The sequence below is a fragment of the Sinomonas soli genome, assembly GCF_054782415.1.
In genome coordinates this window covers 111,206-224,004 of the sequence record NZ_BAAGSN010000016.1, presented here as the reverse complement: position 1 = coordinate 224,004, position 112,799 = coordinate 111,206, and the positions used below count along the sequence as shown (strand labels likewise).

The window sequence follows — 112,799 nt, the reverse complement described above, 5'->3', positions numbered from 1 at the left end:
CAGGGCCTCGCCCTCGGCGGCGAATGGTCCGGGGCGGCGCTGCTGGCCACCGAGAACGCCCCCGCCAACAAGCGCGCGGTGTGGGGCACGTTCCCGCAGCTCGGGGCGCCGATCGGCTTCATCATCGCCAACGTCATGTACGTGGTCATGAACAGCTTCCTCACCACGAAGCAGTTCGAGGACTTCGGCTGGCGCATCCCCTTCCTGTTCAGCATCATCATGGTCGCGATCGGCCTGTACGTGCGCCTCAAGCTGGTCGAGAGCACCTCGTTCAAGAAGGTCATCGAGGAGGAGAAGGTCGCCAAGGTCCCGCTCGCCGCGACGTTCCGGCACCACTGGCGCGCTGTCATCGCCGGCACGTTCATCATGCTCGCGACCTACGTGCTCTTCTACCTCACCACGAGCTTCACGCTCACCTACGGCACGGCGACGAACAAGGTCGAGGTGGCCCGCGCCGCCGCCCAGAAGGCCGGCAAGCCGTTCGACGCCTCCACGTTCGTCCCCGGCCTGGGGATCGACCGCGGCCTGTTCCTGTGGATGCTCATCATCGGCGTCGTGTTCTTCGGCATCTTCACCGCGGTCTCCGGGCCGCTCGCGGAGAAGTACGGCCGCCGCCGGTTCCTGCTCTGGGTCACCGGCCTCATCTTCGCCTTCGGCCTCGCCTGGGGCCTCATGTTCGGGCCCGGCACCGGCGCCGCGATGGTCGGCCTGATCGTGGGCTTCACGCTCATGGGCGCGACGTTCGGACCGATGGCCGCGATCCTGCCCGAGCTGTTCCCGGCGAACGTGCGCTACACGGGCTCGGCGATCGCCTACAACCTCTCGTCCGTGCTCGGCGCCGCGCCGGCCTCGTTCGTCGCGATCGCCCTGTGGCAGTTCGGCAAGGGCAGCACGGTGTGGGTCGGCGTGTACCTGGCGGCCGCGGCGGTGCTCACGTTCGTCGCGCTGCTGCTGACCAAGGAGACCCGCGACGCCACGTTCGAGGAGAATATCTCGGCCTAGTCGAAGACCCCGCAAAGGTCCGCCAGAGACCCCTCAACCGGAAGGATCGGTTGAGGGGTCTCTGGCGTCTTCTTGCGGGGTCTCTGGCGCCCGGACGCGGGGTCAGCTTCCCGGGGCGGGAGTCAGTCCTCGATGGTTGCGATGACCGCGCCCGCGCCGACGGTCTGCCCGGGCTCCGCGCCGAGGCCACGGACTGTGCCGGCCTTGTGGGCGGTGAGCGGCTGCTCCATCTTCATGGCCTCGAGCACGACGACGAGATCGCCCTCCGCGACCACGTCGCCGTCCGCGACGGCCACCTTGACGATCGTGCCCTGCATCGGGGCGGTGAGCGCGTCGCCGCCGGCCGCCGTGGCCGCCGAGCCGCGCGCGGTGCGGGCCTTCTTCTTGGGCTTGGGCGCCCGCCCGGTACCGAGGGACAGCGAGGCCGGGATCGTCACCTCGAGCCGCTTGCCGCCCACCTCGACCACAACGCTCTGCCGGGCGGCGTCGTCGTCCGCGCCCTCGGCGGCGGCCGGCCCGCCGGCGTACGGCGGGATGGTGTTCTCGAATTCCGTCTCGATCCAGCGGGTGTGGATCGAGAACGGGCCCTCCTCGGGTGCGAACGCGGGGTCGCGCACCACGGCGGCATGGAACGGCACGACCGTGGGCATGCCCGTGATGACCAGCTCGTCGAGGGCGCGGCGCGCCCGCTGGAGCGCCTGGGCACGGCTCGAGCCGGAGACGATCAGCTTGGCGAGCATCGAGTCGAAGTTGCCGGAGACGACCTCGCCGGCCTCGATGCCCGAGTCGACGCGCACCCCGGGGCCCGTCGGGTAGCGCAGCGTCTCGACGGTGCCGGGGGCGGGCATGAAGCCGCGTCCCGGGTCCTCGCCGTTGATGCGGAACTCGAAGGAGTGGCCGCGGATCTCGGGGTCGTCGTAGCCGAGCTCCTCGCCGCGGGCGAGGCGGAACTGCTCGCGCACCAGATCCAGGCCCGTGACCTCCTCGGACACGCAGTGTTCGACCTGGAGGCGCGTGTTCACCTCGAGGAAGCTGATGGTCCCGTCCTGGCCCACGAGGAACTCGCAGGTCCCCGCGCCGAGGTAGCCGGCCTCCTTGAGGATGGCCTTGGAGGACTCGTAGAGGCGCTTGGTCTGCTCCTCGGTGAGGAAGGGCGCTGGCGCCTCCTCGACGAGCTTCTGGTTGCGGCGCTGGAGCGAGCAGTCGCGGGTCGAGACGACGACGACGTGGCCCGTGGAGTCCGCGAGGCACTGGGTCTCCACATGGCGCGGGGCGTCCAGGAACCGCTCGATGAAGCACTCGCCCCGGCCGAACGCCGCGGTCGCCTCGCGCACGGCGGAGTCGAACAGCTCGGGGATCTCCTCGAGGGTCCGGGCGACCTTGATGCCGCGGCCGCCGCCGCCGTACGCCGCCTTGATGGCCACGGGCAGCCCGAACTCCTGGGCGAACGCGATGACCTCGTCCGCGGACTCGACCGGGTCGGCCGTGCCGGGGACCAGCGGGGCGCCGACCTTCTCGGCGATGTGGCGCGCGCGCACCTTGTCGCCGAGGGCAGCGATGGCCTCCGGGGAGGGGCCGATCCAGGTCAGGCCGGCGTCGATCACGCGCTGGGCGAAGTGGGCGTTCTCGGACAGGAAGCCGTAGCCCGGATGGACGGCGTCGGCGCCGGAGGCGGCGGCCGCGTCGAGGATCTTGTCCATCACGAGGTACGAATCGGCCGCGGTGGTGCCGCCCAGCGCGAAGGCCTCGTCCGCGAGGCGCACGTGCAGGGCGTCCCGGTCCGGGTCGGCGTAGACGGCGACCGAGGCGATGCCCTCGTCGCGGGCCGCGCGGATGACGCGGACGGCGATCTCGCCGCGGTTGGCGACGAGCACCTTCGTGATGGGCTTGGTGGCAGCGCTGAGGGACAAGGCAACTCCGTTCTGTACTGCGGGAAGCCTAGCGCCGACTTGGTGGAATCGCCCATATTGGTGGCGGATTCCGTGCGTAGCGGGCCGATCCTTTGTAGGGGATCTACAAAACGTCAGCGGTCGACGGCGGCCGCCCACCAATCCGTGAGGCGCACCCCCGCGGTGGCCAGGAGGGCGCGCAGGGTGGAGACGGACAGGCCCACCACGGCGTGGGGGTCGCCGTCGACGCGCGTCAGGAACGCGCCGCCGAGCCCGTCGATCGTGAACGAGCCCGCGCAGTGCAGCGGCTCGCCCGTGGCGACGTAGGCCTCGATCTCCGCGGCCTGCATCTCGCTGAACTCGACCCCCGCCGAGGCGAGCTGACCGTGCCCCGGCGCGGCGCCGGCGTCGTGCGTCCCCTCTGCCCGCTGGCCGGGCTCCAGCCGGCCCCGGACGTCGATGAGCCAGTGGCCGGTGTGCAGGATGCCCGCGCGGCCGCTCATGGCCGCGAGCCGCTGGCGGGCGACCTCGGCCGTGTAGGGCTTGCCGAGGGCCTGGCCGTCGAGCTCGAAGACCGAGTCGCAGCCCAGGACCAGGGCGCCCACAGCGGCGGGGAGCCCCGCGACGGCCTCGGCCTTGGCCCGGGCCAGGAGCAGCGCGGTCTCGGCGGGCGTCGCGCCCGGGCGACCGGCCGCGACCGCCTCCTCGTCCACGTCGGAGACGAGGATCCGGTGCGGGATCCCGGCCTCCTCGAGGAGCTTGGTCCGTGCGGGGGACTTCGACGCCAGGATGAGCGTGGGCGGGTGCGGCTCGAGATGGTGGGCGCGCGGCGCGGGGACTCTCACGCGGCCCAGCCTATCGCCGCCCGCTCAGCGGGCCACCGGGGCCGGCGAGTCCTCGTCGGCGCGGTCCGGCGCCGCGGTCGCACGCTCGAGCTTGGCGCCCTCGATGTCCAGGTCGGGCAGGATCCGCGCGAGCCAGCGCGGCAGCCACCACGCCGCGTTGCCGAGCAGGCGCATCACGGCGGGGACGAGGGTCATGCGCACCACGAACGCATCCAGCAGCACGCCGAGGGCGAGCCCGAAGCCGAGGGGCCGGACCATCGTCAGGTGGCTGAAGATGAAGCCCGCGAAGACGCTGACCATGATGATCGCGGCGGCGGTGATCACCCGTGCGGCGTGGTGGAAGCCCGTCCGGACGGCGAGGTGCGCCTCGACGCCGTGGGCGTACGACTCGCGGATGCCCGAGGTGATGAAGACCTGGTAGTCCATCGCGAGGCCGAAGAGGATGCCGATGAGCAGGATCGGCATGAAGCTCAGGACCGCCCCCGGGTGGGTGACATCGAAGACCGGGCCGAGCCAGCCCCACTGGTACACGGCGACGACCGCGCCGAACGCGGCGCCGAGCGAGAGCAGGAACCCGCCGGTGGCCAGCAGCGGCACGAGGAGCGAGCGGAACACGAGCAGCAGCAGGAGGAAGGACAGGCCCACGACGATCGTCAGGTACGGCGGGAGCGCGTCGGCGAGCTTGGAGGAGACGTCCACGTTCGCGGCCGTCTGCCCGGTCAGGCCGATCGTCACGCCGGTGCTCTGCTGGATGTCGGTGCCCTTGGCCCGCAGGTCGTGGACCACCTGGACCGTGCTCGCGCTGGCCGGGCCCTCCTTCGGGATCACCTGGAACACCGCGATCCTGCGGTCGGGGCTGACCGTGCCGGGAACGGCCGCGACCACGCCGGGCACCGAACGGAGCTGGTCCGCGACGTCGTACTCCTTGGCCTGGGCGGCGGCCGCGTCGAGGCCCGCGGGGAGGTCGCCGACCACGATGATGGGGCCGGTCATACCCTCGCCGAAGTACTTCCCGGTCGCGTCGTAGGCCTTGAACGCGGTCGAGTCGGCCGGCTCCGAGCCGCCGTCCGGGAGGGCGAGCCGCAGCTGCGCCGCCGGGACTGTGAGCACGGCGAGCAGCACGACCGCGCCCAGCACCGAGACCCAGGGGTGCCGGGTCACCCAGGCGCCCCAGCCGCGGTTGGCCTTGGCGAGGTCCGAGCGGGCCGCCTCCTCGGCGTGGCCGGCCTGCGCGTTCTCCGCCTGGGCCCTGGCCCAGCGGCGCCGGGAGACGATCCGCCGGCCCGCGAACCCGAGGACCGCGGGCAGGAGGGTGACGGCGACCAGCACGGCCACGGCCACGGTGGCGGCCGCCGCGAGGCCCATGACGGCGAGGAAGGGCAGCCCGGGCACCACGAGCGCCGCGAGGGCGATCACCACGGTGAGGCCCGCGAACACGACGGCGTTGCCGGAGGTGCCGATCGAGAGCGCCACGGACTCGCGCGGGCCCATGCCGGCGAGCAGCTGGGTGCGGTGCCGGTTGACGATGAACAGCGAGTAGTCGATGCCCACGGCCAGGCCGAGCATGAGGCCCAGCATCGGCGTCACCGAGCTCATCGAGACCACGCTGGTGAGGGCGAACGTGCCGCCCACGCCGACCGCGACGCCGATCAGGGCCATGAGGAGCGGCAGCCCCGCTGCCACAAAGGTTCCGAGCATGGCGAACAGCACGACCGCCGCGACGGCCACGCCGATCCCCTCGGAGGTGCCGAAGATCTGCGAGATGTCCTGCGTGAGCTCCTTGCTCGGGTAGGCGTTGACGCCGGGCACGCTCGCGGCGATGGACTGGACCTCCTGCCGCAGGGCGGGGGAGAGGCCGTCGGTGGACTTGGTGAACTGGATCGACGCGATGGCCGCCTTGCCGTCGCTGGAGACGAAGCGCAGCCCCCCGGCGGCGGTGGCCTGCCGCTGGGCGAGCGCGAGCTGGGCCTTGGCGTCCGCGAGCTTGGCGGCGCCCTCGTCGGCCTGCTTCTTCCCGGCGTCGTACCGCGCCTGGCCCGCGGCGAGCTGCTGGCGCCCGGCGTCGAGCTGGGCCTGCGCCGAGGCGGTGGCCTGCGCGACTGCCGCCTCCGGGAGGCCCTGGGCCGCGAGGGCCTTCTTCTGCGCGTCGAGCTGGGCCTGCCCGGCATCGAGCTGGGCCCTGGTGGCATCCAGCGTGGCCTTGGCGGACTCGAGCTGGGGTGCCCCTGCCGCGAGCTTCGCCTCGTTCGCCGAGATCTGGGCCTTCCCGTCCGCGATCTTCGCGGCGGCGCCGTCGAGCTGGGCCTGCGTGGTGAACGGGTCCGTCACGTTCTGGACGCCGTCGAGGCCTTTGATCTTGGCCAGGGCCGCGCTGAGGTCCTTCTTCTGGGCCTCGGTGAACGCCGCGTCCGGGGACGTGAAGGCCACGGTTGCGTTCCCGCCGGCCGCGGAGGGCAGTTCCGCCTTGAGCTTGTCCAGCATGCGCTGGGTCTCGGTGCCCGGGATCTGGAAGTTGTTGGTCATGCTGCCGTGGAACGCGGCGGCCGAGCCGCCCACGGCCGCGACGATGACGAGCCACGCGGCGAGGACGAGCCAGCGGCGGTCGTAGGCGAACCTGCCGAGACGGTAGAGGAGCGAAGCCATGGGCCTTACCTATTCAGGACGGAGCGGACGGGGCGGTGGAGCGGACGCGGCGGTGGAGGGGCCTCAGGGCGCGGCGAAGCCGGTCTTGAGGTAGGTGATGGCGGAGGAGAGGAGGCTGCGGAGCCGGGTGAGGGACGACGGCGAGAGGTCGCCTCCCGATTCGGCCATCCAGGTCTCGAGGGCCGCCTTGCCGCAGGAGATGACGCTGCCTGCCAGGGCGGCCACGTAGAGGTCGTTGCCGAGGTGGGGGTGGCGTTCCCTGATGGCCGTGCCGATCTTGTCGGCGCAGTCGTCGAAGGCCTGCAGCTGGAAGCGCGTGAGGGGGTCGTGGCCGGCGGCCACGAGGAACGACTGGGCCATCGGCTCGATGAGGTCGTTGTCCGCGAGGCCGGTGAGGACGTGGAGCGCGGATTCGAGGATGGGCTCGTCCGCCGGCCGCTCGCGGAGCTGGTCGAGGGCGCGGTCGAGGAAGCCGAACGTCGGGGCGGCGATGGCCTCCTCGACGCTGCCGAAGTAGTTGAAGAACGTCCGCCGGGAGACCCCGGCGGCATCGGCCAGCTCCTCGGCCGTGAAGCCGCCGAGTCCGCGCGACATGGCGAGGGAGAGCGCGGCGGCGATGATCGATTCGCGGGTCGCGGCCTTGTTCAGCTCGCGGCGCGACGTGGTTTCGGGGGTCACCCCATGACACTACGTGCAAGTTTGCACGCCGTGCAAGTTGTTGGGTCGAGATCGGCCCGGGACAGGTGGCTCTGGGGCGGGGACGGCAACGCCGCATCAGGACATGCTCGAATCCGGCGGGGATTGCGGCATGTCCTGATGCGGCGTTCGGGGTGGCGGGGCGTCCTGCCCGCCCGGCGGTCAGCGCGCGGCGGCCAGCTCGCCGTCGTGCGTCTGCTCGGTGGGCGAGGCGGACTCGTCCTTGAACGGGTCACCGTGGCGCGGGGCGTTGTAGAGCTCCACGTCGAGGATGCCCTGGCGCTTGGCGACGATGGTCGGCACGAGCGCCTGGCCCGCGACGTTGACTGCCGTGCGGCCCATGTCCAGGATCGGGTCGATGGCCAGGAGCAGGCCCACCCCGGCCAGCGGCAGGCCCAGCGTCGAGAGGGTCAGGGTCAGCATCACGACGGCGCCGGTGGTGCCCGCGGTCGCGGCCGAGCCGAGGACCGAAACGAGGACGATCAGCAGGTACTGGCTGAAGTCGAGGTTGATGCCGAAGAACTGGGCCACGAAGATCGCGGCGACGGCCGGGTAGATCGCGGCGCAGCCGTCCATCTTCGTCGTCGCGCCCAGCGGCACGGCGAAGGACGCGTAGCCCTGCGGGACCCCGAGGTTGCGCTCGGCGACGCGCTGGGTGAGCGGGAGCGTGCCGATCGAGGAGCGGGAGACGAACCCGAGCTGGACGGCCGGCCACACGCCGGAGAAGTACTGCTTGACGGAGAGCCCGTGCGACTTCACGAGGATGGGGTAGACCGCGAACAGCACGAGCACGAGGCCCGCGTAGATCGCGACGGCGAACTTGCCCAGGGCGCCGATGGTGTCCCAGCCGTAGACGGCGACGGCGTTGCCGATGAGGCCGATCGTCCCGAGCGGGGCGAGGCGGATGATCCACCAGAGCACCTTCTGGATGATCTCGAGGGCCGAGCGGGTGAAGTTCAGGAATGGCTCGGCCTTCGCGCCGACTTTGAGCGCCGCGATGCCCACGGCGATCGCGATGACGAGGATCTGCAGGACGTTGAAGGACACGGTCGTGGTGACGGCGCCCCCGTCGCCCGCGGTCGAGGTGGCGCCCAGGCCGAGGAAGTTGTGTGGGAACAGGCCGGTCAGGAAGGCCCACCAGTCACCGCTCTTGCCGGTGTACTTCGCCTGCTGGGTGATGCCGGTGCCGGCGCCCGGCTGGAAGACGACGCCCAGGGTGATGCCGATCATCACCGCGATGAAGGCGGTGATCGCGAACCACAGCAGGGTGTTCCAGGCGAGCTTGGCCGCGTTGGAGACCTGGCGGAGGTTTGCGATCGAGCTCACCACGGCGGTGAAGATGAGGGGGACCACGGCGGTCTGGAGCAGGCTCACATAGCTGCTGCCGATGGTTGCGAGGGTCGCGCCGAGCGCGTTCGGGCTGGCCTTGGTGCTGCCCGTGTACTTCGCGAGGAGGCCCAGGGCGAGGCCGACGACGAGTGCTGCGATGATCTGCGGGCCGAACGCCGTGGCCCACGTCGGGAGGCGGCGCGGGGTGCGCGCAGTGCTGGTTGAGGTGCTCACCCGTCTACGCTAGGGCGGAGTTTTCTACCATACGAAGCTTGTGTTTCCTCGTGTGACGCGCAGTGTGACGGCGCGGCCGGGAAGAGAACCCCGAGATGCCGCGCCGTCACGCCGTTTTGTTACGCTATTCCCTCGGCCCGTGTGGGATATGTCACGCGCCTCGCCCGGCGCCTCAGGAGGTCAGGGCGCGCCGGAGGGTGTCCAGGCCGACGGATCCGAGGTTCAGGGCGCGCGTGTGGAACTCCTTGAGGTCGAACTCGCGGCCCGCGGCAGCGGCCTCCGCCTCGAGCTCGGCGCGGACCTGCTCCCACAGCCGCTGTCCCACCTTGTAGGACGGCGCCTGCCCGGGCCAGCCGAGGTAGCGGTTGAACTCGAAGTCGAGCTGGCCCTCGGAGACGTCCAGGTTCTGCTGGAGGAACTCGTAGCCCTTCTCCGCCGTCCACGTCCCCGTGCCCCAGCGCTCCGGGACCTCGAGCCCGAGATGGACGCCGATGTCGAAGACCACCCGCGCGGCGCGCATGCGCTGTCCGTCGAGCATGCCCATGCGGTCGCCCGGGTCGGCGAGGTAGCCGAGCTCGTCCATGAGCCGCTCCGCGTAGAGCGCCCAGCCCTCGCCGTGCCCGGAGACCCAGCAGATGTTCCGGCGCCAGTCGTTGAGCAGCTCGCGGCGGTACACCGCCGTGGCGCACTGGAGGTGGTGTCCCGGGACGCCCTCGTGGTAGACGGTGCTCGTCTCCGCCCACGTGGTGAACGTGTCCTCGCCCTCCGGCACGGACCACCACATGCGGCCGGGTCGGGAGAAGTCGTCCGACGGCGCCGTGTAGTAGATCCCGCCATCCTGCGTCGGGGCGATCATGCACTCGAGCTGGTGCATCGGGCCCACGATCTCGAAGTGGGTCCCGGCAAGGTTCGCCACGGCCCGGTCGGAGAGCTCCTGCATCCAGGCCCGCAGCGCGTCGGTGCCCTTGAGCTGCCGGGCGGGGTCCGCATTGAGGGCGGCCTTGGCCTCGGCGATGCTGGCGCCGGGCCTGATCTGCTCCGCAACGGCCTCCTGCTCCGCGATGATGCGGTCCAGCTCGGCCACGCCCCACGCGTACGTCTCCTCGAGGTCGACCGCCGCGCCGAGGAACCTGCGGGACTCGAGCGCGTACCGCTCGCGGCCCACGGCGTCCTCCTCGGGCGCCTGGGGGAGGAGCTCGCCCTCGAGGAGGTCCGCGAGCCCGCGGTACGCCGCGGCGGCGGCCGCGCAGCCGTCGGCGAGGGCGGAGGCGACGTCCTCCGGCAGCGGGGCGCCGCCGTCGAGGGCCGCCTCCGCGGCGAGCTTGGCGAAGAAGCCGGCGCCCTCGGCGCCGTACTTGCGGCACTGGCCGACGACGACGCGCACCTGCCGCGCCGCCGAGACCTTGCCGTCCGCCGCGGCCGCCCGGAGCGAGGCGATGTAGCCCTCGACCGCGGCGGGGACGTTGGCGGCGCGGCCCGCGATGTGGCCCCACTGCTCGGCGGTGTCCGTGGGCATGAGGTCGAAGACGGCGCGGATCGACTGCGCCGGCGACTCGATGTTGTTCAGCGTCGCCGCGACCCAGCCGCTGGCGTACCGCTCGGCGTCGAGGCCGAGCCGCTCCCGCATCGCGTCGAGCGTGACCTCGTCGATCTCGTCCGCGGGAGCCGCGGCGTCGAGGGCGCTGAGCGTGCGCTCCACGAGGGCGCTGTGCTCGGCGAGGCCGGCAGGGGAGTAGTCGGGGTACTCCGTCTCGTGGCCCGGGTAGCCCAGCTCGGTCGCGAGGGCCGGGTCGAGGTCGAGCAGCTTGCGGGTGAACTCGTCGGCGATGGCATCGAGGGCGCTGGGCGCGCGCGTGCCTGCGGAGCTGTGCTGGTTCTGGTCAGTGTTCTGCGTCACGCCCACGAGCCTAGCGCGGCGCACCGACACGTGAAAGAACCCGTGCACATATCTCGCGGGCCCGGGGCGGGCACCCGGGCCGAGGGGGGGCGTCAGGCGCGGCCGCGGCGCTGGGCGATCATGTGCCGCGGGCGCAGCGTCGCCCGGCGGATCCGCTCGCGGCGCGTCGGCGCCGCCGGTGCGGCCTCGGGGGCGGGGCCGCCGAGCGCGGCGAGCACGGCCGTGAGCGCCGCGATCTCCTCGGGCGTCGGGTTCCCGCGGGTGACCGAGAAGAGCACCGGCGCGGCGACGACGGCGGGCGAGTCCCCGCCGTCGTGCGTCTGGGGCGTCTGCGGGAGCGCGCTCACAGGGGGATGTTCCCGTGCTTCTTGGCGGGCATGGACGCATGCTTGTCGCGGAGTGCGCGCAGGCCGCGCAGGAGCTGCACGCGGGTCTCCGACGGGGCGATGACCGCGTCGATGTACCCGAGTTCGGCCGCCTGGTACGGGTTGAGGAGCTCCTCCTCATAGTGCTGGATGAGCTCGGCGCGCTTGGCCTCCACATCGCCGCCCTCCGCCGAGACGGCGGCGAGCTCGCGGCGGTACAGGATGTTCACCGCGCCCTGGGCGCCCATGACGCCGATCTGCGCGGTGGGCCACGCGAGGTTCAGGTCCGCCCCGAGCTTCTTGGAGCCCATGACGATGTACGCGCCGCCGTAGGCCTTGCGGCAGATCACGGTCAGCTTCGGCACGGTCGCCTCGGCGTACGCGTAGAGCAGCTTCGCGCCGCGGCGGATGATCCCCTGGAACTCCTGGTCCTTGCCGGGCAGGAAGCCGGGAACGTCCACGAGCGTGATGATCGGGATGTTGAAGGCGTCGCAGTGGCGCACGAACCGGGCGGCCTTCTCCGAGGCCGCGATGTCCAGCGTGCCCGCGAACTGGATGGGCTGGTTCGCGACGATCCCGACCGTGTGGCCCTCCATCCGGCCGTAGCCGATGATGACGTTCGGAGCGTAGAGCGCCTGCATCTCGAGGAAGTTGCCGTCGTCGAGGATGCCCTCGATCACGGCGCGCATGTCGTAGCCCTGCGTCGGCGAGTCCGGGACGAGCGCGTCGAGGGCGAGGTCCTCGTCCGTCTGCTCGAGCTCCTGCTCGGAATCGAGGACGGGGGCCTCGACGAGGTTGTTCGAGGGCAGCACGTCGAGGAGTTCGCGGACGAAGTCGATCGCGTCGGCCTCGTCGGAGGCGAGGTAGGTCGCGGTGCCGGTCGTGGCGTTGTGCTGGCGGGCGCCGCCGAGCGTCTCCATGTCCACTTCCTCGCCCGTGACGGTCTTGATGACGTCGGGGCCGGTGATGAACATGTGGCTCGTCTTGTCCACCATCACCACGTAGTCCGTGAGCGCCGGGGAGTACGCCGCGCCGCCCGCGCACGGGCCCATGATGAGCGAGATCTGCGGGACCACGCCCGAGGCGGCCACGTTGTTCCGGAAGATGTCCGCGAACATGGCCAAGGAGGCCACACCCTCCTGGATGCGCGCGCCGCCGCCGTCGTTGATGCCCACCACGGGGCAGCCGTTGCGGAGGGCGAACTCCTGGACCTTGACGATCTTCTCGCCGTTGACCTGGCTCAGCGAGCCGCCGTAGACCGAGAAGTCCTGGCTGTAGACCGCCACGAGGCGCCCGTCCACCGTGCCGTATCCGGAGACGACGCCGTCGCCGAGCGGAGTCTTCTTCTCCATCCCGAACGCGGTGGAACGGTGCACGCGGAGGGTGTCGAACTCGACGAAGCTCTCCGTGTCGAGCAGCATGTCGATGCGCTCGCGTGCCGTGTTCTTCCCGCGCGCATGCTGCTTCTCGATCGCCTCCTGGCCCGAGGGCGCGAGCGAGGCCGCCCGCCGGTCGCGGAAGTCCGCGATCTTGCCTGCGGTGGTGGTCAGGTCGTGGGTCACACTCACTCCAGCTCTCGGTCCGTAGCGCACGCGCGGTGGCTCTGTAGGGTCCGCACAAAGGGCGGAGACGTCCCCTCAGTCTAATGAGGCCCTGAGGCGAGGCCTGTGTAGGAACCCTACAAATTCGACACGGCGGCCGGCGTGGGTCCCGCCCGGCGGACTGCTCTTGTTACTGACCAGTAACAAGATCCCGTACACTGGGACGCATGACGAGCATCACACCGGGCGCCGCCGGCTCGCTGGCGGGCCGCACCATCCTCATGAGCGGCGGCAGCCGCGGCATCGGGCTGGCCATCGCGAAGCGGGCCGCGGCGGACGGGGCCAACGTCGCCCTCCTGGCCAAGACCGCCGAGCCGCACGCCAAGCTGGCCGGCACCGTGTACACAGCCGCGGAGGAGATCGAGGCGGCGGGCGGATCGGCCCTCGCGATCGTCGGGGACGTCCGCAGCGACGAGGACGTGGCGCGGGCCGTCGACGCGACCCGCGAGCGGTTCGGCGGGATCGACGCGGTGGTCAACAACGCCTCCGCGATCGACCTCTCCACGACCGACGCGGTGGACATGAAGCGCTACGACCTCATGGCGGACATCAACGTCCGCGGCACGTTCCTGCTCTCCAAGCTCGCCCTGCCCGCGCTGCGCGCCTCGGCGGCCTCCGGCGCGGGCGCCCACATCCTCACCCTGTCGCCGCCCATCAACCTCGACCCGGCATGGGCCGGCCGGCACCTCGCCTACACGATGGCCAAGTACGGCATGAGCCTGACGACCCTCGGCCTCGCGGAGGAGCTCCGTCCCGCCGGGATCGGCGTCAACTCCCTCTGGCCGGCCACCCTCATCGACACGGCCGCGATCCGCAACATGCCCGGCGGGGATGCCCTCGCCACCGCCGGACGCCGTCCGGAGATCGTGGCAGACGCGGCGCACGTGCTGCTCACGAGCGACCCCCGCACCACCACCGGCGGGTTCTTCACCGACGAGGAGGCCCTCGCCGCCGCCGGGGTGACCGACTTGGCCCCCTACAGCCTCGGCGCGCCCGAGGACCGCCTCGTGAAGGACATCTTCCTCTGAGATCCGGGGCGCCCCGGCGCCCCTCGATAGGATTCAGGCATGGACGACCACGCGCAGCCAGAGTCCCGCGGACCCCTCGACGCAACACTCCTGGGTCCCGGGCTCGCGCGCGAGGCCGGGCTGTCCCGGCTCGAGGTCGTGGACGAGATCGACTCGACCAACGCCGAACTCCTGCGCCGCGCGGAGGCGGACCCCGACGGATGGGGGGACCTCTCCGTCCTCGTCGCGGACCACCAGACCGCGGGCCGGGGACGCCTCCACCGGCACTGGGAGTCCCCGGTCGGGGTCGCCGTGGCCGTGTCGGTCGTGCTGCGCCCCCACAACGCCGCGGGACGGCCGCTGCCCACGCAGAGCTACTCGTGGTTCTCGCCGCTCGCCGCGCTCGCGCTCCGCGAGGCCCTCGCCGAGACGGCAGGGGTCGAGGCGAGCGTGAAGTGGCCCAACGACGTCGTGGTGGACGGGCTCAAGATCTCCGGGATCCTCGCCCAGCTCGCCCCGGGAGCGCACGGCGCCCCGCCCGCCGTCGTGCTCGGCACCGGCATCAACGTCGGGCAGGCGGAGGGCGAGCTCCCGGTCCCCACCGCGACGAGCCTGGCCATCGCCACCGGCCGCGAGCACCGACGGGAGGACATCCTGGCCGCCTACCTGACCGCGTTCGCCCGCCGGTACCGGCAGTTCTGCGCGGTCGACGGCGACCCCGACGCGCCGCTCGCGGCCGGCCGCGGCCTCTGGGGCCAGGTCGAGGATGCCACCATCACCCTCGGCAAGCGCGTCCGCGTGGAGCTGCCCGGCGGCCAGACCCTCGTGGGCCGCGCGACGGGCCTCGACGCGCACGGCGCCCTGCGCGTGGTCGAAGAGGACGGCACCCGCCACTCGGTCGCGGCGGGCGACGTGGTCCATCTCCGCCCGGCCGACGGCGGCTATGCGTAGGCTCCTCGACCCGGGGGAGCAGCTCATCGTCAGGACGCGGCGCCAGGGCCGCATGCTCGTGCTGCCCGCCCTCGTCCTCATCCTCGTCAGCGGGGCGGCCGCCTTCGCCGCCGGCTGGCTCTCGCGCGGGCGCCTCGAGGCGATCGTCCCCTGGCTCCCCGCCGGGACCTCCTCCTGGTCGCCGCTCGTCCCCGCCGCGGCCGCGGTCTGGGTCCTCATCGGGTACTGCCTGCGCGAGCTGCTCGCGTGGCGCTCCGTCAGCTACGTGCTCACGAGCCGCCGCGTGCTCCGCCGCGAGCGCGGCCTCACCCGCAGCGACCGCGGAATGCCGCTCTCGCTCGTGCGCGATGTCCATGTGAGTCAGGGGTTCATGCAGGGGATGCTCAGGTCCGGGACGATAACCTTGACCTCGGGCCAGTCGGCGCAGCTCACGCTGACCGACGTGCCGGAAGTGCGCCGTTTCAGCCAGTTCATCCTCGACGCCATCGAGGAGCTCCCGCTCCAGGAGGGTCAGCCGGATCCTGGCGACGAGATCACTGACTTCAGCGATGCGTCGCTTCCGTGGGAACTGAGGGAGGACTGATGGACGAGCCGAACGGCGGGGTGCCCCGGGAGGACGCCGAGGAGCGGGCCGCCGCCCCCGATGCCTCTTCCCTCGACGATGCCTTCCTGGAGCCGCTGGACGAGGAGGGCCTGGCCGCCGAGGAGGAGTCCCCAGCGGGGGGCCCTGCCGCGCGTCCCGCAGCCGGGGACCGCGGTGCCGGGGCTCCACGCCAGGGCCCCCGGCAGGCCCGGCGGATGACGTCCAAGGACATCGAGGTCCTCCTGCTCGGGGGCGAGCGTACGCTCAAGCGCCGCGAGGTGGCGGCCGCGGCCGGGGTCTCCCTGTACTCGGCCCGCAAGCTCTGGCGGGCCCTGGGCATGCCGAACTTCACGGACGACGACCTCGCCTTCACGCAGGCCGAGCTCGAGCCGCTCAAGGTCATGCCGCGCCTGGTCCGCGAGGGCAAGCTCACCGAGGAGGCCGCGATCTCGGTGGCCCGCGCGATCGGACAGATGACCGACCGCATGGTCGTGTGGCAGGTCGAGGCCCTCGTGGAGGACATGATCTCGAGCCAGGGCATGACCGACTCGGAGGCGCGCGTGGCCCTCCTCGAGCGGCTGCCGGACCTGGTCGGCCCGCTCGAGGAGGTGCTCGTCTACTCGTGGCACCGCCAGCTCGCCGCGGGCGTCCAGCGCCTCGTGGTCCGGGCCCAGGCGGGGCTCGACTCGAGCGAGGAGGGACGCGACGGCACGGAGGACGACGCCCCGCTGCCGTTGGCGCGCGCCGTCGGCTTCGCCGACCTCGTCTCCTACACGTCCCTCTCGCGCCGGATGAATGAGCGGACCCTCGCGCAGCTGGTCCAGCGGTTCGAGAACCGCTGCTCCGAGATCATCGCCGTGGGCGGCGGCCGCCTCGTCAAGACGATCGGGGACGAGGTCCTCTACATCGCCGAGACGCCGGCGGCCGGGGCCCAGATCGCGCTGGCCCTGTCCAAGGAGTTCGCGGAGGACGAGATCCTCCCGCAGTGCCGCGTCGCCATGGTCTGGGGGCGCGTGCTGAGCCGGCTCGGGGACATCTACGGCCCGACCGTGAACCTCGCCGCGCGCCTCACCGCGATCGCCGAGCCGGGGCAGGTCCTCGTGGACGACGTCACCGCGAAGGCCCTCACGGGCGATGAGAGGTTTGTCCTCGAGCACCGAGAGCCCGAGATGGTCCGCGGCTTCGGCGAGATCCATCCGGTATCGCTCCGGCACGGCACCGGGCCCGGCATCGTCCTCGACTGACCGTCCGCGCGCCCGAGGCGCGCGGACGGACGCCGGGGGAGTCCTCCCCATCGCGGGCCCGGACGGCGAGGCACTAGGCTGTGCCGGGGACATCGCCGGGCTCGGGGCCCGGTGCGGTGGAGAGAGCACACACATTCCAGGGGGAGCGGATGACGCTGACGACAGAACAGGCCACATGGTTCGCCGAGACCTTCGAGCGGCTCGCGGGGAACGTGGGCCAGGCGGTGCTCGGCAAGGACCACGTGGTCCGGCTCGCGCTCACCGCGATGCTCGCCGAGGGCCACATCCTCCTCGAGGACGCCCCGGGGACGGGCAAGACCTCGCTCGCGCGGGCGCTGGCCGCCACGGTGCAGGGCACCAATTCGCGCATCCAGTTCACCCCTGACCTGCTGCCCTCCGACGTCACCGGCGTGACGATCTACGACCAGAAGACGCAGCAGTTCGAGTTCCACAAGGGCCCGATCTTCGCCAACATCGTGCTCGCCGACGAGATCAACCGGGCCTCGCCCAAGACCCAGTCGGCGCTGCTCGAGGTCATGGAGGAGTCCCGGGTGACCGTGGACGGCGTGACCTACGAGGCGGGGCGGCCCTTCATGGTGATGGCCACCCAGAACCCGATCGAGCAGGCAGGCACCTACCGGCTCCCCGAGGCCCAGCTCGACCGGTTCCTCATCAAGACCTCGATCGGCTACCCCGACCACGCCTCCACCGTGCGGCTCCTCGGCGGCGCGTCCGTGAAGGACCGCTCGCGCGAGCTCGCCCCGATCATCACCACGAACGCGGTAGCCGAGATGGCCGAGCTCGCGGCCCAGAACCACGTGGACACGGCAGTGCTCGAGTACATCTCGCGGCTGTGCGAGGCGACGCGCAACGCCCCGGAGACCCGTCTCGGCGTGAGCGTGCGCGGCGCGATCGCGATGGTCCGGGCCACCAAGGTCTGGGCAGCGGCGCAGGGGCGCAACTTCGTCCTCCCGGACGACGTCAAGGAGCTCGCGGCGGTCGTCTGGACCCACCGGTTCGTCATGGACCCCGAGGCCGAGTTCGCGGGGGTCACCGCGGACCGGGTCCTCGACCGCGTCCTGGGCGAGGTCGCCGCGCCGCAGTCCCGCGCCGGCGTGTGAGCCCGGCGATGCCCACCCGCAACCCGTTCGCGGCGGCGCGGGACGCCGTCGCCCGCCGCCTGCCCGCACGCCGCCGAACCAGCGGAACCAGCGGAACCCGTCCGGTCGCCGCCGCGCCGAAGCCCGATCCCTCGCCCCGGCCGCGACTGCACCCCGCCTCGCTCTGGCGGGAGGCCGCGGGCCTGGGGCGCTCGTACGCGGCGCCTGCGCTGGCCCGCGCCGGCGCGCTGTACCGGGCGCGCCTGCACCCGACCCTCTCGGTGGTGAGCCCGCTCGGCTGGGCGGTCGCGCTCGCCGCCGTGCTGCTGGCCGTCGCCGGCGCGGCCTGGGGATGGCAGGAGGCGACCGCCGCGGCGCTGCTCGCCGCGAGCCTCTTCGTCCTCTCGGTCGTGTTCGTGCTCGGCCGCTCCTCCTACGCGGTGGACCTCGACCTCGCGCGCACCCGGGTCGCCGTGGGCGAGAGCGCCGTGGGCGGCATCGAGGTGGCCACCATGTCCTCCCGCCCGGTGGCGCCGTCGCTCCTCGAGCTGCCCGTCGGCGCCGCCACGGCCGTGTTCCACCTGCCGCGCATGCGTCCCGGCGTCCCGCACGAGGACCTCTTCACGATCCCCACCGAGCGGCGCGCCGTGATCGTGGTGGGGCCGGTCCGCTCGGTCCGGGCCGACCCGATCGGCCTCCTGCGCCGCCAGGTCGTCTGGACCGAGCCGCAGGACCTGTACGTGCATCCGCGCACTGCCGTGCTCGGGACCTCGGCCGCCGGCTTCATCCGTGACCTCGAGGGAATGCCCACCAACGAGCTTGCCACCTCGGACGTGTCCTTCCACGCGCTGCGCGAGTACATCCCCGGCGACGACCGGCGCCACATCCACTGGAAGACCACGGCCCGCACGGGGACCCTCATGGTGCGCCAGTTCGAGGAGACGCGACGGGCCCACCTCGCGGTGTGCCTGTCCGCGAACCTCGCCGAGTACGGCACCGAGGACGACTTCGAGCTCGCCGTCTCGGTCGCGGGCTCGATCGGCCGCCAGGCCCTCGCGGAGCAGCGCGAGCTGAGCGCCCTCACCCAGCGCGGGCCCCTGCGCACCGAGAGCCCGCGCCACTACCTCGACGACCTGACGCGCCTGCAGGGCGCCCCGATGCGCCCCACCGCCGTCGACGCCGCCCGCGCCACCGCGGACAGCGTGCCGAATGCCTCGGTCGTGTTCCTCGTGGTGGGCACGGCCGTCACCCCGACCCAGCTGCGCGCCGCGGCCGCCTCCATCCCGCCCGGCATCCGCACCTTCGCGGTGCGCTGCGAGGCCGGCGCGGCCCCCGGACGCGCCAGCATCGCGGACCTCGCCGTCCTCACGGTCGGCACCCTCGAGGACCTCGGTCCGGTGCTGCGGAAGGCGGCAGCATGAGCGAGACCACCCGCATGCGGCCGCGCCGGCCCGCCGGCGGCGGCTCCGGGGGCGCCGGGCGAGCGGACCTGGGCAGCCCGCGGACCTCCGGCCGGGCCGGCCGCGCGCCGCGGCCGGGCTTCTGGGCCGGCCGGAACCCCTGGTTCCACGCGGTCGACGCAGCAGCCATCCTCGTGCTCGCGGCGCTCGGCATCGCCGGCTTCCACCTCGCCTACGGCGGGGACCCGCACTACGTCCTCGCGGGCCTGACCGGGGCGGCGCTCGGCCTCGCGGTGGCCTTCGGCGCCTCCGCGCTGCGTCCCGGCTGGCTCGTGGGCACTGCGGGGGCCTTCCTCGCCTACCTCCTGGTCGGCGGACTCGTCGCCACCCCGGACGATTCCGCGGGCGGCTTCATCCCCACCCTCGCCTCGCTGCGCACCCTCCTGCTCGGGATCGTCGTGTCGTGGAAGGACAACCTGACCGTCGCCGCCCCGCTCGGCACGGGCTCGGGGATGCTCGTGGTGCCCTACCTCAGCGCCTTCGCGTGCTGCCTCGCCGCGGGCCTCCTCGCGTGGCGGCTGCGCCGGCCGTACTGGCCCCTCATGCCGGCCACCGTGCTGTTCGTGGTCGGGATCGCCTTCGGCACCCACGAGGCGTTCCTCGCCCTGCCGCGCGGTGTCGCGTTCGCGGTGATCGGCGTCGTGTGGTCCTCGTTCCGTCGCTCGGCCGCCCGCGTCGAGACCGCGCGCGTCGTGTCGGGCGAGACGACCGTGGCCGATCCCGGTTCGGCACGCGCGGCCCGGCTGCGCCGGGTGGGCCTCGGCGCCGCCGTCGTGGCCGTCGCAGCGACGGCGACGCTGGCCCTCGCGCCGGCGGTCACGGCCGGGGCGCAGCGCGATGTCCTCCGGGACCGCGTGGTGCCGCCCTTCGACCCGCACAACTACGTGAGCCCGCTCTCGGGCTTCCGCAGCTTCGTCAAGGACCAGCGGGACTCGGTGCTGTTCACCGTCTCCGGCCTGCCCCAGGGCGGACGGGTCCGGCTCGCTGCCCTCGACGCCTACGACGGCACCGTGGCCAACGTCGACCAGTCCGGCTCAGGCTCCTTCGCCAAGGTCGGCGACGCGGCCTCGATCGCGGCCGCCGACGCGCCGTCCCGGGCCAGCACCCCGTACACCCTCGACGTCACCGTGCGCGACTACCGCGGCTACTTCCTCCCCGGCGGACGGACGACGACGGGCATCGCCTTCGGCAACAGGAACAGCCCGGCGGCGGAGGGCCTCTACTTCAACCCGCTCACGGACACGGCCATCTCCACGGCCGGACTGTCCTCGGGCGACCAGTACGCGGTCCGCGTCCTCGAGCCCAAGCGCCCCGACGACGCCCAGCTGGCCCAGGCCCAGTTCGCCCCGGTGAGCCTGCCCGCCGTCGACGGCGTCCCGCAGGTGCTCCAGGCCAAGGCCGGGGACATCCTGGGAGACAGCCAGACGCCGCTCGAGCGCGTGCGCACCCTCGAGTCCTACTTCCAGAAGTTCGGCGCCTTCAGCAACGGCCTCATCGCCGAGGGCCAGGTCCCCAGCCTCTCCGGCCACGGTGCGGGGCGGCTGCGGGCCATGCTGACCGCCAAGCAGATGGTCGGAGACGACGAGCAGTACTCGGTGACCATGGCGCTCATGGCCCGCCAGCTCGGCATCCCGGCCCGCGTGGTCATGGGGTTCTACCCCGAGAAGCCCCAGCCCGCCGGGACCAAGATCGACATCAGGGGCAAAGACGTGCACGCGTGGGTCGAGGTGGCGTTCGAGGGCTACGGCTGGGTCCCGTTCGACCCGACGCCCCCGAAGAACAACGTCCCGATCCCGCCGGACCCGCAGGCCCAGTCGAAGCCGCGCCCGCAGGTGCTCCAGCCCCCGCCGCCGCCCCAGGCACCGGTCGAGCTGCCGCCGGACTCCCGCCCCGACGTGCTGGACCAGGAGCAGAAGAAGGAGAACTTCTGGCTCATCCTCGGCCCCATCCTCGCCGCGGTGGGCATCGGGCTCATCCCCGTCGCGGTCCTCGCGCTGCCCCTTGCGCTGGTCGCGTGGTTGAAGCTGCGCCGCCGCCGGCGCCGCCTGGCCGCGGAACACCCTGCGGAGCGGGTGAGCGGCGGCTGGCGCGAGTACACGAACTTCGCGACCGACCTCGGCGCGAGCCTCGATGCCCGTTCGACCCGGCGCGAGACCGCCACGGCGCTCGGGGAGGCGTTCCCGGACACTGCGGGCACGACGACGATGCTCGCCCGTCGCGCTGACGCCGCCGTCTTCGGGGCGGGCCGGCCCAGCGACACCGAGGTCCAGGCCTACTGGGCCGACGTGGACAGCTCCATCGCGTCCATGCGCGGCTCGCTCGGCTTCTGGCGACGGCAGCGGGCCAGGTTCTCGCCGCGCTCGCTCCTGCTCGAGGCACGGGCGGCACTGGCCGCCCGCAGCTCGGCGGCGCCCGGCGCGGGCCCCGCACGCGGGACGGGCCCCGCGCCGGTGCTCCGGCGCCTGCGGGGCAGGCGAGGGGCGGCGGCGGAGCGCAGGACCCCGGGAGGTGCCCCGTGACCGCGTCGATGCCGCCCGGCGCGGGGCCCGAATCGGTGTGTCCGGCGTGTGGCAGTATGGTCCGGCAAGGTGCGCTGTTCTGCCCCGTCTGCGGGGCGCCGGCGGGCCACACGGGAGGCCGGGGGCCTTCCGGCCGCGCGCCGGCGGGCCACAACGGGGGATACGAGGGGAACACGGGGACCATGGTCAATCTCGAGCTGGTCAATGCCTCCACGGGCAAGCGTGCCGGCGCCAAGCTCATCGACCTCGGCATCGCGTGGGTCCTCCAGCTCCTGCCCTACACGCTCGCCCTCGCCTCCCTCGCGAGCCTGTCCGGGAGCGCCTACCCCACGAGTTCGGACGAGAAGGCCCTGCTGGCCGCCGCGGTCTGGTGGATCGTCGGCACGGTGCTGGGGATCGCCCTCTGGATCTTCTGCTGGGCCTGGGAGGCGCGCACCGGGAAGACTCCCGGGCAGGCCATGCTGGGCCTGCGCACGAGCGGCCCCGAGGGGCTAGCGCCCGGCTGGGGCGCGGTGTTCGTGCGGAACTTCGTCTTCGGGCTCATCTGCCTGATCCCGGCCGCCGGGGTCGTGCTCGCCCTCATCTCGAACATGTTCGATCCGAACAGCAGGCGTCAGGGCTGGCACGACAAGGCGGCCAGGACGTTCGTCTTCGACGTGCGCGCCGGACGGGACCCGCTCACCACCGGAGGGATCAACGGGCCCGCCTCGTTCGCGCCCCGGGCGGACCTCCCGGCGCTCCAGCAGGTCGCCTCGCCGGTGGCCGCCCCGGCGGCCAGGCCTCAGGCTCCGGCGCGCAAGGCCCCCGTCCCAGCCGGCCCCGCTGTTCCCGCCGCCGCACCGGTCCTGGCCAAGGACCCGGACGCCGATCTGGGGGCCACCAGGTTCGTCCCGGCCCGCCAGGGCGGTGCGGCGGCAGCGGGCGGCGCCCCCTCGGCGTCGGACGTGGTGCTGACCTTCGACGACGGCCGCCGGGTCGCGCTGCGCGGCCCCGTCCTCATCGGCCGCAACCCCGCGGGCTACGACGACGAGACCGTGCAGGAGTTCCTGGCGGTCGACGACCCGGGCAAGAGCGTCTCCAAGACGCATCTGGCGGTGTGGAGCGACCAGAGCGGCGTGTGGGTCCAGGACCGCAAGTCGACCAACGGCACCCGCGTGGTGCGCGCCGACGGCGCCACCGCGGAGGCCCCCGCCGGCCAGCCAGTCCTCGTCGACGCGGGCGACGTGGTCCGCTTCGGCGACTGCTTCTTCTCGATCGGAAGGGGACACGCGTGACCGACACGCACGCGCCCGAACTGGAGCCGCGCCTGCGGCTGACGGTCGGCTTCGGCACGGACCGCGGCCTGCGCCGCGAACTCAACGAGGACTCGTTCCTCGCCCAGGACCCGGTGTTCATGGTCGCGGACGGCATGGGCGGCCACGAGGCGGGTGAGGTCGCCAGCCAGCTGTGCGTGCAGACGCTGCGCGAGGCTGCGATGCTGGCCCCGGGGAACCACGCGGCCACCGCCCAGGACATCCAGCAGGTGATCGAGGACGCCGACTGGCGCATCCGCGACGCCACGGGCGCCCGCGCGGGGACCACCCTCTCGGGAGCGGTGCTCATCGAGATCTCGTCGGTGCCCTACTGGCTCGTGGCCAACGTGGGCGATTCGCGCACGTACCGGCTCTCCCAGGGCGGCCGGTTCACCCAGATCAGCGTGGACCACTCCGAGGTCCGCGAGCTCGTGGACGCGGGCCAGATCACCGCCGAGGAGGCGCTCACGCATCCGCGCCGCCACGTGGTCACGCGGGCCCTCGGCACGGGGGAGGACGCCGAGGCTGACTTCTGGCTCCTGCCCGTCGAGGACGGGGACCGGCTGCTCGTCTGCTCCGACGGGCTCACCTCCGAGCTGCGCGACGGCGAGATCCTCCGCCTGCTCACAAGCCGCGCCCATCCCCAGGACGCCGTGGAGGCGCTCATCGACGCGGCCATCCACGCGGGCGGACGCGACAACGTCACCGTCATCGTGGTCGATGCGCAGGACGCCGCAGACGAGCTCGGCTTCCGCGAGACCGCACCCCGGCTCGCGCCCGAGGAGGACACCCTGGACCGCGAGGGCACCCGCGCCGCGGACCAGCAGGCCGAGGATTGGCACGCCGCGGACCAGCACGACGAGCGTGCAGCCGACCCGGACCCCGGGGCCGAGGCAGAGGATGCCCGTGGCGAGGCGTGAGTACCGGCCCGGGGACGGCTGGACCCTGCTGACCCGCGGCGACCTGACCGTCCTCGTCCCCGCCGCCCAGCCCGAGGACCTCCTCGGGCGCCTCTGGGATGCACTCGGTGCCGACGCTGCCGACCTCTACGCCGTCCTCGACGTCTTCGCTGCGGCCTTCGGCCTGTCCCGGATGCCCGCGTTCGCCGTCGCGGAGCACGGCGAGCGGCTGCGCCTCCTCGTCCGCGGGGCGGTGCGGGCCACCGTGACGACGCCCTCGGGGGACGAGGCGTTCAGCGGCAGCGACGTCGGCACCTGGCTCGAGCGCGCGTTCGAGGCATGGGACGCGGTCGAGGTCTCCGGGGCACCCGCCGGTGCCGTGGAGCCCGAGGCGCCCCGCGGGGCGCTGCCGCTGCTCGGCGGCGTGGTCCCCGCGGACACGGTGCTCGTCACCGCGGACCGAGGGGCGCACCCTCGGGAGACGGACGACGGCGCCGGGCCGGCTGACGCAGCCGCCGCGCCGGGCGCTGTGGCCCGGACCGGGGCCGCCGCCGACCAGCAGACCCCGACCGCCGACACGCCAGCTGCGGCCGCCGACGCGCTGCCTGTGATTGCGGACGCGCCGGCTGTGACCGCCGACACGCCGGCCGCGAGCGAGGAGACCCTGCTCCCGGAGTCGACCGTCGCCGGTTCGACGCTGGCCGGCACTGCGGCAGCCCCCTCCGCGGCAGCCCCTTCCGCACCCGCCGACTCCGACGGCCCGGCAGCGCAGCCCGACGAGAACCAGCCCGACGAGACGCGGGCCGGGGCAGCGCCCACGGCCGGTGAGGAGGCACCCGAGTCCACCTCCTCCACGAGCGACTACGACCACCTCTGGGGCACCACGGTGCTCCGTTCCGTCGAGGACGCGGCGGTGAGGATCGAGGGCGACGACGAGGAGCCGATCGCCAGCCAGCCGGTCGCGAACCGGCCGGTCGCGAACCAGCCCGGCGCCAACCGGCTCGGCGATGCCGGCACCCAGGGCCCCGAGGCGGTCAGTCCGACGCACGCGGGCCCGCAGCCCCCACCCAGCGGCGAGGAGCCGGCCGCCGAGCGCGACCACGCGCCGTCGGACGCCGACGCCGAGAAGGACGGCGCGCCGGCCGCCTGGAGTCCGCCGAGCCTCCTCATCGACGCGGTGCCGTGGGGGAAGCCCCAGGCGGCGCGGCCCGAGCCCGCGCCGGGAGCCCAGCCGCAGCAGCGTCCCCGCCCGCGGGCGCAGAGCGAGATGCGCTATCCCGAGCCGCCGCCGGGCAGCGCGGCGCAGGGCCGCTCGATCACCTCCGAGCTGTACGGCGACCACGACGGCGAGACGGTCATGCGCAGTGAGCTCGAGCCCGCATCGCTTGCGGCGGAGCCCGGCCAGGACGGCGCGGCACCGCCGGCCGCGTCCGCCGGCGCCCGCGCGGCGGCCACGGGCCCCCTCGTGCTCGGGCGCCGGTGCCCACAGGGACACGCGAGCCCGCCCTCCTACCCCCAGTGCGCGGCCTGCGGCGAGCACCTCGAGGGCGACCCCGTCCAGGTCCCGCGCCCGGCCCTGGGCCGCGTCGTCTTCTCCACTGGCGAGGTCATCGACCTCGTGCAGCCGCTCGTGGTGGGCCGCCAGCCCTCGGTGGCGCGCGTGGCCAGCGGCGGGATGCCCCGCCTTGTCTCTGTCACGAGCCCCTCCGGGGACATCTCGCGCAACCACCTCGAGGTCCGTCTCGAGGGCTGGCACGTCATGCTCCGCGACCTCAAGGCAACCAACGGCACGGTGCTCGAGCGCCCCGGCCAGGCGCCGCGCAGGCTCGCCCAGGGCGAGATGACGATCGTCCTCGACGGCGACGTCGCGGACCTCGGCGACGGCGTCAGCCTGCGCTTCGAGGCGGTGCCGTGAGCTCGAAGCGGCCCCCGGGCCCGCCTCCCGAGCTCAAGGGCTTCAGGTACCTGAGCCTGCTCGGCTCCGGCGGGTTCTCCGACGTCTACCTGTACGAGCAGGACAGGCCCCGGCGCAAGGTCGCCGTCAAGGTGCTCCTGTCCGACCTCCGCACGGAGAGCGCGCGCCGGCAGTTCGAGACCGAGGCCAACCTCATGGCCCAGCTCTCCTCGCACCCCTACATCGTGACGATCTACCAGGCGGAGATCACCGACGGCGGCCACTCCTACCTCGCCATGGAGTACTGCTCGCGTCCGAGCCTGGACATCCGCTACCGGCGCGAGCGGCTCAGCGTCGACGAGGTCCTCGCCGTCGGGATCCAGGTCGCCTCCGCGGTCGAGACGGCCCACCGGGCCGGGATCGCGCACCGGGACATCAAGCCGGCCAACATCCTCGTCACCGACTACAACCGGCCGGCCCTGACGGACTTCGGGATCTCGGGCACCGTCGAGGGCGGCGGGGACGCCGACATGGGGATGTCGATCCCGTGGTCGCCCCCGGAGTCGTTCCGAGGGAGCGTGGCCGACGGCGTCGCCCTGGACGTGTGGGCCCTCGGCGCGACCCTGTACACGCTCCTCGCGGGCCGGTCGCCGTTCGTCATCCCGGGCGGGGACAACTCGCAGCGGGCCCTCGTGCAGCGCATCCACTCCTCTCCGGTCCCGCCGCTGGGCCGCGCCGACGTGCCGGAGTCGCTCGAGCTCGTGCTCGCCACCGCCATGTCCAAGGCCCCCGAGAGCCGCTACGCCTCGGCCCACACGTTCGCCCTCGCGCTGCAGCGGATCCAGAACGAGCTCAGCCTCTCCGTGACGCCCTTCGAGGTGCTCGAGGAGCCCTCGGACGACGACGACCCCGACTCCTCCTACGAGGAGACCCGGGTGCGGGGCGTCGTGGCGATCAACCCCCACGGTCCCCGCACGGCGACAGCCCGTCCCGGCGCGGCCCATCCCGGCGCGGCCCCCGCCGGGGCACCGGGGCCGGCCGCGGTGCCGCGCGACACCACGGCGGCCCGGGACACGGCGGCGCGGGACACAGCGGCACGGGACACGGCGGCCTGGGGCGGCACGGCCGCCCGCGGCGACACCGGACGGGGCGACACCGTCCTGCGCGGCCGGGCCGGCACGGCACCGGGCGCCCCGGAGGCCCTCCGCGACCGCGGGGAAGCCGCCGAGCCCGAGGGCGACTCGACCGTGCTGCGCGGCGACCGGACCGTCCTGCGGGGACGGCTCACCGGGGCGGGGCAGACCGGCCCGGGGGAGGGGCCCGAGGACGGCAGCCGCGGGGACGCCGAGGGCGAGGAGCGCGCCGCCGCCGCGCGCCGGCGTCGGACGCTGCTGGCCTCCTCGGCGGCGGGCGTGGTCCTCGTCGCCGCGGTCGGGGCGGGGATCGTGCTCGCGCCGGGCCTCGCCGGCCGCCCCGCACCGAACCAGACCACGTACAGCGCGCCGCCGGTCGACGCGGTGGATACCGGCGCGGTGCCCAACGTCACCGAGCTGAAGGGCACGGCGGACGCCTCGGGCGTGACGTTCACCTGGAAGAACCCGCAGCCCCGCCCCGGCGACGCGTACCTGGTCACGGTCCTGCGCCTGACGGGGCAGCAGCCGCCCACCACGGTCACCGCCACCAAGGCCACCGTGCCCAAGGAGGCCTCCGGGCAGACCTGCGTGCGCGTCGTGGTGCGGCGCAGCGACGGCGCGGCGGGGCCGATGGACGACTCCGCGCCGAGCGCGTGCGTGAGCACCAAGTGAGACTGCCCGGCGCCGCCACGCGGCACGGGAACCATGCGAATGTCCGAACTGGGGAGACGGAGCACAGGCGAATGGACCAAGGAACACCAGGGGGCGGCGACCTCGTCGTGGACTTCTGCGGCGAGCTCTACCGCCCGGACCCGGGCGGCGTGTTCGGGATCGGCAGGGAGGGCGACCTCGAGGTCGACGACAACCCCTACCTGCACCGGCGGTTCCTCGAGATCTCCCATGTGGACGGCATCTGGTGGCTCTCGAACGTCGGGTCGCTGCTCTCGGCCACCGTCGCGGACGTCAGCGGCGGCCTCCAGGCCTGGGTGGTCCCCGGCGCGCGGATCCCGCTCGTCTTCGGCCACACGAACGTCATCTTCACCGCGGGGTCCACGACCTACGAGTTCGCCGTGCACGTGCGCACCCCCGCGTTCCGGCAGCACGCGAACCCCGAGGAGGACGGCGGCGGCGCGGGGGAGACGACCATCGGGCCCATCACCTTCACCGAGTCGCAGAAGGCGGTGATCGTCGCGCTCGCCGAGCCGATGCTGCGCCGCGACGGGACGGGCCTGAGCTCGATCCCCACCTCCGCGGCCGCCGCGCGGCGGCTCGGCTGGGCGCTGACCAAGTTCAACCGGAAGCTGGACAACGTGTGCGACAAGCTCGACCGCGTGGGCGTGGTCGGCCTCCGGGCCGGCGGCGGGAAGCTGGCGACCAACCGCCGGGCCCGCCTCGTCGAGCACGCGGTGAGCTCGCATCTCGTCACCGCCGAGGACCTCGTGCTCCTCAAGACCCAGGCCGAGGCGCCACGGGGTGCCTCGGCGCCCGGCCAGAACGGACCGGAGGGGGACTAGGTGCGGATCAGACTGACGCTGCGGCGCGACCCGGAGGCCGCGGTGGATCTGGCGGTGACCGTGGACGGCCTCGCCTCGGTGGGCGACGTGGCCCGCGAGCTGTGGCTCGCCGATCCGGCGCGGGCCGCCGAGCACCGGGGGGCCGGGCGCGCCGGGGCCGACGCCGGCGCCCTGGCCGGGCTGACCCTCCGCGTCGAGGAGTCCGTCCTCGCGGGCGGCATGACCGGGCGCGTCCTCGACCCCGAGGGGACGTTCCTCGAATCGGGCCTCCGGCAGGGCTCGACCGTCTCGCTCTCGCGGGTCGCCGTGCGCCGGGCATCGGACCGGGCGGCCGGCCACGGCGCTCCTGGCCCGGACAGCAGCGCGGGGGCGCCCGCCGTCGACCGCGGACCGGCTGCGGCGACCCTGCGCGTGGTCTCCGGCCCGGACGCCGGCAAGGAGTTCTCGCTTCCGGTCGGGGCGAGCCTGATCGGCCGCGGCGCCGGCGCCGACGTGGCCCTCGCCGACCCGCTCGTCTCCAAGCGGCACGCGCGGATCACCGTGGGCGAGACCATCGAGATCGCGGACCTGAACTCGTCCAACGGGCTCGTCATGGACGGGCTCACCGTCTCCAAGGCCGTGCTGTCCTCCTCGGACGCGGTGACCCTCGGGGACTCCACCGTGTCCGTGGTCGGACTGGGCCACAGCGCCGGGCGCACCCAGACCTCCCCGCTCGTGCCGTTCAACCGCTCGCCGCGGGTGGTGCCGAGGTTCCCCCCGCAGGCCCGCGAGCTGCCGGAGGGGCCTCAGCGGCCCACCACGCAGCCGTTCCCGATCGTCATGCTCTTCGTGCCGATCCTCATGGGCGCCGTGATGTTCATGGTCCTGCAGAGCGTCGTCTCCCTCGTGTTCATGGCGATGATGCCCCTGTTCGCTGTGGGGATGTGGTTCGAGTACCGCCGCCACGCCAGGCGCGAGCTCCGCGAGGAGACCAGGCTCTTCGAGGAGCGGCTCGCGGAATTCGGGCGCCAGATCACCGAGCTGCAGACGGTCGAGCGGGCCGTGCGGCTCCAGGAGGCGCCCTCGGTCGCGGAGACCGTGGAGTCCATCTACCGGCTCGGGCCGCTGCTGTGGACCCACGCCCCCGAGCACCGCGAGTTCCTCACGGTGCGGCTGGGGCTGGGCACCGTGCCCAGCCGGGTCAGCGTCACGGTGCCGCCCGAGGGCCGGACGCTGCCCGAGTTCACCCGCCGCCTCCACGAGGCGCAGGGCCGCTTCGCGGTGCTCGACGCCGTGCCGGTCACGGCGTGCCTGCGCCAGGGCGGCGGCCTCGGCATCGCCGGCCCGCGGGGCCTCGTCGAGAACGTGGCCCGCGGCATCCTGCTGCAGATCGCAGGGCTCCACTCGCCCGCGGAGGTCGTGATCGCGGGGCTGGCCTCGCACGAGTCCAAGGAACGCTGGGAGTGGCTCCAGTGGCTCCCGCACGTGGGCTCCTCCCACTCGCCCCTGGCCGGCGACCACCTCGCGGCCGGGTCCGCGGCCGGGATGCTCCTGCTCACCCGGCTCGAGGACCTGCTCGCCGTCCGCACCGCCGGCCCGGACGGGCAGGCCGGCCCCCCGGGCGGCGCTGCGGGACGGCGTGGGGCGGTGCGGGAGGAGCAGGACGGGACGTCCGAGCCGATCGTGCCGACCGTCGTCGTCCTCGTCGAGGACGATGCCCCGGTGGACCGGGGGCGGCTCACCCGCATCGCCGAACTCGGCCCGGACGTGGGCCTCCACGTCGTGTGGGTCGCGGCCGGCGCCGAGCAGCTGCCGCAGTGCTGCCGCGACTTCATCGTGGTCGACGGCGAGCACGGCGCCACGAGCGGCCAGGTCCGCCTCGGCCGGCACACCTACCCGGTCAGCTGCGAGAGTGTCGACGAGGCGCTCGCCGTCCAGCTCGGCCGGATGCTCACCCCCATCGTCGACGTGGGCAAGCCGGTCGACGACGACTCCGACCTCCCGCGCAGCGTCTCCTACGTGACGCTCGCCGGGGCGGAGATCGCGGACGACGCCGGCACGGTCGCCGAGCGCTGGCAGCAGTCCAACTCCGTGCGCGCCTCGGCCGTGGCCAACCCGAAGGCGAAGGGCACCCTGCGCGCGCTCGTGGGTTCGAAGGGCGTGGAGCAGTTCTTCCTCGACCTGAAGAACGAGGGCCCGCACGCCCTCGTGGGCGGCACGACCGGCGCGGGCAAGTCCGAGTTCCTGCAGTCGTGGGTGCTCGGCATGGCCAGCGCCTACAGCCCCGACCGGGTCACGTTCCTGTTCGTGGACTACAAGGGCGGCGCCGCGTTCGCCGACTGCGTCAGCCTCCCGCACACGGTGGGGCTCGTGACGGACCTCTCGCCGCACCTCGTGCGGCGCGCGCTCACGTCGCTGCGGGCCGAGCTGCACTACCGCGAGCACCTGTTCAACCGGAAGAAGGCCAAGGACCTGCTCGCGATGGAGCGCGCCGCGGACCCGGACACCCCGCCGTACCTCGTCATCGTGGTGGACGAGTTCGCCGCCCTCGCCACCGAGGTCCCCGAGTTCGTCGAGGGGGTCGTGGACGTCGCCGCCCGCGGCCGGTCCCTCGGCCTGCACCTCATCCTCGCGACGCAGCGGCCCGCCGGCGTCATCAAGGACAGCCTGCGCGCCAACACGAACCTGCGCATCGCCCTGCGGATGGCGGACGAGGCCGACTCCGAGGACATCCTGGGGGAGAAGACGGCCGCGTACTTCGACCCGGGCATCCCCGGCCGCGGCGCCGCCAAGACCGGCCCCGGCCGCATCCAGGGCTTCCAGACCGGGTACGCCTCCGGCTGGACCACGGAGCGGCCCGCGCTGCCCCGCATCGACATCGCCGAGATGGACTTCGGCACCGGCGCGGCGTGGGAGAGGCCGGCGGACCTCGTGGACGCCGAGCCTGAGGCCGAGGGGCCCAACGACATCGCCCGAATGGTGCGCACCATCTCGACCGCGGCGGACCGGATCGGGCTCGAGATGCCGCGCAAGCCGTGGCTCGCCGAGCTGCCGCAGACCTACGACGTGGCGCGCCTGCCCAATCCGCGCACGGACGAGCGGCTCCTGCTCGGCGTCGTCGACGATCCCGCGCACCAGAGCCAGCCGACGTTCTTCTACGAGCCGGACCGGGACGGGAACATGGCCGTCTACGGCACCGGCGGCTCCGGGAAGTCGGCGGCCCTGCGCACGGTCGCGGTCGCCGCGGCGATCACCATGCGCGGCGGCCCCGTGCAGGTCTACGGCATCGACGCCGGCTCGCGCGGCCTGCACATGCTCGAGGCGCTCCCGCATGTGGGCGCCGTGATCGACGCGGACGACGCCGAGCGGGTCGGCCGGCTCATGCGCCGCCTCTCCGGGCTCGTCGACGAGCGGTCCGAGCTGTATGCCGCCGCCCGGGCCGGGAGCATCGGCGAGTACCGGCGTCTTGCCGACCGGCCCGACGAGCCCCGCATCATCGTCCTCATCGACGGCATGGGGGCCTTCCGCGAGCAGTACGAGTACAGCTCCGACAGCCCGGTATTCGACCTGCTCACGCAGCTCGCCTCCGATGGGCGCGCCGTCGGCGTGCACCTCGTCATGACCGGCGACCGGACCAACTCGATCCCGGCCTCGATCGCCTCGAGCGTGCAGAAGCGGATCATCCTGCGCATGACCGGCGAGGACGACTACCTGATGTTCGGCCAGCCCAAGGACGTGGTCACGCCCCAGTCGCCTCCCGGCCGCGGCGTGGTCGACGGCCTCGAGGTCCAGCTGGGGGTGCTCGGCGGGAACGCCAACGTGGCGCTGCAGGCACGCGAGATCACCCGGCTCGCCGAGGCCATGCGCCGCCAGGGCGTCCCCGGGGCGCCGCCCGTGCGGACGCTCCCGGACCTCGTCGCGGGCGCGGCGCTGCCGACCGACTCGGGACGGGTGGCGCTCGGGCTCGAGGACTCGCTGCTCGAGCCGCTCTACGTCGATCCCTCGGGGGCCTTCATGCTCACCGGCCCGCCCGGGTCGGGGCGCACGACGGCGCTCGCGGCCCTCGCGGCCGGGCTGCGGCGGGCACGGCCCGCCGTCCGCCGGGTGTACCTGGGGGCCCGGAGGTCTGCCCTGGCGAACCTGCCGCTGTGGGACGCGAGCTTCACCGGGGAGGACGCCGTGTCCGCCGCCGTGGACGAGCTCCAGCCCGACGTGGGGGTACGCGAGTTCGCGCTCTTCATCGAGGGGCTGCCCGAGTTCGACTCCACGCTGGCCGAGAGTGGGCTCTCGGCGCTCATCACCGCCATGGACCGCGAGGGCCTGTGGGTCGTCGGGGAGTCCGAGACCGCCGGCTGGGGCTCGGCCTGGAGCCTGTCCCAGCCGTTCAAGAACGGACGCCGGGGCCTGCTGCTCAACCCCGCCGAGATGGACGGCGACTCGCTGCTGAACACGTCCCTGGGACGCATCCGGAATCCCCGGTACGTCCCCGGACGCGGCTTCTACGTGGCGCGGGGACGGGCGTACAAGGTGCAGGCGGCGTTCGAGGACCTCTCAGCCGGCTGAGTGGGGAGGAGTCCCCATCGCGGTGGGCGGGGGCGGCGTATAGCGTGGAGCCAGTCCACGGGGGAAGCCCGACGGGCAGGACGGAAGGGAAGACCATGGCTATTCAGCAGGGCGCCAACGTTGCCGAGCTCCGCGGTGTCGCGAAGCAGTTCGACGCGAAGGCCAACGAGGTGGACCAGATCAAGAACAACCTCAATGCGCTGATCAACAACAACATCCCGGCGAACTGGGCCGGCCGCGACGCCGAGCAGTTCAAGGGCGAGTGGCAGTCCACGGGCATGAAGTCCCTGGCCAAGCTCGTCGAGCAGCTGCGCGACGCCTCGCGCACCATGAACACCAACGCCACGGCGCAGGAGCAGACCTCCAGCAGCCTGCACTAGCGCCCGCGCTGACCGGCGCTGACCGCGAGAGGCCCCACGGCACCCGCCGTGGGGCCTCTCCTCATCTCCCCCCGGCTGTCCGTTTCGGGTACGCATCTCGTCGCCCTTTTCGCGTTTCGGGTACATGAGCCCGTACCCGAGACGCCATATTGCCGTCGAGATGCGTACCCGAAACGGAGAGTGGGGGCGGGGCCGGGGAAGTGACGGAGCCATGGGGCAAGATAGACAGCGTGAGCCCAGAAGCAGCGAGCACCCAGGCAGCGAGCACCGAAGAAGCGGTCGGCGAAGCGGTTGTCCCGTCCGAGTCGCTGCGCGAGGAGTACGACGCCCTCGCGGATGAGGTCCGGCACCACCGCGCCCTCTACTACAACCAGGACGCGCCGGAGATCTCGGACGCCGAGTACGACGCGCTCTACCGCCGGCTCGAGGAGTTCGAGGCCCTCCACCCGGAGCTGATCGCGAACGACTCGCCCACCCAGGAGGTCGGCGGCGAGGTCACAGCGGCCTTCGCCCCGGTCGAGCACCTCGCCCGCATGTACAGCCTCGAGGACGTCTTCTCCATCGACGAGCTCGAGGCCTGGGTCCGGCGCGCCGAGGCCAGCGTCGCGGCCGCCGGGTTCCCCGCGGCGAAGTGGCTCACCGAGCTCAAGATCGACGGCCTCGCCGTCAACCTGCTCTACCGCAACGGCGAGCTGGTCCGGGCCGCGACCCGCGGCGACGGCCGCACGGGCGAGGACGTCACGCACAACGTCCTGACCATCAAGGACATCCCCACCCGGCTTGCGGGCGACGGGCATCCCGAGGAAGTCGAGATCCGTGGCGAGGTCTACATCCCCACGAAGGCCTTCAACGAGTTCAACGACGCCCTCATCGCCGAGGGCAGGGCCCCGCTCGCCAACCCGCGGAACGCGGCCGCAGGGTCGCTGCGGCAGAAGGACCCCGCCGAGACCGCCAAGCGCCCCCTGAGCATGTTCGTCCACGGGATCGGGGCGCGCGCGGGGCTCAGCACGGCGAGCCAGTCCGAGACCTATGACCTCCTCAAGGCCTGGGGCCTGCCCACGAGCCCGTACTACGAGGTCCTGGACACCTACGAGGAGGTCCTGGCCTTCATCGAGCGGTTCGGCGAGAAGCGGCACAGCCTCATCCACGAGATCGACGGCATCGTGGTCAAGGTCGACGACTTCGCGACCCAGCGGGCCCTCGGCCACACCTCGCGCGTGCCGCGCTGGGCAGTGGCGTTCAAGTACCCGCCCGAGGAGGTCCACACCAAGCTCCTCGACATCCAGGTGAACGTGGGCCGCACGGGCCGCGTGACCCCCTACGGCGTGATGGAGCCCGTCAAGGTCGCCGGCTCCACCGTCTCGATGGCGACCCTGCACAACCAGGACGTGGTCCGGGCCAAGGGCGTCAAGATCGGCGACACCGTGGTGCTGCGCAAGGCCGGCGACGTGATCCCGGAGATCGTCGGGCCCGTGCTGGCCCTGCGGGACGAGGCGGAGGTGCGCGACTTCGTCATGCCCACCACGTGCCCCTCGTGCGGCACGCCGCTGGCGCCGGGCAAGGAGGGCGACGTCGACATCCGCTGCCCCAACGCCCGCTCGTGCCCCTCCCAGCTCCGCGAGCGCGTGTTCCACCTCGCCGGCCGCGGCGCGTTCGACATCGAGGCCCTCGGCTGGGAGGCGGCGATCGCCCTCACCCAGCCGGCCGAGCCGGAGGTGCCGCCGCTCGAGAACGAGGCCGGCATCTTCGAGCTCACCGCCGAGGACCTCCGCGACGTCAGGATCCGCCGGGAGAAGCGGTCCAAGGGCGCGGGCACGGGCGAGTGGGAGCTCGTCCCGTACTTCTACACGAAGCCGACGGCGAAGACCCCCTCGAAGCCCACCGCCACGACAGAGAAGCTGTTCCGCGAACTCGAGAAGGCCAAGGCCCAGCCGCTGTGGCGCGTCCTCGTGGCGCTCTCGATCCGGCACGTCGGGCCCACGGCCTCGCGCGCGCTCGCCACCCGGTACGGGTCGATGGCGGCCCTGCGCGCCGTCCTCGCCCAGGACGACGCGCGCGAGCAGCTCGCCGACGTGGACGGCGTGGGCCCGATCATCGCGGACGCGCTCATCGAGTGGTTCGCCGAGGACTGGCACCGCGAGATCGTCGACCGGTGGGCAGCGGCCGGCGTGAAGATGGAGGACGAGCAGGACGCCTCCGTGGGCCGCACCCTCGAGGGGCTGACCGTCGTCGTGACCGGCAGCCTCGAGGGGTTCAGCCGGGACGAGGCCAAGGAGGCCATCATCATCCGCGGCGGGAAGGCCTCCGGCAGCGTCTCCAAGAAGACCGACTACGTGGTGGCCGGCGAGAGCGCCGGGACGAAGCTCGACAAGGCCGAGCAGCTGGGCGTGCCGGTCCTCGACGAGGACGGCTTCCGCACCCTCCTCACCGAGGGCCCGGCCGGCCTCGGTGCCCCGGCGGGGGCCGAGGACGGGAACGGCGCGGACGTGGCGAAACCCGAACAGATCATGCGGGATGAGGAGGACGACGAGTGACGCACACCCACGACCCCGAGTTCCTCGATCACCTCCTGAGCGTTGCCCGGCGGGCGGCCGCGGCCGGCGCCTCCATCCTCGCCGGACGCGCGGGCGGCGTGCTCTCGTCCGCCGGCGGCGCCGCCGAGACGAAGAGCTCGGGCAGCGACTGGGTCACCGAATTCGACCTCGCGGCGGAGAAGGCCGTGCGCTCGGTGCTCGCCGCCGAACGTCCTGACGACATCGTCACCGGCGAGGAGCAGGGCACCAGCCGGGTCGCAGACCCGAGCGGCTTCCGCTGGTCGATCGATCCGCTCGACGGCACCACGAACTTCATCCGGGACATCGTCTACTACGCCACGAGCGTCGCGGTGGCCGACGAGGACGGCCAGTGGCTCGCCGGGGTCGTCAACGCCCCGGCCCTCGGGCGCGAGTACTGGGCCGTGCGGGGCGGGGGCGCCTGGCGCCTCGACGCCGCGCACGGGCGCACCGGCGACGAGGGGAACCGCGAACCGTGGCCCCGCCGCCTCGAGGGACCGGCCCCGGGGCGTGCCGAGGACGGCTCGGCGATCCTCGCCACTGGCTTCTCCTACGAGCCCGGGGTCCGGGCCGAGCAGGCCGCGGCCCTGGGCGGCCTGATGGACGGGTTCGGCGACATGCGCCGGCTCGGCTCGGCCGCGCTGGACCTCTGCCTCGTCGCGGACGGCACCCATGACGCGTACGGGGAGCTCGGCCTCAACGAGCACGACTTCGCCGCCGGTGCACTCATCGCCGAGGAGGCCGGCTGCTGGGTGCGCCGTCCCGTCCTGACGAGCCCTCTGCTCGGGGGCCCGGACGACGACGAGCGGCTCGCCGCCTGGACCTGCGCCGGGGCCATCGAGTTCTCCGGCCGCTTCCCGATCGGATGACGGACCTCACCGTCCGAGAGGCAGCCGCGGCGGACTACCCGGAGATCGCCCGGATCGCCGAGGACGCCTACCTCGGCCCGGGCTACTTCGAGAGCGCCGACCACCCGTACATGCAGCACATCGCGGATGTGGCCTTCCGGGCCGCGCGGGGCACCGTCCTCGTCGCCGTCCGGGACGGGCGGATCGTCGGGTCCGTGACCGTCATGGCGCACGGCGACGGCTTCGACCAGATCGCACGCCCGGGAGAGTTCGAGTTCCGCCTCCTCGTCGTGGACCCTGCAGTCCAGCGGTCCGGGGCCGGGACGGCCCTCGTGCGCGAGGTCGAGGCGAGGGCCCGGCGCGCGGCCGCGACCGCCGTCGTGCTCACCACGGGGGAGGGCTGGGAGGCGCCGAACGCGCTCTACCCGCGGCTGGGCTACGAGCGCGCGCCCGAGCGGGACTGGCCGGTCGCCGGGACCGACATCATGCTCCCGGTGTACATCAAGCGCCTCTGACCGCGCCGGGGCGGGCCCGTCGGCCGCGCGACTAGACTGGATCGCGAACCTTCTAACCACCTTTCACAGGGAGATCCATGGCTGAGATCACTCGCGACGACGTTGCGCACCTCGCGCAGCTCGCGCGGATCGAGATGAGCGAGGCGGAGCTGGACAAGATGGCGGGCGAACTGGCCCACATCGTGGACGCCGTCAAGAGCGTGAGCGAGGCCGCGGGCCCCGAGGTCCCGGCCACGAGCCACCCGATCCCGCTGCAGAACGTCTTCCGCGAGGACGTCGTGGGCCACGTCCTCACCCCGGCCGAGGCGCTCTCCGGCGCCCCCGATTCAGACCAGGACCGCTTCAAGGTCCCGGCCATCCTGGACGAGGAGTAAGCCCATGGGCACCAACGACAGCCAGCTCAACGAGCTCATCACGTCCAGCGCCTCGGCCCTCGCCGGGAAGCTCGCGGCCAAGGAGGTCTCCTCCGAGGAGGTCACGCGGGCGCACCTCGACCGCATCGCCGAGGTCGACGGCGGGGAGCGCGGAGTCCACGCCTTCCTGCACGTCAACACCGAGGAGGCGCTCGGCGTCGCCCGCGAGGTCGACGCGATCCGCGCCGCCGGAGGGGACGACGCCGCCGCCCTCCACCCGCTCGCCGGCGTTCCGATCGCGATCAAGGACCTCATCGTCACGAAGGGCCAGCCCACGACGGCGGGCTCCCGCATCCTCGAGGGCTGGATGAGCCCCTACGATGCGACCGTCGTCAAGAAGATCCGGGCCGCGAAGCTCCCGATCCTCGGCAAGACCAACCTCGACGAGTTCGCCATGGGCTCCTCCACCGAGCACTCCGCGTTCGGCCCCACCCGCAACCCGTGGGACCTGGACCGCATCCCCGGCGGCTCCGGCGGCGGCTCCGCGGCGGCCGTCGCGGCATTCGAGGCCCCGCTGGCCCTCGGCACCGACACCGGCGGCTCGATCCGCCAGCCCGGGGCTGTGACCGGCACGGTCGGCGTCAAGCCCACCTACGGCGCGGTCTCCCGGTACGGGGCCATCGCCATGGCCTCGAGCCTGGACCAGATCGGCCCGGTCTCCCGCACGGTCCTCGACGCCGCCCTGCTCCAGGAGCTCATTGGCGGCCACGACCCGTTCGACTCGACGTCGCTCACCGACTCCTTCGACACCCTCGTCGCCGCGGCGCGCGCACGCTCCGCCGAGGGCTCCCTCAAGGGGCTGCGCATCGGCGTCGTGAAGGAACTCGGCGGGGAGGGCTACCAGGCCGGCGTGGAAGCCCGCTTCCGTGATGCGCTCGAGCTGCTCAAGGGGGCCGGCGCGCAGATCGTCGAGGTCTCCTGCCCCAACTTCAAGTACGCCCTCGGCGCCTACTACCTGATCATGCCGAGCGAGGTCTCGAGCAACCTCGCGAAGTTCGACGGCGTCCGGTACGGACTGCGGGTCCTGCCCCAGGACGGCCCCATGACGATCGAGCGCGTCATGGCCGCGACCCGCGCCGCCGGGTTCGGCGACGAGGCGAAGCGCCGCATCATCCTGGGCACCTACGCGCTCTCGGCGGGCTACTACGACGCGTACTACGGCTCGGCCCAGAAGGTCCGCACGCTCATCCAGCGCGACTTCGACGCCGCGTTCGCCCAGGCGGACGTGCTCATCTCCCCGACGGCGCCGACCACGGCGTTCCCGCTGGGGGAGAAGCTGAACGACCCCCTGGCGATGTACCTCAACGACGTCGCGACCATCCCCGCCAACCTGGCCGGGGTCCCGGGCCTGTCCCTCCCGAGCGGCCTCGCCGACGAGGACGGCCTCCCCGCCGGCCTCCAGATCCTCGCCCCGGCCCGTGAGGACGCCCGCCTGTACCAGGTCGGCGCGGCCCTCGAGGCGCTGCTCGAGGCGCAGTGGGGCGGCCCGCTGCTCGCGAAGGCGCCGGTGCTGGGCGCCCGTGCGAACGTCGGGCAGTCCGCCGAGACCAACGCAGGAGTGAAGTAGAGATGGCAGCCACGCAGACCGTCCTGTCCTTCGAGACGGCCATGGAGAAGTTCGACCCGGTCCTCGGCTTCGAGGTCCACGTCGAGCTCAACACGAAGACCAAGATGTTCTCCTCTGCCCCGAACGTGTTCGGCGACGAGCCCAACTCGGACGTCAACGAGGTGGACCTCGGCATGCCCGGTGTGCTGCCGGTCGTGAACCGGGCTGCCGTGGAGTCGAGCATCAAGATCGGCCTCGCGCTGAACTGCGAGATCGCCGAGTCCTGCCGCTTCGCGCGGAAGAACTACTTCTACCCGGACACCCCCAAGAACTTCCAGACGTCCCAGTACGACGAGCCGATCGCGCACGACGGCTGGATCGACATCGAGCTCGAGGACGGCACCGTGTTCCGCGTGGAGATCGAGCGCGCGCACATGGAGGAGGACGCCGGCAAGCTCACCCACCTGGGCGGCGCGACCGGACGCATCCAGGGCGCCGAGTACTCCCTCGTGGACTACAACCGCGCCGGCGTGCCGCTGGTCGAGATCGTCACGAAGCCGATCGTCGGCGCCGGCAGCCGTGCCCCCGAGCTGGCCCGCGCGTACGTGGCCGCGATCCGCGAGATCGTGAAGAACCTCGGCGTCTCGGACGCGCGCATGGAGCGCGGCAACGTCCGCTGCGATGCGAACGTCTCGCTCATGCCCAAGGGCGCGACCCAGTTCGGCACGCGTTCGGAGACCAAGAACGTCAACTCGCTGCGTTCGGTCGAGCACGCGGTCCGGTTCGAGATCCAGCGCCACGCCGCGGTGCTCTCGGCGGGGGAGAAGGTCATCCAGGAGACGCGCCACTGGCACGAGGACACGCGGACCACGACGTCGGGGCGCCCCAAGAGCGACGCCGACGACTACCGCTACTTCCCCGAGCCGGACCTCGTGCCCGTGGTCCCGAGCCGCGAGTGGGTCGAGGAACTGCGTGCCTCCCTGCCAGAGCCCCCCGCCGAGCGGCGCAAGCGGCTCAAGGAGGCCTGGGGCTACGCCGACGCCGAGTTCCGCGACGTGGTGAACGCCGGCGTCATGGACTCGATCGAGGAGACCATCGCCGCGGGCGCGACCCCGCAGGCGGCCCGCAAGTGGTGGATGGGCGAGATCGTGGGCCGCGCGAAGGCCGCCGACGTGGACCCGGCGGACCTCGGCGTGACCCCGGCCGCGATCATCGAGCTCAACGGACTCGTCGAGGGCGGAAAGCTCAACAACAAGATGGCGGGCCAGGTGCTCGACGGCGTCATCGCCGGGGAGGGCACCCCGACCGAGGTCATGGAGGCCCGGGGCCTCGTGCTCGTCTCCGACGACGGGCCCCTGCTCGAGGCGATCGACGCCGCCCTCGCCGCACAGCCCGGCGTCGCGGACAAGATCCGGGGCGGCAAGGTCCAGGCGGCCGGCGCGATCGTCGGCGCGGTCATGAAGGCCACACGCGGCCAGGCCGACGCCGGCCGGGTCAAGGAGCTCATCCTCGAGCGGCTGGGCGTCCAGGGCTAGCCGCACGGCACCCAGCCGTCTGCATCACCGGGGCGGGCCCTCCTTTGAAAAAGGGAGGGCCCGCCCCTTTGCCGTGCTGGCGCACGGCAGCACCATGGGAGGCGGTGCCGGAGGAACCGGCCCCACCCCGCGGAGGATGCGATGACAGCGAACGTGAACTACTTCGAGATCGGCACCGAGGACCCCGAGGGCTCCCAGGCCTTCTACGGCGGCCTCTTCGGCTGGGGCTTCGGGCAGCCGTCCCCCGTCGGGTACAGGATGGTCGAGGCCGACGCCGGCGGCCTGTGGGACACCGCGGCCGTGGGCGGGGGCCACTGGGCGGTGTTCTACGTCCAGGTGGACGACGTCGCGGCCTCGCTCGCGGAAGCGCAGCGGCTCGGCGCGAGCGTTGCCATCCCGCTGACGAACAACGGGGCCATCGAGTTCGCACATGTCCTCGACCCGCAGGGGAACCGCTTCGGGATCTGGCGGCCCCTCGCCGCCGGTGCATAGGGTGGACGCATGGCGCCTCTGATCCAGTACCACGCGACGGTCCTCGGAAGCCCGGACCCCCAGGCCGCGGCCCGCTTCTACGCCAACCTGCTCGGGTGGGAGCTCGGCGACGACGAGCGCGAGTGGGCCACGGTCCTCGACCCCGCAGGCGGGGCCCAGCTCTCCTTCCAGCTCGAGGAGGACTTCGAGCGGCCGGTCTGGCCGGAGAAGCCCGGCGAGCAGCAGATGATGATGCACCTCGACCTGCTCGTCACAGACCTGGCGGAGGCCGCGGAGCGAGCCGCCGAGTGCGGGGCCCAGCGCGCGGCCCACCAGCCCCAGGAGGATGTCATCGTGTTCTTCGACCCGGACGGGCACCCCTTCTGCCTCTTCGAGAACTAGGGCGCCGCAGCGACGGGACAGGGCGGCGCCACGCGTTCCTGTGAGCCACCTTCCGGTTGGCCCCCAGTTCTCCCAAGTCCCGCACGGGAGCCCGCGGCGGGCGGCATGATGGAGGCATGAGCTCCACCGCTTCACACCGCACACGTCGCGCCCTCGTCATCGGCGCCCTCGGCGTCGCCCTCGTGGGTGGCGGCGGCGCCGCCGTCTGGGCCGCGTCCACGCCCTCGCCCTCCCCGTCGGCACCGTCCCAGGGTGCACAGTCCGCGCCGCACCGGGGCGGCCACGGGCAGCGCCTCATGGCCCGCGGCGGCCTGCACGGCGAGGTCACCGTCAAGCGTGCCGACGGCACGTTCGTGACCCTCGTGGGCCAGCGCGGCACGGTGACGGAGGCTACGGACACGCGGCTGACGGTCAAGAGCGAGGACGGCTATACGCACTCCTACGTGCTCGATGGCAGCACGAAGTTCCGCTCCGCGTCCGATCCGAAGGGCGCGGCCCTCAAGGCCAGCGACCTCAAGGTCGGCGACGAGGTCGCCGTGCGTGCCCAGCGCAGGGGCAGCGACGACACGGCCAGCGCCGTGGTGAAGGGTCCCTTCCCCGTCCGTACCGGCCAAGCCCAGGCGAACCAGGGCCATCAGGGCCACGGCGGCAGGATGCACCGGAACTCGGGCACGCAGGGCGGCCAGTCGCCCTCGCCCAGCCCGTCCTCGAGCCCGTCGGTGAGCGGGTCCGTCTCCCAGTCCTGAGCGGCCGGGGCCGAGGGGTTCTTAGAGCGCCCTTAGAGGCGGCGCCCTACGCTGGTGCTGTCCGAGAACGCCTTAGGAGGAACCACCGTGTCCGTGCCGCCGCGCCCCAGCACCCCCGACGTCCGGAGCCCCGCGCTCGAGCGCGCAGCCCGCGCCCTCGACCTCGACTTCCCGCGGGGCAGCAGGCAGCCGGCCGTGGGCCGCTTCATCGCCGCCAGCGTTGTCGCGGTCGTCGGATCCGTGCTCGCCTGCGCCGCGCTCGCGGCCGCGGCGATCGCCGCCATGCCGGACCTCGCCGGCTACGAGCACTTCCAGTTCATGGAGTACACGAAGCTGACCGTCATCGGCGTGGTCCTCGCGTGCCTCGCCTGGCCCGCGATGGCCTGGGTCTCGTCCAGAGCGTGGAAGCCGTTCCTGTGGCTGGCCCTCGCCGTGACCGTGGTCGGGCTGGCCCCGGACGCGTGGATCCTGCTCAAGGGCCAGCCGGCGGCGGGCGTCGGCGTCCTCGTCCTGATGCACTTCGCCCTTGCGCTCATCACCTACCCGGCGCTCGTCCTCATCGCGCCGCAGCCTCGTGCACGAGATCGAGCATCAGGGCGCGCAGCGCGTCGGTGACCCGCTGCACGGAACGCCGCCCGGCGTTCTCGGGCCGGATCAGGAGGTCGATGCTGCGCTGCGTGCCGATGCCGGCAAGCGGGCGGAGCTCCACCCCGGCCGGCAGCCCGATCGTGGCGGTGTACCGCGGCAGCAGCCCGAGCCCCCCGCCGCCGGCCACGACGGCGGCGACCGTCGAGTAGTCGTTGATGCGGTGCGCGACCTCGGGGGAGACGCTGGCCACTGCGCCGATGGCAGCGAGCACGTCCGCCGGGGAGTAGCCGATCCGGCTCGAGACCCACCGCTCGCCGGCCACGTCCTCGGGCGAGAGCTCCTCGCGCGCCGCGAGCGGGTGCCCCGCCGGCAGGGCCACGTCGAACGGCTCCCGCACGAGCGGGACGGCCACGAGCCGGTCGTCGGGCCACGACTCGGTGTGCGCGAGCCGGTGCGCGAGCACGATGTCGTACCGCGCGGTCAGGGCGGGGAACCCGTGCTGGGGCACGTCCTCGTCCGCGAGCCGCAGCCGCGGCACCGGTACGGCGACGGCGGCGGCCGGGGACGCGCCGTGCGTCTGGGGGCGGGGCGCGAGCCGGGCCGTGAGCCGCCCGAACAGGGCCTGCGCGGCCGAGTGGAACGCGCACACGCTCACCGTCCCCGCCGGGTCCTCGCGGTACGCGCCGATCGCGGCGCGGGCCTCGGCCATGGCGCGCACGACGGCGCCGCCCGCCTCCGCGAGCACCCTCCCCGCGTCGGTGAGGACGAGGTTCCGCCCCTCCTTGCGGGTCAGCTGGGTGCCGGCGCTCCTCGTGAGCAGGGCCAGCTGCTGCGACACGGCCGACGGCGTGACCAGGAGCTCCTCGGCCACGGCCTTGACGCTCCCGAGCTCGCCGAGTTCGCGGAGGATCTGCAGTTGCCGGACATCCATAAGCCGATCCTAAACCGTCCGTTGAGAAACCTACTGTTGTTCTAAGCTGTCCGCTGGCCTTGAATGGGCTCATGAAGGCCCTCTACAAGCCCGGCCCGCGCGCCGGCCTCGAGTTCACCGAGCGCCCCGAGCCGCAGGCAGGCCCGGCGGACGTCAAGATCCGCGTCCACGCCACCGGGATCTGCGGCACCGACCTGCACATCGAGTCGTGGGACGCGAGCGCGCAGTCCATGATCACCGCCCCGCTCGTGCCCGGGCACGAGTTCTACGGCGAGGTCGTGGAGGTCGGCGAAGACGTCCAGGTCGTCAGGGTCGGCGACCGCGTCTCCGGCGAGGGCCACATCGTGTGCGGCATGTGCCGCAACTGCCGGGCCGGCCGGCGGCAGATGTGCATCAACGTGGTGAGCGTCGGCGTGCAGCGCGACGGGGCATTCGCCGAGTACGTGGTCATCCCCGAGGCGAACGTCTGGGTCCACCACGACCCCTCCGTCACCCCCGAGCTCGGCGCGATCTTCGATCCGTTCGGCAACGCCGTCCACACCGCCCTGAGCTTCCCCGTGGTCGGCGAGGACGTGCTCATCACCGGCGCCGGGCCGATCGGCCTCATGGCCATCTCCGTGGCCCGGCATGCCGGCGCCCGGAAGATCGCGATCACGGACGTGTCCCCCCGCCGCCTCGAGCTCGCCCGCCAGATGGGCGCCGACCTGGCCATCGACGTCTCCACCATGAGCGTGCGCGAGGCCCAGCGCGCGCTCGGCATGCTCGAGGGCTTCGACGTCGGCTTCGAGATGTCCGGGCGCCCCGCCGCCCTGGCCGGGATGATCGAGAACATGAACCACGGCGGCCGCATCGCCCTCCTCGGCCTGCCCTCCGAGGCCGCCGAGCTCGACTGGACCAAGGTGGTCACCCACATGCTCACGCTCAAGGGCATCTACGGGCGCGAGATGTTCGAGACCTGGTACGCGATGAGCGCCATGCTCTCCTCCAACCCCGTGCTCCGGAAGAACGTCGCCGCCGTGGTGACCGACGTCCTGCCGGCCGAGCGCTGGGAGGAGGGGTTCGCCGTCGCCCGCTCTGGCAGCGGCGGAAAAGTGGTGCTGGACTGGCAGGGCGTCTGAGGGCCCGGGCCCGATGAAGCAGGACGAGGAGAGGAAGACGATGTTCACAGGTGTCAGGGACCAGCTCGCCGCGGAGCTCGAGGAGATCCGCGCGGCCGGGACGTTCAAGGAGGAGCGGCACATCGACTCCCCGCAGTCGGCGCACATCCTCGCCGGCCCGCTGGGCAGGCCCGCGGGGGAGGTGCTCAACTTCTGCGCCAACAACTACCTCGGCCTGGCCGACCACCCCGACCTCATCGACGCCGCCAAGAGGGCCCTCGACGAGCGCGGGTTCGGCATGGCCTCCGTGCGCTTCATCTGCGGCACCCAGGACGCGCACCTGGCGCTCGAGCGGCGCGTCTCCGAGTTCCTCGGCACCGAGGACACGATCCTCTTCTCCAGCTGCTTCGACGCCAACGGCGGCGTGTTCGAAGCCATCCTCGGGCCCGAGGACGCCGTCATCTCCGACGCCCTCAACCACGCCTCGATCATCGACGGCATCCGCCTGTGCAAGGCGGCCCGCCTCCGGTACGCCAACCGGGACATGGGCGAGCTCGAGGCGCGGCTGCAGGAGGCGAAGGCGATGAACGACGGCGGCGGGGCGCGGCGGGTGCTCATCGTCACCGACGGGGTCTTCTCGATGGACGGCTACCTCGCGCCGCTGCGTGAGATCTGCGACCTCGCCGAGGAGTACGGCGCGATGGTCATGGTGGACGACTCGCACGCCGTCGGCTTCATGGGCGCCACCGGCGCGGGCACCCCCGAGCACGCGGGCGTGTCCGACCGCGTGGACATCTACACCGGCACGTTCGGCAAGGCCCTCGGCGGTGCCTCCGGCGGGTACGTCTCCGGCCGGGCCGAGATCGTCGCGACCCTGCGGCAGAAGGCCCGGCCCTACCTGTTCTCCAATTCCGTCGCGCCCATGATCGTGGCCGCCACGCTCACGGCGCTGGACCTCGTGGCCGGCTCCGATGGGCTGCGCGGGCAGCTCTTCGACAATGCCGCCCTGTTCCGCCGCCGCATGGGCGAGGAAGGCTTCGAGCTGCTGGACGGCGAGCACGCGATTGTGCCGGTCATGTTCGGCGACGCGGCCCTCGCCGGCCGGATCGCGGCGGAGATGCTCGCCCACGGGGTGTACGTCACGGCCTTCTCGTATCCGGTGGTGCCGAAGGGGCTCGCCCGCATCCGGGTGCAGCTCTCGGCGGCCCACACCGCGGAGGACGTCGAGACCGCCGTCCGCGCGTTCGTCGCCGCGCGGGAGGCGGTCGGCAGCCGCCCCTAGTGTGATGTATCTCACATGCCCAGAGGGACACTCGGCCCTGTCCGACGCCTCGAGAGCGCTCCTACCGTGGAAGGTGCGCGGCACGGCGAGCGACGACCCTGCCGCCCTCCGCGCCGCGCGGCGGCCAGGTCCGTGGCCGCCGGGCAACCAGGAGGCATGTCATGAGCGATGTGACGCCCATCAGGAGCAGCGTGCGCACGGGAGGCTCCGGCCTCAAGAATGTGGGCGGGCTCTGGGGCGAGCTCCTCGCAGAATTCCTCGGGACCTTCGTGCTCATCGCGTTCGGCGACGGCGTCGTCGCGATGGCCGTCGCGGCGCTCCCGGGATCGGGCCGCGCGCAGACTCCCACGACGATCTTCCTCGCGAGCGGCGACTGGCTGCTCATCACGTGGGGATGGGCGCTCGCGGTCACCATGGCCGTGTACGTGGCCGGCGGCGTCAGCGGCGCGCACATCAACCCGGCCGTGACGCTCGCGTTCGCCGTGCGCCGGAAGTTCCCGTGGTCCAAGGTCGGGCCGTACATGATCGCGCAGGTGGCGGGCGCCTTCGTCGGGGCGGCCCTCGTGCTGCTGAACTACTTCCCCGCGATCGACGCCTACAACAAGGCCGTCGGGGTGGGGCGCGGAGACCCCAAGAGCAATGCGACGTTCTCGATCTTCGCGACCTTCCCCGCGCCCTTCTACAACGGCAACCCCATCGGTCCGCTGATCGACCAGATCATCGGAACCATGTTCCTCGTCATGCTCGTGGTGGCGATCATCGACCTGCGGAACACCGCCGTCCAGGCCAACCTCGGGCCGCTCATGGTCGGCTTCGCGGTGGCGGCCATCGGCATGTCCTTCGGCGCCAACGCCGGGTACGCCATCAATCCGGCGCGCGACCTCGGCCCGCGCCTGCTGGCGTGGCTCGGAGGGTGGGGGCAGGTCGCGATGCCGGGAACCGTGGACGGGGCCTTCAGCTGGTACTTCTGGGTGCCGATCGTGGGGCCCCTGATCGGCGGCGTGATCGGGGTGCTCGTCTACGACTGGTTCATCGGCGACGTCCTGCACGCCCGCGACCGGCTCGCCAAGCCCGCGCCCGAGCCGGGGCGCACGCGGGAACCCGGACAGCCCGAGCCTGGGCGCGCCGGAAGCGAGGCCGCCGGCTGAGCCGGGCCCTCCTCGGGCACCCCGGCCCGGGCGCCGGAAGGCGGCCCGCCCGGGGCATCCCACGCGGTGCCCCGGGTCCTTCGGCCCCCTGTGGGCCCCGGCGGTCGCGGGCTACAGTGAGGCCATGACGGCCACCACCAACAGCGCCCAGGATGTCGACGTCCTCATCGTGGGAGGCGGGATCGCCGGCCTCTCGCTCGCCTCGGAGCTCGCCGGCAGGTGCCGGGTGGCCCTGGTCGAGGCCGAGCCCTCGCTCGCCTACCACACCTCCTCCCGGTCCGCGCAGCAGCTCATCCCCAGCTACGGCCCCCCGCCCGTGCAGGAGCTGACCCGCCGCACGCTCGAGGCGCTCGCCGACGCCGCCGACGGCGCGGGCCGCCGGCTCGTGTGGCCGAGCAGCTTCATGCTCGTGGGAAGCCGCGCGGACGTGGAGTCCGAAGCTCACGAGGGGATGCGGGCGCTCAGCCACGAGGAGGCCACGCGGCTCGTCCCCGCGCTGCGGCCGGGGGCCTTCGAGGCCGCCGCCCTCGACACGGACTCCGTCCGCGTCGACGCCGCCGCCCTGCTCGCCTTCCACGAGGAGCGGGCACGCGACCGCGGCGTCGGGCTCCACGTCGGCACCCCGGTCCACAGCGCGCAGCGCGTGGGCGAGGGGTGGCTCGTGGGCGCCGGCGCCGAGGGCTTCCACGCGGCCAACGTCGTCAACGCCGCCGGCGCGTGGGCGGACGACGTGGCGATCCTGTTCGGCGTCGAACGGCTCGGCCTGCAGCCCTACCGCCGCACCGCGGCCCTCGTCTCCCTTGCCGCCCCGCTGGGACCCGAGACCCCCATGGTCGCCGCGGCGGACGACACCTGGTACTTCAGGCCGGACCCGGCCGGCGCCCTCGTCTCGCCCTCGGAGTCCGAGCCCTCCCGTGCCGAGGACGCCGTCCCGCGGCCCGGCGACATCGAGGCCACCCTGGCCCTCATCCGCACGGTCGCCGACCTCGAGGTCACCGGGATCGTTCGGGCCTGGACGGGCCTGCGGACCTCGCCGCGGGACGGCCTGCCCGTCCTGGGCTTCGACCCCGAGGGCCCCGGCTTCTTCTGGCTCGCCGGGCAGGGCGGCTACGGCTTCCAGACGTCGACCGCGCTGGCGGAGGCCGCCGCCGCCCAGCTCCTCGCCGGACCCGACGCCCTGCGCACGGGCGTGAGTCCGGTATCCGAGACACAGCGGGCCCTGGATCCGCACCGCCTGTCCGTGCGCAGCTGAAGATGGAGGCATGAGCCTCCTCATCGACGCCATCGGCGAGCTGTCCACCCAGCACCTCACCGGCGAGGCGAGCCCCGCCTCGGGCGAGGGAGCCGGCGTGCTGCGAGACGCCGCCGTCGTCCTCGAGGGCGAGCGGATCGCCTGGGTGGGCCGCTCCGCGGACGCCCCGGTCGCGGACGAGCGCTACGACGCACAGGGCCGCGCCGTCCTGCCCGGGTGGGTGGACTCCCACTCGCACCTCGTGTTCGCCGGCGACCGCACCGCCGAGTTCGAGGCGCGCATGGCCGGGCAGGCGTACGCCGCCGGCGGCATCGGCGTGACGACCGCCGCCACGCGCGCCGCGTCCGACGGCGAGCTCCGCCGCCTCCTCGCGGTCCGCGTCGCCGAGGCGGTGGCCGGGGGGACCACGTATCTGGAGACGAAGACCGGCTACGGCCTCGAGGTCGGGCACGAGGCGCGCAGCGCCGCCCTCGCCGCCGAGGCCGCCGACGAGGTCACGTACCTCGGCGCCCACCTCGTGCCCGCCGGCGCCGACCCCGAGGCGTACACCGACCTCGTGTGCGGGGCCATGCTCGAGGCCGTGCGCCCGCACGTGCGGTGGGCCGACGTCTTCTGCGAGACGGGCGCGTTCACCGAGGAGCAGTCCCGCCGCGTCCTCATGGCCTGCAGGGACGCCGGGCTCGGCCTGCGCGTGCACGGCAACCAGCTCGGCCCCGGCGCCGGGGTCCGCCTCGCGGTCGAGTTCGGCGCCGCCAGCGTGGACCACGTGAACTTCCTCGACGAGGCGGACCTCGCCGCCCTCGCGGGCAGCTGGGCCGGGTGGACGCCAGCCCGGCCCGGCGGCGCCGCCGGGACCGTCGCGACCGTCCTGCCCGCGTGCGACCTCTCGACCCGGGCCCCCCTCGCGCCGGCCCGCCGCCTGCTCGATGCCGGGGTGCAGGTCGCGATCGCCTCCAACTGCAATCCCGGCACGAGCTACACGAGCTCGGTCTCCTTCTGCGTCACGACCGCCGTGCTGCAGATGGGCCTGACGGTCCAGGAGGCCGTGCGCGCCGCGACCTTCGGCGGCGCGCTCGCGCTGCGCCGGCACGTCGGGGCCGACGCCGACGGGCAGCGGGCGGTGGGGTCGATCGCCGTCGGCCACCGCGCCGACCTCCACCTCCTCGACGCGCCCAGCGCCACCCATCTCGCGTACCGGCCGGGGATGCCGCTCACCCATGCCGTCTGGCGTGCGGGGCAGCGGATGCGCTGAGCCGGCCCGCGAGCGGGCAAGATAGGTCCATGCCGCAAGCACGCGCCGTCGTCCGTCCTGCCTCCCGCGCCCGCTGGCGCGCCCAGCTGGCGATCGTCCTCGGGCTCTCCCTGGGGCAGTCGGCGGTCTACTCCGTGGTCCAGCTGCTCGACAAGGCCACCCGGGCGCCGCTGTCGCAGGGCACGAGCACCCTCAACCGCTCGCTCAGCCCGCGCGAGTACTTCGACCTCGCCTACCAGCTGCTGGACATCGTGTTCTCGCTCGTGCCGGTCGCGCTCGTGCTGTACTTCGTATGGGACGCCGCGGCCCGGCGCGGCCCCGCGGCGCTGCCGTGGAGCGCGCCGTTCCGCCGCCTCGGGTTCGACTTCGCCCGCCCCGGCCGCGACTGGCTGTGGGGCCTGGGGCTGTTCCTCGCCATCGGGGTCCCCTCGCTCGGGCTCTACTGGGCCGGACGCGCCCTCGGGGTCACGACGGCCATCATCCCCAGCGGCCTCGACGCGCACTGGTGGACCGTGCCCGTGCTCATCCTCTCCGCGATGCGCCACGCGGTGCTCGAGGAGGTCATCGTGGTCGGATTCATGCTCGGCTGGCTGCGCCGGCTCGGGTGGCGGGCCCCGGCGGCGATCGCCGCGAGCTCGCTGCTGCGGGGCAGCTACCACCTGTACCAGGGGATCGGGCCGTTCTTCGGCAACGCCGTGATGGGGGTCGTGTTCGCCCTCGTCTACCGACGCTACGGGCGGGTCATGCCGCTCGTGATCGCCCACGCCCTGCTCGACATCACGGCGTTCGTCGGCTTCAGCCTCGTCGGGAAGGCCATGGGCCTGGGCTAGGCGGGACCCCGCAACAGCGCGCCAGAGACCCCACAGCGTTGTGGGGTCTCTGGCGGCGTGTTGCGGGGTCTCTGGCGGTCGGCGGCTGGGTCGTGTCAGATCGTGACGGCGCCGTCGGCCGTCTCGAACGTCACGGACATGATGCCGGGGGTGCCCTTCGGCGAGACCCATTCGACCGCGACGTCCTCGAGCGGCCGCTCGACGGGCTCGCCGAGCCACTCCGTGACGCGCTCGGCCGAGCCGGCGATCGTGAGCCGGCTCATCCGCACGGTCCCGGGGTAGGCGTTCGACGGGTGCAGCGAGGGGTCGCCCTCCCACTTGAGCATGTACGGCACCTGCGGGTCGGCGATGAGCCCGAGGATGCCGATCTGCTTCCAGACGAGCTCCCGGCCGTCCGGGAACTTGCGGTTGCCGGGGACGGCCTGGCGGCCGAGGCGCTGCTCGAAGGGGGCGAGGTCGTCGACCTCGACGCACCATCCCATCCACCCGCCGCCCGCGGCGCTCCGGGCGCGGACCGCCTGGCCGAAGGGCGCCTTGCCCGAGGCCGGGTGGTCCAGGACCTCGACGACCTCGAGGTAGTGGTGGTCCGTGAGCGGGATGATCATGTTGCGGGTTCCGAAGCGCGGGTGGACCCCGCCCTTGACTGCCTCGACCCCGAGCGCGTTGGCGATTCGCTCCGTCGTGGCCAGAAGGCCGTCGGCTTCGCAGGCATAAGATACGTGGTCCATACGCATGGAAGTCATGGTGCCACTTTGTGATGGGCGCCTCAGCTTAGGGTTGCCTTAGTTGAGACGGGGCGCGGAGGAGGTGCCGTCAGCGCGCCAGGGGCAGCGAGACCTCCATGGTCGTCCCGGCCGCGCCCGTCTCCGCGATCCGGACCGATCCGCCGTTGCGCACGGCGATGTCCCGGACGAGGGCCAGGCCGATCCCGAAGCTCCGCCGGCCGGCCGGCGAGGTGGTACCGCCGCCGGCATAGCGGTCGAAGACCCGCTCGGGCACCGGCCCGGCGATCCCCGGCCCCGTGTCCGCGACGGTGAGCAGCGCCGCGGTGCCCTGGCCCGGGGGACGGCCGCCATCGGTGACCCGCACGCCGACGGTGACCCGGCCGCCGTCGGGCGTGTACTTGACTGCGTTGTCTGCGAGCGCCACGATCACGCGCCGCAGCGGGGCCGGGGCGACGGCGACCGGGACCGCGCTGCCGGGCGTGTCCGCGGCGACGGCGATGCCCCGCTCGCCGGCCAGCACGGCGACGTCGGCCACGACGTCGCGGGCGAGCCCGGCGAGGTCGGTCGGCGTCTCCGGGATGTCCGGTCCGCCGGAGACGCTGTGGAGGAGGTCCTCGATGACGGCGGCGAGCTTGGCGGAGTCCGTGCGCAGCTCGGCGAGGACTCCGGCCGCCTCGCTGTCGGGTCCGAGGCGCCGCTGCGCGAGCTGGATGCGGGTGTTCAGGACCGTCAGCGGCGTGCGCAGCTCGTGGCTCGCGTCCTGGACGAAGCTGCGCTGGAGGGCGAGCGACTCGCCCAGGGGCTTGACCGCCTGCCGCGCCACGAGCGCGCCGACCACGCCGGCGAGCACGATCCCGAACACGCCGCCCGCGACGAGGGCGCCGAAGACGTCCACCGTGTCCAGGAGGATCTGCTGCCCGCTGCGCGCGGCATGCGCGGCGATCTCCGAGGGCTGGGACTTGACCCAGATGAAGACGGCGGCGGCAGCGAGGAGGAGGACGACGACGACGGCGACGGCCGCCGCGATCTGCAGCCCCACTTTCAGCGCGGCCCTCCGCAGGGCGGCCTCGTCCGAGTTGGCGGGGAGGCGCCGCGGGGAGCCGGGGCGCCCGCGCCCGCGCCCGGCCTGCGCGGTCATTCGAGGCCGCCGAGCTGGTAGCCGACGCCGTGCACGGTCCTGATCACGGTCTTGTCCGTCTTCTTCCTGAGGTAGTGGACGTAGGTGTCGACGACGCCGGGCGTGTCGCCGGCGTCGAACACGGAGGCGAGGAGCTCGGCGCGCGAGTGCACCCGGTCCGGCTCCGCCGCAAGCCGCGCCAGCAGCGACGACTCGGCGGCCGAGAGCTCGACCCGGTGCCCGTACGGCGAGGTCAGCACGCGCGCCGCCGGGTCGAGGTCCCAGGACCCGACGGGCAGCAGCGCCGGGGCGGGCGGCCCGTAGGTCCTCGTGAGCGCGCGGAGCCTCGCGGCCAGCTCGTCGGAGTCGAAGGGCTTGACCAGATAGTCGTTGGCGCCCGCGTCGAGGCCCTCGACCCTGTCCGGGACGCTGCCGAGGGCCGTCAGGATGAGGACCGGCACGGCCAGCCCCCGGGCGCGGATCGACTTCACGAGCGAGACGCCGTCCACCAGGGGGAGCCCGCGGTCCACCACGAGGGCATCCCAGTCGCCTCCGAGCGCCAGCCGGAGGCCCTCCCGCCCGTCCGGGGCGAGGACCACGTCGAAGTCGTCACCGAGCAGCTCCGCCATGAGCGGGCCGAGCTGGGGGTCGTCCTCGACGAGCAGGACGCGTGGCGTGGCAGTCATGGCTGACATTGTGCCAAGCGCGACCTCCGGACGCCTGGGTGCGCAGGCCCGGGCTCAGTCCTGCTCGACGCCCACGGGCTCCGGATCGGGCTGGGCGGCCTTGCGGCGGCGGCGCCAGATCTCGAGACCGACGGGGATGACCGAGGCTGCGACGATCAGCACGGAGAGGATGTCGATGTTCTTGGCGATGAACTCGACGTGGCCGAGCCACACGCCCAGCAGCGTGATCGCCACCGACCAGGCGACGCCGCCGAGCACATTCCAGCCGATGAAGCGGCGGTAGGGGTAATGGGCCAGGCCCGCCGCGAGCGGGACGTAGGTGCGCACGATCGGCACGAACCGGGCGAGAACGAGGGCGCGGCCGCCGTACCGGCCGAAGAACTCCTCGGCGCTGTCGAGGTAGGAGAGCTTGAGCACGCGCGCGTCGGCGCGGAACCAGCGCTTGCCCACGAACCGGCCGAGCAGGTAGCCGGCCTGGTCGCCGCCCACCGCCGCGGCCGCGACGACGAGCATGAGCACGGGCAGGCTCAGCCCCAGCTGGGCGTGGAGGAGGCCCACCGTGAACAGGAGGGAGTCGCCGGGGAGGAAGGGGAAGAGCAGGCCGGACTCGATGAAGACCATGAGGGCGATGACGCCGAGGACCCAGGGGCCGGCTCCGGTCAGGAGTGCAGTGGGATCGAGCATGGTGGAATCAGCGGCTTTCGGGTCGGGTGATGAAGGGCAGCCTGGCCAGCACCGGCGGCACGAGGCGGTTCCACAGGCCCGCGAAGAGGAAGATCCCGGCAATCGAGGCGGGGAAGGAGGCGAGAACGTCCATCGGGTAGTGCATACCCACGTAGACACGGGTCCACGCAACGAAGACCGAGGCCGCGAAGCCGATGGCCAGGATCCACAGGCCCCAGCGCGTGTGGCGGAGCAGGAAGTACAGCGCGATGGTGAGCGAGACCGCGAAGCAGACGTGGCCGCTCGGGAAGCTGTTGGGGTCCATGGCGTCGGAGATGGGGTGCGCGAGGAGGCCCTGGTCGGGGCGCTGGCGGTGGACGGCGTACTTGAAGATCAGGCTGTAGACCCAGCCGAAGCCGGTGATGCCGACGACGGCGATCGCGTCCACGGGGGTGCGCCGCACGAACCACAGGACCGCGAGCACCACGACGAGGATCACGATCGCGCCCTTGGGGCCGAGGATCTGCTCGAGTGCCAGCGCGACGGTGTTCATCCACGGCACGTGGTGCAGGCTCATCCACGCGTCGACGTTGAACTCGGCGTTCGTGTACGCGCTCGTGGTCGCGGCGAAGCCCAGGGCCAGCACCACGACGCTCATCAGCACGGGGACGAGGATCCAGTGCTTGAGCGTGGGCAGGTGGAGGAGCCGGCTACGCGCCGGGAGGTCGGCCCAGGCCCGAGGCCGGGGCGACGCGTCGTGGGAGGTCGTCATAGACCCCATCATCCGGCCGGCCGTCTAAGACCGCTCTAAGAACCACGGCCGCCCCCGCGAGCCCCGCGGGCGGCACGATCGTGCCGGTTCGCCGGCCGCGCTGTGGCTTGACTCACAGGATTCGGCCGCGCAAGCTGGTGAGCGGAACGTTCGTGCCGGTGAGGTGCTGCGTCCGGGATGCCGGTGCCGGACCCGCGGTCCGCGGCGGGGAAGCGGGGGAGGCGTGTGGGCAGGCTCAGCAGGGCGGTCGCCGGCGAGGTGCGGGCCCGCCGTCGGGCGCTCGGACTGACACAGCAGGACCTCGCCGAGCTCGCCGGGGTGAGCGAGCGGTTCGTCCGGTTCGTCGAGCAGGCCAAGGCGAGCGTCCAGCTCGACGCCCTCGAAGCGGTCCTCGACGCGCTCGGGCTCGAGCTGCGCCTCGCCGGCAGGGGGGAGGCCCCATGACCCGGCACCGGATCGCCGACGTCTACAAGGCCGGGGTCCTCGCCGCCCGCCTCGAGCGATTCGACGGGGGCACCCGCTTCGCCTATCTGCCCGCCTACGTCTCCTCCGGCGGCGAGCCCGTCGCCAGCACCCTCCCGCTCACGGGCCGCCCGGTCGTGACCGGCGCGGGGGCCGTCCCGCCGTTCTTCACCGGCCTCCTGCCGGAGGGCCGGCGGCTCGCCTCGCTCCGCCGTGCCGTCAAGACCAGCGCCGACGACGAGCTCGGGCTCCTCATGGCCGCCGGCTCGGACCCCGTGGGCGACGTGCAGATCGTCCCCCACGGCGAGCCGCTCCCCGGCGCGGGCGCGCCCGGGGACCCCGGCGGCGGGACAGGGGTGCGGGACGGCTCCGGGGGCGGCCCGGAGAAGCAGGCCGTGGTCCTCGATCCCCGCCGCACCCCCGACTTCGCCAGTCTCCTGGACGACCCGAACCTCGTGGACCCCAAGGCGCTCGCCGGGGTGCAGGACAAGGTGAGCGCCGGGATGATCTCCGTGCCCGCGGCCCAGTCCGGACGGAGCTACATCCTCAAGCTCAACGCCCCGGAATTCCCCCATGTGGTCGAGAACGAGCACCTCATGTACCGGTACGCGGCCAGGCTGCGGATCCCAGTGAGCCCGGTAAGGCTCGTGCACGACGTCGCGGGGCGGCCCGGGCTGCTCGTCGAGCGCTTCGACCGGCCACCCCGAACGGCCGCAGCCGGTGGGGCCGGAGCCGGCGGGACCGCCACCGGGGACACCGGCGTCCTCCGTCTGGCCGTCGAGGACGGCTCGCAGCTGCTAGGCCTGTACCCCGCGGACAAGTACAACGTGAGCTACGAGGAGCTGTGCCTGGGCGTCGCCGCCCACTGCGCCGCGCCCCTGCCCGCCCTGCGGAGCCTGGCGCTCCAGGGGGCCTTCGCCTGGCTCACCGGCAACGGCGACCTGCACGCCAAGAACGTCTCGGTGGTCCGCGGGCTCGCGGTGCCGGGGGAGTGGGCGGTCGCCCCGGTCTACGACATCCCCTCGACCGTGCCGTACGGGGACAAGTCGCTGGCCCTGCCGCTGGCAGGCAAGCGCACCGGGATCTCCCGGCGGCACTTCCTCGCATGGGCGGGCGAGCTCGGGCTCCCCGCCAGGGCAGCGGAGGGGGTGCTCGCGGCGGCGCTGCGGGCCGCCGGGCCGCTCCTGCCGGACCTCGAGGCGGCCGACGGCGGCCCCTCGCCGTTCGCGCCGGCCGCCACCCGGGCCTGGGTGAGGGAGCTGAGGCACCGGCGCCGCCTCATGGAGGGCTGAACGGGGCCGCCGAGGGTGCCAAGTCACACACGGTCACAGTCTTCGGGGCCCCTCGCGGCCGCCCCTACACTCGTGCCATAGGTCATGAGCGCCAGCGCCAAACCCCGGTTCGCTGGCCGGCAACCCCCCCGCCGCGGTGGGGTGCCCCGGGTGAAGACCTGGGCCGGCGAGAGCCGCCGGTCAAGCGCAGCGCAGAGGAGCTTGCTATGTCCGGCAACCCCCAGTGGTCCTTCGAGACCCGCCAGATCCACGTCGGCCAGACCCCGGATGCCGAGACCGGCGCCCGGGCCCTGCCGATCTACCAGACCACCTCGTTCGTGTTCCCGAGCGCCGAGAGCGCCGCGAAGCGCTTCGCCCTCGCGGAGCTCGCCCCCATCTACACGCGCATCGGCAACCCGACCCAGGACGCGGTCGAGCAGCGCATCGCGAGCCTCGAGGGCGGCGTCGCCGCGCTCCTGCTCTCCTCGGGCCAGGCCGCGACGACCTACTCGCTCCTCAACGTCGCCGAGTCCGGCGACCACGTGGTCGCGAGCGCGAGCCTGTACGGCGGCACCTACAACCTGCTCAAGCACACCTTCGCCAAGTTCGGCATCGAGGTCACCTTCGTCGAGGACCCGGACAGCCTGGACGAGTGGAAGGCGGCCGTCCGGCCCACCACCAAGGCGTTCTTCGCCGAGTCGATCTCCAACCCGCGCCAGAACGTCCTCGACATCGAGGCCGTCGCCGACGCCGCGCACGCCGTCGGTGTCCCGCTCATCATCGACAACACCGTCGCCACCCCGTACCTCGTGCGCCCGCTCGAGCACGGCGCGGACGTCGTGGTCCACTCGGCCACGAAGTACCTCGGCGGCCACGGCTCCGCGATCGCCGGGGTGATCGTGGACGGGGGCAGCTTCGACTACGCCCAGGACCCCGCCCGCTTCCCCGGCTTCAACACCCCGGACGAGAGCTACAACGGGCTCGTGTTCGCCCGCGACCTCGGCGTCGGCGGCGCCCTCGGGGCCAACCTCGCCTACATCCTCAAGGCCCGCGTCCAGCTGCTCCGCGACCTCGGCTCCGCGGTCTCGCCGTTCAACGCGTTCCTCATCGCCCAGGGCATCGAGACCCTCTCCCTGCGCGTCGAGCGCCACGTCGAGAACGCCCAGAGGGTCGCGCGCTGGCTCGAGGCGAGGGCCGACGTCGAGGCCGTCGCCTACGCGGGCCTGCCCTCGAGCCCCTGGCACGAGCTCGGCCGCAAGTACGCCCCGAAGGGCACCGGCGCGATCGTGTCCTTCGAGCTCGCGGCGGCCGAGGGCGTGGACCCCGCCGCGGCGGGGGCGGCCTTCGTGGACGCCCTGTCGCTGCACTCCCACGTGGCCAACATCGGCGACGTCCGCTCGCTCGTGATCCACCCGGCCTCCACCACCCACGCCCAGCTCACGGCGGAGCAGCAGCGCGCGGCGGGCGTGACCCCCGGGCTCGTGCGCCTCGCCGTCGGGCTCGAGAGCATCGACGACATCCTCGCCGACCTCGAGGCCGGCTTCGCCGCGGCAGCCGCCGTCGGGCAGTCCCAGGACGGGGCCCGGCAGGGGGAGGCCGTCGCGGAGCCCGTCGCGTGACGCTCCTCGACCGCCCGGGGCTGCCCGGCGCAGCCGCCGCGCGCGGCAGCGAGCGGACGACGGCGCCGCGGCAGGACGGCGTCGTGCTCACCGCCGGCGTCGGGGCCCTCCAGCTCGAAGCCGGCGGCGCGCTGCCCGAGGTCGAGCTCTCCTACGAGACGTGGGGCACCCTCGACGCGGACGCCTCCAACGCCGTCCTCATCCAGCACGCCCTCACCGGCGACACGCACGTGGCCCAGGGCCACGGCGAGGAGCCCGGCTGGTGGGACGCGCTCGTGGGGCCGGGCAAGCCCGTGGACACCGAGAAGTACTTCGTCGTCGCGGCCAACATGCTCGGGGGCTGCTACGGCAGCACCGGGCCCAGCAGCCTCGACCCCGAAGGCGTCCCGTGGGGGTCCCGGTTCCCGTTCGTGACGATCCGCGACTCGGTCCGCGCCGAGGCCCGGCTCGCCGACCGGCTGGGGATCCGGAGCTGGCACGCCGTGGTGGGAGGGTCCATGGGCGGCGCCCGGGCCCTCGAATGGGCGGCGATGTACCCGGACAGGGTGCGCCACTGCGTGGTCGTGGCCATGGGCGCGTACTCGACCGCAGAGCAGATCGCGCTCGCGCAGGCGCAGCTCCTCGCCATCCGCCAGGACCCGGCGTTCCGCGGCGGCGACTACTACGGCGGTCCCGCGCCGGTGGCGGGCCTCGGGCTGGCCCGGCGCATCGCCCACATCTCCTACCGTTCCGAGGCCGAGCTGAACTTCCGGTTCGGCCGCCGCGGCCAGGGCGCCGAGAATCCGCTCGAGGCGCCCGGCGGCGCGGCCGAGCGGGGCCGCTACCAGGTGGAGAGCTACCTCGACCACCAGGCAGAGAAGCTCGCGGGACGCTTCGACGCCAACAGCTACGTGGCGCTCACCGAGGCGCTCATGAGCCACGACGTGGGCCGCGGCCGGGGCGGCGTGCAGCGGGCGCTCGCCGGAGCCAAGGCGGAGTTCTTCCTCGCTTCGGTGAACTCGGACCGGCTCTACTTCCCGGAGCAGAGCGACGAGCTCGCCCGGGCCCTTCCCGGCGAGGTCCCGGTGCACTCGATCGACGCCAAGATCGGCCACGACGGATTCCTGACCGAGATCGGGCAGCTCGGCGCCCAGCTGCGCCGAAGGGTCTTCACGCTCTGAGCACTCCGGCGCGGGGGACGCCCCGCGCCGGAGCGACCCCGTCGGCCGAGCCACAGGAACCACACAGCTTTCTCCCTCCCGAGCCACATCTGCATCCTCCATGCTGGAAGGAGACCAGAGGAGGATCTGATGGGCGAGAGCATCCGTGAGACGGGCCGGCGCCGGGCACGTCTGGCCGCTGTGGCCGTCGGCGCCAGCGGCGTGTTCGGCGTCGGCGCGATCGCCGCCGCCGTCTACGTCCCAGCGGTGGTCCAGAACGTCACCAACACCGGCGGCTCCGACGATTCCGGCCAGAACGGCTCAGACGGGGGCCAGGGCAGCGTCACCGGGCAGGACGACGGCGGGACCACGAACAGCCCCCTGAACAACGGCGGCAGCCGCCACAGCCGCTACCAGCAGTACCAGTCCGGCCAGCAGGGCGGCCTCGCGCCGTCCCAGGGCGGCGGCCCCATGGGCCAGTCGTCGGGCTCCTGACATGGCGGCGCACGCCGACTTCGAGGCATTCACCTGCGCCTGCCGTGTGGCCGTCGCCGAGCCCTCGGCGCTCCCCGCCGCCCTCGCCGGCGTCCGGGCACTCCTGCGCCGCGTCGACGAGGCGGCGAGCAGCTTCCGCGCCGACTCCGAGCTCGCCCTCCTGCAGCGGGCCGGCGGCGGCACCGTCAGCCCCCTGCTCGCGCACCTCCTGCGCGCCGCCCTCGACGTGGCCGAACGCAGCGGGGGCGACGTCGTCCCCACCCTCGGACGCGAACTCGCCACGCTCGGGTTCGGCACCCTGGACCCAGGGGCGCCCACCGCGGCAGGGCCCCGCCCGGCCGAGAGCTGGCGGCAGATCACCCTGGAGGGGAACGAGCTGAGCGTGCCGCGCGGCGTCGTCCTCGACCTCGGCGCGACCGCGAAGGCGGCAGCCGCCGACCTGGCCGCACACCAGGTGCGCGACGAACTCGGCACCTCGGTCCTCGTCTCGCTCGGCGGGGACATCGCCACGGCCGGCGGCACCGCCTGGGAGGTCCTCGTGCAGGACCTGCCCGGTGACCCCGCGACCCAGGTCAGCCTGGGCGGAGGGTGGGCCATGGCCACCTCGAGCACCCAGAAGCGCCGCTGCGGCGCCGGGGTGCACCACATCCTCGATCCGTGGACCGCGCTCCCCGCCCCCGCCGCGTGGCGCAGCGTCACCGTCGCCGCCCCCGACTGCCTGAGCGCCAACATGGCCAGCACGGCCGCGATCGTGCGCGGACCCGGCGCGGTGGCGCGGCTGCGCGAGCTGGGCCTCCCTGCGCGCCTCGTGAGGGACGACGGCGGGGTGATCGAGCTGGGCGGCTGGCCCGCGCCGCGCCCCGACCTCGACCCCGCGCTCATGACGGGGGTGCGCGGATGAACGAGATCATGTGGGCCATCGGACGGGCCGGCGGCATCGTCTCGCTGGGCCTGTTCACCCTCGTCCTCGTTCTCGGGATCGTGAGCCGCTCCGGACGCACCCTCCTCGGCCTGCCCCGCTTCTCCGTGGCGCTCGTCCACCGCAGCACCGCCCTGACCGCCATGGTCTTCCTGGCCCTGCACGTGGGCACCCTCATGCTCGACCCGCACGCCAAGCTGGCGCTCCCCGACGTCGTGGTGCCGTTCATCGCCGCCTGGAACCCCTTCTGGGTGGGGCTCGGGACCGTGGCACTGGACCTTGTCCTCGCCCTCGTCGTGACGGGCCTGCTGCGCCAGCGCATCGGCCAGCGGGTGTTCAGGGCGGTCCACTGGGCCGCCTACGGCATGTGGCCCATCGGCCTGGCCCACGCTCTCGGCACCGGGACCAACGCCGTGGACCTCTGGTTCCAGGCATACGCCTGGGGCTGCGCCGGCGCCGTGGCCTGCGCCGTGATCTGGCGCCTGAGCGCCGGGTTCGCCGAGACGTCCGCGGCCCGGCTCGGGCGTGCCTGAGAGGAACGGGACCATGGAAGCGACCACCGAGATGGACGTCCGGCTCCCGGCCCTCGGGACCGGCCGGCTCTTCGCCGCCGCCGGCGCCGGCAGGGCCGCGCACGAGGCCGCCTACGGCCCGCGCCGGAACGACTGGACCCGCGGGACCCTGCTCACGGAGCTCGAGGCCGCGGGACTGGCAGGCCGCGGCGGAGCCGGCTTCCCCGCATGGCGCAAGCTCTCCTCCATCAGCGGGCGCCGGCCGGTGGTCATCGCCAACGGCGCCGAGGGCGAGCCCGTGAGCCGCAAGGACGCCGCACTCCTGCGCAGGGCCCCGCACCTCGTGATCGACGGCCTCCTCGACGCCGGAGAGGCGCTGGGAGCCTCCCAGCTGTTCCTCTACGCCCCGGCCGACTCGCTCGCGGCCGTCCGCGGCGCCGTCGCGGACCGACGGGACGCCCGCCGCGTCCGGCTCGTCGAGGCACCCCGGACGTTCATCTCGGGGGAGGCCACGGCGGTGGTCTCCGCCCTTGAGGGCGGCCCGGCCCTCCCGAGGGACACGACCGTGCGGCTGAGCAGCAGCGGGTACCGCGGGCAGCCCACGCTCCTGCACAACATCGAGACGCTCGCCCACCTCGCCCTCGTGGCCCGGTACGGGGCCGCCTGGTTCCGCAGCACAGGCACCAGGGAAGACCCCGGGACCCGGCTCGTGAGCCTGTCCGGGGACGTCCCCGCCGAGGCGGTGCTCGAGGTCCCCGGCGGCGCGACCGTCCGCGAGATCCTCCAGACCGGGGGAGCGGACCCGGCGTCCACCGCCGCCGTCCTCGTGGGCGGCTTCCACGGTGCATGGGTCCCCAGCGGCGGCTTCGACAGGCCCATGACGACGGCGGGCCTCGCCCGCTACGGCGGCCGTCCCGGCGCAGGGGTGCTCCTCGTGCTCGCGAAGGGCCGGTGCGGCCTCGCGGCCGCCGCGCCGATCGCCCGCTACCTCGCCGACAGCTCCGCGCAGCAGTGCGGCCCCTGCATGTTCGGCCTGCCCGCCATGGCAGCGGTGGTGGAGCGGATCGCCGGGGGCGAGCGCACCCCGTGGCTCGCGTCCGAGGCCGAGCGGCTTGCCGGCCTCGTCACCGGACGCGGGGCGTGCCGCCACCCGGACGGGGCCGCGGGCTTCGTCCGGAGCACCCTGTCCGTGTTCCGCGACGAGGTCCACGCGCACCTCGGCGGCTCCTGCGTCCAGGGGTGGCAGCGATGAGCCGCACACAGCTGGAGCTGCACGTCGACTTCACCCGCTGCGAGGGGAGGGGCCTGTGTGCGGAGCTCCTCCCCGAGCTCCTCGTCCGCGACGACTGGGGCTACCCCGTGGGCCGCGGCGGGCGCGACGTGCCCGTGCCGGGCGGACTTGCCGCGGCCGCCCAGGACGCGGTGGACCTGTGCCCCGTGCAGGCGCTCCTGCTGCGGCGCGTCACCCGCGCATGACCTCGTTGCGCGCCTTCATGTACTCCTCGAGCGAGATCTTCTGGTCGGAGAACTGCCGGTCGAGCTCGGCGAGCTTCTTGGCGCGGTAGCCCTGCGGGGCGTCGTCCGGCGCACTCGTGCCGGCAGGCTCCGGAGTCCGCGGGGCCCGTGGCACGGCCTGAGACTGCTGTGCCGGCTCGGCCTGGGGCGCCGGCGGGGCCTGCGTCCGTGGCTGGGGCGCCGGCTGCCCCGGGAAGCCGGGCGGCAGGGGCTGCTGCCACCAGGGCACGTCCGGCTGGCTCGGCGCCGCCGTGCGCTGCCCCTCCGGGAGCTGGCCCTGCGGGAGCTGGCCCTGCGGAGAGGGCGGAGGTGGGGGCGTCTGCGTCTGCGGGTATCCCGGGTACTGGCCCTGGTTGTACTGGCCCTGGTTGTACTGGCCCTGGTTGTACTGGCCCTGGTTGTACTGGCCCTGGTTGTACTGGCCCTGGTTGTACTGGCCGTGGCCGTATTGGCCCTGGCTGTACTGGTCCTGCCCGTACTGGTTCCGGCGGTCCTGCGGGTAGGGCGGCCGGCCGGTCCCCGGTCCGGACTGGCGCATCTTCCGCATGACCATCGGGATCACCCACCAGAAGATGACGACCCAGAAGATCCAGTTCCCGTTCATGCCACCAGCCTACGCCGCAGCCTGTGGGCCGGCTGGGGGCCGTCTGGGCAGACGCCGGGGCGCCCGGCCACCGGTCAGGCAGCCACCGGTCAGCTGGGCTCCCCCGAGCCGAGGGGAGCCCCGGCGCCGAAGACGGGCTCCGCCGTCGGCCGCTTGGCGAGGATGCCGTCCCCGCTCGACTTGTGGCGGAGCCGGCGGATCACCCACGGGACGAAGTACTCGCGCGCCCAGACCAGATCCTCGGTGCGGGCGGCCCGCCACGTGCGCGCGGGCACCGGGCTCGGGTCCATCGGCTCGAGGCCGTGGCGGACATTGAGCGCCTCGAGCGCCATGATCGCGATGGTGTGGTGGCCGAGGGGGGAGAAGTGCAGCCGGTCGGTGTCCCACATGCGCGGATCGGAGAGCTGGCGCAGGCCCCACATGTCGGCCACCACGGCGTCGTGCCGCGCCGCCACCACACGGAGGTTCTCGTTGTAGATGGCGACCTTGCCGCGGATCGCGGAGAGTACCGGGGTCGAACCGATGTCCGGGCCGTTGAAGAGGAGCACCGTGGCGCCGGCATCGGCGAGCCGTCCGACGGCGGCGTCGAGCCGGAGCGCGAGGGCGTCGGGGTCGCTTCCGGGCCGCAGCAGGTCGTTGCCGCCCGCGGAGATCGACACGAGGTCCGGCTGGAGCTCGAGCGCCGGCTCGAGCTGCTCGTCCAGGATGCGGCCGAGGAGGCGCCCCCGGATGGCGAGGTTCGCGTAGGCGAAGTCCTCGGTGCCGTGCGAGAGCTCCTCCGCCAGGCGGTCGGCCCAGCCGCGGTGGCGGCCCGGGCTGTCCGGATCGGGATCGCCGATCCCCTCGGTGAACGAGTCCCCGAGCGCCACGTACCGGTGCCACGGGTGCCTGCGCCCTTCCGGGAGACCGATGTCTGCTGGGGCCTCGCGTTCGACCGTCATGCCTGCATTATGCCGCGCAGGTAACATGAACGGTCTTTCAGGGTGCCCTCCACGATCGGCAGGGGCAAGGAAATGCCGCGCCTATAGTTGATGTTTCAACTATGTGCCACAATGGTGAGCATGACTGACGCCCCCGCCGACGCCCGGCGTGCCCTCTTCCCGGCCCACTACCCCGAGCACGTCGCCCTCTGGAACCGCTCCGAGGACGAGCGGGAGGGCTCCCCGCTCCTCGTGCTGCTCCACGGCTACGGCTCCAACGAGGCGGACCTCATGGGCCTCGCCCCGTACGTCCCCGAGCAGTTCACCGTCGCTTCCCTCCGCGCCCCGCAGGAGCTGGCCCCCGGCGCGTACCAGTGGTTCCCGCTGATGGGCGCGCAGGACTTTGCCATGGACGCCGTCGAGGCCGCCACCGAGTACGTCCTCGCCTGGCTCGACGGGGTCCGCGGCCGGCACAGCTCCGTGACCGTGCTCGGCTTCTCGATGGGCATGGCGATGGCCACCTCGCTCGTGCGGCGCCGCCCGCACGACTTCGCCGCCGTGGTGGGCCTCTCCGGCTTCGCCATCGACCCCTCGGCCGCGGGTGCCTCCGCAGGCGAGTACGGCTACTTCCTTGACGGCGAGCTCACCGGCACGCTCCCCATGTTCTGGGGCCGCGACCAGGCCGATCCCGTCATCACCCAGGACAAGGTCGAGTACACGATGGGCTGGGTGCGCAGCCACGTGCAGCTCACCAAGGTCACCTACCCGGGGATCGGGCACAGCGTCAGCGCCCCCGAGATCGCCCACGTCAAGGAATTCCTCGAACTCTCCGTCCTCAAGGGCTGAGCTCCGCGAAGCACGACGGCGGCCCGCCGGCTCGGGCGGCGGCCCGCCCCGGGCTCGGGTCGGGCGCTGTGGGGCTGCGCCTCAGGGCTGCGTCGCGAGGCGCACGCGCCGGCCGTTGACCTCCACCGAGTCGCCGGCGGCGAGCTGGCGGCCGCGGCGCTCCTCGATCTCCCCGTTGACCTTCACCAGGCCGTGGCGGATGAGCTCGGCCGCCTCGACGCCGTCGTCGACGAGCGAGGCGAGCTTGAGGAGCTGGCCGAGCCGGATCGTTCCCTCGCGGATCTCGACAGTCTCCTCTGCGCCGCCGTCCCGGGGCGAGGGCTGGCCAGTGGCACGGGAGGATTCGCGGCGCGTCATGCTGCAACTCTAGGCTAGCCGCGTGACTGCAGCCCCCCGCGTCCCCGTGCCCGTCTGGCTCGCGGCGGCGATCGCCGCGGGCGTCGCCATCCCCGCCCAGGGCCGGGTGAACGGCGCGCTCGGCCTCCGGGTCGGGGACGGCCTGGAGGCCGCGGTGACCAGCTTCGCCACGGGGCTCGTGCTCCTCGTCGCCGTCGCCCTGCTGCTGCCGTCCGGCCGGGCCGGGCTCCGCGAGATCGTGCCCGCCGTGCGGGAGCGCCGCGTCCCCTGGTGGTACCTCGGTGCCGGCCTGAGTGGGGCCCTGTTCGTGGTCGCGCAGACGTTCACGGTCGGCGTCCTCGGCATCGCCGTGTTCACCATCGCCGCCGTCACAGGCCAGACCATCAGCGGCCTCCTCGTGGACCGGGCGGGATTCGCGCAGGGCCGCCGGAGGCCGCTGACCGGGCTGCGGCTCCTGGCCACCGTCCTCACGCTCGCGTCCGTCGCGTACGCCGTGGCCCCCAAGCTCGCCGTCTCCGACCCGGCCGCGCTCCTCGCGGTCATCGTCCTCCCGGCGGCGGCCGGCTTCGGGCAGAGCTTCCAGTCCGCCATGAACGGCGCCAGCGCCCGCGCGTACGGCAGCCCGCTGGCCGCCACGCTCATGAACTTCGTCTCGGGCATCGCAGGCCTCGCGCTCGCGTGGGGCATCAGGCTCGCCGCCGGGGGCTCCGGCCGGCCGCTGCCCGTGGACTTCCCCGGCGACTGGTGGTACTACTCGGGGGGCGCGCTCGGGGTCGTGTTCATCGGCGCGGCCGCCGTGCTCGTCCGGCACCTCGGTGTGCTCCTGACCGGACTCGGCATGATCGCGGGGCAGCTCCTCGGTTCCCTCGCCCTCGACGCCGCCGCCCCCGTGCCCGGCAGCGTCATCGCCCTCCCGACCGTGCTCGGGACCCTCGCCACGCTCGGGGCGATGGTGGTGGCGACGCTGCCGTGGGACCGTCGGCAGTTCCGCCGGTAGGCTTGGAGGCACACGCCCGGCGGACCGCACCCAGCGGCCTGAACACTCTCGGAGGATTCCCCTTGGCACCCAAGACCCCACTGGACTCGATTGTCTCCCTGGCCAAGCGCCGCGGATTCGTCTACCAGGCGGGTGAGATCTACGGAGGTTCCCGCTCGGCGTGGGACTACGGTCCGCTCGGCGTCGAGCTCAAGGAGAACATCAAGGAGCAGTGGTGGCAGACCTTCGTCCGCGGCCGCGAGGACATGGTCGGGCTCGACTCCTCGGTGATCCTGCCCAAGCAGGTCTGGGAGGCCTCGGGCCACGTCGCGACGTTCACCGATCCCCTCGTCGAGTGCCTGCAGTGCCACCACCGCTTCCGCCAGGACCACCTCATCGAGGCGTACGAGGCCAAGAAGGGCCGCGCCCCTGAGGAGGGCATGGCCTCGATCACGTGCCCGAACTGCGGGACCTCCGGGAAGTGGACCGAGCCGCAGATGTTCTCGGGCCTCATGAAGACCTTCCTCGGCCCGGTGGACAACGCCGAGGGCCTGCACTACATGCGCCCCGAGACCGCACAGGGAATCTTCGTCAACTTCAACAACGTCGTCACCACCTCCCGGAAGAAGCCCCCGTTCGGCATCGGCCAGATCGGCAAGGCGTTCCGCAACGAGATCACGCCGGGCAACTTCATCTTCCGCACCCGCGAGTTCGAGCAGATGGAGATCGAGTACTTCACGGCCCCCGCCGACGCCGACACGTGGTTCAAGCACTGGGTCGACGCGTGCTGGAACTGGTTCATCGACCTGGGCATCAGCCCCGAGAACATGCGCAAGTTCGACGTCCCCGAGGACGAGCGGGCCCACTACTCGGCTGGCACGATCGACATCGAGTACCGCTTCGGCTTCCAGGGCAACGAGTGGGGCGAGCTCATGGGCGTCGCCAACCGCACCGACTTCGACCTCTCGAGCCACTCGAAGGCCTCCGGCCACGATCTCGCCTACTTCAACCAGGCCACCAACGAGCGCTACACCCCCTACGTGATCGAGCCCTCCTTCGGCCTGACCCGGTCCATGATGGCGTTCCTCGTCGACGCCTACACCGAGGACGAGGCTCCCAACACGAAGGGCGGCGTGGACAAGCGCACCGTCCTGCGCCTCGATCCGCGCCTGGCCCCGGTCAAGGCCGCCGTCCTCCCGCTCTCGCGCAACGAGGACCTCTCGCCCAAGGCCCGCGCGCTCGGCGCCGAGCTGCGGCGGCACTGGAACATCGAGTTCGACGACGCCGGCGCGATCGGCCGCCGCTACCGACGCCAGGATGAGATCGGCACCCCGTACTGCATCACCGTGGACTTCGACACGCTCGAGGACCAGGCCGTGACCATCCGCGAGCGCGACTCGATGGCCCAGGAGCGGGTCTCCCTCGACAAGGTGACCGGCTACCTGTTCGAGCGGCTCGGGAAGTGACCCGGGCGTGGCACAGCTGACCTACCGGCCCTGGCGCGAGGGCGACGACCGCACGCTCCTGCAGCTGTGGGGTGACGCCGAGGGCGCCTCGCCGGCGCAGTTCCGCGGCGCTTTCGCCCCGGACTCGGACGGTGCGGGTCCGGACGACGCCGCGCTGTCGCCCGCCATCGCGTGGCGCCGGTGCGTCGTGGCCCAGGACGAGGGCATTCCCGTGGCGGCCGGCGTCGTCTACGAGGCAGCGCTGCACCCGGCCCGGCTCTGGACGTACGTCGAGGTGGCCCGGGACCACCGGCGGGCCGGCGTCGGCACCGAGCTCCTGCGGCGCCTGCGCGCGGCCGCCGCCGAGGCGCCCGCCCGCGCTGCCTCCGCCGCGGGAGGGGCCGCGCGCCTGCGCTCCAAGGTCGAGGCCGGAAGCGCGGGGGCTGCGTTCGCCGAGGCCCGCGGGTTCGGGGTGCTCCAGCGTTCCCGCGAAGTCGTGGTGCGGCCCGGGGCGCTCAAGCTCCCCGTCTTCGGGGACGGGCCGGCCGCCGAGGGCGGACTGGGCGACGACACGTCCCCGCTCGTCGAGGACCTGGCGACCGGTTCGGTCGAGCTGAGCGACGCCGTCGGCCGCTACTACACCGCGGTGCACGAGTGGGACCCGCCCGCCCCGCTCAGCGTGGGCCGCGCCCAGCAGCTGTTCCTCTCCGACGCCGCGGGCGCCCACGGCGCCGTGGTGCTGCGCGCCCCGGCCACGAGCGCGTTCGGCACCGGGGTGGCGCCGTCGAAGAAGGGCCGGCTGCGGGCCTTCGCGGTGAGCTACGCCGGCCCGGCCAGTGCCGCCGCCGAGCAGCCGAGCGAGGTGCTGCTCGGCCACGAGGTCCGCCTCGATCCGGCCGACGCGCAGGACGCCGTGCGCGGTCTCCTCGCGCTCGTCGCCTACCAGCACCCGGTGCGGCTCGAGGTCGACGACTCCATGGCAGCCGTGCGGGCCGCCGTCGATCCCCTGCTCGAGACGGGCGCGGCAGAGCAGGTGGGACCGGAGACCCTCACCGTCGGCGACTGACGGCCGGCTGGGTGGGCCTGCGCGGCTACATCTTGTCGCGGTCCGGCCGCAGCCCCCGCATCACATCGCGGGCGTCCCAGATGTCCCGCTCGGCCTCGGTCGGGGCGCCGCCGCCGAACGCCGCCGGAACCCACCACGCTCCCGCGGGGTGCCCCAGCTGGAAGTCGAGCACCGCGACGTCGACCGCGGACTGGAGCGCCGCCTGCAGGCGGCGCCCGGCGTCCTCGGGGCCTGTGGCCCCGGAGAGGTCTACGGGGGCGCCGAAGTGGATCCGGATCGGCGCCTTCCAGAGGGCCCGGAGCGAGCCCGCGCCCCGCCTCGTCGTCGCCCCGTGTCCCCGCGTCATGATCCGGTGCCCGCCCCAGATGCCCACCGGGACGAGCGGCACGCCGGTCTGCAGGGCCATCCGCACCGCTCCGGTGTGGCACGTGCGCACGGTGAAGCTCCGGCTGACGCCGGCCTCGGGGAAGAGCGCGATGCTCCAGCCCGCGTCCAGGGTGCTCAGCGACGCCTTGAGGCTCGCATGGCCGGGCTTCCCCACCACGGCGAGGCCTCCGCAGGCCGAGATCGCGGCACCGAGCAGGCGGCTGCGGTAGGGGCGCGGACCCACCAGGAACCTCAGACGGTCATGCCGCTGCTCCCACCACAACAGGGCGACGAAGACGAAGTCGAGGTACCCGAAGTGGGTGACCGCGAGCACCACCTGGCCCGGCGGAACGTCGTCGAGGCCCGTGGCGACAACCCGCACTCCGGCGAGGTCGCGGATGCCGGTGAACACCCGGCGCGCCACGTCGTACAGCCACAGGCTCCCCGGACGCAGGGGCAGGCCCCGATGCGGGGGCCGGGCCCAACAGGCATCGTGGGGCGTCGCCATGGCCCCCAGACTACAGCCGCGCCGCGGCCCCACCGGGTGCCCCGCGGAGCCCGGATTGTCCACATGGGACGGGCCCGGGCTCCCCTCCCGCGCCGGCACTCCCTAGCGTCGTGACCAAGGCGCCGGAAGAGCGCCGGAATCCACCGAACGGGGGCACAGGGCATGGGCAAGGGACAGCGCAATCGGGCAGGCCGCGGCGGAGCGCCGGCCGCGGGCGCGGGCTGGGCGTGGGAGTCCTCCGCCGCGGGCAGCGACGACGGGCCGCGGGACCCGCACCTGCCCGAGTTCAGCCGGCGCCAGGCCGATGCCCTCAGGGCCCACGCGGCCCAGGCCGTCCGCAGCCGCGGGTACCGGGCCAGGGACCGCGGGACACACCTGACCGTGACGGGAGGCCCGTTCACCGGTCTGGGTGCCCAGCTCGGGTTCTCGACCATCGCCCGCGAGGCGCAGCGGACGCCCGAAGCGGACTGGGCCGCGCTGGTGGACGCCGTCGTCGCCCAGATCCTGGGCGCCGCCGTCCAGGGCTGCGGGACCCGGGGGAGCCTCGGCTACGCGGGGCCGGCGCTGCGCGAACGGCTCTTCCCCCGCTTCGTCGCACCGGAGCGGATGCCGCCGGGCCAGCTCGCCGAGGCCCACTCCTACGCCCGTGACGTGGGAGGGCTTCCCCTGATTCTGGCCATCCGCCACGACCAGACCTCCATCTTCGTCGCCGACGACCACCTCGCGAAGGCCGGCGGCCCCGAGGCGGCGTGGGCGGCCGCCGAATCCAACCTGATCGCCGCCGGCCCCAGCAGGGCAGAGGGCTTCGTCCGCGATCGGACTGCCGTGCTGCTGCTCGAGTCCGAGCATCCGCGCCAGGCATCGTGGATGGCCTTCCCGGATCGGCTCATGGCCCACCTCGGCAGAGAGCCCGGCCCGCTCGGAGTCCTCTTCGGCGTCCCGGCGCTGAGGATGATCGCCGTCAGCGCGACCGAGGACAGCGTCTCGCACGAGGGCGTCCGCTCGATGCTCGGGCTCAACGCCGTCCTCGCCCAGGCCGAGGTGGCGCCCCTGAGCCCGCACGTCTACTGGTGGCGTCCGGGCGCCGGCCTGCGGCAGGCCACGGGGTGGCGGGACGGCCGCGTCGAAGTGGCCCTGCCCGAGGAACTGGCCGCGCTCCTCGGCGGACCGGACGGAAGGGCCGCCGCTTGAGCCGTGAGCCCGCCGCCCGCGGGGATCCACCGGCGTTTTGCATTGCTTTGACACAATGGAGGGGTGACTGCCGTGCCAACCGTCCTCCCCGAAGCCCCCGCGGGCGCCCCAGCCGAACCGGTGCGCCTCGAGCTGCCGCCTCTGCACCTGGGGCGCCTGACCGTCGACACACCCGTGGTGCTCGCGCCGATGGCGGGCATCACGAACACGGCCTTCCGGCGCCTGTGCCGGGAGTTCGGCGGCGGGCTGTACGTCGCCGAGATGGTCACCTCGCGCGCGCTCGTCGAGCGCCATCCCGAGTCCCTGCGCATGATCAGGCACGACGACGACGAGACGGTCCGCTCGGTGCAGCTCTACGGTGTGGATCCCGTCACCGTGGGCCAGGCGGTGCGCATGCTCGTCGAGGAGGACCTGGCGGACCACATCGACCTCAACTTCGGCTGCCCGGTCCCCAAGGTCACCAAGCGCGGCGGGGGTTCCGCCCTGCCGTGGAAGACGGACCTGTTCACCCAGATCGTGACCACGGCCGTCCGGGAGGCGGACCGGGGCGGACTCCCGCTGACCGTGAAGATGCGCAAGGGCATCGACGACGACCACCTGACGTACCTCGAGGCCGGGCGGATCGCGCGCGACGCCGGCGTCGCCGCGGTGGCGCTGCACGGGCGCACGGCGGCCCAGTTCTACTCGGGCACCGCGGACTGGAGCGCCATCGCCCGGCTGCGCGAGGCCCTGCCGGACGTCCCGGTGCTCGGCAACGGCGACATCTGGAGCGCGGAGGACGCGGTGCGCATGGTGCGCGCGACCGGGGTCGACGGCGTCGTCGTCGGACGCGGCTGCCAGGGCCGGCCGTGGCTCTTCGGCGACCTGCAGGCGGCCTTCGAGGGCCGCGCCGACCGCATCCGGCCCGGCCTCGCCGAGGTGGGTGAGGCGTTCTTCCGGCACGCCCAGCTGCTCGTCGAGTACTTCGAGGACGAGGGCAAGGCCCTGAGGGACATCCGCAAGCACGTCGCCTGGTACTTCAAGGGCTACGCGGTGGGAGGGGAGCTGCGGGCCCGCCTCGCACAGGTCAACACGCTCGAGGAGCTCCGCGGCCTCCTGGGCACCCTCGACGCGGACGCGCCCTACCCCGGCACTGACGCCGAGGGCCCGCGCGGGCGGGCCGGGTCCCCCAAGCGCCCTGCCCTCCCGGACCGCTGGCTCGAGAGCCGGACCATGGACAGCGACCAGACCCGTGACATCGCCGCCGCCGAGCTGGACGTGTCCGGTGGCTGAGGCGGTCGCCGAGGGGACCCGCGGCTACGCAGCGCAGGACACGCAGCGCTGGGTCGTGGAGCCGCCCAAGAAGTCCTACCGCAGCGACTTCGAGCGGGACCGGGCCCGCGTCCTGCACTCGTCCGCCCTCCGGCGGCTCGGGGCCAAGACGCAGGTCGTGGCACCGGACACCGATGACTTCGTCCGCACCAGGCTGACCCACTCGCTCGAGGTGGCGCAGGTTGGCCGCGAGCTGGGGCGGGTCTTGGGCTGCGATCCGGATGTCGTCGACGCGGCCTGCCTCAGCCACGACCTGGGCCACCCGCCCTTCGGCCACAACGGCGAGAGCGCCCTGAACGACATCGCCCACGCGATCGGCGGCTTCGAGGGCAATGCCCAGACCCTGCGCCTGCTGACGCGCCTCGAGCCCAAGGTCCTCGACGCCGGGGGCCGCCCCGCCGGCCTGAACCTGACGCGCGCGAGCCTGGACGCGGCGTGCAAGTACCCGTGGACCGCGGTCGAGGCGCCGCTGGTCCACGGCCACCGCACCAGCAAGTTCGGCGCCTACGAGGACGACCTCCCGATCTTCTCCTGGATCAGGGACGGCGCCCCCTCCGGTCGGTCGTGCATCGAGGCCCAGGTCATGGACCTCTCGGACGACATCGCCTACTCGGTCCACGACGTCGAGGACGCGATCGTGGCGGGCAAGTTCCAGCTGCGCTGGATGGAGAACCCGGACCACCGCGCCCGGGTCATCGGCTACACCCAGCAGTGGTATCTGCCGCACAGCGACGCCGCCGCCATCGACGCGGCGCTCGCCCGCCTCGAGGCGACCCCGGTCTGGGTGCGCGAGGCGGACGGCTCGCGCAGGTCCATGGCCGCGCTGAAGAACATGACGAGCCAGCTGATCGGACGCTTCTGCGACAGCGCCCTCGCGCTGACCAGGGCCGCCTACGGGGCGGCGCCGCTCACCCGGTACAGCGGGGAGGTCATGGTCCCCGAGGAGACGGTCATGGAGATCGCGGTCATGAAGGGCCTCGCGACCACCTTCGTGATGACCACGGACCACCGCCAGCCCATCTACGAGCGCCAGCGCGAAGTCCTGCATGCCCTCGTCACCGCCCTCAGCGCCACCGGCGAGCGGCATCTCGAGCCGATGTTCGCCGCGGACTGGCGGGCGGCCCAGGACGACGCCGGCCGGCTGCGTGTGGTCGTTGACCAGGTCGCCTCCCTCACGGACGGCTCGGCCCTGGCCTGGTACGAGCGGCTCGTCGGGAGCCTTCCCAGCCTGTGGTGAGCCCGGAGGGCACGCGGCCGGGACCGTCGGTGACAGTGGCTAAGGTAGATCCGTGGCTGGCCTGATCAAACCCGAGGACATCGCGGAAGTCCGCGCCCGCACGGACATCAGGGAGATCGTCGACGGCTACGTGACGCTCAAGGGCGCCGGCATCGGCTCGTGGAAGGGCCTGTGCCCCTTCCACGACGAGCGCAGCCCCTCGTTCCACGTCCGTCCCCAGGTGGGCACCTACCACTGCTTCGGCTGCGGCGAGAGCGGGGACGTGATCAGCTTCGTGATGAAGATGGACCACACCGCGTTCGCCGAGACCGTCGAGAAGCTCGCGGCGCGCATCGGCTACGAGCTGCACTACGAGGAGGGCGCGGGCCCCCGGCGCGAGGAGGTCGGGCGGCGGCAGCGGCTGCTGGACGCCCACAAGATCGCCGCCGAATTCTTCCGGGCGCAGCTGTTGACCCCGGCCGCGGCGGCCGGGCGGCAGTTCCTGTTCGAGCGCGGCTTCGAGCGCAACGTCGCCGAGCAGTTCGGCGTCGGCTTCGCCCCCCAGGGCTGGGACTCCCTCCTGAAGCACCTGCGGTCCAAGGGCTTCCGGGACGACGAGCTCAAGCTGACGGGCATGTTCTCCGAGGGCAACCGAGGCCTCTACGACCGCTTCCGCGGCCGGCTCATCTGGCCCATCCGCGACATCTCGGGGGACGTGATCGGGTTCGGCGCGCGCCGCCTCTTCGACGACGACCAGGGCCCCAAGTACCTCAACACCCCCGAGACGACGCTCTACAAGAAGTCGCAGGTCCTCTACGGGATCGACCTCGCCAAGCGCAGCATCGCCAAGAAGCGCCAGCTGGTCGTCGTCGAGGGCTACACGGACGTCATGGCCTGCCACCTCGCCGGCGTGGACACGGCGGTCGCCAGCTGCGGGACGGCGTTCGGCGGGGAGCACATCAAGATTGCGCGCCGCCTCCTCTCCGATGACGGGACCGGGGGAGAGGTCGTCTTCACGTTCGACGGCGACGCCGCCGGCCAGAAGGCAGCGCTGAAGGCCTTCGACGAGGACCAGCGCTTCGTGGCCCAGACCTACGTGGCGGTCGAGCCGAGCGGCATGGACCCGTGCGAGCTGCGCCAGCACCGCGGCGACGCGGCCGTGGTCCAGCTCATCGGGACCAGGCGCCCGCTCTTCGAGTTCGCCATCCAGGCGACCCTCCGCAAGCACAACCTCGACTCGGTGGAGGGCCGGGTCTCGGCCCTGCGCGAGGCGGCCCCCGTCGTCGCCCAGATCCGCGACCCCGCGATCCGTCCCGCCTACACCCGCGAGCTCGCCAAGTGGCTCGGGGTCCCCCTCGAGGACGTCTCGCGCGCGGTGCAGTCGGCAGCGCGGCGGGGCACGCCGTCGTCCGCGCCGCGCCAGGGCCATCAGCAGGAGGGCCCGGCGCACGACGGCGACCGGGCGGCCCCCGCCTCCTTCTCGCCCGCCGCGCGGCGCCCCGACCCGCGCGACCCGGTCGCGGTGATGGAGCGCCAGGCGCTCGAGGTGGTGCTCCAGCAGCCCCAGATGCTCACCGACTCGGCCTGGACCGAGTTCACGGCAGCACGGTTCGCGGCCCCGGCCCACGCCGCCCTCCACTCCGCCATCGCCGCCGCGGGCCGCCCCGCCCCCCAGGAGGCCGCCGCCGGCTGGATCGAGCGGGTGCGCCATGAGCTGCCGGAGGCCCTGAGGCCCCTTATGGCAGAGCTGGCGGTGACCCCGCTGCCGGCCACGACCGAGGAGTCGCTCGAAAGGTACTGCCGGGACATCCTCGCCGGGCTCGCCGAGCTCCAGATCACCGCCCAGAAGGCCGAGATGATGGGCCAGCTGCAGCGGCTGGGCCCGGACAGCCCCCCGGAGGAGTACCAACGGCTCAACCGGGCCCTGCTGGAGCTCGAGCTCCGCCGCAGGGCCCTCCGGTCGGCCGACTGAGCGGCCCCTGCGGCGCCCCGGCGCCGATTTCGCGCGGAGGCCGCGCCCTGATAGGGTAGAACCCGCTGCAATCCCCCGTAGCTCAATTGGCAGAGCATTCGACTGTTAATCGAAGGGTTACTGGTTCGAGTCCAGTCGGGGGAGCCACTTGCAGTCATTCCCCCGTAGCTCAATTGGCAGAGCATTCGACTGTTAATCGAAGGGTTACTGGTTCGAGTCCAGTCGGGGGAGCCTTGGTGCGCGCCGCCGGCCGAAAGGCCGGTGCAGCGCCGCCCGCGGCCTCTATCATGAACGTATGCCCGAGCCGTCGGCTTCCCTCCCCGCAGGGTGGACCCGCTACGAGGGTCCGCTCCTGACCGTGTGGCGTGCGCGGTTCGAGAGTGTTTTCGGCGAAGGGTCTGCCGCAGGCTTCAACGACGGAATCCTGATGCGGGACCACCGCAGGCCCATCGCCCAGTGGGTCAACTTCGCGCTCCGGTCCGCCGTCCTCGTCGCGCCCGAGACCCCGGCCGGCTGGCCCGTCCAGCGCTTCGCCATCTACTACGCGCCGCCGCGCGAGGGATTCGAGACCATCCGGACCGAACGCCACGAGTGGCTCCCTCGTGGCCCCCGCGGCTCGGCCACGGACGCCGACGCCTTCGACGCCGCGGTCCACGCCGCTGAGCAGTTCCTGCAGGTCGAGGCGGCCTTCGGGGCGCTCGGGACGGGGAGCACGCCCGGCTGAGGCCGGCTGCGCGGCGTCGGGCCCCCGTGCGCCCCCGGGTGGTAGTTTGGTCACGGATTGCGCCTCGCGCGTTCCGGACCGACTGGAAGGAACCCGACGACGATGAGTGGACGCCACAGCATGCCGGACGATCGGCGGCCCAAACTGGCGGCTCTGCCGGACCTCGCAGGCCAGGCCGCACGGCTCGCACCACGCCAGCTGAACGATGAGCTGACGCTCGCGAAGATCGAGATGAAGCAGAGGGGGAAGCAGGCCGGCATCGGTGCCGGCCTGTTCGGTGTGGCGCTCGTGTTCCTCGGGCTCCTCGTGATCGCGCTCGTGGTGGCGGCGATCCTGGGCCTCGCCACGGTGATGCCGGGCTGGCTCGCGGCCCTTCTGGTGAGTGCGGCCTTCCTCGTCGTCCTGGCGATCGCCGCGCTCATCGGACTCCGCTGGGTGAAGCGGGCCATGCCGCTCGTCCCCGCCGATGCCATCCGAGGCCTGCGGTATGACCTGGGCATTGTGACCGAGGGCCGCGACTTCGACCCCCGCCTGCTCGACCCCTCCACGATCCAGTACAAGCGCGCCCAGGCCACCAAGGAGGCCGAGAAGGCGCGGCAGCAGCTGGAGAAGGAGGCGCAGGACCGGGCCCACGGCAAGGTCAAGCTGCCGACCCCCAGCGAGGCCGAGCTGCGCGAGCGCCTCGACAAGCGCCGCGAGCACCTCCTCGACGTCCGCGAAGGGCTCGTCGCCGAGATGGACGTCAAGCGCCAGGCCGGCTACCTCGCCGACGACGTGCGCTCGGCCCTGGCCGGCGCGTCGGGCCGCCGCCCGTTCGCCAAGGGCACCGCGGCCGTCCCCGGCGCCGCCGTCCCGTCCAACGACGAGGCCGCGCGCCGCGGCGCCGAGGCGGCCGAGATGATCCGGGAGCGCTGGGCGCCCCTGACGGTCTTCACCGTCTCCGCGACCGCCTTCGTCGTCTTCCTGCGCAAGCTGGTCAAGAGCTGATCGGCCGGGGGGCACCGAGTGCACGGCAGTACGTCGGCCGTGGGGGGAACGGGAGCGATGCGGGGCCATGAGCGGGCGGAGCGGTCCCCGTGAGGCTGTTCGACGCCGGTGCGCGTCCCGGGCGCGGCCAGACCGAGACGGATGCAGTCCTGACGCTCCCGAACGTCATCACGATCCTGCGCTTCCTCGGCGTGCCGCTGTTCATGTGGCTCGTGCTCGGACCGCGGGAGTACGGCTGGGCGGTCGTGGTGCTCGCCGTCATGGGCAGCACTGACTGGGTCGACGGCTACGTCGCGCGCCGGCTCGGGCAGACCTCGACCCTCGGACGAGTCCTCGACCCCGCCGCGGACCGGCTCGCACTCCTCGCCGTCGCCCTCACCCTCGTGCTCGCGGGCGTCGTGCAGTGGTGGTACCTCGCCGCGCTCCTCGTGCCCGACGTAGCCCTCGGGCTCGCCTCGCTCTTCTACTTCCACAGCCACCCCGACCTTCCGGTGTCCAAGGTCGGCAAGGTCCGCACCGCCCTGCTCCTCGTGGGGACCCCGCTCCTCGTCCTCTCCCGACTTGCCGTTCCCGGCGCCTCCGTGTACTCGGCGGCGGCATGGGCCTTCCTCGTCCTCGGGCTGCTCGGCCACTGGGTCGCCGCGGTGAACTACTTCCGCGCCATCGTCGCCAAGGGACGGCCGGTCCGGAAGGGCCGGCTCGGGGACGGCGGCAGGGAGGCGGAACGCTGATGGTCTGGTTCGCCGTGGTCCTCGCGGTGCTGGGCGCCTTCTTCCTCGCGATCGGGGCCCAGCGCCAGGGCAGCGCCGTCAAGGCCGACATGGGCGGCCTCGCCCTCAGCTCCCGGGGGTTCGTCCGCCTGGTGCGGAACCCCCGCTGGATCCTCGGGCTGGCGCTGCTCGGGGCGGGGATGCTGTGCAACATGGTCGCCCTCGTCTCGGCGCCGCTGACCGTCATCCAGCCGATCGGCGCCATCGCGCTCGTCATCACCACGGTGGTGAACTCGAAGGACCAGGGCATCACGATCAACCGGCCCACCGTCGTCGCCATCAGCGCCTGCGTCACCGGCTCGGCCCTCTTCGTCCTCCTGGCCGTCAACGCGACCGTCGAGAACCACCATGTCGGCCCGGACGCCGAGCTCACGATTGTGCTGCTGCTCGCCCTCGCGGTCGGGATCTTCGGCTCGCTGGCGGCCATGTTCCGGCACCGGCTCGGGGCGTTCGTCTACATCCTCGGGGCGGGCGTGCTGTTCGGCTTCGTCGCGGTCCTGACCCGGATCATCGGCCGCGACCTCCTCGCTGCCAACGGCCAGTTCCTGCTCAACGTCCAGTGGTACTCGGTCGTCGCCATCGCGGCGGCCGGCGGACTGGGTTCGTGGTTCGTCCAGAATGCCTACTCCTCCGGTCCTCCCGACCTGGTGATCGCGGGGCTGACGGTTGTCGACCCGATCGTGGGCATCGCGATCGGCATCACCATCCTGGGTGAGCTGCGTCCCGATGTGCCGCCCGTGCTCGCACTGTCCATGGTCGTGGCCGCCGTCGTTGCTATCGTGGGGGTCATTGCCCTGTCCCGGCACCACCCCGAGGTCGCGAAGCGGAGGAAGGACGCCGCCCGCGAGCTCCGGGGAGGATCCGGGCCCGATGCACGTTCCCACGCCGGCTGATGCACCCGCCCGCCGCCGGCACCGCGGGCCGGAACCGCCGGCCCGCCCGACCAGGAGAGCCCTCGTGACACTGCCTGACCCCGACACGGACCTGACCAGCAAGCCGCTGACGATCCTCATCGGCGCCGACACCTACCCGCCGCACGTCAACGGCGCCGCGCAGTTCGGCTACCGGCTCGCCAAGGGCATGACGGCCCGCGGGCACAACGTGCACGTCGCCGCGGTTCGTTCTGACAAGGGCAAGAGCTTCACCGAAGTGCGCCCGGAGGCCGTCGTCCACCGCCTCCGCTCCCACTCGGTGCCCACCCACGAGTACTGGCGCATCGTGTTCCCCTGGGAGGTCAAGAAGGAGATCGCGCTCCTCTTCGACCACGTCCAGCCGGACGTCGTGCACATCCAGAGCCACTACATGATCGGCGAGCACGTCCTGTACGAGGCGGTCCGGCGCGGCATCCGCGTGGTCGCGACGAACCACTTCATGCCGGAGAACCTCAACCCCTTCCTGCCCTTCCCGCAGTGGTTCATCGACATCGTCGGCCGGCAGTCGTGGAAGGACATGGGCAAGGTCATGGGCCAGGCCGACGTCGTCACGACCCCCACGCCGCTCGCGGCGAAGGCGATGCACGACCATGCGTTCCTGACCGAGGTCCTCCCGCTCTCCAACGGCATCGACATCGCGGCCTACGAGCCGCGGCCGGACGAGACCGTCCAGAAGAACCCGTACCCGACGGTGCTGTTCGCCGGCCGGCTGGCCGAGGAGAAGCACGTAGACGTGCTGATCAGGGCCATCGCGAAGACGCCCGCCGAGCTCGACGTGCACCTCGAGATCGTCGGCGGGGGAGAGGTGCGCCCCTCGCTCGAGAAGCTCGTGGACAGCCTCGGCGTGCGCGACCGCGTGCGCTTCCTCGGGCTCGCCCCCGATGACGAGCTCCGGCTCGCCTACCTGCGGGCCGACCTCTTCTGCATGCCTGGCACCGCCGAGCTCCAGTCCCTCGTCACGCTCGAGGCGATGAGCGCCTCGACCCCCGTGGTCCTGGCCGACGCGATGGCCCTGCCGCACCTCGTGGCCGACGGCGAGAACGGCTACCTCTTCCGACCCAACGATGCCGACGACCTCGCCTCGAAGATCACCGCCGTGCTGGGCCAGCCGGCACAGGAGCTGGCCCGCATGGGCGCGGAGAGCCACCGCATGGTGCAGAAGCACGGCCTCAAGGCCACGCTCGACACCTTCGAGGCCCTCTACCGCGGGACGGACCTGGGCGGCGACCTGGCCTGAGCGGAGGCCCAGTCCGGTCTGCCAGTAGGATGAGATGGTCCCGCGCGGGACGGGGGGCGTTAGCTCAGCCGGTCAGAGCAGGGGACTCATAATCCCTTGGTCGTGGGTTCAAGTCCCACACGCCCTACCCCAGGAGGCCCGGAGCCAGCCATGGTTCCGGGCCTTCGCCGTCCCGCGGGACCGCCAGGGGTGTTGTGGGAACTGGGTCGGCAGCGTATGTTACTGATCAGTAGTTACCCACCAGTAGCATCATGACCGGGAGACCCCATGCCCCAGCACCGCAGCGCGGCCGACCTTCCCTACGCCGACGGCGACTTCTACTCCTTCGAGGCCCTGCTGGCCGACAAGGAGCGCGACCGCCTCCACGAGGTCCGCGAGTGGCTGGGCCGCGAGGTCACCCCGATCGCGGTCGACTGCTGGAACCGTGCCGAGTTCCCGCACGAGCTCGTCCCCCGCCTGGCCGAGCTCGACGTGATGAGCCCCATCCGCAGGCAGGGGCACTCAAGCCTCCTCGCTGGCCTCCTGCACGCCGAGTTCACGCGGGCCGACGCCTCGATCGCCACGTTCATGGGGGTCCACGACGGCCTCTTCACCGGCTCGCTCGAGCTCCTCGCCTCCGAGGAGCAGAAGGCGAAGTGGCTCCCCGAGGCCTACACGCTCGAGAAGATCGGGGCCTTCGCGCTCACCGAGCCCCTCGGCGGCTCCGACGTGGCCGGCGGCACCCGGACCACGGCGCGCCGGGAGGGCGACGCGTGGGTGCTCAACGGGGCCAAGCGGTGGATCGGCAACGCGACCTTCTCGGACTGGGTCGTCGTCTTCGCCCGAGACGTCGCGGACGACCAGGTCAAGGGCTTCCTCGTGGACACCGCGCTGCCCGGCTACCGCGCCACCAAGATCGAGAACAAGATCGCGCTGCGCACCGTGCAGAACGCGGACATCACCCTCGAGGACGTCCGCGTTCCGTCCGAGTTCAAGCTCGCCCACGCCAACAGCTTCCGGGACACGAACAAGGTCCTCAAGGTCACCCGCCTCGCGGTCGCCTGGCAGGCCGTAGGCCAGCAGCTCGCGGCCTTCGACGTGGCGCGACGCTACGCGGTCGAGCGCGAGCAGTTCGGCCGGCCCATCGCCTCGTTCCAGCTCGTCCAGGACCAGCTCGTGACCATCCTCGGCAACGTGGTGAGCTCGCTGGGCATGATGGTCAGGCTTGCCCAGCTCGAGGATGCGGGGCACGCCCGGGACGAGCAGTCCGCCCTCGCGAAGGCGTTCACCACGGCGCGGATGCGCGAGAGCGTGGCGATCGGCCGGAGCCTCCTCGGCGGCAATGGGATCGTGAGCGACTTCGGCATGGCCAAGGTGTTCGCCGACGCCGAGGCCATCTACTCCTACGAGGGCACCCACGAGATCAACACCCTCGTCACGGGCCGCGCGATCACGGGCATCTCCGCGATCGTCTGACCGGGAGGAGCCCTGGCGCCCGGGGGCTCACGGTGGGGCGGCCCACGGGAGGAGCACCGAGGGGCGGCGGTCCTCGATGAACGCGAGCGGGTCCACGTAGTCGTCCCCTCGGCGGACTCCCCAGTGCAGGCAGGGGCCGTCGGCGCAGTGCGCTGCCCCCGAGCCTGCCCCCGAGCCCGAGCCCGAGACCACCCCGAACTGCTCGCCCCGCGCCACGGCGGAGCCGACCGGGACCATGGCCTCGGCCGGCTCGAAGCTGCTGCGCAGGCCGCCGCCGTGGTCCACGGTCACGACCGGGCGGTCCACCACCCAGCCGCTGAAGGCCACCGTTCCCGCCTGCGGCGCCCGGACCGGCGTCCCGGGCGCCGCAGCCAGGTCGACGCCGCGGTGTCCGGACAGCCACGGGCGGGGCGGAGGGTCGAAGGGGCGGGCGACGGCGGGCCGCGGCGTGAGCGGCCAGGTCCAGCCCGTCTCCGGGGCAGGGTCCGCCAGGGGCGCCCCGGACGCCGCCTGGCCCAGCGGTGCCAGCAGCGCCCCCACGAGGGCCAGGGCCGCCGCCAGGCGAACGGGCACCAGTGCGCGGGCTGACCGGGGGGAGGTATCCATGACCTCAGGATGTCGGAGGCGGCCAGGCCCGGGCAGGGCCCCGGACGCCTATGTGGACGACCCGAGTTGAGACCGGAGCTGTGGGGGTGCTGTCCGCCCCGGACGCGGCAGCGCCGGGCCGCCGGCCGCCGCCTCCGGGCGTGTCGCGCTGTAGTACACTGAGAACCGCGGCTTTCGAGCCCGCTTTGCTGTGCCGGATTGGGTGCTCTGCCACGACCGGGCCGGCTGCGGGGGAGGAAGCCGACTCCGCGCATCCAGCGCCCGTCTCCCTCAAGCTCCGGCCCGGCCGGTGCATGCCGGGGGAGGGGCACTGCCCGCCCATCGGTCCGCGACTGCGGTAGGGCAGGCAGGGGATGCCAGGGACGGACGGCCACCCGGCCGTCGTCGTCAGTAACCGTCAACTATGGCAGGGGCAAGGGCGTACCCAGAGGTCGCCCTCGGAGAAAGACCTGCCGGAAGGAGCGTCGGCATGCCCGTCGTTACCATGCGCCAGCTGCTCGACAGCGGTGTCCACTTCGGCCACCAGACCCGCCGCTGGAACCCGAAGATGAAGCGCTTCATCCTCACCGAGCGCAACGGCATCTACATCATCGACCTCCAGCAGTCGCTGTCGTTCATCGACCGCGCCTTCGAGTTCGTCAAGGCCACGGTTGCCCACGGCGGCACCGTGCTCTTCGTCGGCACCAAGAAGCAGGCCCAGGAGGCCATTGCCGAGCAGGCGACCCGCGTCGGCCAGCCGTACGTCAACCAGCGCTGGCTGGGCGGCATGCTCACCAACTTCTCCACGGTTGCCAAGCGCATCCAGCGCCTCAAGGAGCTCGAGGAGATCGACTTCGAGGACGTGGCCGGCTCGGGCCACACCAAGAAGGAGCTCCTCATCCTCCAGCGCGAGAAGGACAAGCTCGAGAAGACCCTCGGCGGCATCCGCAACCTCTCCCGCACTCCGTCCCTCCTCTGGATCGTGGACACGAAGAAGGAGCACCTCGCGGTCGACGAGGCCAAGAAGCTCGGCATCCCGGTCGTGGCCATCCTCGACACGAACTGCGATCCCGACGAGGTCGACTTCCCGATCCCGGGCAACGACGACGCGATCCGCTCCGTGAACCTCCTCACGCGCGTCGTCGCCGACGCCGTGGCCGAGGGCCTCATCGCCCGCCAGAACCGCGGCTCCGGGTCCGAGGGCACGCAGGCCGAGCCGCTCGCCGAGTGGGAGCGCGAGCTCCTCGAGGGCGAGAAGGCCGAGGCCCCGGCTGCCGCCGAGGCTCCGGCCGCTGAGGTGCCGGCTGCTGAGGCTCCGGCTGCTGCCGAGGCCCCCGCCGAGGCGCCGGCCGAGGCTCCCGCCGCTGCCGAGCAGTCTGCCGAGGGCACGAACTAACTCGACCAAGACCCTCTCCGGGGTCCTGAGGGACCCGGAGGCCGCCGGCAGGATGGCCGCCCCGACGGGGCAGCCATCCTGCTGGCGGAAAGACCTGCAGAACATACGAGACGAGGGGTTCATATGGCGAACTACACCGCCGCTGACATCAAGGCCCTGCGCGAGCGCACCGGCGCCGGCATGATGGACGTCAAGAAGGCTCTTGACGAGGCCAACGGCGACGCCGAGAAGGCCGTCGAGATCATCCGCATCAAGGGGCTCAAGGGCGCCACCAAGCGCGAGGGCCGCTCCACCGCCGAGGGCCTCGTGGCCGCCAAGGTCGAGAACGGCGTCGGCGTCATGGTCGAGGTCAACTGCGAGACCGACTTCGTGGCCAAGTCCGCCAAGTTCATCGAGCTCGCCGACAAGGTGCTCGCCACCGCTGTCGCCTCGGGCGCTGCCGACCTCGAGGCCCTCCTGGCCGCCGACGTCGACGGCAAGCCGCTGGGCGAGTACGTCGTCGAAGAGGGCGCGGTCCTCGGCGAGAAGGTCGCCGTCCGCCGCATCGCCCGCGTCGAGGGCGCCACGGTCGACGCCTACCTCCACAAGACGTCGAAGGACCTCCCGGCCCAGGTCGGCGTCCTGCTCGCCGTCAACGGCCAGGGCGAGGCCGCCGATGCTGCCGCGCACGACGTCGCCGTGCACGTGGCCGCGATGGCCCCGAACTACCTCCGCCGCGAGGACGTCCCGGCCGACCTCGTCGAGTCGGAGCGCCGCATCGCCGAGGAGACCGCCAAGGCCGAGGGCAAGCCCGAGGCTGCCCTGTCGAAGATCGTGGAAGGCCGCGTGACCGGCTTCTACAAGGGCGAGGTCCTGGTTGACCAGGCGTTCGCCAAGGATGCCAAGAAGTCCGTCGGACAGGTGCTGTCCGAGGCCGGTGTCGAGGCGACCGCGTTCGCCCGCTTCCGCGTCGGCGCCTAGTACGCGCACCAGAGGGGCGGCCACTTCGGTGGCCGCCCCTTTGCTGTGGCCGCCGCCGCGCAGGCCTTACGCAAGTGCCGCTACTCTAGACGCAGGCTCCAGCCCAGACGCTCCACACGAGGGGACACATCCATGGAATCCGTAACGACCGCCGACCCCACTATCCCCTCCACTGACGAATCCCTGCCCGACGCGGCCGAGGCCGCCGCGCTCGTCGACGACCCGCAGCCGCACCGCCGCCGCGTCCTGCTCAAGCTCTCCGGGGAGGTGTTCGGCGGCGGCAAGCTCGGCGTCGACCCCGGGACCGTGCGCGGCGTGGCCGAGCAGATCGCCGCGGCAGTCGACGAGGTGGAGATCGCCATCGTCGTGGGCGGCGGCAACTTCTTCCGCGGCGCCGAGCTCTCCCTCTCCGGCATGGACCGCTCGCGTGCGGACTACATGGGCATGCTCGGCACCGTCATGAACTGCCTGGCGCTCCAGGACTTCCTCGAGCAGGCCGGGGTCGAGACCCGCGTGCAGAGCGCCATCACCATGGGACAGGTCGCCGAGGCCTACATCCCGCGCCGCGCCATCCGGCACATGGAGAAGGGGCGCGTCGTGATCTTCGGTGCCGGGGCAGGCCTGCCCTACTTCTCCACGGACACCGTCGCCGCGCAGCGGGCCCTCGAGGTCCATGCCGACGAGGTGCTCATGGCCAAGAGCGGGGTCGACGGCGTGTACACCGCGGACCCCAAGAAGGACCCCTCGGCGGTCAAGCTCGAGCACCTCACCTACGACGAGGCCCTGCGCCGGGACATCCGGGTCATGGACCAGACGGCCATGACCATGTGCAAGGACAACCGGCTCGACATGGTCGTGTTCGGCATGGAGGGCGAGGGCAACGTCACCAAGGCGATCCGCGGCGAGCACCTCGGCACCCGCGTGACCGTCTGAGCGCCGCCTACATGCGGCTAGGATGTTCCTAGTCCCCGACGGCGGGGGCCGGCGCCGCGCGCCCGGCCCCCGCCGTACGCTGCAAACGAAGTCCACAAGGAGTGCGACGTGATCGAAGAGACCCTGCTCGAAGCCACCGAGAAGATGGAGAAGGCGGTCGAGGTGGCCAAGGAGGACTTCGCGTCGATCCGGACGGGCCGCGCCAACCCCGCGCTGTACGCGAAGGTCATGGTGGACTACTACGGCACGCCCACGCCGCTGCAGCAGCTGGCCTCCTTCCAGGTCTCGGACGCCCGCACGATCCTCATCACCCCGTACGACAAGAGCGCCCTGCGCGACGTCGAGAAGGCGCTCAGCGACTCCGAGGTCGGCGCCAACCCGTCCAACGACGGCAACGTGATCCGCGTGGTCCTGCCCGAGCTCACCCAGGAGCGCCGCAAGGAGTACGTGAAGATCGTCAAGGGCAAGGGCGAGGACGCCAAGGTCTCGATCCGCAGCATCCGCCGGAAGGCCAAGGAGTCCCTCGACAAGCTCGTCAAGGACGGCGAGGTCGGCGAGGACGACGGCGTGCGCGGCGAGAAGGAGCTCGACTCGCTGACCAAGAAGCACGTCGATGCGGTCGAAGACCTCGTCAAGCGCAAGGAAGCCGAGCTGCTCGAAGTCTGATGAGCGAGCCCCAGCCCGACGCACCGAGCCCGGGGCCCCCCTCCTCAGACGGACACGTGCCGGGGGGCGGGCTCCCCGGACTGCGCCGCGACCGCAAGCCCAAGCCGCTCTCGCGGGCCGGCCGGAACCTGCCCGCCGCCATCTCGGTGGGCCTCGCCCTGCTCATCATCCTGCTCGCGGGCCTGTTCCTGTGGCCCCTGGGCTTCGTGCTGATCGCCGTCTCCGCGGCCCTGCTGGGTGTCTGGGAGGTGTACCGCGCGCTCGAGACGCACGGGACCCGGATCCCGGTCGTGCCGGTGCTGGCGGCGGCGGTGGCGATCCCCGCCACGGCCTACTTCGGCGGGCAGGAGGCGCAGCTGTTCGCCCTCCTCGCCAGCAGCGCGGCGGTGCTCCTGTGGCAGAGCCTCGAGCACCCCGCGGGGGCAGCGCGGGGCGTCTTCGCGGGCGTCTTCGTGGTCCTGTGGATCCCCTTCCTCCTCGGGTACGCGGTGCTCCCGCTGCACGCCACCACGCCGCCCCCGGGCCTCGGCCTGTGGCAGAGCGGCGCGGTGCCCCCCGCCACCCTCGAGCTCGCGCTGACCCTCCTGCTCGTCGTGGCCAATGACACGTTCGGCTACATCGTGGGGGCGAGCCTCGGCCGCCACCCGATGGCCCCCAAGATCAGCCCGAAGAAGTCCTGGGAGGGCTTCGCCGGTTCGGTGGGCGGGGCGATGGCCGTCGGCGTGCTCGGGGCGGTCCTCCTGCTGGGCCGGCCGTGGTGGGAAGGCCTCGTGCTCGCGGTCGTCATGGTGGGCGCCGCGACCGCCGGCGACCTCGCCGAGTCCATGGTCAAGCGCGAGCTGGGGATCAAGGACATGAGCAGCATCCTGCCGGGCCACGGCGGCATGATGGATCGCCTCGATTCGATCCTCTTCGCCACCCCGGCGGCGTTCCTCGTCTTCAGTCTCCTGCCGAGCTCCTAGCCGGCAGGTTCCCATGATGGTCTTTCGAGCACTCCAGAGAGGACGCACACACGTGGCGCACACCGAGGACAGCGCGGCGGCAGGGTTCGATCGGGTCGGCCGCAGCGACCTGGGCTACAGCCCCAAGCAGGTTGAGAAGTTCATGTCGGCGGCGCGGGACTTCCTCGAGGACCGGTCCGCACCGGTGGTGACGAGCCACGACGTCCGGACGGTCTCGTTCGACGCCGTGCGCGGCGGCTACGACGCCACCGAGGTCGACGCCGCCCTGGACCGCCTCGAGGACGCCTTCGCCCGGCGGGAGCGGGACGAGCTGATCCAGCATTCGGGCGAGGACGTCTGGCTGCGCGAGATCGGACAGCTCGCCGGGGTCCTCCGCGGCCGGCTTGTGCGCGCCGACGGCGAGCGGTTCCGCCGCCCGTCGAGCCCGAAGGCCCCCAGCTACCACGTCGAGGACGTCGACAGCCTGTGCGTGCGGCTCCTCGACTACCTCGAGCACGGCTCGCCGATGACGGCGGACGAGGTGCGCACGGCGGTGTTCCGCACCGTCACGGGCCAGGAGGGCTACGAGGAGACGCAGGTGGATGCCTTCCTCGACCGCGCCGTCGAGCTCATCGCCGCCATCGACTAGACGCACGACGCCGGCCGCCCGCCGCACGCTGCCGGGGCGCCTCAGCGCGGCTCGGGGGAGTGGAGCCGCACGAGGAAGCGGTCCGCGCCCCGCGGGACGCTGCGCCTGCTCGCGCGCGAGACGACGATCATCACGGCGAACGCGAGCGGCACGGTCCAGGCGGCCGGCTGGGCGCACGCGACGGCCACGGCCGAGGCGCGCGCAGCGTCGCCCCAGACGCCCGCGCCGAGGGCGGCGGAGGCCACGAGCGCCCCGCCGCAGGCAACGGCCCCGACGGTCATCCCGGCGATGGCGCCCGCCGGGGTCAGACGCCGCCACCAGATGCCCAGCACGAGCAGGGGGCAGATGGTCGAGGCCGTGAAGGCGAAGACGAGCCCCACGCTCCCCGCGAGGCCCTGGCCGCCCAGGCCCAGCGCCAGGAGGAGTGGAACGAGGGCCGAGAACGCCGCGGCCGTCCTGAAGCCGCGCACGCTGCCTCCGAACAGCTCCTGGCTGATGACCCCCGCCACCGAGACGAGCAGCCCCGAGGTCGTGGACAGGAAGGCGGCCATCGCGCCGGCGAGCACGAGCGCCGAGAGCGCGGTCCCGAGTGGGCCGGCGAGCAGCCGCTCGGGCAGGAGGATCGCCAGGGCGTCCCCCTGCGAGGCGAGGTCGGGTGCTGCGATCCGGCCAATGAGGCCCACGGCGGTGGGGAAGATGTAGAACACCGTCAGCAGCCCGAGCACGATCACGGTGGTCCTCCGGGCCGTGACCCCGTCCGGGTTGGTGTAGAAGCGGACGAGGACGTGGGGGAGCCCCAGCGTCCCGAAGAGCAGGGCGAGCAGCAGCGAGAAGGTGCGGTAGCCGCCGTCGGACGTCCCCGGCGCGGCGGAGAGGGCCGCGAGTCCTTCGGAGCCGGCCGCCGCTGGCAGCCCGCGGCCGGCGACCAGCAGCGCCAGGAACACCGCAGGGACGGCGAGGCACGCGAGCTTGAGCCAGAACTGGAACGCCTGCACGAACGTGATCGAGCGCATGCCGCCGAGCATGACCGCGAGGACGACGACGGCGACCACGGCCGCCGAGCCCGCCCAGCCGGGCAGCCCGGTGGTGATCCGCACCGCGAGCGCAGCCCCCTGCAGCTGCGGGATGATGTAGAGCCAGCCGATCAGGACCACCAGGACGCTCGTGGTGCGCCGGGCCGCGAGCGAGCCGAGCCGGGCGGCGGTGAAGTCGGGGATCGTGTACGCACCGGAGCGGCGCAGGGGCGCGGCGACGAACAGCAGGAGCATGAGGAAGCCGGCGGTGTAGCCCACCGGGTACCACAGGGCCTGCGACCCGCTGACCATGATGAGCCCCGCCACGCCCAGGAAGCTCGCCGCCGAGAGGTACTCCCCGCCGATGGCGGACGCGTTCCACCAGGGGGGCACCGTGCGGGAGGCGACGTAGAAGTCGCTGGTCGTGCGGGAGATCCGCAGCCCGTAGAAGCCCACGAGGACGGTGGCGGCAGCCACGGCGCCGAGGGCCGCGAGGCCGATGGCCGGCGTCACGGGTGGTCCTCGAGGAGTTCGGCGTAGCGCTGCTCCGTGCGGTTCGCGGCCCGGTAGTAGGCCACCGCGGCGACGAGGGCGGCCGGGTAGGGCAGGGCGCCGATCAGCAGCCACACGAGGGTGACCCCCGGCAGCCACGGCAGGTCCCCGGCGGCCTCCGAGAGGATCCAGAGCGCGGCCACCGCGGTGAGGAAGGCCCCAGCGACGAGTGCCGCCAGACGGAACTGGGAGCGCAGGAGGGAGCGCAGCACCACGCCGCCGAGCTCCGACTGCTCGGCCACCTCCCGCGAGAGCGGCGGCGTGCGGGGGGCCCTGGCGGCGCTCGAGGCGGGCGCGGTCACGCGCACCCGCCGCGAGCGGTCGATGCGCCGGTCTCCGGCCCCGGGAGCCGTCACGGCCGCGGCCGGATCCGGCCCGCGGCGAGCCGCTCGCGCAGCCCGGGCAGGCAGCGCCGGCTCACGGGGAGCTCCGAGCCGCCGGCCAGCACGGTCGGCTGCGGGCCGCCGAGCCGCAGCTGCTGCACGGCGTCCATGGCCACGAGGTAGGAACGGTGGATCCGCACGAAGCCGGCGGCGCCCCACTGCCGCTCGAGGTCCGTCAGCGGGACCCGCACGAGGTAGGTGCCCTCGGGCGTGTGCAGGCGCGCATAGTCGCCCTGGGCCTGCACGAAGGCCACGTCGTCCCGGCGGATCATCCGGGTGACTCCGCCCTGCTCGACCGTGATGACCTCGGGCGCGTCCGTCTGGGCGCCGCGCGCCCCCTCGCGTGCTTCGACGATGCGCCCCACGCACCGCTCGAGCCGCTCGGGCCGCACGGGCTTGAGGAGGTAGTCGGCGGCGGCGAGGTCGAACGCCTCGAGGGCGTGGTCGTCGTCGGCGGTGACGAAGACGACGGCGGGCGGTGCGGCGAAGCGGGCGATCACCCTGGCCAGCTCCAGCCCGCTCAAGCCGGGCATGTGGATGTCGAGGAAGAGGGCGTCGACCTCCTCGCGCTCGAGGACCTTGAGGGCCCCGGTCCCGGAGGTCGCCGAGTGGATGGCGCCGACGCGGTCGTCGCGGCCCAGCAGGTACGTCAGCTCCTGCACCGCCGGCAGCTCGTCGTCGACGACGAGGGCACTGATCATGCTGCTGAGTCTATCGGTGGCCGCACCACGTGCTCCGGCTGCGACTTGGGGATGCGCAGGGTCACGAGCGTGCCGTGTCCGGGGGCGGTCTCGATGACGAGGCCGTGGTCGTCGCCGTACACCTGCCGCAGCCGGGCGTCCACGTTCCGCAGGCCCACGTGGATCCCGCCGGCGCGGCCCGCGAGGACCTCGCGGAGCCGCTCCGGGTCCATGCCCGCGCCGTCGTCCTCGATCTGCACGAGCGCCTCGTGCGGGGAGTCCTCGGCGGTGATGCTGATGTGGCCCGTTCCCTCCCGGGCCTCGAGGCCGTGGCGCACCGCATTCTCGACGAGCGGCTGGAGGCTCAGGAAGGGGATGGGCACGCCGAGGACCTCCGGAGCGATGCGCAGGCTCACCTGGAGCCGTTCGCCGAAGCGGGCCCGCTCGAGCAGGAGGTACTGGTCGATGCTCTTCAGCTCCTCCGCGAGCGTTGTGAAGTCGCCGTGCCGGCGGAACGAGTACCGGGTGAAGTCGGCGAACTCGACGACGAGCTCCCGCGCCCGTGCCGGATCGGTGAGGATGTACGAGGCAATCGCGGTGAGCGCGTTGTAGATGAAGTGCGGGCTGATCTGCGCCCGCAGCGCGCGCACCTCGGCCTCCATGAGCAGCGTCCGGGACCTGTCCAGCTCGGCGAGCTCGGCCTGCGTGGCCACCCAGTCCGCCACCTCGCGCGTGGCCCGCACGAGTCCGGCGCCCGCGGAGGGGGAGAAGGCCACGACGGTCCCGATCACGCGGGTTCCGGCGCGGACGGGTGCGACGACTGCTCCGCGCAGCCGGCAGTCCGCCTCGGCGCAGCCCACCGCCGAGCAGTCGAGCTCGTCGGCGTCCGCCACGCGGGCGCGTCCGTGGGCAAGCGTCTTCGCGGCCAGGGCCATCACCGCCCCCGCATGCGCCGGGCTCTCGCCGTCCCAGGCGAGCAGGCGGGAATCGTCGGTCAGGGCCAGCGCGGGGGCGCCGAGCATGGAGCGGAGGTGGTGCGCGGCCTTCGCTGCGCCCTCGGGGCCGAGGCCCCCGCGCAGGGACCGGCCTGCCTGGGCGGCCGAGTGCAGGATCGTGTAGCTGGCCCGCTCGGCGTCGCTGCCGAACTCCCGGCGGCCTCCCCACGTCCGCCACGCGACGGCGCCCACGGCCACTCCCGCGGCCAGCACGAGGGCCAGCACCGCGAGCGTGAGGGTGTCGGGAGACATGATGCAAGGCTAGCCGCACCCCGCACCCCGCAGCCGCTCGGCGTGGGCGCGGCGCCGTTCGGCGCAGGCAGGCGGCCGCTCGGCGCTTGCCCGCGGCGGGGCTCTGGCTGGAGGCTCCCGAGGGGCGCAAAAGTGATGTGCATCACGCACCTGCCGGGCACCCGCGCCGGCCAACCTCAGGAGGACCCATGGGCAACGACGCCCCCCGGGACGCGAGGGCCGGCACGGCCCCGCATCCGGACTTCCAGCTGGTCCAGGCCAGCGACGAGTTCCGCGCGCTGCGCGCGAGCCACCGCAGCTTCGTGTTCCCGATCGCCGGAGCGTTCCTGCTCTGGTACTTCCTGTACGTCCTGCTGGCGGACTACGCGCACGACTTCATGTCGATCAAGCTGGCCGGCAGCATCACGGTCGGCCTCGTGCTCGGCCTGGCGCAGTTCGTGACCACGTTCGGCATCACCGCCTGGTACGTCCACCACGCCAACAAGAAGCTCGATCCGGCAGCGGAGGCCATCCGCGGCGAGATCGAGCGCGGGGAGATCGAGCGCGGCGAGGCGTCGCCGGAGGCCCACGCCGCGGGCCGCGAGGAGGAGAGCACCCGATGAACGTCGCCGCAAGCCTGCAGAGCAGCACCTGGCTCAACATGTCGATCTTCGCCCTGTTCGTGGCCGTCACGATCGTGATCGTGATCCGGGCCGGCAGGAACAACAAGACCGCTGCCGACTACTACGCCGGCGGCCGGTCCTTCACCGGCGGCCAGAACGGCACCGCCATCTCGGGCGACTACCTCTCCGCCGCCTCGTTCCTGGGCATCACCGGCGCGATCGCCGTCAACGGCTACGACGGGTTCCTCTACTCGATCGGCTTCCTCGTGGCCTGGCTCGTCGCGCTCCTGCTCGTCGCCGAGCTCCTGCGGAACACCGGCAAGTTCACCATGGCCGACGTCCTGGCGTTCCGCCTCCGCGAGCGCCCCGTGCGCATCGCGGCCGCGATCTCGACCCTCGCGGTGTGCTTCTTCTACCTCCTGGCCCAGATGGCGGGGGCCGGGGGCCTGATCGCGCTGCTCCTGGGCATCTCCGACTGGGGCGGCCAGGCCGTCGTCATCACCGTGGTCGGCGCGCTCATGATCATGTACGTGCTCCTCGGCGGCATGAAGGGCACCACCTGGGTGCAGATCATCAAGGCCATCCTGCTCATCGCGGGCGCCTTCGTCATGACGATCATGGTGCTGGCGATCAACGGCTTCAACCTCTCCGCCCTGCTGGACAGCGCGGTCCACACCGCCGGCGCGGGCGGCGAGAAGCTGCTCAACCCGGGCCTGGCGTACGGCAAGGACGGCACCTCCAAGCTCGACTTCGTCTCGCTCGGCCTCGCGCTCGTCCTCGGCACCGCGGCCCTGCCCCACGTGCTCATGCGCTTCTACACCGTGCCGACGGCGAAGGAGGCCCGCAAGTCGGTCGTGTGGGCGATCTGGATCATCGGCGCCTTCTACCTCTTCACCCTCGTGCTCGGGTACGGCGCGGCGGCGCTCATCGGCGCGGACACGATCAAGAAGGCCCCCGGCGGGGTCAACTCGGCGGCCCCGCTGCTCGCGTTCCAGCTCGGCGGACCGCTCCTGCTGGGCTTCATCTCGGCGGTCGCATTCGCCACGATCCTCGCGGTCGTGGCCGGCCTGACCATCACCGCGGCGGCCTCGTTCGCCCACGACATCTACGCCAACGTCCTCGCCAAGGGCAGGACCACGCCGGCCTCGGAGGTGAAGGTGGCCCGCCGCACCGTGGTGGTGATCGGCCTCTTCGCGATCGTCGGCGGCATCTTCGCCAACGGCCAGAACGTCGCCTTCCTCGTGGCCCTCGCGTTCGCGGTGGCAGCCTCGGCCAACCTGCCCACGATCCTCTACTCGCTCTTCTGGAAGAGGTTCACCACGCAGGGGGCGCTGTGGAGCATCTACGGCGGCCTGGCCTCGGCGGTCCTGCTCATCGCGTTCTCGCCGGTCGTCTCCGGGTCGAAGACGTCGATGATCCCCGGCGCGCACTTCGCGTGGTTCCCGCTGAGCAACCCGGGCATCGTCTCGATCCCGCTCGCCTTCGCCCTCGGCTGGCTCGGGACCGTCCTCGACAGGCGGCGGGAGGATCCGGCCAAGCAGGCCGAGATGGAGGTCCGCTCGCTCACCGGCGTGGGCGCCGAGAAGGCGGTCTCGCACTAGCCCACCACCCCGCACGACGACGGGCGGCGGCTCCCAGGAGGGGGCCGCCGCCCGCTGCGGTTCCGGGCAGCGCGAGCCGAGCGTCCGCCGTCGTGCCTCAGCGGGGCTGGATGCGGATCCCGTCCAGCAGGAGCGGATCGCCCTCCCACCGGTAGGAGAGGTCGAACGCGCGGCTGCCGCAGACGAGCCGCGCGGACGCTGGCCGGCGCGGGAGAGCGAGTCGGCGCGCTGGATGTCCGCGGCGCACGTCGAGTCGATCTGCAGCTCGGTGAGCCGGCTCGTGAGCTCGGTCTCGCTCAGGTGTTCCTTGAGGGCGGGGGTGAACTCGCCGTAGGCGCGGGTGAGGTCGCCCGAGGCGAGGTCGGAGCTCATCTGCTCCGAGGCCCGCTTGATGCCGGCCCCGGGGCTGAACACGGTGAGGGCCAGGACCACGGCCGCGGCCGCGGCGAGGAGGACCGCGGCGCCGCCCACGCCCAGCCCGATCCACAGCCACAGGCTGCGCTTCTGCCGGGCCCCGCCCGGGCCGGCCCACAGCTCCTGCGCGGTGGGCTCGCGGGGTCGCTCCATGCGGGCCTGGCTCCGGTTGGGCAGCTGGGGGAACGTCATCGGGCGGCTCAGTCCTCGGCGCTAGGCGGGCGGTCGGGGGCCCCTCGCGAGGAGCGGGTCCATCCTGAATGGTATGAGGTCGCCCATCGCGAGGGCGGTATCGGTCCGCTCGACGCCGTCCACGGCGAGGATCTTGCCGTTGATCCTGAACAGGTCCTCCGCGTCGAGGGCCACGACCCGGAGCAGGAGGTCGGCCGTGCCGGTGAGGCCGTGCCCCTCGAGGACCTCGGGGATGCCGGCGATGCGCTCGGTGATCTCCGCGAGCTTGCGCTGCTGGACGTGGACCGTGATGAACGCCAGCAGGGGATAGCCGAGCGACGCCGGATTGATGCGCCGGTCGAACCCGAGGAACACGTGGCCCGCCTCGAGGCGCGCGAGCCTTGCCTGCACCGTGTTCCGCGAGAGCCCCAGGTCCTGGGCGAGCGCCACGACCGTGCGGCGGGGATCCTCGGACAGCGCCCGCAGGATGCGGGCATCGGTGGCGTCGACGACGTGCATGGTGCGCAGGCTAGCACGCTGGGGACCTGCCGATCTGGGCATCCTGCGCAATGCGGCCGCGATTGGTTGTACCCCCTGATGGTTGTGAGTATGGTCACATTAACCCGGCGGCCCACAGGCCTCCCGAGATCAGAGAGGGATGCGTACCCAGTGTCCAGCTACCAGATGTCGACCGGCGACGACGGCTCGCCGATCCAGCTTCTCTCCCCCCACGGCGAACGCCGGCCCCACGAACGGTACGACGGCCTCCTCGCCGACCTCGGCCCCGAGGCGCTCGCCTCCCTCTACGAGGACATGGTGGTCGCCCGGCGCATCGACGCCGAGGGAACGGCCCTCCAGCGCCAGGGCCAGCTCGGCCTGTGGCCGCCGTTCCTCGGCCAGGAGGCCGCGCAGATCGGCTCGGCCCACGCCGTCGCACCCGACGACTTCATCTTCGCCAGCTACCGCGAGATCGCCGTCGCCTATGCCCGCGGGATCCCGCTGCCGGACCTCATGCGGCAGTGGCGCGGCGCCGCGAACGCGGGCTGGGACCCGTTCCGGCACAACATGGCACCGACGCAGGTGGTGATCGGCGCCCAGTCGCTGCATGCCGTCGGGTACGCCATGGGCGTGCAGTTCGACGGCGCGGAGACCGCCGTCATCACCTACTTCGGGGACGGCGCGACGAGCCAGGGCGATGTGAACGAGTCGATGGTCTTCGCGGCCAGCTTCCAGGCCCCGGTCGTGTTCTTCTGCCAGAACAACCACTGGGCGATCTCGGAGCCTGTGGGCGTGCAGGCCCACGTGCCGATCGGGCTGCGCGCCCCGGGCTTCGGCATCCCGAGCGTGCGCGTCGACGGCAACGACGTCCTGGCCTGCCTCGCCGCGACCCGCGAGGCCCTCGGCCGGGCCCGCTCGGGCAACGGCCCCTCGTACATCGAGGCGGTCACCTACCGGATGGGAGCCCACACCACCGCGGACGATCCCACGCGGTACCGCGACGCGAACGAGCTCGAGGACTGGCGCGGGCGCGACCCGATCTCACGGCTCGAGGCGTACCTGCAGGCCGAGGGTGTGCTCGACGAGGGCGTCCGGGCGCGGGTCGCAGCGAAGGCCGACGACGTCGCGGCCGCCCTGCGCGAGGCCACCATCCACATGCCCGATCCCGCCCCGGCGGAGCTCTTCGAGCATGTCTACGCGGGGCCGCACGCGGCCCTGGACCGGCAGCGCGAGCAGTTCGAGCGGTTCCACGCCGGGTTCGACGACCATGCCGGACACGCCGCCGGCGCACACACGGAGGGGGCCCGCTGATGCCCGGGATGACGTTCGCCAAGGCGCTCAACGCAGGCCTGCGCAAGGCCATGGAACGCGACCCGAAGGTCGTGCTGATGGGCGAGGACATCGGCCGCCTCGGCGGGGTGTTCCGCATCACCGACGGCCTGCAGAAGGACTTCGGCGCGCACCGGGTCATCGACACTCCGCTCGCGGAATCCGGCATCGTGGGCACCGCGATCGGCATGGCCTACCGCGGCTACCGCCCGGTCGTGGAGATCCAGTTCGACGGCTTCGTGTACCCGGCCTTCGACCAGATCGTCTCCCAGGTCTCGAAGATGCACTACCGCACCCGCGGCACGGTGGCCATGCCGATCACCCTGCGCCTGCCCTACGGCGGAGGCATCGGCTCCCCTGAGCACCACTCGGAGTCGCCCGAGGCGTACTTCGCGCACACCGCCGGGCTGCGGGTCGTCTCGCCCTCCACGCCCCAGGACGCGTACACGATGATGCAGGAGGCCATCGCCTGCGACGATCCCGTGGTGTTCCTCGAGCCCAAGCGCCGCTACCACGACAAGGGCGAGGTCGACGAGGCGCTCGAGCCGGGCGCCGGCGGCCTCGGCATGGGCTCCGCCCGGGTCGCGGCGGAGGGCGCCGACGTCACCCTCGTCGCCTACGGACCGATGGTGAAGACGTGCCTCGACGCCGCGGTCGCGGCCTCGGACGAGGGGGTCTCCATCGAGGTGATCGACCTGAGGTCCCTCTCGCCGGTGGACTACGGCCCGCTCGAGGCGTCCGTGCGGAAGACGGGACGGCTCGTCATCGCCCACGAGGCCTCGCAGACCCTCGGCCTCGGCGCCGAGCTGTCGGCCGTGCTCACGGAGCGGTGCTTCTACCACCTCGAGCATGCCCCCGTGCGGGTGACCGGCTTCGACGTGCCCTACCCGCCGTCCAAGCTCGAGTTCCACCACCTGCCCGACCTGGACCGCATCCTCGACGGCGTGGACCGCGCCCTGGACAGGCCCAACTCCCTCAGCGGCATGGAGGAGGACGCGTGAGCGCGGCCACGGCCGACCAGGGCGCGGGCTCCGTGACGCGGCCCTTCCTCCTCCCGGATCTGGGCGAGGGCCTCACCGAGTCCGAGATCGTGTCCTGGCGCGTCGCCGTGGGCGACTCCGTGCGCCTCAACCAGGTCATCGGCGAGGTCGAGACGGCCAAGGCTGTCGTCGAGCTCCCGAGCCCGTACACCGGTACCGTCACCGCGCTGCTCGCCGAGCCGGGGGACGTCGTGGCCGTCGGCGCGCCGATTGCCGAGTTCGAGGTGGCGGCCGACGCCGGCCGCGCGCCAGCCGCTGCCGGCGCGCCGACATCCTCGGACGCAGCGGGGGAGGCGCCCCGGCGCCAGGCGACGCTCGTCGGCTACGGCGCCATGCCGGAGACCGGGGCCCGGCCCGCGCGCCGCGCGCGCCTGACCGTGGTGGGGCAGGCGCCGACTGCGGGGCGGCCGCCGAGCCCAGCGGAGCGCACCGGGCACGCAGCGCCCAGCGAAGACGCAGCACCCGGTGGGGACGCAGCAGCGGAGCCGAGGCCCGCCCCCGCGGAGCGCCCCCGGTCCACCCCTCCCGTCCGCAAGCTGGCCAAGGACCTCGGGGTGGACCTCGCGGACCTCGAGGGCACCGGCCCGCGCGGCCTCATCACCCGCGACGACGTGCTCGCCTCGATCGGCACGGGTGCGGCCGGCACGGCCCCGGACAGCAGCCTCTCGGCCGCCCCGGCGGCAGGCGCGCCGGCCGCACCGCCGGCCGCCGGCGTCGTCCGCGAATCCCGGACCCCGATCAGGGGCGTGCGCAAGCACACGGCGGCCGCGATGGTCGCGAGCGCGTTCACCGCCCCCCACGCGAGCGAGTTCCTCACGGTGGACGTCACCCCGGCGATGGAGCTCATCGGGCGGCTGCGCGAGAACCGCGCCTTCGCGGGCCAGAAGATCACCCCGCTCACGCTCGTCGCCAAGGCAGTGCTCATCGCGCTGCGCCGGAGCCCGTCGCTCAACACGCGCTGGGACGAGGGGGCCCAGGAGATCGTCCAGTACCACTACGTGAACCTCGGCATCGCGGCCGCCACGCCCCGGGGGCTCATGGTGCCGAACATCAAGGACGCGCAGGAGCTCTCGCTCGCGGACCTCGCCGGGGCAATCTCTGACCTCGCTGCGACGGCGCGGGAGGGCCGCACCGCGCCGGCGGACCTGTTCGGGGGGACCATCTCGATCACCAACATCGGGGTCTTCGGGATCGATGCCGGCACGCCCATCCTGAACCCCGGCGAGGCCGCCATCCTCGCCATGGGCCAGGTCCGCAGGCTCCCCTGGGAGCATGGCGGAGAGGTCGCGCTGCGCCAGGTCATGACGCTCTCGCTCTCCTTCGACCACCGCCTCGTCGACGGCGAGCAGGCCTCCAGGTTCCTCGCGGACGTCGGCGCCGTCCTCGCCGATCCGGGCATGGTACTCACCATGGTGTGACCGCCCCGGAAGCCCGGCCGGCCCGCGGAATCGCGGGCCGGCCGGGCTTTTCCTCTGCCCGGACCCCACCGGCACCCGTAGTGCGCTCCGCCGCAGCCGAGTACCCCGCCAGTGGCCCCCTCGCCGGACCCTGCGTACCCGGTCCGAAATCCCCCGAGTAGGGGCCCACGGAGTACCCGGAAAGACGGGTACGGATTACTCGGGCGCCCCATGGGCCCCAATTTTTACGCTCCTTCTATCACGCCGCGGGCACCCCGCCAGCGGCGGCGAGGGTAGGGGAGCCTGCTCATGGAGCCCATCGGAAACCCACGGATCCGCGGCCGGCACCGTGCCCGGCGCGGCACGGTCCACGCGCCCCGAAGGGCCATCGCCGCCCTGCTGGCAGGAGCGCTCGCGGGTGCGGCGCTGCTCGCCGGGACGACGACGGCCTCCGCGGACGTCGGCACCGTGGACCAGGACAGCATGCGCACCGGGTGGGACAGCAACGAGAGCGCCCTCTCCCCGGCGGCCGTCGGGTCCACCAACTTCGGCAAGCTGTTCTCCACCGCTCTGAACGGGCAGGTGTACGCGCAGCCGCTCGTGGTGGGCCAGACCGTCATCGCGGCCACGGAGAACAACGCGGTCTACGGCCTGGACGCCACGACCGGCGCGGTGAAGTGGACCCGCTCGGTCGGTCCCGCGTGGCCCGCCTCCACGGTGAGCTGCGGGGACCTCGTCCCCAACATCGGCGTCACCTCCACCCCCGTGTACGACGCGGCGACCAACAGCGTCTTCCTCACCGCGAAGACGAACGACGGCGCGAACGCCCAGCTGCCGCACTGGTACATGCACTCGATCGACGTCGCGACCGGCACCGAGCGGGCCGGGTTCCCCGTGCTGATCGACGGGGCCCCGACGAACGACCCGACCCATCCGTTCAACGCGCTCACCGCCATGCAGCGGCCCGGACTGCTGCTCATGGGCGGGGTCGTGTACGCCGGCTTCGCGAGCCACTGCGACTACAACCCGTTCGTGGGCTACGTGGTCGGGGTCTCCACGGCGGGGAAGCAGACCACCATGTGGGCCACCGAGACCGGGGTCAGCAACGCCGAGGGCGGCATCTGGCAGTCCGGCGGCGGCCTCGTCTCCGACGGCCCCGGACGGATCCTGTTCACGACCGGCAACGGCATCGCCCCGCAGGCGTCTCCCGGGACCTCCCCGCCGACGACCCTGGCCGAGTCCGTGGTCCGGCTGCAGGTCGGCACTGACGGGAACCTGACGGCGAAGGACTTCTTCAGCCCGGCCGCCAACGTGAAGCTGAACCAGAACGACGCCGACCTCGGCTCGGGCAGCCCCATGGCCGTCCCCGACGGCTACGGCACCACCGCCCACCCGCACCTGATGGTGCAGACGGGCAAGGACGGCCACATCTACCTGCTCGACCGGGATGCGCTGGGAGGCATGGCCCAGGGCGCTGGCGGCACGGACGCCGTGGTGAACACGGCCGGCCCGTACAACGGGGTGTGGGGGCGGTCCGCGTTCCTCGGCACCACCCAGGGCGGGTACGTGTACCAGGTGGAGAACAGCGGCTACCTGCGCGCGTCGAAGCTCGTGCCCACGAGCACCGGCGGGGTCCAGCTCGCCTCGGTCGGGACGTCCAGCGGGACCTTCGGATTCTCGTCCGGGTCTCCCGTGGTGACCTCCTCCGGCACCGACCCGTCCACGGCGCTCGTGTGGGTCGTCTACACCGACAACGGGACGGGCGCCAACGCCCAGCTGCGGGCCTACCGGGCCATCCCGGACAGCACGGGCAAGCTCGCCCAGGTCTTCAGCGCCCCGATCGGCACGGCGGCGAAGTTCACCTCGGTCGCCACGAACGGCGGCAAGGTCTACGTGGGCACCCGCGACGGCAACGTGCTCGCGTTCGGCATCCCGACGACGGCCGCGGTGGGCTCGACCGGCGGCGACCTGGGCCAGGTGGCCGTCGGCGCGAGCGGGACCGCCACGGTGACCATGACGGCGACGCGTGCGGTGACGATCAGCTCGATCACCACGGCCGCCCCCTTCGGGATCGGGTCCGTGGCCCTCCCGAAGGCCCTGGCCTCCGGCGCGAGCCTCTCCCTCCCCGTGACCTTCGCCCCCACGGCGACCGGGGAATCGGACGGCTCGCTGACCGTGAAGACCTCGGACGGCGAGACGGACCTGCTGGGCGTCCACGGGATCGGCACGAAGGACGGCCTCGGCGCCACCCCGACGTCGCTCGCCTTCGCCAACGTCCCGACCGGCACGGTCAGCCGCCAGACCGTCAACATCGTCAACACCGGCACGACAGCGGTCTCCGTGACTGGGGTGACCCTGCCAGCCACCGCGAGCCTCGTCGCGGACCCGACCACCGTGCCCGCCGTGGGCGCGACCATCCAGCCCCTCGCCTCCGTGCCCGTGTCGATCACGTTCAGCCCGACGGCCGCGGCCACCGTCAGCGACTCGCTGACCGTGACGAGCAACCTCGGGGGAGTGACGGTTCCGATCAGCGCCACCTCCATCTCCGGCGCCTCGCACCTGCAGGTGCCTGCATCGCTCGATTTCGGCAACGTCGCGGTCGGGGCGTCCTCGACCCGCTCGTTCCAGATCCAGAACACCGGCAACATCCCGATGACGATCACCAAGGCGAAGGCCCCCCAGGGCGTCTTCGGCACCACGACCCCGGTCTCCGAGGGCCTGAGCATCCCGCCCGGGGACTCCGTGTTCCAGAGCGTGACCTTCGCGCCCACGGCGGTCGGCCAGGCCGGCACCGCGGACACCTACTACCTGATCACGGCCGACGACGGCTCCGGCGCGCAGGAGGTCATGCTCACCGGGTACGGAGTCAACGATCCGGTCGCGGCCTACGCCCAGAAGATCGGTGCGGGAACGTGGGCGTCCCCGCTCGGCCAGGCCCTCTCCACTGAGTACGCCGTGGGCACCGGCACGTGCCAGGACTACACCTCGGGCATCATCTGCTGGTCCCCGACCACCGGGACGCACGAGGTCAACGGGGCCATCTACACCCGCTACGCCGCGGCCGGCGGCCCCAAGGGCTTCCTCGGGTTCCCGACCACGGACGAGACCAAGACCCCGGACGGCATCGGGCGGTACAACCACTTCTCCGGCTCCGGCGGCGCCTCGATCTACTGGACGTCCACCACCGGGGCGCACTCGGTCCAGGGCGCGATCCGGTCCAACTGGGCGGCCTCGGGCTGGGAGCGCGGACCGCTGGGCTACCCCACCACGGACGAGATGGGCACCCCGGACGGCATCGGCCGGTACAACCACTTCAACGGCTCCGGCGGCGCGTCGATCTACTGGACGTCGAAGACGGGCGCGCACTCGGTGCGCGGCGCGATCCGGTCCAACTGGGCGGCCTCGGGCTGGGAGCGTGGACCGCTCGGCTACCCGACCACCGATGAGATGGGCACGCCGGACGGCATCGGCCGGTACAACCACTTCAACGGCTCCAGCGGCTCCTCGATCTACTGGTCCCCGACCACCGGCGCGCACTCGATCCGCGGTGCGATCCGGGCGGAGTGGGCCGCGAGCGGCTGGGAGAAGGGGCCCCTGGGCTACCCGACCACCGACGAGAAGGGGACGCCGGACGGCTCCGGCCGGTACAACCACTTCTCCAAGGCGGCCTCGATCTACTGGACCCCGTGGACGGGCGCGCACTCGGTGCTCGGCGCAATCCGGGCCACGTGGGCCTCGATGGGCTGGGAGCGCAGCTGGCTCGGCTACCCGACCTCCGACGAGTACTCGGTCACCGTAGGCCGCGCCGAGGACTTCGAGAACGGCAGCCTGACGTGGAGCGCATCCACCGGGATGGTGAACGCGGGGTGAGGTGAGGACCTGGGCCAGCGACCTGTCCCGTCTGCTGGCCCGCCGGGGGAGCGGCGCTCACGGCCTGGCCGTGAGCGCCGCTTCCGCCATGAGGGCGAGCGTCCCCCTGGCCGAGGAGGCCCTCACCCGCCCGCCCGGCCTGCGCACCGAGTGCGGCGTGGAGTTGATGAGGCCGAACACGGCCTGCGCCCGCATCCGCAGCTCCGCCGCGCTCGCCGCGGGATGCACAGGCCGCAGGGCATCGCACCACACGTCGACATAGGCGAGCTGCAGCGAACGCACCCGCCGGCGGTCCGCCTCCGCGAGGGAGCCGAAGTCGCGGTCCTGGACCCGGATCACGTCCGGCTGGGCCAGGGCGAAGTCCACGTGGAAGGCGACGAGCGCGCGGACGGGAGCGGCGTCGTCGTCCGCGCCCGATGCCGCCTCCTGCGCCACCCGGCGTCCGCCTTCGAGCAGCTCCTCGCTGACGCCGACCAGCAGCGCCCCGAGCACCGCCTGCTTGCCGGGGAAGTGGCGGTAGATGGCCGGCCCGCTCACGCCCGCCGCCGCGCCGAGGTCCTCGAGCGAGGCCCCCGCATAGCCCTGCGCCGCGAACAGCCCGGCAGCCGCGTCGAGGATGGCGCGCCGCCGCTCGGCCTTGGCCTGCACGCGCGGGCTCGTGCTCTCGCCCATGTCCCTCCCCGGTCCGGCGGAAACCCCTGTGCTGGACATCACAGTTAATCCACATTAACTTAGATTCCAGTTAGCCGTCACTAACCGAGTTGATGCGGGCGCCGCCCGTCCCGGAGGACCGATGGAGACCCTGACCAGCCGGATCGACCCGGCAGGCCCCGCCTTCGCCGAGAACAGAGCCGCCCAGCGCGCGCTCGCCGACGAGCTGCGCGCGCGACTCGCCGCGGCGGCCCTCGGCGGCCCCCAGCGCTCCCGCGAGCGCCACGTGGCCCGCGGCAAGCTGCTCCCGCGCGAGCGCATCGACGTCCTGCTGGACGAGGGCTCGCCGTTCCTGGAGATCTCGCCGCTTGCCGCGGACGGCATGTACGACGACGAGTGCCCGGCCGCGGGGGTGATCGCCGGCATCGGCCTGGTCCACGGCCGCCACGTCATGGTCGTGTCCAACGACGCGACGGTCAAGGGCGGCACCTACTACCCCATGACGGTCAAGAAGCACCTGCGTGCACAGGAGATCGCCCTCGAGAACCGGCTTCCCTGCATCTACCTCGTCGACTCGGGCGGGGCGTTCCTGCCCAAGCAGGACGAGGTGTTCCCCGACCGCGACCACTTCGGCCGGATCTTCTACAACCAGGCCCGCCTCTCCGCAGCCAAGATCCCCCAGATCGCCGCGGTCCTCGGCTCGTGCACCGCGGGTGGCGCCTACGTGCCGGCGATGAGCGACGAGACGGTGATCGTGCGGAACCAGGGCACGATCTTCCTCGGCGGCCCGCCGCTCGTGAAGGCCGCGATCGGCGAGGTGGTCACCGCGGAGGAGCTGGGCGGGGGAGAGGTCCACGCCAAGGTCTCCGGCGTGGCGGACCACCTCGCCGACAACGACGAGCACGCCCTCGAGATCGTCCGCAGCATCGTCGAGACCCTCCCCTCCCCGGCCGGGACGCCCTGGGCGGTGCGCACCCCCGCCGAGCCGGCGGCCGACCCGTCCGAGCTGTACGGCGTGGTGCCCGTCGACGTCAACGCCCAGTACGACGTCCACGAGGTCATCGCCCGGCTCGTGGACGGGAGCGAGTTCCACGAGTTCAAGAAGGACTACGGCCCCACGCTCGTCACGGGCTTCGCGCACCTGGACGGGCATCCGGTCGGGATCGTGGCGAACAACGGGGTGCTGTTCTCCGAGTCGGCGATGAAGGGCGCGCACTTCATCGAGCTGTGCGACCAGCGCGGCATCCCGCTCGTGTTCCTGCAGAACATCTCCGGCTTCATGGTGGGCCGCGACTACGAGCACGGGGGAATCGCCAAGCACGGCGCGAAGATGGTCACCGCCGTCGCCACGACCCGGGTCCCCAAGCTCACGGTGGTGATCGGGGGCTCCTTCGGCGCCGGGAACTACTCGATGTGCGGGCGCGCCTACTCGCCGCGGTTCCTGTGGATGTGGCCGGCGAGCCGCATCTCGGTGATGGGCGGCAACCAGGCCGCGTCCGTGCTCGCGACCGTCAAGCGCGACCAGTTCGAGGCCCGCGGCGAGGAGTGGGCCGCCGCCGAGGAGGACGCCTTCAAGGCCCCGATCCGGGCCCAGTACGAGGCCCAGGGGAGCCCCTACTACTCGACCGCGAGGCTGTGGGACGACGGCGTGATCGACCCGGCCGACACGCGCCGGGTGCTCGGAATGGCCCTCGCCGTCGTTGCCCAGTCCCCCCTGCCGGAGACGTCCTTCGGCGTCTTCAGGATGTGAGCCGCATGACCGCCACCACTGCTTCCGCCCGGCCCTTCGCCAAGGTCCTCGTGGCCAACCGCGGCGAGATCGCGTGCCGCGTGATCCGGACCCTGCGCCGGCTCGGCATCGCCTCCGTCGCGGTGTACAGCGACGCCGACGCCGGGGCGCGCCATGTCCACGAGGCCGACGAGGCCGTCCGCATCGGACCCGCCCCCGCGGCGCAGAGCTACCTGAGCATCCCCGCCATCGTCGAGGCGGCCCGTGCCACCGGGGCAGAGGCCGTGCACCCCGGCTACGGCTTCCTGAGCGAGAACGCCGCGCTCGCCCGCTCCCTCGCCGACGCCGGCATCGTGTTCGTGGGCCCCGCCCCCGAGGCCCTCGCTGTCATGGGGGACAAGATCCGGGCCAAGAACCACGTCGCGGGCCACGGCGTGCCGGTCATCCCGGGCGTCTCCGAGCCGGGCCTCACCGACGCCGAGCTCATCGGGCGCGCCGAGGGCGTGGGCTATCCGCTGCTCATCAAGCCCTCCGCCGGCGGCGGCGGCAAGGGCATGACCGTCGTCGAGTCCGCGGCAGACCTGCCGGGCGCCCTCGCGACAGCCCGCAGGGTCGCGACGGCCGCCTTCGGCGACGGGACGCTGCTCCTCGAGCGGCTCGTCCGCGCACCCCGGCACATCGAGGTCCAGGTCCTCGCGGACACCCACGGCACCACCATCCACCTCGGCGAGCGCGAGTGCTCCCTCCAGCGACGGCACCAGAAGGTCATCGAGGAAGCCCCCTCGCCGCTGTTCGACACCGAGCAGGGCCCGGACACCCGCGCCCGCATCGGCGCCGCCGCGTGCGAGGCCGCGCGCTCGGTCGGCTACGTCGGCGCCGGCACGGTCGAATTCCTCGTCTCCGACGAGGCGCCGGACGAATTCTTCTTCATGGAGATGAACACCCGCCTCCAGGTCGAGCACCCGGTGACGGAGATGGTCACGGGCATCGACCTCGTCGAGCAGCAGCTCCGGGTCGCGGCCGGCGAGCCCCTGGTCCTGCGCCAGGAGGACCTCCGCCTCGACGGCCACGCCATCGAGGCCCGCGTCTACGCCGAGGTCCCCGCCCGGGGCTTCCTCCCTGCCACCGGCCGGATCGAGCTCCTCGACGAGCCCGCCGCGGAGCGCGTGCGCGTGGACAGCTCCCTCGAGCCGGGCCTGGCCATCGGCTCGGACTACGACCCGATGCTCGCCAAGTGCATCGCGTGGGGACCCACCCGGGGCGAGGCCCTCGAGACGCTGGACGCCGCACTCTCCCGGTACACCGTGCTCGGCGTCGACACCAACATCGAGTACCTCAGGCTCCTGCTCGCCGACCCGGACGTGCGCGCCGGACACCTCGACACCACCCTGATCGAGCGCCGGCTCGACGGTCTCGCCTTCCGGACCCCCGGAGAGGCCGACTACGCGGCGGCGGCGCTCCTCACCGCCGGGACCGCAGCCAGTGCAGGCGGCGTGGCGGCGGCCGCCACGGGGCCGTGGGCCGCGGACGGCTGGCGCCTCGGCGCCCCCGCCGCCCGACGCATGAGCCTCGGCGGCCCGGACGGCGGCGTCGTGACCGTCGCCGTGCATGCACCCGCGGCCGGTGCGGCCGACGGTGCCGGGACGGTCCGCGTGGACGTCGGCTCCGAGCGGGGACCCGAACGCGGGGCGAGCCTCGAGCGGGTGGGGGAGGCCGGCGTCGTCCTCACCCTCGACGGCGAGGAGCACCGCTACTCCTGGGCGCTCGCGGAGGGCCCTGCGGAGGAGCGCACCGTGCACCTCGGCGACGCGGGCTGGTCCGCCGCCCTCCCCGTCCTCGGCCGCGCGGAGCGGCTCGAGCGGCTCCGCGCCGCCGTCCACCGCCACGAGGGCGAGGCGGCCCCCGAGGTCCGCACGCCCATGCCCGGCACCGTCGTCTCCGTCGCCGTCGACCACGGCCAGTCCGTCGAGGCCGGCCAGCCGCTCGTCTCGGTCGAGGCCATGAAGATGGAGCACCAGCTCGTGGCCGCCCTCGCCGGGACCGTGGCGCTGCACGTCACCCCCGGCGCGCTCGTCAAGGCCGACCAGGTCGTCGCCACCGTCACCCCCCACCCAGAAGCCCCACAGCGCGACGCGCACGAAGGAGCCTGAATCCATGGACTTCCAGCTCACCGACGAGTACCAGGAGCTGTCCGACACGGTGCGCGAGTTCGCCGACGAGGTCGTCGCGCCAGTGTCCGCGCGGCACGACGAGGAGCACAGCTTCCCCTACGAGGTCATCGCCCAGATGGGCGAGATGGGCCTGTTCGGACTGCCGTTCCCCGAGGAGTACGGCGGGATGGGCGGGGACTACTTCGCGCTCGCCCTCGCGCTCGAGCAGCTCGGCCGCGTCGACCAGTCCGTCGCGATCACGCTCGAGGCCGGCGTCTCGCTCGGCGCCATGCCGATCCACCGCTACGGCACCGACGCCCAGAAGGAGGCGCTCCTGCCGGACCTCGCCGCCGGCCGGGCGCTCGCCGGCTTCGGCCTGACCGAGCCCGAGGCCGGATCCGACGCGGGTGGGACCAAGACCACCGCGCGGCTCGAGGACGGCGCCGACGGGCGCGAATGGGTCATCAGCGGATCGAAGGAGTTCATCACGAACTCCGGCACGGACATCACCAGATTCGTGACCGTCACCGCCGTGACCGGCACCGAGGAGCGCCCCGACGGGACCACCCGCAAGGAGATCTCCACGATCATCGTGCCCACGGGAACGCCCGGGTTCCGCGCCGAGAATCCCTACAACAAGGTGGGCTGGAACGCGTCGGACACCCACCCGCTCTCCTTCAAGGACGCCCGCGTCCCCGAGGAGAACCTCCTCGGGGTGCGGGGCCGCGGCTACGCCAACTTCCTCTCCATCCTGGACGAGGGCCGCATCGCGATCGCCGCCCTCGCCACGGGCGCCGCCCAGGGCTGCGTCGACCTGTCCGTGAAGTACGCCAAGGAGCGCACCGCGTTCGGGACGAACATCGGCAAGTACCAGGCCATCCAGTTCAAGATCGCCCGCATGCAGGCCCGCGCCCACACCGCAAGGCTCGCCTACTACGACGCGGCCGCGCGCATGCTCGCCGGCAAGCCCTTCAAGACCGAGGCCGCGATCGCCAAGATGGTGGCGGGGGAGGCCGCGATGGACAACGCCCGCGACGCCACCCAGGTGTTCGGCGGCTACGGGTTCATCAACGAGTCGACCGTGGCCCGGCACTACCGCGACTCGAAGATCCTCGAGATCGGCGAGGGCACCACGGAGGTCCAGCTCATGCTCATCGCCCGCGAACTGGGGCTGTGAGCCGGCTCTAGCCAAAGGGGCCGGGCCTGACGTTGGATGAGGGCAGGCCCGGCAGCAACGCAACGAGGAGGGGCACGTGATCGACAAAGTGGTGGCGAGCGCCGAGGAGGCGGTCGCGGACATCGGGGACGGGGCATCGCTCGCCGTCGGCGGGTTCGGGCTGTGCGGCATCCCCGTGGCGCTCATCGACGCCCTGCACGCCCAGGGCACCGGCGGCCTGACCACCATCAGCAACAACTGCGGGGTGGACGACTGGGGCCTCGGGATCCTCCTCGCGGACGGCCGGATCACCCGCACCATCAGCTCCTACGTGGGCGAGAACAGGGAGTTCGCGCGGCAGTTCCTCGCGGGCGAGCTCGAGGTGGTCCTGACCCCGCAGGGCACCCTCGCCGAGAAGCTCCGCGCCGGCGGGGCCGGCATCCCCGCCTTCTACACGGCCGCCGGGGTGGGGACCCTCGTCGCCGAGGGCGGCCTGCCGCAGAAGTACGACGCCGACGGGAACGTGGTGCTCGCGTCCTCGCCGAAGGAGGTGCGCACCTTCAATGGCGCCGAGTACGTGCTCGAGGAGTCCCTCACCCCGGACTTCGCGCTCGTGCACGCCCAGAAGGCGGACCGCCACGGGAACCTGGTGTTCCACGCGACGGCCATGAACTTCAACCCTCTGTGCGCGATGGCCGGCCGGGTCACGATCGCCGAGGTCGAGGAGCTTGTCGAGCCGGGGGAGCTCGACCCCGAGAACATCGACCTGCCCGGCATCTTCGTCCAGCGCGTCGTGCACGTCCCGCCGGGCAGCCCGCACGCCGAGAAGCGCATCGAGAAGCGGACCGTGTCGACCACCGAGGGGGACTGAAGATGCCGTGGACCCGCAACGAGCTCGCCGCGCGCGTGGCCAGGGAGCTCGAGAACGGACAGTACGTCAACCTGGGCATCGGCATGCCCACCCTGATCCCCAACTACATCCCGGACGGGGTCGAGGTGGTCCTCCACTCCGAGAACGGCATCCTCGGCACGGGGCGGTACCCGCGCGAGGACGAGGTCGACCCGGACCTCATCAACGCCGGCAAGGAGACCGTGACCGTCAACCGCGGCGCGGCGTTCTTCGACTCGGCGACCTCGTTCGGCATGGTCCGCGGCGGCCACGTGGACGTCGCCGTGCTCGGGGCCATGGAGGTCTCCGCCCACGGGGACCTCGCCAACTGGATGATCCCCGGGAAGATGGTCAAGGGCATGGGGGGCGCCATGGACCTCGTCTTCGGCGCCAAGCGGCTCATCGTCATGATGGAGCACACGGACCGGAACGGGAACCCCAAGATCCTGCCCGAGTGCACGCTGCCGCTCACGGGCCGGGCGTGCGTCGACCGCATCATCACGGACCTCGCGGTGATCGACGTGCAGCGCAGCGGGGTGGGCGCCGGGATGGAACCGGGGCCCGGGCCGGTGCTCGTGCTGAGGGAGCTCGCGCCGGGGGTCACCGAGGAGCAGGTCGTCGCCGCGACCGCGGCCGAGCTCGAGGTGGAGATCCATGACAACGAGCCCTGAGCCGGCCCCGCTCCGCGTGATCGAGCAGCGCGGCCTCTACTTCGACGAGCTCGAGGAGGGCGTGGCCTACGCCCACCGCCCCGGGCGCACCGTGACCGAGGCGGACAACGTCCTGTTCACCACGCTCACCATGAACACCCAGTCGCTGCACCTCGACGCGGCGTGGAGCGCGGGCCAGCCCTTCGGGCAGCGGCTCATGAACTCGATGTTCACGCTCTCCACGATGGTGGGCCAGTCCGTGGCCCAGCTGACGCAGGGGACGATCGTCGCGCAGCTGGGCCTCACCGACGTGGCCTTCCCCCACCCGCTCTTCCACGGCGATACGCTCTACACCGAAACCGTCGTCGTGGAGAAGCGCCTCTCGGCCTCGCGCCCCGGACAGGGGATCGTGACCTTCGAGCACACCGGGCGCAACCAGGACGGCACCGTCGTGGCCCGGGCCCGCCGCTCGTGCCTCATGTGGACCAAGGAAGCGCATACCCGGTGACCGAGACGACCGCCCAGACCCACGCCCACGGAGCGCCCTTCGCCATGGGGCCAGCGCTGCTCTTCTGCCCCGCCGACCGGCCCGAGCGCTTCGCCAAGGCCGCCGAGCGGTCCGACGCCGTGATTCTCGACCTCGAGGACGCGGTGGCGCAGGACGCGAAGGCGGAGGCCCGCAGGAACCTCGCCGAGACGCCGCTGGACCCGGAGCGGACCATCGTGCGCGTCAACTCCGCCGGCTCGGTCCACTTCGACGCGGACCTCGAGGCGCTCGAGGCCACGCCGTACCGCACCGTCATGCTCGCCAAGGCTGAGGCGCCCGAGCAGCTCGCGCTCCTGCGCGCCTACCGGGTCATCGCCCTCTGCGAGACGGCCGCGGGCATCCTCGCGGCGCCGTCGATCGCCGCCGAGCCGAACACTGTGGGCCTCATGTGGGGGGCCGAGGACCTCGTGGCCTCCCTCGGCGGGACGTCGAGCCGTGCCGCGGACGGGGCGTACCGGGCCGTCGCCCTCCACGCCCGCTCCAGCGTGCTCCTCGCCGCCGGCGCCCACGGGAAGGCGGCGGTCGACGCCGTCTACACCGACATCCCGGACCTCGACGGGCTCTCCGCCGAGGCCGCGGACGCCGTCGCCTCCGGGTTCGCGGCGAAGGCCTGCATCCATCCGGGCCAGGTCGCCGCCGTGCGTTCCGCGTACGCGCCGTCAGCCGAGGCGGTCGCCGCCGCCCAGGCCCTCCTCGCCGCGGCGGAGGCCGCCGGCACGGGCGTGTTCCAGTACGAGGGCAAGATGATCGACGGCCCGATCCTGCGCCACGCCGAGGCGGTGCTGCGCCGGGCCGGGCTCGCCTGAGCGGAGCCGGAACCCTAGCTCGCGGGCCAGAACAGCTCGGTCCGCCACGTCGCCGGGTCCGGCTCGGCGTTCGGGTCGCTCATGTAGACCTCCCACATGCTCGCCCCCGGGGCGAGGCCCTGCTCCCGCATCCACCCGGTCACCTGCTGGTACGTCTCCGGCAGGGACTCGTAGGGGCCCACGTGCAGGGCGTGCACCGTCCGCCCGCCCGGCAGGACGCTGGCCGTGACCTCGCCGGTGCCGGAGAACGTCCCCGCCACAGGGAAGCCCGCCTCGACGTCGATGGTCTCGCCCGGCATGCCGTGGTACATCGCGAACGGCGGTCCGGCGACGCGGCCGCCCTGGTCCTGGACGGCCGCGACCACCGTGCCGAACACTCCGTCGAAGAAGTTCCGCAGCTCATCCATCTTCACGGTGGCGCGCACCACGGCGGTCGGCTGCTCGGGCAGGTCGCTGACGCTGATCTCAGTCATGGTCCCATGCTCGCCCATCGGCCCCCGCCGGCGCGAGTGCCGGGAGCCCCGGGTCCTGCCCTCCTCGCCCACGCCGGAGCCCCGCTCCTTCCGCAGAGGGGAGGCTCCGCTGTAGGGAATACTGGAGGGCATGCACACTTCCGGCACCGAGAGGGACCCGCAGGCGCAGCGCTCCGTCGTCATCCTCGGATCGACCGGCAGCATCGGCACCCAGGCGCTCGACGTGGTCGACGGCGCCCCCCACCGCTTCCGCGTCCTGGCCCTCAGCGCCGGCGGCGGCAACCTCGGCCTCCTCGCCCGCCAGGCCGTGCGCACCCGCGCCGAGGCGGTGGGCATCGCCTCCGGGAGCGCCGACGAGCTGCGGTCCCTGATCGGCGCGGCCGCGGCCGCCGAGGGCGTCGCCGGCTACGAGCCGGAACTCCTCGCCGGTCCCGACGCCTCGGCCCGCATCGCGGCGTGGAGCGGGCCCGGCGGCCCCGCCGATGTGGTGCTCAACGGCATCACGGGGAGCATCGGGCTCGCGCCGACCCTCGCCGCCCTCGCCTCCGGTGCCACGCTCGCGCTCGCGAACAAGGAGAGCCTGATCGTGGGCGGCTCCCTCGTGACGGGCGCGGCCCGGCCCGGCCAGATCGTCCCGGTGGACTCCGAGCACTCCGCCATCGCCCAGTGCCTGCGGGCCGGCCGCCCGGACGAGGTCGAGAGGCTCATCCTCACCGCCTCCGGCGGCCCGTTCCGCGGACGGGACCGGGCGTCGCTCGCGGGCGTCACCCCTGCCGAGGCGCTCAACCACCCCACGTGGGACATGGGCAAGGTGGTCACCACCAACTCCGCCACGCTCGTGAACAAGGGCCTCGAGCTCATCGAGGCGCACTTGCTCTTCGACGTCCCGCTCGAGGCGATCGACGTCGTCGTCCATCCCCAGTCAGTGGTCCACTCCATGGTGCAGTTCACCGACGGCTCGGTCATCGCCCAGGCGAGCCCGCCGGACATGCGCCTGCCGATCGCCCTGGGCCTCGGCTGGCCCGACCGCGTGCCGCGCGCGGCGCGCCCCTGCGACTTCACCCAGGCGGCGGCGTGGACGTTCGAGCCGCTCGACGTCCGCGCGTTCCCGGCCGTGGAGATCGCCCGCGACGCGGCGAAGCAGGGCACGACCTTCCCGGCCGTGTTCAACGCCGCCAACGAGGAGGCCGTCGAGGCCTTCCATGCCGGCAGGATCGGGTTCCTCGACATCGTCGACACGGTGGAGGCAGTGCTCGCCGAGCACGCCGGTTCCTCGGAACTCTCTGTGGATTCCGTGCTCGCCGCCGAGGAGTGGGCACGCGCGCGGGCCGGTGAGCGTTTGGGAACGCAGAAGCCTTAGGAGATCTCCAGCGTGAACCCCACTGTCCTCTTCATCCTCGGCGTCGTCTTCGTCGCCGTCGGCATCGCCGTGTCCATCGCCCTGCACGAGGTGGGCCATCTCCTGCCGGCCAAGCTGTTCAACGTCCGGGTCACCCGGTACATGATCGGCTTCGGACCGACTCTCTTCTCGTTCCGGCGCGGCGAGACCGAGTACGGCGTCAAGGCCCTCCCGCTCGGCGGCTACGTCGCGATGGTGGGGATGTACCCGCCCAACG

Annotated in this window: 101 protein-coding genes, 3 tRNA genes, 1 pseudogene and 1 riboswitch (2 of these 106 running past the window's edge); of the genes and pseudogenes, 79 read left to right on the top strand and 26 right to left on the bottom strand. The window is 72.8% G+C overall.

The features are described 5' to 3' along the window. A protein-coding gene (locus ACYVKZ_RS16905; protein WP_460993421.1) for an MFS transporter crosses the window boundary here: on the top strand, positions 1 to 1,002 show its 3' portion. 405 nt of this gene lie to the left of the window's left edge; 1,002 of the gene's 1,407 nt are visible here — the last part of the coding sequence; its start codon lies off the left edge, out of view; the stop codon is at positions 1,000 to 1,002. Positions 1,003 to 1,124: 122 nt separating this feature from the next. On the opposite strand, the gene ACYVKZ_RS16900 is transcribed toward ACYVKZ_RS16905, so the two are convergent. The 8 genes from ACYVKZ_RS16900 to ACYVKZ_RS16865 form a co-directional block, all read right to left on the bottom strand. Further along, positions 1,125 to 2,912, bottom strand: a complete 1,788-nt coding sequence (locus ACYVKZ_RS16900; RefSeq protein ID WP_460993420.1) for an acetyl/propionyl/methylcrotonyl-CoA carboxylase subunit alpha — start codon at positions 2,910 to 2,912, stop codon at positions 1,125 to 1,127. 113 nt (positions 2,913 to 3,025) lie between these two features. After that, on the bottom strand, positions 3,026 to 3,736 hold the full coding sequence (locus tag ACYVKZ_RS16895) for a Maf family protein (protein ID WP_460993419.1): 711 nt from the start codon (positions 3,734 to 3,736) through the stop codon (positions 3,026 to 3,028). 24 nt (positions 3,737 to 3,760) lie between these two features. Next, positions 3,761 to 6,379 carry an MMPL family transporter gene (locus ACYVKZ_RS16890; protein WP_460993418.1) on the bottom strand — a complete coding sequence of 873 codons (2,619 nt, stop codon included), beginning with the start codon at positions 6,377 to 6,379 and terminating at the stop codon, positions 3,761 to 3,763. Positions 6,380 to 6,442: 63 nt separating this feature from the next. After that, the gene (locus ACYVKZ_RS16885) at positions 6,443 to 7,057 is read right to left on the bottom strand and encodes a TetR/AcrR family transcriptional regulator (protein ID WP_460993417.1); all 615 of its coding nucleotides are present in this window, start codon (positions 7,055 to 7,057) and stop codon (positions 6,443 to 6,445) included. A 180-nt stretch (positions 7,058 to 7,237) separates the two neighbouring features. Further along, complete coding sequence (locus tag ACYVKZ_RS16880; RefSeq protein ID WP_460993416.1) at positions 7,238 to 8,638, bottom strand: dicarboxylate/amino acid:cation symporter; 1,401 nt, start codon at positions 8,636 to 8,638, stop codon at positions 7,238 to 7,240. A gap of 172 nt (positions 8,639 to 8,810) precedes the next feature. Beyond that, the gene (locus ACYVKZ_RS16875) at positions 8,811 to 10,535 is read right to left on the bottom strand and encodes a DUF885 domain-containing protein (protein WP_460993415.1); all 1,725 of its coding nucleotides are present in this window, start codon (positions 10,533 to 10,535) and stop codon (positions 8,811 to 8,813) included. A 92-nt stretch (positions 10,536 to 10,627) separates the two neighbouring features. After that, complete coding sequence (locus ACYVKZ_RS16870; protein ID WP_460993414.1) at positions 10,628 to 10,882, bottom strand: acyl-CoA carboxylase epsilon subunit; 255 nt, start codon at positions 10,880 to 10,882, stop codon at positions 10,628 to 10,630. Further along, on the bottom strand, positions 10,879 to 12,462 hold the full coding sequence (locus ACYVKZ_RS16865) for an acyl-CoA carboxylase subunit beta (protein WP_460993413.1): 1,584 nt from the start codon (positions 12,460 to 12,462) through the stop codon (positions 10,879 to 10,881). Before ACYVKZ_RS16865 ends, ACYVKZ_RS16870 begins: the two co-directional genes overlap by 4 nt. A 206-nt stretch (positions 12,463 to 12,668) precedes the next feature. On the opposite strand from ACYVKZ_RS16865, the gene ACYVKZ_RS16860 reads away from it, so the two are divergent. The 25 genes and pseudogenes from ACYVKZ_RS16860 (at position 12,669) to ACYVKZ_RS16740 (ending at position 42,662) form a co-directional block, all read left to right on the top strand. After that, positions 12,669 to 13,529 (top strand): SDR family oxidoreductase, encoded by an 861-nt coding sequence (locus ACYVKZ_RS16860; RefSeq protein ID WP_460993412.1) that lies wholly within the window; start codon positions 12,669 to 12,671, stop codon positions 13,527 to 13,529. Between the two features lie 39 nt (positions 13,530 to 13,568). Further along, positions 13,569 to 14,459, top strand: a complete 891-nt coding sequence (locus ACYVKZ_RS16855) for a biotin--[acetyl-CoA-carboxylase] ligase (RefSeq protein WP_460993411.1) — start codon at positions 13,569 to 13,571, stop codon at positions 14,457 to 14,459. Further along, the gene (locus ACYVKZ_RS16850; protein WP_460993410.1) at positions 14,452 to 15,042 is read left to right on the top strand and encodes a PH domain-containing protein; all 591 of its coding nucleotides are present in this window, start codon (positions 14,452 to 14,454) and stop codon (positions 15,040 to 15,042) included. The genes ACYVKZ_RS16855 and ACYVKZ_RS16850 overlap by 8 nt, the downstream gene beginning before the upstream one ends. Continuing rightward, positions 15,042 to 16,286 (top strand): adenylate/guanylate cyclase domain-containing protein, encoded by a 1,245-nt coding sequence (locus ACYVKZ_RS16845; protein ID WP_460993409.1) that lies wholly within the window; start codon positions 15,042 to 15,044, stop codon positions 16,284 to 16,286. Before ACYVKZ_RS16850 ends, ACYVKZ_RS16845 begins: the two co-directional genes overlap by 1 nt. Before the next feature lie 149 nt (positions 16,287 to 16,435). After that, complete coding sequence (locus ACYVKZ_RS16840) at positions 16,436 to 17,407, top strand: AAA family ATPase (protein WP_460993408.1); 972 nt, start codon at positions 16,436 to 16,438, stop codon at positions 17,405 to 17,407. Positions 17,408 to 17,415: 8 nt separating this feature from the next. Continuing rightward, on the top strand, positions 17,416 to 18,807 hold the full coding sequence (locus ACYVKZ_RS16835; RefSeq protein WP_460993407.1) for a DUF58 domain-containing protein: 1,392 nt from the start codon (positions 17,416 to 17,418) through the stop codon (positions 18,805 to 18,807). Further along, positions 18,804 to 21,365 (top strand): transglutaminase family protein, encoded by a 2,562-nt coding sequence (locus ACYVKZ_RS16830; RefSeq protein ID WP_460993406.1) that lies wholly within the window; start codon positions 18,804 to 18,806, stop codon positions 21,363 to 21,365. The genes ACYVKZ_RS16835 and ACYVKZ_RS16830 overlap by 4 nt, the downstream gene beginning before the upstream one ends. Before the next feature lie 8 nt (positions 21,366 to 21,373). Beyond that, positions 21,374 to 21,439 (top strand): annotated as a pseudogene (locus ACYVKZ_RS16825) (hypothetical protein); the annotation flags it as partial. Between the two features lie 108 nt (positions 21,440 to 21,547). Further along, the gene (locus ACYVKZ_RS16820; protein WP_460993530.1) at positions 21,548 to 22,639 is read left to right on the top strand and encodes an RDD family protein; all 1,092 of its coding nucleotides are present in this window, start codon (positions 21,548 to 21,550) and stop codon (positions 22,637 to 22,639) included. Continuing rightward, on the top strand, positions 22,636 to 23,577 hold the full coding sequence (locus tag ACYVKZ_RS16815) for a PP2C family protein-serine/threonine phosphatase (RefSeq protein ID WP_460993405.1): 942 nt from the start codon (positions 22,636 to 22,638) through the stop codon (positions 23,575 to 23,577). Before ACYVKZ_RS16820 ends, ACYVKZ_RS16815 begins: the two co-directional genes overlap by 4 nt. Beyond that, complete coding sequence (locus tag ACYVKZ_RS16810) at positions 23,564 to 25,471, top strand: FHA domain-containing protein (protein WP_460993404.1); 1,908 nt, start codon at positions 23,564 to 23,566, stop codon at positions 25,469 to 25,471. The genes ACYVKZ_RS16815 and ACYVKZ_RS16810 overlap by 14 nt, the downstream gene beginning before the upstream one ends. Continuing rightward, positions 25,468 to 27,255, top strand: coding sequence for a serine/threonine-protein kinase (locus ACYVKZ_RS16805; RefSeq protein ID WP_460993403.1), 1,788 nt, complete (start codon positions 25,468 to 25,470; stop codon positions 27,253 to 27,255). Before ACYVKZ_RS16810 ends, ACYVKZ_RS16805 begins: the two co-directional genes overlap by 4 nt. 71 nt (positions 27,256 to 27,326) lie before the next feature. After that, the gene (locus ACYVKZ_RS16800; protein WP_460993402.1) at positions 27,327 to 28,097 is read left to right on the top strand and encodes an FHA domain-containing protein; all 771 of its coding nucleotides are present in this window, start codon (positions 27,327 to 27,329) and stop codon (positions 28,095 to 28,097) included. Continuing rightward, positions 28,098 to 32,639 carry an FtsK/SpoIIIE domain-containing protein gene (locus ACYVKZ_RS16795; RefSeq protein ID WP_460993401.1) on the top strand — a complete coding sequence of 1,514 codons (4,542 nt, stop codon included), beginning with the start codon at positions 28,098 to 28,100 and terminating at the stop codon, positions 32,637 to 32,639. Positions 32,640 to 32,734: 95 nt separating this feature from the next. Then, positions 32,735 to 33,019: a WXG100 family type VII secretion target gene (locus ACYVKZ_RS16790; RefSeq protein ID WP_307006054.1), complete on the top strand. Its 285-nt coding sequence runs from the start codon at positions 32,735 to 32,737 to the stop codon at positions 33,017 to 33,019. 230 nt (positions 33,020 to 33,249) lie between these two features. After that, a complete protein-coding gene (gene ligA / locus ACYVKZ_RS16785; RefSeq protein WP_460993400.1) occupies positions 33,250 to 35,553 on the top strand; it encodes an NAD-dependent DNA ligase LigA in 2,304 nt (767 codons plus the stop codon). Continuing rightward, entirely contained in the window at positions 35,550 to 36,440 is an 891-nt protein-coding gene (locus ACYVKZ_RS16780) for an inositol monophosphatase family protein (RefSeq protein WP_460993399.1), read from the top strand. The genes ligA and ACYVKZ_RS16780 overlap by 4 nt, the downstream gene beginning before the upstream one ends. Further along, positions 36,437 to 36,934 carry a GNAT family N-acetyltransferase gene (locus ACYVKZ_RS16775; RefSeq protein ID WP_460993398.1) on the top strand — a complete coding sequence of 166 codons (498 nt, stop codon included), beginning with the start codon at positions 36,437 to 36,439 and terminating at the stop codon, positions 36,932 to 36,934. Before ACYVKZ_RS16780 ends, ACYVKZ_RS16775 begins: the two co-directional genes overlap by 4 nt. A gap of 77 nt (positions 36,935 to 37,011) precedes the next feature. Next, on the top strand, positions 37,012 to 37,308 hold the full coding sequence (gatC, locus tag ACYVKZ_RS16770) for an Asp-tRNA(Asn)/Glu-tRNA(Gln) amidotransferase subunit GatC (protein WP_460993397.1): 297 nt from the start codon (positions 37,012 to 37,014) through the stop codon (positions 37,306 to 37,308). Positions 37,309 to 37,312: 4 nt separating this feature from the next. Beyond that, positions 37,313 to 38,914, top strand: coding sequence for an Asp-tRNA(Asn)/Glu-tRNA(Gln) amidotransferase subunit GatA (gene gatA / locus ACYVKZ_RS16765; protein WP_460993396.1), 1,602 nt, complete (start codon positions 37,313 to 37,315; stop codon positions 38,912 to 38,914). A 2-nt stretch (positions 38,915 to 38,916) separates the two neighbouring features. Next, the gene (gatB, locus tag ACYVKZ_RS16760) at positions 38,917 to 40,428 is read left to right on the top strand and encodes an Asp-tRNA(Asn)/Glu-tRNA(Gln) amidotransferase subunit GatB (protein WP_460993395.1); all 1,512 of its coding nucleotides are present in this window, start codon (positions 38,917 to 38,919) and stop codon (positions 40,426 to 40,428) included. Positions 40,429 to 40,569: 141 nt separating this feature from the next. Further along, positions 40,570 to 40,920: a VOC family protein gene (locus tag ACYVKZ_RS16755; RefSeq protein ID WP_460993394.1), complete on the top strand. Its 351-nt coding sequence runs from the start codon at positions 40,570 to 40,572 to the stop codon at positions 40,918 to 40,920. A gap of 9 nt (positions 40,921 to 40,929) precedes the next feature. Next, complete coding sequence (locus ACYVKZ_RS16750; RefSeq protein ID WP_460993393.1) at positions 40,930 to 41,301, top strand: VOC family protein; 372 nt, start codon at positions 40,930 to 40,932, stop codon at positions 41,299 to 41,301. Positions 41,302 to 41,417: 116 nt separating this feature from the next. Next, complete coding sequence (locus ACYVKZ_RS16745) at positions 41,418 to 42,047, top strand: hypothetical protein (protein ID WP_460993392.1); 630 nt, start codon at positions 41,418 to 41,420, stop codon at positions 42,045 to 42,047. 87 nt (positions 42,048 to 42,134) lie between these two features. After that, on the top strand, positions 42,135 to 42,662 hold the full coding sequence (locus ACYVKZ_RS16740) for a hypothetical protein (protein ID WP_460993391.1): 528 nt from the start codon (positions 42,135 to 42,137) through the stop codon (positions 42,660 to 42,662). Here the strand turns inward: ACYVKZ_RS16740 and ACYVKZ_RS16735 are convergent. After that, complete coding sequence (locus tag ACYVKZ_RS16735) at positions 42,604 to 43,566, bottom strand: LysR family transcriptional regulator (protein WP_460993390.1); 963 nt, start codon at positions 43,564 to 43,566, stop codon at positions 42,604 to 42,606. The two genes, ACYVKZ_RS16740 and ACYVKZ_RS16735, sit on opposite strands and share 59 nt — an antisense overlap. Before the next feature lie 71 nt (positions 43,567 to 43,637). Between ACYVKZ_RS16735 and tdh the strand changes: the two genes are divergently transcribed. From tdh to ACYVKZ_RS16705, 6 genes are all read left to right on the top strand, one after another. Continuing rightward, positions 43,638 to 44,684, top strand: a complete 1,047-nt coding sequence (tdh, locus tag ACYVKZ_RS16730) for an L-threonine 3-dehydrogenase (RefSeq protein WP_460993389.1) — start codon at positions 43,638 to 43,640, stop codon at positions 44,682 to 44,684. A 40-nt stretch (positions 44,685 to 44,724) separates the two neighbouring features. Next, complete coding sequence (locus ACYVKZ_RS16725) at positions 44,725 to 45,945, top strand: glycine C-acetyltransferase (RefSeq protein ID WP_460993529.1); 1,221 nt, start codon at positions 44,725 to 44,727, stop codon at positions 45,943 to 45,945. Between the two features lie 161 nt (positions 45,946 to 46,106). Further along, positions 46,107 to 47,093, top strand: coding sequence for an MIP/aquaporin family protein (locus tag ACYVKZ_RS16720; protein WP_460993388.1), 987 nt, complete (start codon positions 46,107 to 46,109; stop codon positions 47,091 to 47,093). A gap of 124 nt (positions 47,094 to 47,217) precedes the next feature. Then, complete coding sequence (locus ACYVKZ_RS16715) at positions 47,218 to 48,345, top strand: NAD(P)/FAD-dependent oxidoreductase (protein WP_460993387.1); 1,128 nt, start codon at positions 47,218 to 47,220, stop codon at positions 48,343 to 48,345. Between the two features lie 10 nt (positions 48,346 to 48,355). After that, the gene (locus ACYVKZ_RS16710) at positions 48,356 to 49,597 is read left to right on the top strand and encodes an amidohydrolase family protein (RefSeq protein ID WP_460993386.1); all 1,242 of its coding nucleotides are present in this window, start codon (positions 48,356 to 48,358) and stop codon (positions 49,595 to 49,597) included. A 29-nt stretch (positions 49,598 to 49,626) separates the two neighbouring features. Further along, positions 49,627 to 50,427, top strand: coding sequence for a CPBP family intramembrane glutamic endopeptidase (locus tag ACYVKZ_RS16705; protein ID WP_460993385.1), 801 nt, complete (start codon positions 49,627 to 49,629; stop codon positions 50,425 to 50,427). Between the two features lie 95 nt (positions 50,428 to 50,522). On the opposite strand, the gene ACYVKZ_RS16700 is transcribed toward ACYVKZ_RS16705, so the two are convergent. From ACYVKZ_RS16700 to ACYVKZ_RS16680, 5 genes are all read right to left on the bottom strand, one after another. Continuing rightward, entirely contained in the window at positions 50,523 to 51,161 is a 639-nt protein-coding gene (locus ACYVKZ_RS16700) for a VOC family protein (RefSeq protein ID WP_307006133.1), read from the bottom strand. A gap of 79 nt (positions 51,162 to 51,240) precedes the next feature. Then, on the bottom strand, positions 51,241 to 52,290 hold the full coding sequence (locus ACYVKZ_RS16695) for a sensor histidine kinase (protein ID WP_460993384.1): 1,050 nt from the start codon (positions 52,288 to 52,290) through the stop codon (positions 51,241 to 51,243). Next, positions 52,287 to 52,955: a response regulator transcription factor gene (locus ACYVKZ_RS16690; RefSeq protein WP_460993383.1), complete on the bottom strand. Its 669-nt coding sequence runs from the start codon at positions 52,953 to 52,955 to the stop codon at positions 52,287 to 52,289. Before ACYVKZ_RS16690 ends, ACYVKZ_RS16695 begins: the two co-directional genes overlap by 4 nt. 54 nt (positions 52,956 to 53,009) lie before the next feature. Beyond that, a complete protein-coding gene (locus tag ACYVKZ_RS16685) occupies positions 53,010 to 53,639 on the bottom strand; it encodes a VTT domain-containing protein (protein WP_460993382.1) in 630 nt (209 codons plus the stop codon). Positions 53,640 to 53,646: 7 nt separating this feature from the next. Continuing rightward, positions 53,647 to 54,390, bottom strand: a complete 744-nt coding sequence (locus ACYVKZ_RS16680) for a phosphatase PAP2 family protein (protein WP_460993381.1) — start codon at positions 54,388 to 54,390, stop codon at positions 53,647 to 53,649. Between the two features lie 225 nt (positions 54,391 to 54,615). Here ACYVKZ_RS16680 and ACYVKZ_RS16675 point away from each other — a divergent pair, with 225 nt between their 5' ends. From ACYVKZ_RS16675 to ACYVKZ_RS16635, 9 genes are all read left to right on the top strand, one after another. Further along, positions 54,616 to 54,834, top strand: coding sequence for a type II toxin-antitoxin system Y4mF family antitoxin (locus ACYVKZ_RS16675; RefSeq protein WP_460993380.1), 219 nt, complete (start codon positions 54,616 to 54,618; stop codon positions 54,832 to 54,834). Beyond that, positions 54,831 to 56,144, top strand: coding sequence for a type II toxin-antitoxin system HipA family toxin (locus tag ACYVKZ_RS16670; protein ID WP_460993379.1), 1,314 nt, complete (start codon positions 54,831 to 54,833; stop codon positions 56,142 to 56,144). The genes ACYVKZ_RS16675 and ACYVKZ_RS16670 overlap by 4 nt, the downstream gene beginning before the upstream one ends. Positions 56,145 to 56,224: 80 nt before the next feature. Next, positions 56,225 to 56,337, top strand: a riboswitch (SAM riboswitch). A gap of 13 nt (positions 56,338 to 56,350) precedes the next feature. Beyond that, the gene (locus ACYVKZ_RS16665; RefSeq protein WP_460993378.1) at positions 56,351 to 57,742 is read left to right on the top strand and encodes a bifunctional o-acetylhomoserine/o-acetylserine sulfhydrylase; all 1,392 of its coding nucleotides are present in this window, start codon (positions 56,351 to 56,353) and stop codon (positions 57,740 to 57,742) included. A 20-nt stretch (positions 57,743 to 57,762) separates the two neighbouring features. Further along, complete coding sequence (gene metX, locus ACYVKZ_RS16660; RefSeq protein WP_460993528.1) at positions 57,763 to 58,902, top strand: homoserine O-acetyltransferase MetX; 1,140 nt, start codon at positions 57,763 to 57,765, stop codon at positions 58,900 to 58,902. Positions 58,903 to 59,031: 129 nt separating this feature from the next. Continuing rightward, complete coding sequence (locus ACYVKZ_RS16655; RefSeq protein WP_460993377.1) at positions 59,032 to 59,376, top strand: hypothetical protein; 345 nt, start codon at positions 59,032 to 59,034, stop codon at positions 59,374 to 59,376. 1 nt (position 59,377) lies between these two features. Further along, complete coding sequence (locus ACYVKZ_RS16650; protein WP_460993376.1) at positions 59,378 to 60,277, top strand: FAD:protein FMN transferase; 900 nt, start codon at positions 59,378 to 59,380, stop codon at positions 60,275 to 60,277. Beyond that, positions 60,274 to 60,828 (top strand): ferric reductase-like transmembrane domain-containing protein, encoded by a 555-nt coding sequence (locus ACYVKZ_RS16645; protein ID WP_460993375.1) that lies wholly within the window; start codon positions 60,274 to 60,276, stop codon positions 60,826 to 60,828. Before ACYVKZ_RS16650 ends, ACYVKZ_RS16645 begins: the two co-directional genes overlap by 4 nt. 13 nt (positions 60,829 to 60,841) lie before the next feature. After that, a complete protein-coding gene (locus ACYVKZ_RS16640; RefSeq protein WP_460993374.1) occupies positions 60,842 to 62,059 on the top strand; it encodes an NADH-ubiquinone oxidoreductase-F iron-sulfur binding region domain-containing protein in 1,218 nt (405 codons plus the stop codon). Then, positions 62,056 to 62,283, top strand: a complete 228-nt coding sequence (locus tag ACYVKZ_RS16635; protein ID WP_307006023.1) for a ferredoxin — start codon at positions 62,056 to 62,058, stop codon at positions 62,281 to 62,283. The genes ACYVKZ_RS16640 and ACYVKZ_RS16635 overlap by 4 nt, the downstream gene beginning before the upstream one ends. On the opposite strand, the gene ACYVKZ_RS16630 is transcribed toward ACYVKZ_RS16635, so the two are convergent. Together ACYVKZ_RS16630 and ACYVKZ_RS16625 are read right to left on the bottom strand one after the other, a co-directional pair. After that, positions 62,270 to 62,926 (bottom strand): hypothetical protein, encoded by a 657-nt coding sequence (locus tag ACYVKZ_RS16630; RefSeq protein WP_460993373.1) that lies wholly within the window; start codon positions 62,924 to 62,926, stop codon positions 62,270 to 62,272. The genes ACYVKZ_RS16635 and ACYVKZ_RS16630 overlap by 14 nt on opposite strands. 89 nt (positions 62,927 to 63,015) lie before the next feature. Next, on the bottom strand, positions 63,016 to 63,867 hold the full coding sequence (locus tag ACYVKZ_RS16625; RefSeq protein ID WP_460993372.1) for an SGNH/GDSL hydrolase family protein: 852 nt from the start codon (positions 63,865 to 63,867) through the stop codon (positions 63,016 to 63,018). A 120-nt stretch (positions 63,868 to 63,987) separates the two neighbouring features. Between ACYVKZ_RS16625 and ACYVKZ_RS16620 the strand changes: the two genes are divergently transcribed. Beyond that, the gene (locus ACYVKZ_RS16620) at positions 63,988 to 64,692 is read left to right on the top strand and encodes an alpha/beta hydrolase (RefSeq protein WP_460993371.1); all 705 of its coding nucleotides are present in this window, start codon (positions 63,988 to 63,990) and stop codon (positions 64,690 to 64,692) included. Positions 64,693 to 64,773: 81 nt separating this feature from the next. Here ACYVKZ_RS16620 and ACYVKZ_RS16615 read toward each other — a convergent pair whose 3' ends face one another. Beyond that, on the bottom strand, positions 64,774 to 65,049 hold the full coding sequence (locus tag ACYVKZ_RS16615) for an RNA-binding S4 domain-containing protein (protein ID WP_460993370.1): 276 nt from the start codon (positions 65,047 to 65,049) through the stop codon (positions 64,774 to 64,776). 22 nt (positions 65,050 to 65,071) lie between these two features. Between ACYVKZ_RS16615 and ACYVKZ_RS16610 the strand changes: the two genes are divergently transcribed. From ACYVKZ_RS16610 to ACYVKZ_RS16600, 3 genes are all read left to right on the top strand, one after another. Continuing rightward, positions 65,072 to 66,046 carry a DMT family transporter gene (locus tag ACYVKZ_RS16610; RefSeq protein ID WP_460993369.1) on the top strand — a complete coding sequence of 325 codons (975 nt, stop codon included), beginning with the start codon at positions 65,072 to 65,074 and terminating at the stop codon, positions 66,044 to 66,046. Between the two features lie 62 nt (positions 66,047 to 66,108). After that, complete coding sequence (locus ACYVKZ_RS16605; RefSeq protein ID WP_460993368.1) at positions 66,109 to 67,491, top strand: glycine--tRNA ligase; 1,383 nt, start codon at positions 66,109 to 66,111, stop codon at positions 67,489 to 67,491. Positions 67,492 to 67,498: 7 nt separating this feature from the next. Beyond that, the gene (locus tag ACYVKZ_RS16600; RefSeq protein ID WP_460993367.1) at positions 67,499 to 68,536 is read left to right on the top strand and encodes a GNAT family N-acetyltransferase; all 1,038 of its coding nucleotides are present in this window, start codon (positions 67,499 to 67,501) and stop codon (positions 68,534 to 68,536) included. 25 nt (positions 68,537 to 68,561) lie between these two features. Here the strand turns inward: ACYVKZ_RS16600 and ACYVKZ_RS16595 are convergent, their stop codons facing one another. After that, positions 68,562 to 69,410, bottom strand: coding sequence for a lysophospholipid acyltransferase family protein (locus tag ACYVKZ_RS16595; RefSeq protein ID WP_460993366.1), 849 nt, complete (start codon positions 69,408 to 69,410; stop codon positions 68,562 to 68,564). A 162-nt stretch (positions 69,411 to 69,572) separates the two neighbouring features. Here ACYVKZ_RS16595 and ACYVKZ_RS16590 point away from each other — a divergent pair, with 162 nt between their 5' ends. The 13 genes from ACYVKZ_RS16590 (at position 69,573) to ACYVKZ_RS16530 (ending at position 81,205) form a co-directional block, all read left to right on the top strand. Beyond that, positions 69,573 to 70,601 (top strand): hypothetical protein, encoded by a 1,029-nt coding sequence (locus ACYVKZ_RS16590; protein ID WP_460993365.1) that lies wholly within the window; start codon positions 69,573 to 69,575, stop codon positions 70,599 to 70,601. A 63-nt stretch (positions 70,602 to 70,664) separates the two neighbouring features. Continuing rightward, positions 70,665 to 71,873, top strand: a complete 1,209-nt coding sequence (gene dusB, locus ACYVKZ_RS16585) for a tRNA dihydrouridine synthase DusB (RefSeq protein WP_460993364.1) — start codon at positions 70,665 to 70,667, stop codon at positions 71,871 to 71,873. Next, positions 71,866 to 73,149 (top strand): deoxyguanosinetriphosphate triphosphohydrolase, encoded by a 1,284-nt coding sequence (locus ACYVKZ_RS16580; protein WP_460993363.1) that lies wholly within the window; start codon positions 71,866 to 71,868, stop codon positions 73,147 to 73,149. The genes dusB and ACYVKZ_RS16580 overlap by 8 nt, the downstream gene beginning before the upstream one ends. Positions 73,150 to 73,201: 52 nt before the next feature. Then, positions 73,202 to 75,100 carry a DNA primase gene (gene dnaG / locus ACYVKZ_RS16575; RefSeq protein ID WP_460993362.1) on the top strand — a complete coding sequence of 633 codons (1,899 nt, stop codon included), beginning with the start codon at positions 73,202 to 73,204 and terminating at the stop codon, positions 75,098 to 75,100. 71 nt (positions 75,101 to 75,171) lie between these two features. After that, positions 75,172 to 75,247 (top strand) — tRNA-Asn (locus ACYVKZ_RS16570). Between the two features lie 11 nt (positions 75,248 to 75,258). After that, a tRNA-Asn gene (locus tag ACYVKZ_RS16565) sits at positions 75,259 to 75,331 on the top strand. Between the two features lie 64 nt (positions 75,332 to 75,395). Further along, positions 75,396 to 75,824 (top strand): hypothetical protein, encoded by a 429-nt coding sequence (locus ACYVKZ_RS16560; protein ID WP_460993361.1) that lies wholly within the window; start codon positions 75,396 to 75,398, stop codon positions 75,822 to 75,824. Positions 75,825 to 75,926: 102 nt separating this feature from the next. Then, the gene (locus tag ACYVKZ_RS16555) at positions 75,927 to 76,811 is read left to right on the top strand and encodes a phage holin family protein (RefSeq protein ID WP_460993360.1); all 885 of its coding nucleotides are present in this window, start codon (positions 75,927 to 75,929) and stop codon (positions 76,809 to 76,811) included. Between the two features lie 89 nt (positions 76,812 to 76,900). Further along, positions 76,901 to 77,542, top strand: coding sequence for a CDP-alcohol phosphatidyltransferase family protein (locus ACYVKZ_RS16550; protein WP_460993359.1), 642 nt, complete (start codon positions 76,901 to 76,903; stop codon positions 77,540 to 77,542). Continuing rightward, positions 77,542 to 78,474 (top strand): DMT family transporter, encoded by a 933-nt coding sequence (locus tag ACYVKZ_RS16545; RefSeq protein WP_460993358.1) that lies wholly within the window; start codon positions 77,542 to 77,544, stop codon positions 78,472 to 78,474. Before ACYVKZ_RS16550 ends, ACYVKZ_RS16545 begins: the two co-directional genes overlap by 1 nt. 64 nt (positions 78,475 to 78,538) lie before the next feature. Continuing rightward, the gene (locus tag ACYVKZ_RS16540; protein WP_460993357.1) at positions 78,539 to 79,750 is read left to right on the top strand and encodes a glycosyltransferase; all 1,212 of its coding nucleotides are present in this window, start codon (positions 78,539 to 78,541) and stop codon (positions 79,748 to 79,750) included. A gap of 53 nt (positions 79,751 to 79,803) precedes the next feature. After that, positions 79,804 to 79,877 (top strand) — tRNA-Ile (locus ACYVKZ_RS16535). A gap of 140 nt (positions 79,878 to 80,017) precedes the next feature. Next, positions 80,018 to 81,205: an acyl-CoA dehydrogenase family protein gene (locus ACYVKZ_RS16530; RefSeq protein WP_460993356.1), complete on the top strand. Its 1,188-nt coding sequence runs from the start codon at positions 80,018 to 80,020 to the stop codon at positions 81,203 to 81,205. A gap of 27 nt (positions 81,206 to 81,232) precedes the next feature. On the opposite strand, the gene ACYVKZ_RS16525 is transcribed toward ACYVKZ_RS16530, so the two are convergent. Continuing rightward, on the bottom strand, positions 81,233 to 81,811 hold the full coding sequence (locus tag ACYVKZ_RS16525) for a M23 family metallopeptidase (RefSeq protein WP_460993355.1): 579 nt from the start codon (positions 81,809 to 81,811) through the stop codon (positions 81,233 to 81,235). A 469-nt stretch (positions 81,812 to 82,280) separates the two neighbouring features. On the opposite strand from ACYVKZ_RS16525, the gene rpsB reads away from it, so the two are divergent. The 6 genes from rpsB to ACYVKZ_RS16495 all read left to right on the top strand — a co-directional run bounded on the left by rpsB (position 82,281) and on the right by ACYVKZ_RS16495 (position 87,335). Beyond that, positions 82,281 to 83,186, top strand: coding sequence for a 30S ribosomal protein S2 (gene rpsB / locus ACYVKZ_RS16520; RefSeq protein WP_460993354.1), 906 nt, complete (start codon positions 82,281 to 82,283; stop codon positions 83,184 to 83,186). A 123-nt stretch (positions 83,187 to 83,309) separates the two neighbouring features. Further along, on the top strand, positions 83,310 to 84,146 hold the full coding sequence (tsf, locus tag ACYVKZ_RS16515; RefSeq protein WP_460993353.1) for a translation elongation factor Ts: 837 nt from the start codon (positions 83,310 to 83,312) through the stop codon (positions 84,144 to 84,146). 132 nt (positions 84,147 to 84,278) lie between these two features. Then, positions 84,279 to 85,079, top strand: coding sequence for a UMP kinase (gene pyrH / locus ACYVKZ_RS16510; protein ID WP_460993352.1), 801 nt, complete (start codon positions 84,279 to 84,281; stop codon positions 85,077 to 85,079). 108 nt (positions 85,080 to 85,187) lie between these two features. Further along, positions 85,188 to 85,745: a ribosome recycling factor gene (gene frr / locus ACYVKZ_RS16505; protein WP_066497164.1), complete on the top strand. Its 558-nt coding sequence runs from the start codon at positions 85,188 to 85,190 to the stop codon at positions 85,743 to 85,745. After that, positions 85,745 to 86,707: a phosphatidate cytidylyltransferase gene (locus tag ACYVKZ_RS16500; protein ID WP_460993351.1), complete on the top strand. Its 963-nt coding sequence runs from the start codon at positions 85,745 to 85,747 to the stop codon at positions 86,705 to 86,707. The genes frr and ACYVKZ_RS16500 overlap by 1 nt, the downstream gene beginning before the upstream one ends. 52 nt (positions 86,708 to 86,759) lie before the next feature. Then, positions 86,760 to 87,335, top strand: coding sequence for a DivIVA domain-containing protein (locus ACYVKZ_RS16495; protein WP_460993350.1), 576 nt, complete (start codon positions 86,760 to 86,762; stop codon positions 87,333 to 87,335). 41 nt (positions 87,336 to 87,376) lie between these two features. Here ACYVKZ_RS16495 and ACYVKZ_RS16490 read toward each other — a convergent pair whose 3' ends face one another. Genes ACYVKZ_RS16490 through ACYVKZ_RS16475 form a run of 4 tightly spaced genes read right to left on the bottom strand, consistent with a single transcriptional unit; the run spans position 87,377 to position 91,210 of the window. Next, positions 87,377 to 88,861, bottom strand: coding sequence for a sodium/solute symporter (locus tag ACYVKZ_RS16490; protein WP_460993349.1), 1,485 nt, complete (start codon positions 88,859 to 88,861; stop codon positions 87,377 to 87,379). Continuing rightward, a complete protein-coding gene (locus ACYVKZ_RS16485) occupies positions 88,858 to 89,256 on the bottom strand; it encodes a hypothetical protein (protein ID WP_460993348.1) in 399 nt (132 codons plus the stop codon). The genes ACYVKZ_RS16490 and ACYVKZ_RS16485 overlap by 4 nt, the downstream gene beginning before the upstream one ends. Next, a complete protein-coding gene (locus tag ACYVKZ_RS16480; RefSeq protein ID WP_460993347.1) occupies positions 89,253 to 89,984 on the bottom strand; it encodes a LytR/AlgR family response regulator transcription factor in 732 nt (243 codons plus the stop codon). Before ACYVKZ_RS16480 ends, ACYVKZ_RS16485 begins: the two co-directional genes overlap by 4 nt. Beyond that, positions 89,981 to 91,210 (bottom strand): histidine kinase, encoded by a 1,230-nt coding sequence (locus tag ACYVKZ_RS16475; protein ID WP_460993346.1) that lies wholly within the window; start codon positions 91,208 to 91,210, stop codon positions 89,981 to 89,983. The genes ACYVKZ_RS16480 and ACYVKZ_RS16475 overlap by 4 nt, the downstream gene beginning before the upstream one ends. Before the next feature lie 188 nt (positions 91,211 to 91,398). On the opposite strand from ACYVKZ_RS16475, the gene ACYVKZ_RS16470 reads away from it, so the two are divergent. Continuing rightward, positions 91,399 to 91,812: a DUF485 domain-containing protein gene (locus tag ACYVKZ_RS16470; protein WP_460993345.1), complete on the top strand. Its 414-nt coding sequence runs from the start codon at positions 91,399 to 91,401 to the stop codon at positions 91,810 to 91,812. After that, positions 91,809 to 93,413, top strand: coding sequence for a solute symporter family protein (locus tag ACYVKZ_RS16465; RefSeq protein WP_460993344.1), 1,605 nt, complete (start codon positions 91,809 to 91,811; stop codon positions 93,411 to 93,413). The genes ACYVKZ_RS16470 and ACYVKZ_RS16465 overlap by 4 nt, the downstream gene beginning before the upstream one ends. Before the next feature lie 627 nt (positions 93,414 to 94,040). On the opposite strand, the gene ACYVKZ_RS16460 is transcribed toward ACYVKZ_RS16465, so the two are convergent. Continuing rightward, entirely contained in the window at positions 94,041 to 94,517 is a 477-nt protein-coding gene (locus ACYVKZ_RS16460) for an Lrp/AsnC family transcriptional regulator (protein WP_460993343.1), read from the bottom strand. Between the two features lie 165 nt (positions 94,518 to 94,682). On the opposite strand from ACYVKZ_RS16460, the gene pdhA reads away from it, so the two are divergent. The 4 genes from pdhA to ACYVKZ_RS16440 all read left to right on the top strand — a co-directional run bounded on the left by pdhA (position 94,683) and on the right by ACYVKZ_RS16440 (position 102,132). Then, positions 94,683 to 95,807: a pyruvate dehydrogenase (acetyl-transferring) E1 component subunit alpha gene (pdhA, locus tag ACYVKZ_RS16455; protein ID WP_460993527.1), complete on the top strand. Its 1,125-nt coding sequence runs from the start codon at positions 94,683 to 94,685 to the stop codon at positions 95,805 to 95,807. Next, positions 95,807 to 96,826 carry an alpha-ketoacid dehydrogenase subunit beta gene (locus tag ACYVKZ_RS16450; RefSeq protein WP_460993342.1) on the top strand — a complete coding sequence of 340 codons (1,020 nt, stop codon included), beginning with the start codon at positions 95,807 to 95,809 and terminating at the stop codon, positions 96,824 to 96,826. The genes pdhA and ACYVKZ_RS16450 overlap by 1 nt, the downstream gene beginning before the upstream one ends. A gap of 32 nt (positions 96,827 to 96,858) precedes the next feature. Then, complete coding sequence (locus ACYVKZ_RS16445; protein ID WP_460993526.1) at positions 96,859 to 98,283, top strand: dihydrolipoamide acetyltransferase family protein; 1,425 nt, start codon at positions 96,859 to 96,861, stop codon at positions 98,281 to 98,283. A 288-nt stretch (positions 98,284 to 98,571) separates the two neighbouring features. Next, complete coding sequence (locus tag ACYVKZ_RS16440) at positions 98,572 to 102,132, top strand: choice-of-anchor D domain-containing protein (RefSeq protein WP_460993341.1); 3,561 nt, start codon at positions 98,572 to 98,574, stop codon at positions 102,130 to 102,132. A 57-nt stretch (positions 102,133 to 102,189) separates the two neighbouring features. Here the strand turns inward: ACYVKZ_RS16440 and ACYVKZ_RS16435 are convergent, their stop codons facing one another. Next, positions 102,190 to 102,804, bottom strand: a complete 615-nt coding sequence (locus ACYVKZ_RS16435; RefSeq protein ID WP_460993340.1) for a TetR/AcrR family transcriptional regulator — start codon at positions 102,802 to 102,804, stop codon at positions 102,190 to 102,192. Between the two features lie 121 nt (positions 102,805 to 102,925). Here ACYVKZ_RS16435 and ACYVKZ_RS16430 point away from each other — a divergent pair, with 121 nt between their 5' ends. The 7 genes from ACYVKZ_RS16430 to ACYVKZ_RS16400 all read left to right on the top strand — a co-directional run bounded on the left by ACYVKZ_RS16430 (position 102,926) and on the right by ACYVKZ_RS16400 (position 110,710). Beyond that, entirely contained in the window at positions 102,926 to 104,533 is a 1,608-nt protein-coding gene (locus ACYVKZ_RS16430) for a carboxyl transferase domain-containing protein (protein WP_460993339.1), read from the top strand. 5 nt (positions 104,534 to 104,538) lie between these two features. Next, positions 104,539 to 106,662 (top strand): acetyl/propionyl/methylcrotonyl-CoA carboxylase subunit alpha, encoded by a 2,124-nt coding sequence (locus tag ACYVKZ_RS16425; protein WP_460993338.1) that lies wholly within the window; start codon positions 104,539 to 104,541, stop codon positions 106,660 to 106,662. A 4-nt stretch (positions 106,663 to 106,666) separates the two neighbouring features. Next, positions 106,667 to 107,839, top strand: a complete 1,173-nt coding sequence (locus tag ACYVKZ_RS16420) for an acyl-CoA dehydrogenase family protein (protein WP_460993337.1) — start codon at positions 106,667 to 106,669, stop codon at positions 107,837 to 107,839. A gap of 76 nt (positions 107,840 to 107,915) precedes the next feature. Further along, positions 107,916 to 108,689, top strand: coding sequence for a CoA transferase subunit A (locus ACYVKZ_RS16415; protein ID WP_460993336.1), 774 nt, complete (start codon positions 107,916 to 107,918; stop codon positions 108,687 to 108,689). A gap of 2 nt (positions 108,690 to 108,691) precedes the next feature. After that, a complete protein-coding gene (locus ACYVKZ_RS16410; RefSeq protein WP_460993334.1) occupies positions 108,692 to 109,378 on the top strand; it encodes a CoA transferase subunit B in 687 nt (228 codons plus the stop codon). Beyond that, positions 109,362 to 109,865: a MaoC family dehydratase gene (locus ACYVKZ_RS16405; RefSeq protein WP_460993332.1), complete on the top strand. Its 504-nt coding sequence runs from the start codon at positions 109,362 to 109,364 to the stop codon at positions 109,863 to 109,865. Before ACYVKZ_RS16410 ends, ACYVKZ_RS16405 begins: the two co-directional genes overlap by 17 nt. A gap of 44 nt (positions 109,866 to 109,909) precedes the next feature. Beyond that, positions 109,910 to 110,710, top strand: a complete 801-nt coding sequence (locus ACYVKZ_RS16400) for an HpcH/HpaI aldolase/citrate lyase family protein (protein WP_460993525.1) — start codon at positions 109,910 to 109,912, stop codon at positions 110,708 to 110,710. A 14-nt stretch (positions 110,711 to 110,724) separates the two neighbouring features. Here ACYVKZ_RS16400 and ACYVKZ_RS16395 read toward each other — a convergent pair whose 3' ends face one another. Continuing rightward, positions 110,725 to 111,183 carry a GyrI-like domain-containing protein gene (locus tag ACYVKZ_RS16395; protein WP_460993330.1) on the bottom strand — a complete coding sequence of 153 codons (459 nt, stop codon included), beginning with the start codon at positions 111,181 to 111,183 and terminating at the stop codon, positions 110,725 to 110,727. Positions 111,184 to 111,313: 130 nt separating this feature from the next. On the opposite strand from ACYVKZ_RS16395, the gene dxr reads away from it, so the two are divergent. Together dxr and ACYVKZ_RS16385 are read left to right on the top strand one after the other, a co-directional pair. Continuing rightward, positions 111,314 to 112,543: a 1-deoxy-D-xylulose-5-phosphate reductoisomerase gene (gene dxr, locus ACYVKZ_RS16390; protein ID WP_460993328.1), complete on the top strand. Its 1,230-nt coding sequence runs from the start codon at positions 111,314 to 111,316 to the stop codon at positions 112,541 to 112,543. A 12-nt stretch (positions 112,544 to 112,555) separates the two neighbouring features. Continuing rightward, on the top strand, positions 112,556 to 112,799 hold the 5' end (the start) of the coding sequence (locus ACYVKZ_RS16385) for a M50 family metallopeptidase (protein WP_460993325.1). The gene runs 1,091 nt beyond the window's last position; only the first 244 of its 1,335 coding nucleotides appear in the window; it begins with the start codon at positions 112,556 to 112,558; its stop codon lies beyond the right edge, outside the window.

Excerpts from the sequence above, each read along its gene's own strand:
- ACYVKZ_RS16395 (WP_460993330.1), bottom strand. The coding sequence starts at position 111,183 with ATGACTGAGATCAGCGTCAGCGACCTGCCCGAGCAGCCGACCGCCGTG.
- ACYVKZ_RS16450 (WP_460993342.1), top strand. The coding sequence starts at position 95,807 with ATGCCCGGGATGACGTTCGCCAAGGCGCTCAACGCAGGCCTGCGCAAG.
- ACYVKZ_RS16750 (WP_460993393.1), top strand. The coding sequence starts at position 40,930 with ATGGCGCCTCTGATCCAGTACCACGCGACGGTCCTCGGAAGCCCGGAC.
- ACYVKZ_RS16655 (WP_460993377.1), top strand. The coding sequence starts at position 59,032 with ATGGGCGAGAGCATCCGTGAGACGGGCCGGCGCCGGGCACGTCTGGCC.
- ACYVKZ_RS16480 (WP_460993347.1), bottom strand. The coding sequence starts at position 89,984 with ATGATCAGTGCCCTCGTCGTCGACGACGAGCTGCCGGCGGTGCAGGAG.
- ACYVKZ_RS16695 (WP_460993384.1), bottom strand. The coding sequence starts at position 52,290 with ATGACCGCGCAGGCCGGGCGCGGGCGCGGGCGCCCCGGCTCCCCGCGG.
- ACYVKZ_RS16705 (WP_460993385.1), top strand. The coding sequence starts at position 49,627 with ATGCCGCAAGCACGCGCCGTCGTCCGTCCTGCCTCCCGCGCCCGCTGG.
- ACYVKZ_RS16630 (WP_460993373.1), bottom strand. The coding sequence starts at position 62,926 with ATGAACGGGAACTGGATCTTCTGGGTCGTCATCTTCTGGTGGGTGATC.
- ACYVKZ_RS16775 (WP_460993398.1), top strand. The coding sequence starts at position 36,437 with ATGACGGACCTCACCGTCCGAGAGGCAGCCGCGGCGGACTACCCGGAG.
- ACYVKZ_RS16860 (WP_460993412.1), top strand. The coding sequence starts at position 12,669 with ATGACGAGCATCACACCGGGCGCCGCCGGCTCGCTGGCGGGCCGCACC.
- ACYVKZ_RS16640 (WP_460993374.1), top strand. The coding sequence starts at position 60,842 with ATGGAAGCGACCACCGAGATGGACGTCCGGCTCCCGGCCCTCGGGACC.
- ACYVKZ_RS16800 (WP_460993402.1), top strand. The coding sequence starts at position 27,327 with ATGGACCAAGGAACACCAGGGGGCGGCGACCTCGTCGTGGACTTCTGC.
- ACYVKZ_RS16435 (WP_460993340.1), bottom strand. The coding sequence starts at position 102,804 with ATGGGCGAGAGCACGAGCCCGCGCGTGCAGGCCAAGGCCGAGCGGCGG.
- ACYVKZ_RS16425 (WP_460993338.1), top strand. The coding sequence starts at position 104,539 with ATGACCGCCACCACTGCTTCCGCCCGGCCCTTCGCCAAGGTCCTCGTG.
- pyrH (WP_460993352.1), top strand. The coding sequence starts at position 84,279 with ATGGAATCCGTAACGACCGCCGACCCCACTATCCCCTCCACTGACGAA.
- ACYVKZ_RS16650 (WP_460993376.1), top strand. The coding sequence starts at position 59,378 with ATGGCGGCGCACGCCGACTTCGAGGCATTCACCTGCGCCTGCCGTGTG.
- ACYVKZ_RS16820 (WP_460993530.1), top strand. The coding sequence starts at position 21,548 with ATGGTCAATCTCGAGCTGGTCAATGCCTCCACGGGCAAGCGTGCCGGC.
- ACYVKZ_RS16470 (WP_460993345.1), top strand. The coding sequence starts at position 91,399 with ATGGGCAACGACGCCCCCCGGGACGCGAGGGCCGGCACGGCCCCGCAT.
- ACYVKZ_RS16700 (WP_307006133.1), bottom strand. The coding sequence starts at position 51,161 with ATGCGTATGGACCACGTATCTTATGCCTGCGAAGCCGACGGCCTTCTG.
- tdh (WP_460993389.1), top strand. The coding sequence starts at position 43,638 with ATGAAGGCCCTCTACAAGCCCGGCCCGCGCGCCGGCCTCGAGTTCACC.
- ACYVKZ_RS16710 (WP_460993386.1), top strand. The coding sequence starts at position 48,356 with ATGAGCCTCCTCATCGACGCCATCGGCGAGCTGTCCACCCAGCACCTC.
- gatB (WP_460993395.1), top strand. The coding sequence starts at position 38,917 with ATGGCAGCCACGCAGACCGTCCTGTCCTTCGAGACGGCCATGGAGAAG.
- ACYVKZ_RS16855 (WP_460993411.1), top strand. The coding sequence starts at position 13,569 with ATGGACGACCACGCGCAGCCAGAGTCCCGCGGACCCCTCGACGCAACA.
- ACYVKZ_RS16890 (WP_460993418.1), bottom strand. The coding sequence starts at position 6,379 with ATGGCTTCGCTCCTCTACCGTCTCGGCAGGTTCGCCTACGACCGCCGC.
- ACYVKZ_RS16430 (WP_460993339.1), top strand. The coding sequence starts at position 102,926 with ATGGAGACCCTGACCAGCCGGATCGACCCGGCAGGCCCCGCCTTCGCC.
- ACYVKZ_RS16835 (WP_460993407.1), top strand. The coding sequence starts at position 17,416 with ATGCCCACCCGCAACCCGTTCGCGGCGGCGCGGGACGCCGTCGCCCGC.
- ACYVKZ_RS16850 (WP_460993410.1), top strand. The coding sequence starts at position 14,452 with ATGCGTAGGCTCCTCGACCCGGGGGAGCAGCTCATCGTCAGGACGCGG.
- ACYVKZ_RS16735 (WP_460993390.1), bottom strand. The coding sequence starts at position 43,566 with ATGGATGTCCGGCAACTGCAGATCCTCCGCGAACTCGGCGAGCTCGGG.
- ACYVKZ_RS16405 (WP_460993332.1), top strand. The coding sequence starts at position 109,362 with ATGACAACGAGCCCTGAGCCGGCCCCGCTCCGCGTGATCGAGCAGCGC.
- ACYVKZ_RS16475 (WP_460993346.1), bottom strand. The coding sequence starts at position 91,210 with ATGTCTCCCGACACCCTCACGCTCGCGGTGCTGGCCCTCGTGCTGGCC.
- ACYVKZ_RS16685 (WP_460993382.1), bottom strand. The coding sequence starts at position 53,639 with ATGCTCGATCCCACTGCACTCCTGACCGGAGCCGGCCCCTGGGTCCTC.
- ACYVKZ_RS16440 (WP_460993341.1), top strand. The coding sequence starts at position 98,572 with ATGGAGCCCATCGGAAACCCACGGATCCGCGGCCGGCACCGTGCCCGG.
- tsf (WP_460993353.1), top strand. The coding sequence starts at position 83,310 with ATGGCGAACTACACCGCCGCTGACATCAAGGCCCTGCGCGAGCGCACC.
- ACYVKZ_RS16670 (WP_460993379.1), top strand. The coding sequence starts at position 54,831 with ATGACCCGGCACCGGATCGCCGACGTCTACAAGGCCGGGGTCCTCGCC.
- ACYVKZ_RS16500 (WP_460993351.1), top strand. The coding sequence starts at position 85,745 with ATGAGCGAGCCCCAGCCCGACGCACCGAGCCCGGGGCCCCCCTCCTCA.
- ACYVKZ_RS16410 (WP_460993334.1), top strand. The coding sequence starts at position 108,692 with ATGCCGTGGACCCGCAACGAGCTCGCCGCGCGCGTGGCCAGGGAGCTC.
- ACYVKZ_RS16465 (WP_460993344.1), top strand. The coding sequence starts at position 91,809 with ATGAACGTCGCCGCAAGCCTGCAGAGCAGCACCTGGCTCAACATGTCG.
- ACYVKZ_RS16620 (WP_460993371.1), top strand. The coding sequence starts at position 63,988 with ATGACTGACGCCCCCGCCGACGCCCGGCGTGCCCTCTTCCCGGCCCAC.
- rpsB (WP_460993354.1), top strand. The coding sequence starts at position 82,281 with ATGCCCGTCGTTACCATGCGCCAGCTGCTCGACAGCGGTGTCCACTTC.
- ACYVKZ_RS16680 (WP_460993381.1), bottom strand. The coding sequence starts at position 54,390 with ATGACGACCTCCCACGACGCGTCGCCCCGGCCTCGGGCCTGGGCCGAC.
- ACYVKZ_RS16615 (WP_460993370.1), bottom strand. The coding sequence starts at position 65,049 with ATGACGCGCCGCGAATCCTCCCGTGCCACTGGCCAGCCCTCGCCCCGG.
- ACYVKZ_RS16745 (WP_460993392.1), top strand. The coding sequence starts at position 41,418 with ATGAGCTCCACCGCTTCACACCGCACACGTCGCGCCCTCGTCATCGGC.
- ACYVKZ_RS16595 (WP_460993366.1), bottom strand. The coding sequence starts at position 69,410 with ATGGCGACGCCCCACGATGCCTGTTGGGCCCGGCCCCCGCATCGGGGC.
- ACYVKZ_RS16725 (WP_460993529.1), top strand. The coding sequence starts at position 44,725 with ATGTTCACAGGTGTCAGGGACCAGCTCGCCGCGGAGCTCGAGGAGATC.
- dxr (WP_460993328.1), top strand. The coding sequence starts at position 111,314 with ATGCACACTTCCGGCACCGAGAGGGACCCGCAGGCGCAGCGCTCCGTC.
- ACYVKZ_RS16530 (WP_460993356.1), top strand. The coding sequence starts at position 80,018 with ATGCCCCAGCACCGCAGCGCGGCCGACCTTCCCTACGCCGACGGCGAC.
- ACYVKZ_RS16830 (WP_460993406.1), top strand. The coding sequence starts at position 18,804 with ATGAGCGAGACCACCCGCATGCGGCCGCGCCGGCCCGCCGGCGGCGGC.
- gatC (WP_460993397.1), top strand. The coding sequence starts at position 37,012 with ATGGCTGAGATCACTCGCGACGACGTTGCGCACCTCGCGCAGCTCGCG.
- ACYVKZ_RS16560 (WP_460993361.1), top strand. The coding sequence starts at position 75,396 with ATGCCCGAGCCGTCGGCTTCCCTCCCCGCAGGGTGGACCCGCTACGAG.
- ACYVKZ_RS16460 (WP_460993343.1), bottom strand. The coding sequence starts at position 94,517 with ATGCACGTCGTCGACGCCACCGATGCCCGCATCCTGCGGGCGCTGTCC.
- gatA (WP_460993396.1), top strand. The coding sequence starts at position 37,313 with ATGGGCACCAACGACAGCCAGCTCAACGAGCTCATCACGTCCAGCGCC.
- ACYVKZ_RS16790 (WP_307006054.1), top strand. The coding sequence starts at position 32,735 with ATGGCTATTCAGCAGGGCGCCAACGTTGCCGAGCTCCGCGGTGTCGCG.
- ACYVKZ_RS16545 (WP_460993358.1), top strand. The coding sequence starts at position 77,542 with ATGGTCTGGTTCGCCGTGGTCCTCGCGGTGCTGGGCGCCTTCTTCCTC.
- ACYVKZ_RS16420 (WP_460993337.1), top strand. The coding sequence starts at position 106,667 with ATGGACTTCCAGCTCACCGACGAGTACCAGGAGCTGTCCGACACGGTG.
- ACYVKZ_RS16645 (WP_460993375.1), top strand. The coding sequence starts at position 60,274 with ATGAACGAGATCATGTGGGCCATCGGACGGGCCGGCGGCATCGTCTCG.
- ACYVKZ_RS16690 (WP_460993383.1), bottom strand. The coding sequence starts at position 52,955 with ATGACTGCCACGCCACGCGTCCTGCTCGTCGAGGACGACCCCCAGCTC.
- ACYVKZ_RS16715 (WP_460993387.1), top strand. The coding sequence starts at position 47,218 with ATGACGGCCACCACCAACAGCGCCCAGGATGTCGACGTCCTCATCGTG.
- ACYVKZ_RS16590 (WP_460993365.1), top strand. The coding sequence starts at position 69,573 with ATGGGCAAGGGACAGCGCAATCGGGCAGGCCGCGGCGGAGCGCCGGCC.
- ACYVKZ_RS16720 (WP_460993388.1), top strand. The coding sequence starts at position 46,107 with ATGAGCGATGTGACGCCCATCAGGAGCAGCGTGCGCACGGGAGGCTCC.
- ACYVKZ_RS16665 (WP_460993378.1), top strand. The coding sequence starts at position 56,351 with ATGTCCGGCAACCCCCAGTGGTCCTTCGAGACCCGCCAGATCCACGTC.
- ACYVKZ_RS16525 (WP_460993355.1), bottom strand. The coding sequence starts at position 81,811 with ATGGATACCTCCCCCCGGTCAGCCCGCGCACTGGTGCCCGTTCGCCTG.
- ACYVKZ_RS16845 (WP_460993409.1), top strand. The coding sequence starts at position 15,042 with ATGGACGAGCCGAACGGCGGGGTGCCCCGGGAGGACGCCGAGGAGCGG.
- ACYVKZ_RS16840 (WP_460993408.1), top strand. The coding sequence starts at position 16,436 with ATGACGCTGACGACAGAACAGGCCACATGGTTCGCCGAGACCTTCGAG.
- ACYVKZ_RS16625 (WP_460993372.1), bottom strand. The coding sequence starts at position 63,867 with ATGACGGTCGAACGCGAGGCCCCAGCAGACATCGGTCTCCCGGAAGGG.
- ACYVKZ_RS16755 (WP_460993394.1), top strand. The coding sequence starts at position 40,570 with ATGACAGCGAACGTGAACTACTTCGAGATCGGCACCGAGGACCCCGAG.
- ACYVKZ_RS16555 (WP_460993360.1), top strand. The coding sequence starts at position 75,927 with ATGAGTGGACGCCACAGCATGCCGGACGATCGGCGGCCCAAACTGGCG.
- pdhA (WP_460993527.1), top strand. The coding sequence starts at position 94,683 with ATGTCGACCGGCGACGACGGCTCGCCGATCCAGCTTCTCTCCCCCCAC.
- ACYVKZ_RS16635 (WP_307006023.1), top strand. The coding sequence starts at position 62,056 with ATGAGCCGCACACAGCTGGAGCTGCACGTCGACTTCACCCGCTGCGAG.
- ACYVKZ_RS16400 (WP_460993525.1), top strand. The coding sequence starts at position 109,910 with ATGGGGCCAGCGCTGCTCTTCTGCCCCGCCGACCGGCCCGAGCGCTTC.